At 56.8% G+C, this 111,572-nt stretch carries 115 protein-coding genes (2 of these 115 running past the window's edge); 53 read left to right on the top strand and 62 right to left on the bottom strand.

What is annotated here, in order from left to right; all coding sequences use genetic code 11:
• The 4 genes from soxR to ACR0BU_RS15050 all read left to right on the top strand — a co-directional run.
• Positions 1-295 carry the 3' portion of a redox-sensitive transcriptional activator SoxR gene (gene soxR / locus ACR0BU_RS15065; protein ID WP_480736487.1) on the top strand. 161 nt of this gene lie to the left of the window's left edge, so the window shows 295 of its 456 coding nt (coding positions 162-456); its start codon lies beyond the left edge, outside the window; the stop codon is at positions 293-295.
• Positions 296-431: 136 nt separating this feature from the next.
• Entirely contained in the window at positions 432-2,078 is a 1,647-nt protein-coding gene (locus ACR0BU_RS15060) for an electron transfer flavoprotein-ubiquinone oxidoreductase (RefSeq protein WP_480736485.1), read from the top strand.
• Positions 2,079-2,182: 104 nt separating this feature from the next.
• Positions 2,183-3,895 carry a tetratricopeptide repeat protein gene (locus tag ACR0BU_RS15055; RefSeq protein WP_480736483.1) on the top strand — a complete coding sequence of 571 codons (1,713 nt, stop codon included), beginning with the start codon at positions 2,183-2,185 and terminating at the stop codon, positions 3,893-3,895.
• Complete coding sequence (locus ACR0BU_RS15050; RefSeq protein WP_480736481.1) at positions 3,885-4,706, top strand: 4-(cytidine 5'-diphospho)-2-C-methyl-D-erythritol kinase; 822 nt, start codon at positions 3,885-3,887, stop codon at positions 4,704-4,706. Before ACR0BU_RS15055 ends, ACR0BU_RS15050 begins: the two co-directional genes overlap by 11 nt.
• On the opposite strand, the gene ACR0BU_RS15045 is transcribed toward ACR0BU_RS15050, so the two are convergent.
• Positions 4,699-5,697, bottom strand: a complete 999-nt coding sequence (locus ACR0BU_RS15045; protein ID WP_300068657.1) for a polyprenyl synthetase family protein — start codon at positions 5,695-5,697, stop codon at positions 4,699-4,701. The genes ACR0BU_RS15050 and ACR0BU_RS15045 overlap by 8 nt on opposite strands.
• 56 nt (positions 5,698-5,753) lie before the next feature.
• Here ACR0BU_RS15045 and ACR0BU_RS15040 point away from each other — a divergent pair, with 56 nt between their 5' ends.
• The 3 genes from ACR0BU_RS15040 (at position 5,754) to ACR0BU_RS15030 (ending at position 7,026) form a co-directional block, all read left to right on the top strand.
• Entirely contained in the window at positions 5,754-5,969 is a 216-nt protein-coding gene (locus ACR0BU_RS15040; protein WP_298935357.1) for a putative signal transducing protein, read from the top strand.
• Positions 5,966-6,739, top strand: coding sequence for a tRNA1(Val) (adenine(37)-N6)-methyltransferase (locus ACR0BU_RS15035; RefSeq protein ID WP_480736479.1), 774 nt, complete (start codon positions 5,966-5,968; stop codon positions 6,737-6,739). Before ACR0BU_RS15040 ends, ACR0BU_RS15035 begins: the two co-directional genes overlap by 4 nt.
• A gap of 122 nt (positions 6,740-6,861) precedes the next feature.
• Positions 6,862-7,026, top strand: a complete 165-nt coding sequence (locus ACR0BU_RS15030; RefSeq protein ID WP_298935355.1) for a YdcH family protein — start codon at positions 6,862-6,864, stop codon at positions 7,024-7,026.
• On the opposite strand, the gene yddG is transcribed toward ACR0BU_RS15030, so the two are convergent.
• The 10 genes from yddG to ACR0BU_RS14980 form a co-directional block, all read right to left on the bottom strand.
• Positions 7,023-7,889 (bottom strand): aromatic amino acid exporter YddG, encoded by an 867-nt coding sequence (yddG, locus tag ACR0BU_RS15025; RefSeq protein WP_480736478.1) that lies wholly within the window; start codon positions 7,887-7,889, stop codon positions 7,023-7,025. The genes ACR0BU_RS15030 and yddG overlap by 4 nt on opposite strands.
• Positions 7,886-8,833 (bottom strand): transcriptional regulator GcvA, encoded by a 948-nt coding sequence (locus tag ACR0BU_RS15020; RefSeq protein ID WP_480736477.1) that lies wholly within the window; start codon positions 8,831-8,833, stop codon positions 7,886-7,888. The genes yddG and ACR0BU_RS15020 overlap by 4 nt, the downstream gene beginning before the upstream one ends.
• A gap of 302 nt (positions 8,834-9,135) precedes the next feature.
• A complete protein-coding gene (gene phbB / locus ACR0BU_RS15015; protein WP_299080663.1) occupies positions 9,136-9,858 on the bottom strand; it encodes an acetoacetyl-CoA reductase in 723 nt (240 codons plus the stop codon).
• A gap of 187 nt (positions 9,859-10,045) precedes the next feature.
• The gene (locus ACR0BU_RS15010) at positions 10,046-11,221 is read right to left on the bottom strand and encodes an acetyl-CoA C-acetyltransferase (RefSeq protein WP_299080665.1); all 1,176 of its coding nucleotides are present in this window, start codon (positions 11,219-11,221) and stop codon (positions 10,046-10,048) included.
• A 194-nt stretch (positions 11,222-11,415) separates the two neighbouring features.
• A complete protein-coding gene (locus ACR0BU_RS15005; protein WP_480736476.1) occupies positions 11,416-12,249 on the bottom strand; it encodes an EAL domain-containing protein in 834 nt (277 codons plus the stop codon).
• Positions 12,250-12,348: 99 nt separating this feature from the next.
• Positions 12,349-12,537 (bottom strand): hypothetical protein, encoded by a 189-nt coding sequence (locus ACR0BU_RS15000; RefSeq protein WP_299080670.1) that lies wholly within the window; start codon positions 12,535-12,537, stop codon positions 12,349-12,351.
• 93 nt (positions 12,538-12,630) lie between these two features.
• Positions 12,631-13,602 (bottom strand): sterol desaturase family protein, encoded by a 972-nt coding sequence (locus ACR0BU_RS14995; RefSeq protein WP_480736474.1) that lies wholly within the window; start codon positions 13,600-13,602, stop codon positions 12,631-12,633.
• Complete coding sequence (locus ACR0BU_RS14990; RefSeq protein WP_298935347.1) at positions 13,599-13,985, bottom strand: hypothetical protein; 387 nt, start codon at positions 13,983-13,985, stop codon at positions 13,599-13,601. Before ACR0BU_RS14990 ends, ACR0BU_RS14995 begins: the two co-directional genes overlap by 4 nt.
• A gap of 60 nt (positions 13,986-14,045) precedes the next feature.
• The gene (locus ACR0BU_RS14985) at positions 14,046-14,375 is read right to left on the bottom strand and encodes a hypothetical protein (RefSeq protein ID WP_298935346.1); all 330 of its coding nucleotides are present in this window, start codon (positions 14,373-14,375) and stop codon (positions 14,046-14,048) included.
• A 178-nt stretch (positions 14,376-14,553) separates the two neighbouring features.
• Complete coding sequence (locus ACR0BU_RS14980) at positions 14,554-15,120, bottom strand: TlpA disulfide reductase family protein (protein WP_298935345.1); 567 nt, start codon at positions 15,118-15,120, stop codon at positions 14,554-14,556.
• Between the two features lie 21 nt (positions 15,121-15,141).
• Here ACR0BU_RS14980 and argH point away from each other — a divergent pair, with 21 nt between their 5' ends.
• The 5 genes from argH to ACR0BU_RS14955 all read left to right on the top strand — a co-directional run bounded on the left by argH (position 15,142) and on the right by ACR0BU_RS14955 (position 20,824).
• Complete coding sequence (argH, locus tag ACR0BU_RS14975) at positions 15,142-16,530, top strand: argininosuccinate lyase (protein ID WP_480736472.1); 1,389 nt, start codon at positions 15,142-15,144, stop codon at positions 16,528-16,530.
• A complete protein-coding gene (locus ACR0BU_RS14970) occupies positions 16,527-16,712 on the top strand; it encodes an argininosuccinate lyase (RefSeq protein WP_480736470.1) in 186 nt (61 codons plus the stop codon). The genes argH and ACR0BU_RS14970 overlap by 4 nt, the downstream gene beginning before the upstream one ends.
• A gap of 45 nt (positions 16,713-16,757) precedes the next feature.
• A complete protein-coding gene (locus ACR0BU_RS14965) occupies positions 16,758-16,907 on the top strand; it encodes a hypothetical protein (protein ID WP_298935342.1) in 150 nt (49 codons plus the stop codon).
• Between the two features lie 71 nt (positions 16,908-16,978).
• The gene (gene lysA, locus ACR0BU_RS14960) at positions 16,979-18,244 is read left to right on the top strand and encodes a diaminopimelate decarboxylase (RefSeq protein ID WP_480736468.1); all 1,266 of its coding nucleotides are present in this window, start codon (positions 16,979-16,981) and stop codon (positions 18,242-18,244) included.
• A 69-nt stretch (positions 18,245-18,313) separates the two neighbouring features.
• Positions 18,314-20,824 carry a TIGR02302 family protein gene (locus ACR0BU_RS14955; RefSeq protein WP_480736672.1) on the top strand — a complete coding sequence of 837 codons (2,511 nt, stop codon included), beginning with the start codon at positions 18,314-18,316 and terminating at the stop codon, positions 20,822-20,824.
• A gap of 16 nt (positions 20,825-20,840) precedes the next feature.
• Here ACR0BU_RS14955 and ACR0BU_RS14950 read toward each other — a convergent pair whose 3' ends face one another.
• Complete coding sequence (locus tag ACR0BU_RS14950; protein ID WP_480736467.1) at positions 20,841-21,596, bottom strand: zinc-ribbon domain-containing protein; 756 nt, start codon at positions 21,594-21,596, stop codon at positions 20,841-20,843.
• 184 nt (positions 21,597-21,780) lie between these two features.
• Between ACR0BU_RS14950 and ACR0BU_RS14945 the strand changes: the two genes are divergently transcribed.
• The 4 genes from ACR0BU_RS14945 to ACR0BU_RS14930 are packed head-to-tail and all read left to right on the top strand — an operon-like array spanning position 21,781 to position 24,686.
• The gene (locus tag ACR0BU_RS14945) at positions 21,781-22,458 is read left to right on the top strand and encodes a cell division ATP-binding protein FtsE (protein WP_120632513.1); all 678 of its coding nucleotides are present in this window, start codon (positions 21,781-21,783) and stop codon (positions 22,456-22,458) included.
• Positions 22,455-23,354 (top strand): cell division protein FtsX, encoded by a 900-nt coding sequence (locus ACR0BU_RS14940; protein WP_480736465.1) that lies wholly within the window; start codon positions 22,455-22,457, stop codon positions 23,352-23,354. The genes ACR0BU_RS14945 and ACR0BU_RS14940 overlap by 4 nt, the downstream gene beginning before the upstream one ends.
• Positions 23,354-24,094, top strand: a complete 741-nt coding sequence (locus tag ACR0BU_RS14935; RefSeq protein ID WP_298935336.1) for a lysophospholipid acyltransferase family protein — start codon at positions 23,354-23,356, stop codon at positions 24,092-24,094. The genes ACR0BU_RS14940 and ACR0BU_RS14935 overlap by 1 nt, the downstream gene beginning before the upstream one ends.
• Entirely contained in the window at positions 24,081-24,686 is a 606-nt protein-coding gene (locus ACR0BU_RS14930; protein ID WP_480736463.1) for a pyridoxamine 5'-phosphate oxidase family protein, read from the top strand. The genes ACR0BU_RS14935 and ACR0BU_RS14930 overlap by 14 nt, the downstream gene beginning before the upstream one ends.
• Before the next feature lie 17 nt (positions 24,687-24,703).
• Here the strand turns inward: ACR0BU_RS14930 and ACR0BU_RS14925 are convergent, their stop codons facing one another.
• The gene (locus tag ACR0BU_RS14925; RefSeq protein ID WP_480736461.1) at positions 24,704-25,297 is read right to left on the bottom strand and encodes an NAD(P)H-dependent oxidoreductase; all 594 of its coding nucleotides are present in this window, start codon (positions 25,295-25,297) and stop codon (positions 24,704-24,706) included.
• A gap of 101 nt (positions 25,298-25,398) precedes the next feature.
• Between ACR0BU_RS14925 and ACR0BU_RS14920 the strand changes: the two genes are divergently transcribed.
• Entirely contained in the window at positions 25,399-25,977 is a 579-nt protein-coding gene (locus tag ACR0BU_RS14920; protein WP_299888873.1) for a TetR/AcrR family transcriptional regulator, read from the top strand.
• 16 nt (positions 25,978-25,993) lie between these two features.
• Here the strand turns inward: ACR0BU_RS14920 and lpdA are convergent, their stop codons facing one another.
• From lpdA to mdh, 12 genes are all read right to left on the bottom strand, one after another.
• Positions 25,994-27,382: a dihydrolipoyl dehydrogenase gene (gene lpdA / locus ACR0BU_RS14915; protein WP_480736460.1), complete on the bottom strand. Its 1,389-nt coding sequence runs from the start codon at positions 27,380-27,382 to the stop codon at positions 25,994-25,996.
• Positions 27,383-27,469: 87 nt separating this feature from the next.
• Positions 27,470-27,859 (bottom strand): MAPEG family protein, encoded by a 390-nt coding sequence (locus ACR0BU_RS14910; RefSeq protein WP_480736459.1) that lies wholly within the window; start codon positions 27,857-27,859, stop codon positions 27,470-27,472.
• 91 nt (positions 27,860-27,950) lie between these two features.
• Positions 27,951-28,220 (bottom strand): hypothetical protein, encoded by a 270-nt coding sequence (locus ACR0BU_RS14905; protein WP_298935329.1) that lies wholly within the window; start codon positions 28,218-28,220, stop codon positions 27,951-27,953.
• A 2-nt stretch (positions 28,221-28,222) separates the two neighbouring features.
• Positions 28,223-29,746, bottom strand: a complete 1,524-nt coding sequence (gene odhB, locus ACR0BU_RS14900) for a 2-oxoglutarate dehydrogenase complex dihydrolipoyllysine-residue succinyltransferase (protein WP_480736458.1) — start codon at positions 29,744-29,746, stop codon at positions 28,223-28,225.
• 3 nt (positions 29,747-29,749) lie between these two features.
• Entirely contained in the window at positions 29,750-32,707 is a 2,958-nt protein-coding gene (locus ACR0BU_RS14895; protein ID WP_480736457.1) for a 2-oxoglutarate dehydrogenase E1 component, read from the bottom strand.
• Positions 32,704-33,246 carry a DUF805 domain-containing protein gene (locus tag ACR0BU_RS14890; RefSeq protein WP_480736456.1) on the bottom strand — a complete coding sequence of 181 codons (543 nt, stop codon included), beginning with the start codon at positions 33,244-33,246 and terminating at the stop codon, positions 32,704-32,706. The genes ACR0BU_RS14895 and ACR0BU_RS14890 overlap by 4 nt, the downstream gene beginning before the upstream one ends.
• On the bottom strand, positions 33,246-34,085 hold the full coding sequence (locus ACR0BU_RS14885) for a hypothetical protein (protein WP_480736455.1): 840 nt from the start codon (positions 34,083-34,085) through the stop codon (positions 33,246-33,248). The genes ACR0BU_RS14890 and ACR0BU_RS14885 overlap by 1 nt, the downstream gene beginning before the upstream one ends.
• 5 nt (positions 34,086-34,090) lie before the next feature.
• The gene (gene sucD, locus ACR0BU_RS14880; RefSeq protein ID WP_480736453.1) at positions 34,091-34,972 is read right to left on the bottom strand and encodes a succinate--CoA ligase subunit alpha; all 882 of its coding nucleotides are present in this window, start codon (positions 34,970-34,972) and stop codon (positions 34,091-34,093) included.
• A 13-nt stretch (positions 34,973-34,985) separates the two neighbouring features.
• The gene (locus ACR0BU_RS14875) at positions 34,986-35,813 is read right to left on the bottom strand and encodes a glycosyltransferase family 25 protein (protein ID WP_480736452.1); all 828 of its coding nucleotides are present in this window, start codon (positions 35,811-35,813) and stop codon (positions 34,986-34,988) included.
• Between the two features lie 168 nt (positions 35,814-35,981).
• Complete coding sequence (locus tag ACR0BU_RS14870) at positions 35,982-36,623, bottom strand: hypothetical protein (protein ID WP_480736450.1); 642 nt, start codon at positions 36,621-36,623, stop codon at positions 35,982-35,984.
• A 6-nt stretch (positions 36,624-36,629) separates the two neighbouring features.
• Positions 36,630-37,823, bottom strand: a complete 1,194-nt coding sequence (gene sucC, locus ACR0BU_RS14865) for an ADP-forming succinate--CoA ligase subunit beta (RefSeq protein WP_480736449.1) — start codon at positions 37,821-37,823, stop codon at positions 36,630-36,632.
• Positions 37,824-38,147: 324 nt separating this feature from the next.
• Entirely contained in the window at positions 38,148-39,110 is a 963-nt protein-coding gene (mdh, locus tag ACR0BU_RS14860; RefSeq protein WP_300068726.1) for a malate dehydrogenase, read from the bottom strand.
• 160 nt (positions 39,111-39,270) lie between these two features.
• On the opposite strand from mdh, the gene ACR0BU_RS14855 reads away from it, so the two are divergent.
• Positions 39,271-40,026 (top strand): sulfite exporter TauE/SafE family protein, encoded by a 756-nt coding sequence (locus ACR0BU_RS14855; protein ID WP_480736447.1) that lies wholly within the window; start codon positions 39,271-39,273, stop codon positions 40,024-40,026.
• Positions 40,027-40,028: 2 nt separating this feature from the next.
• On the opposite strand, the gene ACR0BU_RS14850 is transcribed toward ACR0BU_RS14855, so the two are convergent.
• Complete coding sequence (locus ACR0BU_RS14850; RefSeq protein ID WP_298935316.1) at positions 40,029-40,343, bottom strand: hypothetical protein; 315 nt, start codon at positions 40,341-40,343, stop codon at positions 40,029-40,031.
• 178 nt (positions 40,344-40,521) lie between these two features.
• Here ACR0BU_RS14850 and ACR0BU_RS14845 point away from each other — a divergent pair, with 178 nt between their 5' ends.
• From ACR0BU_RS14845 to ACR0BU_RS14795, 11 genes are all read left to right on the top strand, one after another.
• Complete coding sequence (locus ACR0BU_RS14845; RefSeq protein WP_480736445.1) at positions 40,522-41,379, top strand: HpcH/HpaI aldolase/citrate lyase family protein; 858 nt, start codon at positions 40,522-40,524, stop codon at positions 41,377-41,379.
• A gap of 7 nt (positions 41,380-41,386) precedes the next feature.
• A complete protein-coding gene (locus tag ACR0BU_RS14840) occupies positions 41,387-41,941 on the top strand; it encodes an NnrU family protein (protein ID WP_298935314.1) in 555 nt (184 codons plus the stop codon).
• 12 nt (positions 41,942-41,953) lie between these two features.
• Positions 41,954-42,160, top strand: coding sequence for a DUF1737 domain-containing protein (locus ACR0BU_RS14835; protein ID WP_480736443.1), 207 nt, complete (start codon positions 41,954-41,956; stop codon positions 42,158-42,160).
• Positions 42,160-43,188 (top strand): MaoC family dehydratase, encoded by a 1,029-nt coding sequence (locus tag ACR0BU_RS14830; RefSeq protein ID WP_480736442.1) that lies wholly within the window; start codon positions 42,160-42,162, stop codon positions 43,186-43,188. The genes ACR0BU_RS14835 and ACR0BU_RS14830 overlap by 1 nt, the downstream gene beginning before the upstream one ends.
• A gap of 77 nt (positions 43,189-43,265) precedes the next feature.
• A complete protein-coding gene (locus tag ACR0BU_RS14825; protein ID WP_299888825.1) occupies positions 43,266-43,928 on the top strand; it encodes a DUF1194 domain-containing protein in 663 nt (220 codons plus the stop codon).
• Between the two features lie 214 nt (positions 43,929-44,142).
• Positions 44,143-44,526: a succinate dehydrogenase, cytochrome b556 subunit gene (sdhC, locus tag ACR0BU_RS14820; protein ID WP_299888822.1), complete on the top strand. Its 384-nt coding sequence runs from the start codon at positions 44,143-44,145 to the stop codon at positions 44,524-44,526.
• Positions 44,527-44,537: 11 nt separating this feature from the next.
• Positions 44,538-44,909 carry a succinate dehydrogenase, hydrophobic membrane anchor protein gene (locus ACR0BU_RS14815; RefSeq protein WP_480736439.1) on the top strand — a complete coding sequence of 124 codons (372 nt, stop codon included), beginning with the start codon at positions 44,538-44,540 and terminating at the stop codon, positions 44,907-44,909.
• A 24-nt stretch (positions 44,910-44,933) separates the two neighbouring features.
• Positions 44,934-46,742 (top strand): succinate dehydrogenase flavoprotein subunit, encoded by a 1,809-nt coding sequence (sdhA, locus tag ACR0BU_RS14810; protein ID WP_480736438.1) that lies wholly within the window; start codon positions 44,934-44,936, stop codon positions 46,740-46,742.
• Between the two features lie 99 nt (positions 46,743-46,841).
• Positions 46,842-47,468, top strand: a complete 627-nt coding sequence (locus ACR0BU_RS14805; protein ID WP_299080734.1) for a sulfotransferase — start codon at positions 46,842-46,844, stop codon at positions 47,466-47,468.
• A gap of 31 nt (positions 47,469-47,499) precedes the next feature.
• Positions 47,500-48,279, top strand: a complete 780-nt coding sequence (locus ACR0BU_RS14800; RefSeq protein WP_298935306.1) for a succinate dehydrogenase iron-sulfur subunit — start codon at positions 47,500-47,502, stop codon at positions 48,277-48,279.
• Positions 48,280-48,409: 130 nt separating this feature from the next.
• Entirely contained in the window at positions 48,410-48,556 is a 147-nt protein-coding gene (locus tag ACR0BU_RS14795; RefSeq protein WP_299080737.1) for a hypothetical protein, read from the top strand.
• A gap of 283 nt (positions 48,557-48,839) precedes the next feature.
• Here the strand turns inward: ACR0BU_RS14795 and deoD are convergent, their stop codons facing one another.
• From deoD to ACR0BU_RS14780, 3 genes are all read right to left on the bottom strand, one after another.
• Positions 48,840-49,553, bottom strand: coding sequence for a purine-nucleoside phosphorylase (deoD, locus tag ACR0BU_RS14790; RefSeq protein WP_299080739.1), 714 nt, complete (start codon positions 49,551-49,553; stop codon positions 48,840-48,842).
• Between the two features lie 17 nt (positions 49,554-49,570).
• Positions 49,571-49,888 carry an H-NS histone family protein gene (locus ACR0BU_RS14785; protein ID WP_480736436.1) on the bottom strand — a complete coding sequence of 106 codons (318 nt, stop codon included), beginning with the start codon at positions 49,886-49,888 and terminating at the stop codon, positions 49,571-49,573.
• Positions 49,889-50,012: 124 nt separating this feature from the next.
• Positions 50,013-52,007 (bottom strand): protein meaA, encoded by a 1,995-nt coding sequence (locus ACR0BU_RS14780; RefSeq protein WP_480736670.1) that lies wholly within the window; start codon positions 52,005-52,007, stop codon positions 50,013-50,015.
• Positions 52,008-52,123: 116 nt separating this feature from the next.
• Between ACR0BU_RS14780 and ACR0BU_RS14775 the strand changes: the two genes are divergently transcribed.
• From ACR0BU_RS14775 to ACR0BU_RS14750, 6 genes are all read left to right on the top strand, one after another.
• Positions 52,124-53,512, top strand: a complete 1,389-nt coding sequence (locus tag ACR0BU_RS14775; protein WP_480736435.1) for a 1-acyl-sn-glycerol-3-phosphate acyltransferase — start codon at positions 52,124-52,126, stop codon at positions 53,510-53,512.
• 113 nt (positions 53,513-53,625) lie between these two features.
• Positions 53,626-54,912, top strand: a complete 1,287-nt coding sequence (ccrA, locus tag ACR0BU_RS14770; protein WP_120632423.1) for a crotonyl-CoA carboxylase/reductase — start codon at positions 53,626-53,628, stop codon at positions 54,910-54,912.
• 363 nt (positions 54,913-55,275) lie between these two features.
• A complete protein-coding gene (locus ACR0BU_RS14765; protein WP_480736434.1) occupies positions 55,276-55,995 on the top strand; it encodes a helix-turn-helix transcriptional regulator in 720 nt (239 codons plus the stop codon).
• Between the two features lie 83 nt (positions 55,996-56,078).
• Entirely contained in the window at positions 56,079-56,717 is a 639-nt protein-coding gene (locus ACR0BU_RS14760; RefSeq protein WP_480736433.1) for an acyl-homoserine-lactone synthase, read from the top strand.
• 60 nt (positions 56,718-56,777) lie between these two features.
• A complete protein-coding gene (locus ACR0BU_RS14755; protein WP_480736432.1) occupies positions 56,778-58,310 on the top strand; it encodes an ATP-dependent DNA helicase in 1,533 nt (510 codons plus the stop codon).
• Positions 58,307-59,035, top strand: a complete 729-nt coding sequence (locus tag ACR0BU_RS14750) for an SDR family oxidoreductase (protein WP_480736430.1) — start codon at positions 58,307-58,309, stop codon at positions 59,033-59,035. The genes ACR0BU_RS14755 and ACR0BU_RS14750 overlap by 4 nt, the downstream gene beginning before the upstream one ends.
• 3 nt (positions 59,036-59,038) lie before the next feature.
• On the opposite strand, the gene ACR0BU_RS14745 is transcribed toward ACR0BU_RS14750, so the two are convergent.
• The 14 genes from ACR0BU_RS14745 to trpS form a co-directional block, all read right to left on the bottom strand.
• Positions 59,039-59,806 (bottom strand): TIGR02186 family protein, encoded by a 768-nt coding sequence (locus tag ACR0BU_RS14745; protein WP_480736669.1) that lies wholly within the window; start codon positions 59,804-59,806, stop codon positions 59,039-59,041.
• Positions 59,807-59,808: 2 nt separating this feature from the next.
• Complete coding sequence (locus ACR0BU_RS14740) at positions 59,809-60,729, bottom strand: sulfite exporter TauE/SafE family protein (protein ID WP_298935418.1); 921 nt, start codon at positions 60,727-60,729, stop codon at positions 59,809-59,811.
• Positions 60,730-60,986: 257 nt separating this feature from the next.
• On the bottom strand, positions 60,987-61,955 hold the full coding sequence (locus ACR0BU_RS14735) for an ABC transporter permease (RefSeq protein WP_298935296.1): 969 nt from the start codon (positions 61,953-61,955) through the stop codon (positions 60,987-60,989).
• Positions 61,955-63,049, bottom strand: coding sequence for an ABC transporter permease (locus ACR0BU_RS14730; RefSeq protein ID WP_480736428.1), 1,095 nt, complete (start codon positions 63,047-63,049; stop codon positions 61,955-61,957). Before ACR0BU_RS14730 ends, ACR0BU_RS14735 begins: the two co-directional genes overlap by 1 nt.
• 1 nt (position 63,050) lies before the next feature.
• On the bottom strand, positions 63,051-64,580 hold the full coding sequence (locus tag ACR0BU_RS14725; protein ID WP_298935294.1) for an ABC transporter ATP-binding protein: 1,530 nt from the start codon (positions 64,578-64,580) through the stop codon (positions 63,051-63,053).
• Between the two features lie 105 nt (positions 64,581-64,685).
• A complete protein-coding gene (locus tag ACR0BU_RS14720) occupies positions 64,686-65,684 on the bottom strand; it encodes a BMP family lipoprotein (RefSeq protein ID WP_480736427.1) in 999 nt (332 codons plus the stop codon).
• Between the two features lie 150 nt (positions 65,685-65,834).
• Positions 65,835-66,254 (bottom strand): GNAT family N-acetyltransferase, encoded by a 420-nt coding sequence (locus ACR0BU_RS14715; protein WP_299080774.1) that lies wholly within the window; start codon positions 66,252-66,254, stop codon positions 65,835-65,837.
• Positions 66,251-66,853 (bottom strand): tRNA (adenosine(37)-N6)-threonylcarbamoyltransferase complex dimerization subunit type 1 TsaB, encoded by a 603-nt coding sequence (tsaB, locus tag ACR0BU_RS14710; protein WP_480736425.1) that lies wholly within the window; start codon positions 66,851-66,853, stop codon positions 66,251-66,253. The genes ACR0BU_RS14715 and tsaB overlap by 4 nt, the downstream gene beginning before the upstream one ends.
• Positions 66,854-66,864: 11 nt before the next feature.
• Positions 66,865-67,293 carry a GFA family protein gene (locus ACR0BU_RS14705; protein ID WP_480736424.1) on the bottom strand — a complete coding sequence of 143 codons (429 nt, stop codon included), beginning with the start codon at positions 67,291-67,293 and terminating at the stop codon, positions 66,865-66,867.
• Positions 67,283-67,846 (bottom strand): NifU family protein, encoded by a 564-nt coding sequence (locus tag ACR0BU_RS14700; RefSeq protein ID WP_298935288.1) that lies wholly within the window; start codon positions 67,844-67,846, stop codon positions 67,283-67,285. Before ACR0BU_RS14700 ends, ACR0BU_RS14705 begins: the two co-directional genes overlap by 11 nt.
• Before the next feature lie 69 nt (positions 67,847-67,915).
• Positions 67,916-68,509, bottom strand: a complete 594-nt coding sequence (locus ACR0BU_RS14695; RefSeq protein WP_480736422.1) for a DsbA family protein — start codon at positions 68,507-68,509, stop codon at positions 67,916-67,918.
• Between the two features lie 9 nt (positions 68,510-68,518).
• A complete protein-coding gene (locus ACR0BU_RS14690) occupies positions 68,519-68,974 on the bottom strand; it encodes a universal stress protein (protein ID WP_120632438.1) in 456 nt (151 codons plus the stop codon).
• Between the two features lie 76 nt (positions 68,975-69,050).
• The gene (locus tag ACR0BU_RS14685; protein ID WP_480736421.1) at positions 69,051-69,914 is read right to left on the bottom strand and encodes a branched-chain amino acid aminotransferase; all 864 of its coding nucleotides are present in this window, start codon (positions 69,912-69,914) and stop codon (positions 69,051-69,053) included.
• Between the two features lie 70 nt (positions 69,915-69,984).
• Entirely contained in the window at positions 69,985-71,013 is a 1,029-nt protein-coding gene (trpS, locus tag ACR0BU_RS14680; RefSeq protein WP_299080785.1) for a tryptophan--tRNA ligase, read from the bottom strand.
• Positions 71,014-71,099: 86 nt separating this feature from the next.
• Between trpS and ACR0BU_RS14675 the strand changes: the two genes are divergently transcribed.
• A complete protein-coding gene (locus ACR0BU_RS14675; RefSeq protein ID WP_300068799.1) occupies positions 71,100-71,786 on the top strand; it encodes a rhomboid family intramembrane serine protease in 687 nt (228 codons plus the stop codon).
• A gap of 4 nt (positions 71,787-71,790) precedes the next feature.
• Here ACR0BU_RS14675 and murJ read toward each other — a convergent pair whose 3' ends face one another.
• Genes murJ through ACR0BU_RS14660 form a run of 3 tightly spaced genes read right to left on the bottom strand, consistent with a single transcriptional unit; the run spans position 71,791 to position 77,268 of the window.
• Positions 71,791-73,332 (bottom strand): murein biosynthesis integral membrane protein MurJ, encoded by a 1,542-nt coding sequence (gene murJ, locus ACR0BU_RS14670; RefSeq protein WP_480736419.1) that lies wholly within the window; start codon positions 73,330-73,332, stop codon positions 71,791-71,793.
• Positions 73,329-76,148, bottom strand: a complete 2,820-nt coding sequence (locus ACR0BU_RS14665; protein ID WP_480736418.1) for a [protein-PII] uridylyltransferase — start codon at positions 76,146-76,148, stop codon at positions 73,329-73,331. Before ACR0BU_RS14665 ends, murJ begins: the two co-directional genes overlap by 4 nt.
• Positions 76,108-77,268: a penicillin-binding protein activator gene (locus ACR0BU_RS14660; RefSeq protein ID WP_480736417.1), complete on the bottom strand. Its 1,161-nt coding sequence runs from the start codon at positions 77,266-77,268 to the stop codon at positions 76,108-76,110. The genes ACR0BU_RS14665 and ACR0BU_RS14660 overlap by 41 nt, the downstream gene beginning before the upstream one ends.
• Before the next feature lie 88 nt (positions 77,269-77,356).
• Here ACR0BU_RS14660 and rsmI point away from each other — a divergent pair, with 88 nt between their 5' ends.
• The 3 genes from rsmI to gshB all read left to right on the top strand — a co-directional run bounded on the left by rsmI (position 77,357) and on the right by gshB (position 79,581).
• Positions 77,357-78,214, top strand: coding sequence for a 16S rRNA (cytidine(1402)-2'-O)-methyltransferase (rsmI, locus tag ACR0BU_RS14655; RefSeq protein WP_480736415.1), 858 nt, complete (start codon positions 77,357-77,359; stop codon positions 78,212-78,214).
• 1 nt (position 78,215) lies between these two features.
• Positions 78,216-78,587: a YraN family protein gene (locus tag ACR0BU_RS14650; protein WP_480736413.1), complete on the top strand. Its 372-nt coding sequence runs from the start codon at positions 78,216-78,218 to the stop codon at positions 78,585-78,587.
• A 61-nt stretch (positions 78,588-78,648) separates the two neighbouring features.
• Entirely contained in the window at positions 78,649-79,581 is a 933-nt protein-coding gene (gshB, locus tag ACR0BU_RS14645) for a glutathione synthase (RefSeq protein ID WP_480736411.1), read from the top strand.
• On the opposite strand, the gene ACR0BU_RS14640 is transcribed toward gshB, so the two are convergent.
• Genes ACR0BU_RS14640 through cobU form a run of 4 tightly spaced genes read right to left on the bottom strand, consistent with a single transcriptional unit; the run spans position 79,578 to position 83,179 of the window.
• On the bottom strand, positions 79,578-81,092 hold the full coding sequence (locus ACR0BU_RS14640) for a YifB family Mg chelatase-like AAA ATPase (RefSeq protein ID WP_480736410.1): 1,515 nt from the start codon (positions 81,090-81,092) through the stop codon (positions 79,578-79,580). The genes gshB and ACR0BU_RS14640 overlap by 4 nt on opposite strands.
• Before the next feature lie 47 nt (positions 81,093-81,139).
• Positions 81,140-82,024, bottom strand: a complete 885-nt coding sequence (locus ACR0BU_RS14635) for a glutathione S-transferase N-terminal domain-containing protein (RefSeq protein WP_480736408.1) — start codon at positions 82,022-82,024, stop codon at positions 81,140-81,142.
• Positions 82,025-82,082: 58 nt separating this feature from the next.
• Positions 82,083-82,661 (bottom strand): histidine phosphatase family protein, encoded by a 579-nt coding sequence (locus ACR0BU_RS14630; RefSeq protein ID WP_480736407.1) that lies wholly within the window; start codon positions 82,659-82,661, stop codon positions 82,083-82,085.
• Positions 82,658-83,179, bottom strand: coding sequence for a bifunctional adenosylcobinamide kinase/adenosylcobinamide-phosphate guanylyltransferase (gene cobU, locus ACR0BU_RS14625; RefSeq protein ID WP_298935417.1), 522 nt, complete (start codon positions 83,177-83,179; stop codon positions 82,658-82,660). Before cobU ends, ACR0BU_RS14630 begins: the two co-directional genes overlap by 4 nt.
• A gap of 100 nt (positions 83,180-83,279) precedes the next feature.
• On the opposite strand from cobU, the gene ACR0BU_RS14620 reads away from it, so the two are divergent.
• The 6 genes from ACR0BU_RS14620 to ACR0BU_RS14595 all read left to right on the top strand — a co-directional run bounded on the left by ACR0BU_RS14620 (position 83,280) and on the right by ACR0BU_RS14595 (position 89,853).
• Positions 83,280-84,158: an RNA polymerase factor sigma-32 gene (locus tag ACR0BU_RS14620; protein WP_298935273.1), complete on the top strand. Its 879-nt coding sequence runs from the start codon at positions 83,280-83,282 to the stop codon at positions 84,156-84,158.
• Entirely contained in the window at positions 84,155-84,979 is an 825-nt protein-coding gene (locus ACR0BU_RS14615; protein ID WP_480736405.1) for a ChaN family lipoprotein, read from the top strand. The genes ACR0BU_RS14620 and ACR0BU_RS14615 overlap by 4 nt, the downstream gene beginning before the upstream one ends.
• A 63-nt stretch (positions 84,980-85,042) precedes the next feature.
• The gene (gene coaBC / locus ACR0BU_RS14610) at positions 85,043-86,239 is read left to right on the top strand and encodes a bifunctional phosphopantothenoylcysteine decarboxylase/phosphopantothenate--cysteine ligase CoaBC (RefSeq protein ID WP_480736403.1); all 1,197 of its coding nucleotides are present in this window, start codon (positions 85,043-85,045) and stop codon (positions 86,237-86,239) included.
• A gap of 31 nt (positions 86,240-86,270) precedes the next feature.
• A complete protein-coding gene (dut, locus tag ACR0BU_RS14605) occupies positions 86,271-86,726 on the top strand; it encodes a dUTP diphosphatase (RefSeq protein WP_298935270.1) in 456 nt (151 codons plus the stop codon).
• Entirely contained in the window at positions 86,726-87,775 is a 1,050-nt protein-coding gene (locus tag ACR0BU_RS14600; RefSeq protein WP_298935269.1) for a HesA/MoeB/ThiF family protein, read from the top strand. The genes dut and ACR0BU_RS14600 overlap by 1 nt, the downstream gene beginning before the upstream one ends.
• A gap of 62 nt (positions 87,776-87,837) precedes the next feature.
• The gene (locus ACR0BU_RS14595; RefSeq protein ID WP_480736402.1) at positions 87,838-89,853 is read left to right on the top strand and encodes a M3 family metallopeptidase; all 2,016 of its coding nucleotides are present in this window, start codon (positions 87,838-87,840) and stop codon (positions 89,851-89,853) included.
• 13 nt (positions 89,854-89,866) lie between these two features.
• Here ACR0BU_RS14595 and ACR0BU_RS14590 read toward each other — a convergent pair whose 3' ends face one another.
• The 6 genes from ACR0BU_RS14590 to ACR0BU_RS14565 all read right to left on the bottom strand — a co-directional run bounded on the left by ACR0BU_RS14590 (position 89,867) and on the right by ACR0BU_RS14565 (position 96,436).
• Entirely contained in the window at positions 89,867-90,799 is a 933-nt protein-coding gene (locus tag ACR0BU_RS14590; RefSeq protein WP_480736400.1) for a 2-hydroxyacid dehydrogenase, read from the bottom strand.
• 15 nt (positions 90,800-90,814) lie between these two features.
• Positions 90,815-91,954, bottom strand: a complete 1,140-nt coding sequence (rodA, locus tag ACR0BU_RS14585; protein ID WP_298935265.1) for a rod shape-determining protein RodA — start codon at positions 91,952-91,954, stop codon at positions 90,815-90,817.
• A complete protein-coding gene (mrdA, locus tag ACR0BU_RS14580; RefSeq protein ID WP_298935264.1) occupies positions 91,951-93,900 on the bottom strand; it encodes a penicillin-binding protein 2 in 1,950 nt (649 codons plus the stop codon). Before mrdA ends, rodA begins: the two co-directional genes overlap by 4 nt.
• The gene (locus tag ACR0BU_RS14575; protein WP_480736397.1) at positions 93,897-94,433 is read right to left on the bottom strand and encodes a rod shape-determining protein MreD; all 537 of its coding nucleotides are present in this window, start codon (positions 94,431-94,433) and stop codon (positions 93,897-93,899) included. Before ACR0BU_RS14575 ends, mrdA begins: the two co-directional genes overlap by 4 nt.
• Positions 94,426-95,328, bottom strand: coding sequence for a rod shape-determining protein MreC (gene mreC / locus ACR0BU_RS14570; RefSeq protein ID WP_299080836.1), 903 nt, complete (start codon positions 95,326-95,328; stop codon positions 94,426-94,428). The genes ACR0BU_RS14575 and mreC overlap by 8 nt, the downstream gene beginning before the upstream one ends.
• A gap of 61 nt (positions 95,329-95,389) precedes the next feature.
• The gene (locus tag ACR0BU_RS14565) at positions 95,390-96,436 is read right to left on the bottom strand and encodes a rod shape-determining protein (protein ID WP_005978801.1); all 1,047 of its coding nucleotides are present in this window, start codon (positions 96,434-96,436) and stop codon (positions 95,390-95,392) included.
• Positions 96,437-96,593: 157 nt separating this feature from the next.
• Here ACR0BU_RS14565 and ACR0BU_RS14560 point away from each other — a divergent pair, with 157 nt between their 5' ends.
• A complete protein-coding gene (locus tag ACR0BU_RS14560; RefSeq protein WP_480736395.1) occupies positions 96,594-97,379 on the top strand; it encodes a 23S rRNA (adenine(2030)-N(6))-methyltransferase RlmJ in 786 nt (261 codons plus the stop codon).
• Between the two features lie 168 nt (positions 97,380-97,547).
• Here the strand turns inward: ACR0BU_RS14560 and ACR0BU_RS14555 are convergent, their stop codons facing one another.
• The gene (locus ACR0BU_RS14555) at positions 97,548-99,116 is read right to left on the bottom strand and encodes a 2-isopropylmalate synthase (protein WP_299888706.1); all 1,569 of its coding nucleotides are present in this window, start codon (positions 99,114-99,116) and stop codon (positions 97,548-97,550) included.
• 287 nt (positions 99,117-99,403) lie between these two features.
• Between ACR0BU_RS14555 and ACR0BU_RS14550 the strand changes: the two genes are divergently transcribed.
• The gene (locus ACR0BU_RS14550) at positions 99,404-100,069 is read left to right on the top strand and encodes an SDR family NAD(P)-dependent oxidoreductase (RefSeq protein WP_480736394.1); all 666 of its coding nucleotides are present in this window, start codon (positions 99,404-99,406) and stop codon (positions 100,067-100,069) included.
• A gap of 4 nt (positions 100,070-100,073) precedes the next feature.
• On the opposite strand, the gene ACR0BU_RS14545 is transcribed toward ACR0BU_RS14550, so the two are convergent.
• Complete coding sequence (locus tag ACR0BU_RS14545) at positions 100,074-101,552, bottom strand: MORN repeat-containing protein (RefSeq protein WP_299080847.1); 1,479 nt, start codon at positions 101,550-101,552, stop codon at positions 100,074-100,076.
• Between the two features lie 155 nt (positions 101,553-101,707).
• On the opposite strand from ACR0BU_RS14545, the gene ACR0BU_RS14540 reads away from it, so the two are divergent.
• Both ACR0BU_RS14540 and ACR0BU_RS14535 read left to right on the top strand, forming a co-directional pair.
• Positions 101,708-103,366, top strand: a complete 1,659-nt coding sequence (locus ACR0BU_RS14540) for an NAD+ synthase (protein ID WP_480736392.1) — start codon at positions 101,708-101,710, stop codon at positions 103,364-103,366.
• Positions 103,367-103,689: 323 nt separating this feature from the next.
• A complete protein-coding gene (locus ACR0BU_RS14535; RefSeq protein ID WP_480755750.1) occupies positions 103,690-103,914 on the top strand; it encodes a hypothetical protein in 225 nt (74 codons plus the stop codon).
• A 195-nt stretch (positions 103,915-104,109) separates the two neighbouring features.
• Here the strand turns inward: ACR0BU_RS14535 and ACR0BU_RS14530 are convergent, their stop codons facing one another.
• Positions 104,110-105,042 carry an MBL fold metallo-hydrolase gene (locus ACR0BU_RS14530; protein ID WP_480736389.1) on the bottom strand — a complete coding sequence of 311 codons (933 nt, stop codon included), beginning with the start codon at positions 105,040-105,042 and terminating at the stop codon, positions 104,110-104,112.
• 141 nt (positions 105,043-105,183) lie between these two features.
• Here ACR0BU_RS14530 and ACR0BU_RS14525 point away from each other — a divergent pair, with 141 nt between their 5' ends.
• The gene (locus ACR0BU_RS14525; RefSeq protein ID WP_480736387.1) at positions 105,184-105,594 is read left to right on the top strand and encodes a DUF1801 domain-containing protein; all 411 of its coding nucleotides are present in this window, start codon (positions 105,184-105,186) and stop codon (positions 105,592-105,594) included.
• Positions 105,595-105,654: 60 nt separating this feature from the next.
• Positions 105,655-106,980, top strand: a complete 1,326-nt coding sequence (gene gltX / locus ACR0BU_RS14520; protein WP_480736386.1) for a glutamate--tRNA ligase — start codon at positions 105,655-105,657, stop codon at positions 106,978-106,980.
• Between the two features lie 61 nt (positions 106,981-107,041).
• Here gltX and ACR0BU_RS14515 read toward each other — a convergent pair whose 3' ends face one another.
• Complete coding sequence (locus ACR0BU_RS14515) at positions 107,042-107,611, bottom strand: gamma-glutamylcyclotransferase family protein (RefSeq protein ID WP_480736384.1); 570 nt, start codon at positions 107,609-107,611, stop codon at positions 107,042-107,044.
• Positions 107,612-107,704: 93 nt separating this feature from the next.
• Between ACR0BU_RS14515 and ACR0BU_RS14510 the strand changes: the two genes are divergently transcribed.
• A complete protein-coding gene (locus ACR0BU_RS14510; protein WP_298935250.1) occupies positions 107,705-108,151 on the top strand; it encodes an RrF2 family transcriptional regulator in 447 nt (148 codons plus the stop codon).
• Positions 108,152-108,153: 2 nt separating this feature from the next.
• Here the strand turns inward: ACR0BU_RS14510 and ACR0BU_RS14505 are convergent, their stop codons facing one another.
• Positions 108,154-110,682, bottom strand: coding sequence for an ABC transporter permease (locus ACR0BU_RS14505; protein ID WP_480736382.1), 2,529 nt, complete (start codon positions 110,680-110,682; stop codon positions 108,154-108,156).
• On the bottom strand, positions 110,679-111,374 hold the full coding sequence (locus tag ACR0BU_RS14500) for an ABC transporter ATP-binding protein (RefSeq protein ID WP_298935248.1): 696 nt from the start codon (positions 111,372-111,374) through the stop codon (positions 110,679-110,681). Before ACR0BU_RS14500 ends, ACR0BU_RS14505 begins: the two co-directional genes overlap by 4 nt.
• A gap of 65 nt (positions 111,375-111,439) precedes the next feature.
• Here ACR0BU_RS14500 and ACR0BU_RS14495 point away from each other — a divergent pair, with 65 nt between their 5' ends.
• A protein-coding gene (locus ACR0BU_RS14495; protein ID WP_480736668.1) for an arylesterase crosses the window boundary here: on the top strand, positions 111,440-111,572 show its start. It continues 494 nt past the right edge of the window; only the first 133 of its 627 coding nucleotides appear in the window; the start codon lies at positions 111,440-111,442; its stop codon lies beyond the right edge, outside the window.

Below are 111,572 nucleotides of genomic sequence, written 5' to 3'. Positions count from 1 at the left end.
TGTCATGATCGCCCAGCAATTCGGGTTAACGCTGCCCGAGATCCGGGAGGTTCTTTCTGGCCTGCCGGGAAATAGAACCCCAACGCCAAAAGACTGGAAGGATATCAGTGTCAGCTTGCGTTCCCATCTGGATCAGCGAATCGACACCTTGATGCGATTGCGCGACAATTTGGATGGCTGCATTGGCTGTGGATGTCTGAGCCTGCCAAAATGCGCCCTCTACAATCCGGATGATCGGGCTAAGTTCCATGGAAGTGGTCCCAGATACCTGTTGGGGGACGCACCAGAGGCATAAACTGCCGCAATGCGACTTTGTTACGCCGTGTTTCGATTGACCAAGGTCTTTTCAAACAGGTAATCAGCCGTGAAACAAAATTGCGCAGACCATGCGGTGAGAGCGCCAATTCGGAAAGTTAGCTAAGGAGCCCGCGATGGCCGAGATTGAACGCGAAGCGATGGAATACGATGTGGTGATCGTGGGCGCAGGTCCTGCGGGCCTGTCGGCGGCCATCCGTCTGAAACAGTTGGATGCCGACCTGAACGTTGTTGTTCTTGAAAAAGGCTCAGAAGTGGGCGCGCATATCCTGTCGGGTGCGGTTCTCGATCCCTGCGGTCTGGATGCATTGACTCCCGACTGGAAGGAAAAAGGTGCGCCGTTGAACACGCCGGTGACCGAAGACAATTTCTATATGCTGGGTGAAGCGGGTAAGATCCGCATCCCCAACTTCCCGATGCCGCCGCTGATGAACAACCACGGCAACTACATCGTCTCGATGGGCAATGTCTGCCGCTGGATGGCCGAACAGGCCGAAGAGCTGGGTGTTGAGATTTTCCCGGGCATGGCCTGCTCGGAACTGGTTTACGGTGACAACGGCGAAGTAAAAGGCGTGGTTGCTGGTGTCTTTGGTCTGGAAGCCGACGGCTCCTACGGTCCCAACACCGAGCCGGGCATGGAACTGCACGGCAAGTACGTCTTCTTGTCCGAGGGTGTGCGCGGATCGCTGTCTAAGGAAGTGATTGCCAAATATGACCTGTCTGCCGGCAAAGAAGTGCAGAAATACGGCGTCGGCATGAAAGAGATCTGGGAGATTGACCCGGCCAAACACAAGGAAGGCTCGGTCACGCATACCATGGGCTGGCCTCTGGGCGGCAACGCAGGTGGTGGATCGTTCATTTACCATCTTGAAAACAATCAGGTCTATGTCGGGTTTGTGGTCCACCTGAACTACAAGAACCCGCACCTTTATCCCTACATGGAATTCCAGCGCTTTAAGCACCACCCGATGGTGGCTGAGCTGCTGAAAGGCGGCAAGCGTGTGGCTTACGGCGCGCGAGCGATCACCGAAGGTGGCTGGCAGTCGATGCCGAAACTGGTGGCACCTGGCGTGGCATTGCTGGGCTGTTCGGCGGGCATGGTCAATGTGCCGCGCATCAAGGGTAACCATAATGCGATGCTGTCAGGCAAGGCTGCGGCCGAGGCGGCATTCGATGCCATCAGGGCCGAGCGTTCGGGCGATGAGCTGACCGCCTATGAAACCGATGTGCGCGGTGGCGCCATCGGCAAAGACCTGAAGAAGGTGCGCAACGTCAAGCCGATGTGGTCGAAATGGGGCTTGTTCCCGTCTCTGGCACTGGGCGGTCTGGACATGTGGACAAACACGCTGGGCTTCTCGCTATTTGGCACCATGGGGCACGGTAAAAACGATGCTGAGGTCACGGAAGAAGCCAGCAAGCATCAGCCGATTGATTACCCGAAACCGGATGGCACACTGTCTTTTGATCGCCTGACCAACGTGTCCTTTGCGATGACGAACCATGAGGAAAGCCAGCCCTGCCATCTGCACCTGTCGGACCCGGAAATTCCGGTCAAGGTCAACATGCCCAAATTCGACGAACCGGCACAGCGGTATTGCCCGGCGGGGGTCTATGAAATGGTCCAGGACGAAGACGGGCCGCGATTCGTGATCAACTTCCAGAATTGCGTGCATTGCAAAACCTGTGACATCAAGGATCCCAGCCAGAATATCACATGGACCACGCCGCAAGGTGGGGATGGGCCAAACTACCCGAATATGTAAGCGAAAAAACGGGCACTTGCAGGGTCGTGAAGGCTCTGCCATTGCCTCTTCCTGACCAAAGCCCTAGCTTGACTGTAGTCTAATGACAACAAGGCAGGATTTTGGTGGTTTCCCTGGTTCGTCGCGCGGTGTTGGCCGTGCTGTTCTCTTCAACAGTCGCAATGCCGGTCTATGCAGATACGGGTTCCGGATCTTATCTGGCGGGTCGTCAGGCGATTTACGAGAATGATTATTCGGCTGCCGAACAATACTATGCTCAGGCGCTGAAATTCGATCCGCAGAATGAACTTTTGTTGGAAAGCGTTGTCGTTGCCCGTCTTGCGCTGGGCGAGATCGAGCGTGCCTTGCCGATTGCCGAGACTATCGAAGGTGCGAAGCTGCCAAGCCAAGCCGCACGTATGGTGATTGCGGCCAATCTGGTTGCAGATGGACAATTGGATGACCTGCTAGCCCGAGACCCCGAGACACAAGGGGTTGGCCCTTTGGTTGATGGGTTGATGACGGCTTGGGCCTATTTGGGTCAGGGTGAGATGACCAAGGCGATGGAACAGTTTGATGCTGTCTCGACGCAAGAAGGCCTGAAGGAGTTCGCCCTTTACCACAAGGCGATGGCACTGGCCTCAATTGGTGATTTTGAAGGATCCGAGGCGGTGTTCGGAGCCAATGATGGCGTCGTCGCACAATTTTCGCGCCGCGCTGCGTTGGCTCGTGCCGAAGTGTTGTCTCAGCTGGATCGCGATGAGGATGCGATCGAGTTCCTGAACAACGTATTTGCCGCAGGCAGTGACCCGTCGATCGAGAATTATCTGGCGCGGTTGGGCGCTGGAGAGACATTGCCGTTCACTCATGTCCGATCCGCGCAGGATGGCGTGGCCGAGATCTTCTTCTCGGTTGGCGCCGCGCTTAATTCTGAAGCGTCACCTGACTATGTATTGTTGTATGCACGGACAGCAAACTTCTTGCGTCCGAACCATGTCGACGCAATCTTGCTGAGTGCCGAGCTGTTGGATGAGCTGAGCCAATATGACCTGGCGGTTGAAGCCTATCGAACTGTGCCAACGGAGAGTAACGACTACCACGCCGCAGAGCTGGGTCGGGCCGAGGTTCTGGGTCGTTCTGGAAAGATGGATGCAGCGGTTGAAGTCCTTCAGAATCTGGCCGCGCAACAACCAGACCTACCGAGTGTTCACGTTGCACTGGCGGACTTGGAACGGCGGCAGGAAGACTATGCGGCTGCAGTTACCTCCTACGACCGCGCTATTGAGCTGACTGACAGCGCATCAGCAGGCAACTGGTTTTTGCACTATGCCCGGGGCATATCGCATGAGCGCCTTAAGAACTGGGATCAGGCCGAGACCGATTTCCGTCGCGCGTTGGAGCTGAACCCGGATCAGCCGCAAGTACTGAATTATCTGGGCTATTCCCTGGTAGAACGGCAAGAAAAGTTGGATGAGGCGTTAGACATGATTGAGCGCGCGGTCGCCGCACGTCCTGACAGCGGGTACATTGTTGACAGCCTCGGATGGGTTCTGTTCCGCCTTGGTCGCTATGACGAAGCCGTTGAACACATGGAGCGTGCAGTTGAGTTGATGCCGGTTGATCCAGTGGTCAACGATCATCTGGGCGATGTGTACTGGGCTGTCGGTCGGGGTCGCGAGGCCGAGTTTCAGTGGAAGCGCGCGCTCTCCTTCGTCGATCCCGAGGACACGGATGCTGAGGCTGACCCGGACCGTATCCGCCGTAAACTGGAAGTTGGGCTGGATGTGGTGCTGGCTGAAGAAGGCGCAGAACCTCTGAAGGTTGCAAATGGCAACTAAGGCCTTCGCGCCTGCAAAAGTTAACCTGACCCTGCATGTGACCGGCCAGCGAGACGATGGCTATCACCTTTTGGATTCTTTGGTTGTTTTTGCGGACGTTGGCGACGAACTAGAATTTATTCCGGGTCCAAACCTGTCATTGGACGTGACTGGCGAACATGCCAAAGGCGTTCCCACCGACAGTCGCAATCTGGTTTGGAAGGCGGCTGAGACGGTTGGTTGGACCGGGCGTGTTCATCTGAACAAGGTGCTGCCTCATGGCGGCGGCATCGGCGGTGGGTCTTCAGATGCGGCTGCAGTTTTGCGGATGGTTGCAGACCAGGGGAGCGAGGTGCCGCAACACCTACCCTTGTCTATTGGGGCGGATGTTCCTGTCTGCGTGAAGGCAGTGGCCGCTCGGATGGAAGGGATTGGCGACCGAGTCACTCCGTTAACCCTGCCTCGGTTCTATTCAGTGCTGGTCAATCCTGGCGTCGAAGTACCCACGGGCGCGGTATTCAGCGCGATGAAAACGCGCCGGAACTCGGCCATGCCTGACGAAATACCGGATTTCGAAGCATCTGATGCTTGTGCCGAGTGGCTGGGCGCGCAGCGGAACGATCTGCAAAGTTCTGCGGTGGAACTGGCCCCCAAGATAGGGCGAGTTTTGGAAGAATTGGGCGCAACCAGAGATGTGTTGCTGGTGCGTATGTCGGGATCAGGGTCGACGTGTTTCGCCCTTTATCCATCGATGAAGGCTGCCCATTTCGCAGCTTACGAGGTTGGCGCGGCGCATCCCGAGTGGTGGTGCCGCGCGACGCAGCTCAATTGAGGCGCGAGACGACGTAGTCGGCCAGCTCGCGCAGGAGGGTCCGAATCTCGTGATCAGGCAAGGCGTCCAACGCAGATTTGGCCTTGGCCGCCCAACCCAGGGCATCTGATCGGGTTGCTTCCAAGGTGCGGTATTGGTTCATCAACGCCATTGCATGGTCCAAATCACCATCCTGCTGGCGACCTTTCGCGATTGTGCGATCCCAGAAGGCGCGTTCGTCGGGCGTGGCCTGAGCCACGGCTTTGATCACCGGCAGGGTCAGTTTACGTTCGCGAAAATCGTCGCCGACGTTTTTCCCAGTCGCCTTGCTGTCGCCCTGATAGTCCAGCAGATCATCAGCAATCTGAAAGGCAATACCCAACGCATCGCCATAGTTGAACAGCGCTTGAACCTGCTGCTCCGATGCACCCGCGATCACGCCGCCCACTTCGGTTGCGGCTGAAAACAACGCTGCTGTCTTGCCGCGCACAACTTGCAGATACACACTCTCATCCGTGCTCAGGTCGGTGGCTGCGGTCATTTGCAGCACCTCGCCTTCGGCAATGGTGGCAGACGCATTGGCGAGGATGTCCAGAACGCGCAGGGAACCGGTTTCAACCATCAACTGGAAGCTGCGGGAAAACAGATAATCGCCCACCAACACGCTGGACTTGTTGTCCCACAGCAAGTTTGCCGTGGGTCGCCCGCGCCGTTGAGCGCTTTCGTCCACCACATCGTCATGCAGTAGGGTCGCGGTGTGAATGAACTCAACAGTTGCGGCAAGGCGCACGTGATGCTCGCCCGAATACCCAAACAGCCGGGCCGCAGCGAGGGTCAGCATCGGGCGCAGGCGCTTACCTCCGGCTTCGACCAGATGCGCTGTTACTTCGGGAATCCTTGGTGCATGCTCTGACGCCATGCGGGTACGGATCAGCGTGTTTACCGCCTCCATATCACCGCTCAGAATTTCGGCGAGCCGCTCATGCGGTTTCGAGATCGTGCTGACGTTCATCACACTCCTGATACAAGGCTCGACTTCTGCCTCGCCTTGCCCTTACATCCATCCCCATGAAAGAACTATTGCGCAGCACCGATCCGACAATCCTGGCTTTTGCATCCGCTCTTCTTGAAGGCGAGGATATAGACTGCTTTCAGATGGACGTAAATATGAGCATCCTCGAAGGAGGCATCGGAATCTTCCCGCGCCGCCTGATGGTGCGGACGGATGATTTAGCGCGGGCTGAACGTGTCATGCGCGACAATGAGATCCCGTTGGGGCGATGACCCGGTTCAAAGACAGTGATCTGACGTGCAACGCCTTTCTGGGCGGGCAGGTACAGCTGTTGCAGCCTTTGTCAGGGTACCGCGCCGGTGTTGATCCTGTTCTGTTGGCAGCATCAGTGCCTGCTCAACCCGGACAATCTGTACTAGAGCTTGGATGCGGGGCCGGAGCTGCCATTCTGTGTCTTGCTGCGCGTATCCCGGAATTGCAGTTGGCAGGCGTTGAAGTGCAGTCACCCTATGCCGATCTGGCCCGTCGAAATGCCGATCAGAACCGGGTTCAGCTGGACGTTGTCGAGGCTGATTTGAACCTATTGCCGGTGAGCTTGCGTAGCCGGATGTTTGACCACGTGATTGCAAACCCCCCTTACTATCGCCCGGACGCACATAGCCCAGCGTCAGACACAGGCAGGAGTATTGCACTGGGTGAAAAGACACCGCTGGAAGATTGGGTTGCCGTCGCCGCCAAACGACTCACTCCAAAGGGCTATTTGCATATGGTTCAAAAAGCGGAACGGCTGCCGGATATTCTGTCAGCCTGCGCAAACAGGTTGGGGTCTGTCGAGGTTTTACCGCTTTGCGCGCGCATCGGCCGCGACGCCGAGCTGGTTATCGTGCGCGCCCGCAAAGGTGGTGGCGCAGCATTTCGGCTGCATGCTCCGCTGATTCTGCATGCGGGTGACCGTCATACAAAAGATGGCGACAGCTACACGCCCGAAGTTTCAGCGATACTGCGTGCGGGCGCGGCGCTGTCCGGGTTTTCGGTTCAATAAGCAATGACCAGCCGATTTTGTCGGATTTATTACAGATTCTGTGCGTCTGCGGCGTGACAGGCCGGATTTGATGTGGTCAACTTCTTACGTATCACTCAGACACGTGAAGAAGGAGGATCGCCATGAGCGTGAGCGCACATCTGACGGAACTGAAGAAGAAGCACGAAACTCTCGGTCTCGAAGTAGAACAAGCCCAACGCTCGCCAGGTATCGATGATCTCCATGTCGCCCAGCTCAAGAAACAAAAGCTAAAACTGAAAGAAGAGATCGAACGCCTGTCCGCTTAGGGTCGCAGGCTGGCGCGTGCCGCAATCACGGCACCACCAGTGATCAACAAAGCCGCGATCGCCAATCCCCAGGACGGGGCGGCGATCCCGGCCACCACCAATACCAGCGTAGACAAAAGTGGTGCCGCATATGAGGCGGTTCCAAGTATTTGGATGTCGCCTTGCTTGACCCCGATATCCCAGACATAAAACGCCAGTCCAACAGGGCCCAGACCCAGCGCAAGCACAGAAATCCAACTGATTGTGTTGGTGGGCCAAACGGTTTCCTCCACTGCCAGATGCAGCACTGCAGATGCTATTGCCGCTGCGATACAAAAAACGGCAACAGAACTTGTGGGTGTATCACCCAGACGACGGGACAGAACTGAATAGCCAGACCATGTCAGAGCGCACAGCAATGCCAAAGCATAGCCGGGAAGGTGTTGGGCTTGAAAGCCAGTGCTTCCACCCCCTGTAATGATGACTGCAGCTCCAACAAAGCCGAGGCCTGCACCGATTAGATGGCCAAGTCGAAGATGCTCGCCAGGCAACAGGCCGGAAAACAAAACAATCAGCAACGGCCAGAGATATGCGATCAGTCCGGCTTCGGCCGCCGGGGCCATGCGCAGCGCAGAAAAATACAGGGCGTGATAGCCAAACAGTCCTAAAGCCCCGAACAGGTAGGTTGTCCAGCGCACCTGCCTTAACTGGCTGAAACCACCCGAGAACCAGGCCCATATCAGGCCAAGCGTTCCGCCAATTGAAAAGCAGATTGTGTTCAGCAACAACGGCGGCGTAGGTGCCGACCCAACGGTGAACAAAGCTAACAATGCCCAAAGCAAAACAGCACCAAAGCCGATAAATGTTGCGCGCATTTTAGTCACGGCCCGGGCACCTTCTCTATCGGGATGATTTTGAACTCATCGGATATATGGGCGGTCTTTTCAATTTCGGATAAGAACCAGTCCCGAAATGCTGCAATCTGAGGCCGCTGTTCCGCGCCGGGCAGGCACAAAAAACGGAACCGACCTTTTGTTTCAATTGCGAGTTTAAATGGTGCGACTAACCGCCCTTCGGAAAGATCTTTCAATATCATAGCGCGTCGGCCCAAAGCGACGCCGACCCCTGCAACAGCCGCATCGATCGCATGATCCGCATTCGAGAAATGGGCGCCATGAATTGGAACAAATTCCACTTCGGCTGCCCGGAACCACGCGGGCCAATCGCAGGGAGGTTTCAGGAAGCTGATCGATTCATCATGAATCAAAGGTGCATTCTTTAGGCTTTCTGGTGTTGCGAATTGATCGGCCAGCTCGGGCGTCATAACGGGTGTTAGCCATTCCTTTCTAACTGGCACCGAATAAAGGCCGTCATCCTGCCCATAGCCAAATCGAATGGCGACATCCACATCGTCCCGTTCCAGATCCATATTGCGCAATGTTGCCGAAAACTTCAGATCGATTTCCGGATGCGCACGCGCAAATTCATATAGGCGTGGCGCAAGCCATTTGGCTGTCAATGCCGGGCCCGCTGTAACCGTCAGGCTGCTGTCATCCTCTTGCCGCCTTACCGTACGCCATGCCGCCTGCAGCGTCGCAAACCCTTCGGCGGCACCTGGGGCCAGCGCTTGACCTGCTTCGGTCAGTTCAACAGCGCGATTGAGGCGGCGGAACAGGGGGCGGCCTAAGTGTTCCTCAAGGGACTTTATCTGGAACGAAAGGGCGGCCGGCGTGACGTGCAGTTCAGCTGCTGCTTTTGCAAATGACATGTGACGCGCTGCGGCGTCAAAGGCGCGCAATGCGGTCAGAGGGGGAAGGTAGTCGCTCATTTATAGTCAAGTATTTCTTAACTGAATGTTCGAAAAAGCTCGTTTGTCGCGTCTGATTTAGAGGCGCATATTCAGAGTAAGTCAAATGAAACTGATCTGAAAGGAACTTTGCTATGATCGAGGTCACCACCAGCCCCGCAGCGGCCCGCGCCTTTCAGCGCGCTCATCTTGAACGGTCCAAAGCGATCGCCAGGGCTTTGAACTGGTTGTTTGGTTCCCGCTGAACGCAGCGCGCGCGTTCTTACGGGATACAAGAAGGGCCGGTCCAAAAGGACCGGCCCAATTCATTGCACGTCTAGGATTTATGCGAAGAACTGTGCGCCGTTGGCAGAAATGGTCGAGCCATTGATGAATTGTGAATCATCAGATGCCAGGAACGCGACGCAGCGCGCGATTTCTTCTGGCTCACCCAAACGTCCCGCTGGGATTTGGCCAATGATGGCTTCGCGTACTTTCTCGGGTACGGCCATGACCATTTCAGTAGCGATATAGCCTGGGCAGATCGCGTTGGCGGTGATACCGGCGCGCGCTCCTTCCTGCGCCAGCGACTTGACGATACCCAGATCGCCCGCTTTGGTCGCCGCATAGTTCGCCTGAGCAAACTGGCCCTTTTGCCCGTTGATCGAGCTGATGACGATCACACGACCGAATTTCCGCTCACGCATGCCGGGCCAGATCGGGTGCACTGTATTGAAGACGCCGGTCAGATTGGTGTCGATCACCTGATGCCACTGCTCGGGCGTCATTTTGTGGAACGGGGCATCGCGGGTGATGCCAGCGTTTGCGACAACGATATCAATCGGGCCAACTTCGGCCTCGACTTTTTCGATACCTGCCTTCGATTCATCATAGTCAGCGACATTCCATTTGTATGTGGCGATGCCGGTTTCTTCTGTAAACTTCGCCGCGGCTTCGTCATTCCCCGCATAGGTGGCTGCAACATTGCATCCCTCGGCCTTGAGCGCCTTAGAAATTGCTGCGCCGATGCCGCGAGAGCCGCCGGTGACGAGTGCTGTACGTGCCATTTAGGAATCCTCCAAATTTAGTCGCCTTGGTAATGCTGTTACTCTGAGAGAGAGTTGTGCGCAATATTGTTTCGTCAAGATTGTTTGCTTTCTGTTCGTCAATATTGTCGCACGCAAGTGATAGAATTGAATTGTAACAAAAAAGGGCGCCGACGGGGCGCCCTTTTCTGTGTTTTTGTCAGCGCAATCAGTCACGCTCCACGCATAGGGCGACGCCCATTCCGCCACCGATGCACAGGGTCGCCAGACCCTTTTTCGCATCGCGGCGTTTCATTTCGAACAGCAGTGTGTTCAGGACACGGCAACCGGATGCACCGATTGGGTGTCCGATGGCGATGGCGCCGCCGTTGACGTTCACGATTGATGGATCCCAACCCATGTCCTTGTTCACGGCGCAGGCCTGCGCTGCGAAGGCTTCATTGGCTTCGACGAGATCCAGATCTTCTACGGACCAGCCTGCTTTTTCCAACGCCTTGCGTGACGCGAAGATCGGGCCAACGCCCATGATCGACGGGTCCAACCCAACAGTGGCGTAGGATGCGATGCGGGCCAAAGGCTCAATCCCGCGCTTTTCGGCGTTCTCGGCCGACATAAGCAAGGTTGCCGCGGCGCCGTCATTCAGACCGGATGCGTTGGCGGCTGTTACCGAACCTTCCTTGGCGAAGGCTGGGCGCAGCTTTGCCATGGCCTCCATGGTTGCGCCGTGGCGGATGTATTCATCCTTGTCCATCACAATGTCGCCTTTGCGGGTCTTGATGATGAACGGCACGATTTCGTCGGCGAATTTGCCAGCCTTCTGCGCGGCTTCGGCTTTGTTCTGAGACGCAACAGCAAATTCGTCCTGTGTGTCGCGGTTGATCTGCCATTTCTCGGCGACATTCTCGGCGGTCTGACCCATGTGATAGCCATTGAAGGCATCCCAGAGACCGTCACGGATCATCGTATCAATGTATTTCATATCACCCATCTTGTGACCGGCGCGCAGCGCGGCGGCATGGGGTGACAGTGTCATGTTCTCTTGTCCACCGGCGGCCACGATATCGGCATCGCCCAATTGGATATGCTGTGCGCCCAACGCGACAGCGCGCAGGCCCGAGCCACAGACTTGGTTGATGCCCCATGCGGCGCTTTCCTGGGGAAGCCCGGCATTGATATGCGCCTGACGTGCGGGGTTTTGGCCCTGAGCGGCGGTCAGCACCTGACCCATAATGGTTTCGCTTACTTCGCCCTTGTCGATCCCGGCGCGTTCGACGACTGCCTCCAGGACGGTAGCGCCCAGATCATGTGCAGGGGTGTTCGCAAACGAACCGCTAAAGCTGCCGACACCTGTGCGTGCGGCGGATGCGATTACTACGTTGGTCATAAGTCAGTCCTTTACCGTCATGGTCTTTCGGGAAATCTGACGGCGCGGGTGGCAGAGAAGCTCTCTCCCGGTATCAGAGCGCCTCGTGATCCCCCGCTCCAGCACTCTCTGCCATAGCGCAATGCTGCACACGCAGCAACGGACAGCTTGTCTCAGCGGCCGAGGGGGCGAATTATTGCGATAGCGGCGTTCGGTTAAGTCCCTGTTTTCGAGTGTGGTTCCTGTTTCCAGGGCGGTGCGACCGATGGTGCGCCAAACAAGAAGCCCTGCAGGCAATCCACGCCGCTGGCGATAAGGAACGCTGCATCTTGCTGGGTTTCGACCGATTCGGCCGTTACCAGAATTTCGAATTCCCGCGCCACCGCTATCAAAGCACGCACCAGTGCCTGATTGTCGGGGTTCTCGCTGATCCCCCGAATGAATTGCCCGTCTACTTTGGCGGCATCAAACAGAAACTCGCGAAAATGGCGAAAACTGAAGTTGCTTGCACCAAAATCATCTAGCGCGAAGGCAATGCCGCGTTCCTGCAGGCGATCCATGAAATCTACGACAAGCTCGGGGACTTGCATTGCAGAGCTTTCCGAGATCTCAAGGATCAAACGCTCGCCCACGCTTGCGTCCCTTTTTAGAAACCTGCCCAACACGCCGGACCAGCGGGCGTAACCAATCGACCGGGCCGACATGTTTATGGACAATCGGATGGAAGGGTTTCGAACGAGTGTACGCAAACCCATTTCCAGCGCGACGCAATCCAGTTCCCGACCGATCGGTGTGTTTTCGACCTGAGGCATGAAATCCCGGGCCGGAATGACACGACCGGTTTCGTCGAGGACGCGAATGAAACCTTCATAAAAGGCAACGCCATGTGGGGCGTGCGCTTGCATGACAGGTTGAAACGCCAGTTTGCATTGCTTGTGTTTTACTGCGTCTGTTGCCATCTGAACGACCGAGCGGTCCCGGGTCGAGACTGCAGCGTTCAACGGGTTTTCCGACCCTTCGGGAAGATCTGCAAGCTTCTTGTCCCGCATGAGCAACGGTTCCCTGTGTGATGCCGAACATGGGTTCGGTCACAGTCTCACGGCAAACAGGTGAATCTGCAGTTAAGGGATCTCAGAAAATATGAGGGGTCAGCGTGCGGATTGTCCGGCTTGTACCAGTGTCGCTGCGGCGCCGAAGATAGCCCCCACCGCGCCCAGAACCATCATTGCAAAGCCCAATGCGATCAAAGCTGTCACAGCGGTGCCGATTGCTGCGAACATCGCCAGAACCAGACCCAACAGCCCGATAACAGTTGATACGGTTGTTACGCGGGTCATTCTGGCCTCCGGACACTCATACTCCACACATGACGACCGATATGGTGCATCAGGGCCGGATTACAAGGCTTACTGACCTTGCTCGCGAAGTCGTCAGGCGCGTTTTGCCCGGATATTGGGCGGATTTTTGTCAAATTGCTCGAATCCGGGCGTTCCGCGATCACTCGGGTGTCTGTCGAGATGCTTTTTCTTGATCTGCTCCGAGCTGTCCCGGCTGCCATCGTGGCTGTAACCTGGCGGGGCAAAGCAATAGGCAAGTCTTTGGCGCACAGTCAGACCCGGCTGAGTCGCGTCGCGCCAGATGCCCACCCATTCGTGAAAGGCGATGCGCAACGGGTTGAACGTGCCTATGTTGTGAACCAGCCCATAGTCGACGCGGTCATCTTCCTGCTCGGGCACGAAAGTGCCAAAAATCTTGTCCCAGATGATGAAGACGCCGGCATAGTTGCAATCGAGATAGCGCGCATTACGGCCGTGGTGCGCGCGATGATGACTGGGAGTGTTCATCACAGCTTCAAACCAGCGAGGCATTTTGCCGATGGCTTCGGTGTGAATCCAGAACTGGTAGATCAGGTTCAGACCGCCGCAGAACAAGACCAAAGCCGGGTGGAATCCCAGCAGGATCAGCGGTGCCCGTACAACCATCATGAACGTAAAGGTATAGGTCCAGGTCTGACGCAGCGCCGTGGTCAGGTTGTAGTGCTGCGAGCTGTGGTGGTTCACATGGCTGGCCCAGACCCAGCGGATACGGTGGCCGAACCGATGCACCCAGTAGTATCGCAGATCATCCAGCACAAAGCACAGGATGATGATCGGAATCGAGGTGCCAAGGTTCAGCGGCGTGATTTGCCACATCCACATAAAGAACGCATAGGCAATGAAACCAAGCACAAATCCTGAGGCAATGTTACCCGCGCCCATGATCAGAGAGGTCACCGCATCGCGGGTCTCGTACCTCCCACCACGGCCCTTTGTGGTGATCCACAGGAACTCGGCCAAGATCGCGGCGATAAAAAAAGGGACGGCCCATTGAACGGCGTCGGGAAAGCTTACGTGATCGGTCATGAAGGCTCCATCAGGTGCTGCCAGTGACGGCGCTCAATTTCGTCGAGGTGAACAACGACACCGGGCGAGCTAAAGTCGCGAAACTGAAATTCGAACCCGTTCGGATGCTCGATCCAGTCAAAATCCAACAGATGCCGGCCCACAGTATCTGCGCCGAGGGACCATAACAGGCCGGTGCCGGTCTCAGTTCGAACTAAGGCGGCATGGCCATCGTGCGAGACCGTGACATCAATCACCACATCGTCCGGAAAATGGCGCCGCCAATCCATCCGGGCGGTCTCTTGCGTCAAAACGCGCAGGCTCGATCGTCCGGTCAGGTGCAATAGGAGAGTGATACCGGCAATCCCACCGACCACTAAAATCAATAGAATTTCAAGCGGCATGCCGTCCTCCCCGGCGACAGAGTGCAAAGCGGGCAGGGGGCTGTCAAAGGTGGCGTGGCGTCAGCCTCGTTCCAGTCTTTCCAAAATTTCGTGCTGAACCACTCGGAGCACAAATGGAACAAGGCCCTCAGGGCCTGACGCACGATCCTTAAGGTGGATGCAGATATCCGGCCGGCGCGAGGCGATAATGCCAATCATCTCGCCGCGTACGACATCATCCAAGCCTGCACCCATGATGGCGCAAGTAATCCGGGGTTCGGTGTCCAGTTGATGCCGAACCTCGGCCTGATCGTGCGCGCCCAGCCATTGGATCGGCAGGTGATCCAGTTGCAGTGCCACGTCACCGATCACGTTTGGCAAACGCCCGATCAGCAGAACCACAGGTTTCATCACGGTCTCCTTTTTCGGGTTACATACAAACAAAAACCGGCCCGTTTTGGGCCGGGTCCAGTCTAGCATATTTTGACTAAGGTGTTTTCGACCGAGTTCGAAATGGTCGTAGACACGGCTTTAGCCTGTCATTCTCCCTCTGAAGGCGTCGCAGAGATTGGCGTGATTTCGCAAGAATTTAGCTATTTGCCTCGACCAGGGTGGAAATGATTGCCTTTGCGCTGTCAGAATTCCATTCGGCATCACCAATCAGACGAGCGATTTCATTGCCTTCAGGATCAATAATTACAGTGATCGGCAAACCAATAACGCCCATCTCGCGCGCAACCGCTTGTTTCGGGTCTTGGTGCCGAGGTAGATTATCAATGCCGTTTTCATCAAAGAATTTCTTGATGCCTGCCGGAGAGTTACGGCCAGTCGCCAAGGTCAGAACCTCGAATTTGTCGCCCCCAAATTCGTCCTGCAGTTCAGCGATCTGAGGCATCTCTTTGCGACAGGGGGCACACCAGGTGGCCCAGAAGTTCAACAGCACATACTTGCCTTTGTAGTCGGCCAGTGACGCTGTGCCGCCGTCGTCTTCCAGTTCAAACTCAACCGCTTCGACGGGCTTCGGCTCTTTGTGAAGGATCAGGCGCTTCAGGCTGCCATCGCGCAGCGGCGCCAGTGTCTCGGCATCGGTTGCCAAAGCCGCGTTTGCACCTAGCGCAAGGGCCATATAAAGGGGGATCAGACGAAATAGGCGCATATCAACTCCGGGTTTTCTTACATGACCGATCAATCTTCGAACCAGATGTGGGGCGGCCGCTTTGCCGCCGGTCCAGACGCGATCATGGAGGCAATCAATGCCTCGATCGGGTTCGATCGACGGATGGCAGCCCAGGACATCGCAGGCTCGCGCGCCCATGCCGCCATGTTGGCTGCGACAGGCGTCATAAGTGATAGTGACGCTGAAGCCATTCGGGAAGGGCTGCTCACCGTTTTGTCAGAAATCCAGAACGGAGACTTTCAGTTCTCGACCGCGCTGGAAGACATTCATATGAATGTCGAGGCGCGCTTGAAAGAGATCATTGGCGAGCCCGCAGGCCGTCTGCACACAGGTCGCAGCCGAAACGACCAGGTGGCGACCGATTTCAAACTCTGGGTGCGCGACCAACTGGACGCGGCGGAGACCGGCCTGCTGGCCCTGATCCGCGCGCTTTTGGCGCAGGCTGAGGCCGGCGCTGATTGGGTTATGCCGGGCTTTACACATCTGCAAACAGCACAGCCAGTGACATGGGGACACCATATGATGGCCTATGTCGAGATGTTCGGCCGCGACCTGTCTCGCGTCCGGGATGCCCGCGCCCGAATGAATGAGTCGCCTTTGGGGGCTGCGGCTTTGGCCGGAACGTCGTTCCCCATCGACCGCCAGATGACGGCCGAGGCCCTAAGCTTTGATCGCCCCGCTGCCAACTCGTTGGATGCCGTAAGCGACCGCGATTTCGCTCTGGAATTCCTGTCCACAGCTTCAATCTGCGCCGTTCACCTGTCTCGCTTTGCCGAAGAGCTTGTGATCTGGTCCTCGGCCCAGTTCCGTTTTGTCACGCTGTCCGACCGGTTTTCAACGGGTTCGTCAATCATGCCGCAGAAGAAAAACCCGGATGCGGCCGAGCTGATTCGCGCCAAGGTGGGCCGGATTTACGGTGCCAATACGGCGTTGATGATGGTGATGAAAGGTTTACCGCTGGCCTATTCCAAGGACATGCAGGAAGACAAGGAACAGGTCTTTGATGCAGCCGATAACTGGATGCTGGCGCTGGCGGCAATGGAAGGCATGGTCAAGGACATGACCGCCAACCGCGAAAGCCTTGCCGCAGCGGCAGGGTCGGGGTTCTCAACTGCGACCGATCTGGCCGACTGGTTGGTCCGTGTGCTGGGCCTGCCGTTCCGCGATGCGCATCATGTGACCGGATCGCTGGTTGCTATGGCCGAAACCAAGGGTTGCGACCTGCCCGACCTGACGCTTGAGGATATGAAATCGGTGCACGCTGATATCACCGATGACGTCTATTCTGTCCTCACCGTTGAAAACTCGGTAAACTCGCGTCAGTCTTATGGGGGGACTGCGCCTGATCAGGTGCGGGCTCAGACCAAACGATGGAAGGCGTTGGTATGATGCGTATGTTTCGGGTCATTCTGTTGATCTTGACCGGTTTTGCCTTGGCGGCCTGTGGTGCCGATGGCGAACCTGTTCAGCCGACGGCCAGCCTGGGCGTTGGCGTTGGGTCCAGCGGGACACATGTTGGCGGAGGCGTAGGCCTTCGCAAGGGCGGCTTTGGCCTTTATCTGGGTGTCTGATCCGAAATCCAACACCGTCAGTACAGACTTTAAGGAGAACGGCATATGCGAACCATCGGCCTAATCTTGACGCTTGCCGTTTTGGCGGCGTGCGAACCGACATCTGCATCGCGCCCTGATCCTAAGCCAGAGCCAAAACCGTCCGGCATTTCCGTATCCGGCTATGCACGTGCCGGGGTCTCGACCGAATTCTAAATGGCCGTGTCGGGCCCATAAGCGCCCGAATCCATTGAACCGGCCCCCCGTTTTGGTCTAAGCGCGCAGATATGGATCACTTTCTCTACCGCGACGGCGCGCTTTTCGCCGAGGATGTCCCGATCTCCGAAATCGCTGCCGCGGTCGGAACCCCGTTCTATGTCTACTCGACAGCAACGTTGCTGCGGCATTTCAAACTGTTCGATGACGCGCTGGACGGCACCGATCACCTTGTCTGCTATGCGATGAAAGCGGCCAGCAATCAGGCGATCTTGAAAACGCTGGCGCAAGCGGGCGCGGGAATGGATGTGGTTTCGGGTGGGGAATACCTGCGCGCTAAGGCGGCAGGCGTGCCGGGCGACAAGATCGTGTTCTCGGGTGTTGGCAAAACTGAGGATGAGATTCGCAACGCGCTCACTGGCGGCATCCGCCAGTTCAACGTGGAATCCGAGCCCGAGATGGAAGTGATCAACGCCGTTGCGCAAGAACTGGGCATGATCGCGCCGATAACCGTGCGGGTGAACCCGGACGTAGACGCCAAGACCCACGCCAAGATTGCCACTGGCAAGTCCGAGAACAAGTTCGGTATTCCGATCTCCCGTGCCCTGGAGGTCTATGCGCTGGCAGCCAGCTTGCCGGGTTTGGAGGTCATAGGGATCGATGTTCATATCGGCTCGCAACTGACCGAGCTGGAGCCGTTCGAACTGGCCTACAACAAAGTCGCGGAATTGACCGAACAATTGCGCTCTGAAGGGCACAATATCCGCCGGCTCGATCTAGGGGGCGGCTTGGGTATTCCCTACACACGTTCAAACGACGCGCCGCCTTTACCGGTCGAATATGGCGCTATGATCAAGAAAACGCTTGGCCATTTGGGTTGCGAGATCGAAATCGAGCCCGGTCGCCTGATCGCAGGAAATGCAGGTCTGATGGTGTCGAAGGTCATTTACGTGAAATCCGGTGAAGACCGCGATTTCCTGATCCTCGATGGGGCGATGAACGACCTCATCCGCCCCGCAATGTACGAAGCCTATCACGACATTGTTGCGGTGACCGAACTCGCGCCCGGTGTCGAACAGCGGCCCTATGATATCGTCGGGCCGGTTTGCGAATCCGGTGATACTTTTGCCAAAAAACGCAACATGCCGCCGCTGTCTGCAGGTGATCTTATCGCTTTCCGCAGCGCAGGAGCGTATGGTGCGGTGATGTCTAGCGAGTACAATACGCGCCCGCTGATTCCAGAAGTGCTGGTGCATGGGGATCAATTTGCAGTTATTCGTGAACGCCCAAGCTTTGACGAAATGATAAACCGCGATACCATACCTACGTGGCTCTGACGCGATAACCGCGCGGGCCCGACTAGGAGGCCCGCCTTGAGCGATAGATCAAACCTGCCACTACCACGCATGTCCCTTTGGCTGACCCATGTCGGTATGTTGGCTGAGCAGGTTTTGCGTGCCTTCTGGCCAGTGTTTTCGATTTTGATGCTTCTGCTTGCAGCGCTGATGCTGGGCTTACAGGATTTCGTCAGGGTCGAATTCGTTTGGGGCGCTGGTGCGGTATCTTTGCTTGCACTGGTTCTTGCTGTCGCTTGGGGGGCAAGGCGTTTCCATATCCCGTCGCGTGCCGAGGCGCTGTCGCGACTTGACGAAACTTTGCCAGGCCGACCAATTCAGGCTCTGATGGATGATCAGGCCATTGGTGCACAGGACGCGGATTCTGTGACTCTTTGGCGGGCCCATAAACACCGAATGGCGCAGCGTGTTGCCCAGGCGGAGGCGGTGAAACCGGATCTGCGGCTGGCGTCACGCGACCCATACGCCCTGCGATATGCAGCATTGCTGGCATTGGTTGTGGCGGTTCTATTCGGATCGTTCTGGCGCATCGGATCGGTCGCTGAAATGGCACCTGGGGCTGCCGTAGCTGGTCAAGGCGCAACGTGGGAAGGCTGGGTGGAGCCGCCACGTTATACCGGGTTGCCGACGCTCTATCTGGCGGATCAGTCTGGAACAGAACTCTCCATACCGCAGGGCAGTCGCGTCACATTGCGATTTTACGGAGAGGTCGGTGCGCACAGCCTGACTGAGACTGCATCTGTGGCCGGAACACAGGCGGCAACTGAACCGGAACAGGAATTCGTGGTCGAATACTCAGGTCAGATTCGAATTGAAGGACCGGCGGGCCGGGAGTGGACACTGGGCATAATAGGTGATGCGCCGCCACAGATTGCGGTGGCGTCTGCCGCTGAATCTGAGGCTGGCGGTCAGATGAAACTTCCGTACGCGGCCCTTGATGACTACGGCATCGTATCTGGTCTGGCCCGGATCGAGCTGGATCTGGCTGCGGTCGATCGCCGTTATGGTCTGATCGCGGACCCTGAACCGCGTGAGGCGATTGAAGTTGAGTTGCCCATGCCGATTACCGGGGATCGAACCGATTTCACCGAAGACTTGATTGAAGATTTTTCGCAACATCCGTGGGCACATCTGCCGGTGACAATCACATTGATGGCGCAGGATGCCGCGGACCAACAATCCAAATCGGAACCCTATGCGACGGCGTTGCCCGCGCGTCGGTTCTTTGACCCGCTCGCGGCAGCGGTGATCGAACAACGGCGAGACCTGCTGTGGGCTCGCGCCAATGCCACACGGGTCGCGCAAGTGTTGCGCGCGGTGTCCAATCATCCTGAGGATTTGTTCCGCTCGGACACTGCCTATTTGCGCCTGCGGGTAGTTTTGCGGCGGTTGGAGACCTTTGATGAATACGGGTTGAAGCCAGAGCAGCAGGAGGAAATTGCGCAGGCCTTGTGGGACCTTGCGGCCTTGATCGAAGACGGCACGCTGGCCGATGCGCTCGAACGGATGCGTCAGGCGCAGGAACGGTTGTCCGAGGCGATGAAGAATGGGGCCTCCGATGAAGAAATCGCCGAGCTGATGCAGGAATTGCGAGAGGCGACGCAAGACTACTTGCAGCAATTGCAGCGTCTGGCGCAGCAAGACGGCGAGAATGGCGAACAGCAACAGGGCCAGAACGGCGAATCCATGCAAATGTCACAGGATGACCTACAGCGCATGATGGACCGCATTCAGGAACTGATGGAACAGGGCCGCATGGCCGAGGCGCAGCAAGCGCTGGATGAATTCCAGCAGATGATGGAAAACATGCGCGTTACTCAGGGGCAGGGTCAAGGCGGCCAGTCCGAGGGCCAGCAAGCCATGGAAGGGCTTGCCGAGACGTTGCGCGAACAACAGGGCCTAAGCGACCAGGCCTTCCGCGATCTGCAGGAACAGTTCAATCCGGGCGCACAGGCCGGTGAAAGCCAGGGCAACGAAGGCAGCTCGGGTGGGCAGGGCCGGGGTCAAAGCCACGAGGGTCAAGGCGGTCAGGGACAAGGGTCTGATCAGTCGGGTGAAGGCCAGCAGGGTCAAGGAACGCTGGCAGACCGGCAACAGGCCCTCCGGGACGAGCTGGGTCGACAGGAACAAGGACTACCGGGTGCAGGCACACCCGAGGGGGAGGCCGCACGCGAAGCGCTAGGTCGTGCGGGCCGTGCTATGGATGACGCGGAAGAAGCGCTGCGCGGCGATGATCTGGCCGAAGCTATTGATCGTCAGTCCGAGGCGATGGAAGCCTTGCGGGAAGGCATGCGGTCATTGGGTGACGCGATGGCCCAGAACCAGCAGAACCAACCGGGGCAGGGCACCGAAGAAGGCGATATGCAGGCCACCAACCGCGATCCGCTGGGGCGCAACCCTGGTGCTGCCGGGTCCATTTCGACCGAAGAAGACATGCTGCAGGGAGAGGATGTCTATCGCCGTGCCAGAGAGTTGCTGGACGAAATTCGCCGACGTACTGGCGATACTGATCGCCCCAAAATCGAGTTGGAATACCTAAAACGTCTGCTTGAGCGGTTTTAGGGAACGGCTTGGCGCATCAGTTTTGCGACGCGCCTGAGCCGGCTTGTGTTTCAAGCCAGATTCGGGCCTGATCCACCAGCGAGACATAAGAGTTCAGGACCGGATCGGCTTGCGGTACGGCTTCGCTGATTTGCTGGGCGTTGCCGTAGATCAAGTACAGAACAACACCAATGATCAACATCAGGGCGAAACCACGGACAAACCCGCCAGATTTACGGACGGGTACCTCGGCCTCGGTCATTTCAGCGCGCATTGTGGAGTTAATTGCATCAACATCCGGCAGCGCTTCTTTCTGACCTGAATCCTCGGCAGTGACTGAGGCAGAAGGTCGTTTTGGCTCGACTTTTGGCTCAGGTGGGGTATCCAACGCCAGATCGGGTTGGGTTTCCAGACCACCGCCCTCCTGGGCACGCAATTCCGCCTCGCGGGCGGCCTCCTCCTGCAAAATACTGGCAACCGAGGGGTCCACATTCCCGCTAGGTTTTTCAGATACTTTCTCAGGCTCAGGCTCAGGCTCAGGCTCAGGCTCAGGCTCAACGTGTGGCTTTGCCGTCGTTTCTTCGACTACTGCTTCCGGCATCTCGTCTTCCGAGCCCTTCGCCTCGACAGCGTCATCTTCTACCTGAACAGGTTCAGATATCTCCTCGGTCGGATGTTTGGCCTGAAACCAGGTTTGGTCGCAATTTGAGCATTGCACATCGCGGCCTTCCTCGGGGATGACCTCGTCCGGGACCTCGTATTGGGCACTGCAATTCGGACATGTAAGACGCATACTGCCTCCCCGGCCGTACAAACGGGCCGTTAATAGTTTTTTCAGGAATGATATTCCGTTAAGAGCTAACAGCAAAGGGCGTTTTCGGTTTCACGGACCAAGTGTCACCAATTGGACCCGGTGAAGGCATTGAAACCAAAACCGCGCTCGGGCAAGAAGAGCGGCAAAACAAATGGGGGCACGTGTGATCGAGCTGGAGAATGTCAGCTACACCTACGGTGGCGGCGAATTGCTGAGCGACGTATCGGTGCAGCTGCAGCCGGGGTCCTTCCATTTTCTGACCGGCCCTTCGGGTGCGGGGAAAACGACGCTGCTCAAACTTTGTTATGGGGCGCTGCTACCAACATCGGGACGGTTAAGCGCTTTTGATCAGGATATCTCGCTGCTAGATCGGGATCAGATGGCCCTGCTGCGCCGCCGGATTGGCGTCGTGCATCAGGATTGCCAGTTTCTGGATCACATGACCCTGGGCGAGAATGTCGCTTTGCCGCTGATGGTCTCGGGGCGTGCTGAATCCGCGGAGCAGGACAACCTAACGGAGCTTCTGAGTTGGGTGGGCCTTGGCCCTCGGCTGGAAGCCAGGCCGCCGGAATTGTCCGGAGGTGAACGCCAGCGCGCAGCTTTGGCGCGCGCCCTCATCCTGTCGCCCGACGTGGTGCTTGCGGATGAACCAACGGGAAACGTGGACTGGGAGATGTCGCAACGTTTGCTACGCCTGCTGATCGAGCTGAACCGGATGGGAAAAACCGTATTGATCGCGACACATGATCTGAGCCTGATCCGCGCTGCCAAAAGTCAAGTACAGGCCCGCGTTTTGCGGATTTCTCAGCGGCGGTTGCAGCTGGCAGGAGCGGATCTATGAGCAGTGGTGATCTCCGCAACCTGCTGCGCCGCGACGCACGCGCCGATCGGGTTGTGCCGCCGACGGGCTACACCGCGCATCTGACCTTGTTTGTGTCTGGAGCAATGGCTTTTCTGGCCGTGTTCGCTTTGGCTTTGTCGCTCGCCTCGGGCAGGATCGCTGACCGCTGGGCGTCTGAACTGGCGGGCGCAGCAACCCTGCGCATAAACGCCCCGGTGGAACAGCTTGCTGCCCAGACCGAAGCCGCACTGATCGTTCTGAACCAAACCCCTGGTGTTGCGTCTGCCCGCGCGCTGACCCCCGAAGAACAGTCGGCTCTGCTGTCTCCGTGGTTTGGGCCCGACTTGCCGCTGGACACTCTGCCTATCCCGCAGCTGATTGAGATCGTCGAAGGTGATCCAGGGCTGGATGCCGCCGGGTTGCGCTTGCGATTGGGGGCCGAGGTTCCCGGCGCCGTACTGGACGATCACACAAGGTGGCGTGAACCTTTGGTGGATGCGGCGATGTCTCTGCGGCGGCTTGGCTGGGTGTCGATCTTGCTGATCGGCGGTGCCACCGCAGCCATGATCACATTGGCCGCCAATGCGTCGCTCGCCGCTAATGCGCAAATCATCGAGGTGCTGCGCCAAGTGGGCGCGCGCGATCGGTTCATTGCTGGGGCTTTTGTCCGCCGTTTTACCTACCGCGCTTTTTTTGGTTCAGCTGTCGGAACCCTGCTTGGAATGACTGGGGTCCTTTTGCTGCCGCAGGCGTCAAATACGGGTGGATTTCTGACCGGTGTGGGCTTTCAAGGTGGCGGCTGGGCCTTGCCCATTCTCATCCCTGTCCTTGGCGCCACGGTCGCCTTTTTTGCCACGTGGACCGCAGCCCGTCGTAAGTTGAAGGAGCTTTCCTGATGTCCAAGGCCATTCAATGGGTCCGTTCGCTGATCTTTATGATCATCATTTACGCCTGGATGCTGGTCTTGGGCCTTGTGTTTGCGCCTTATGCTTTGTTTTCCAAGAAAGGGGCGTCGCGGGCCTGCAGGACTTATGCCCGCAGCACGATGTGGTTAGCCCGTTGGATGGTCGGGATCCGTTGCGAGGTGCGCGGATCTCCTCCGTCCGGAGAGGTTGTCATCGGCGCCAAACATCAGTCTTTTCTGGATATCATCATGATCTTCGCCGCGATCCCGCATGGCAAGTTCATCATGAAGCGAGAGCTATTATGGACGCCAATTATCGGAATGTACGCACGCCGTTTGGGCTGCATCCCGGTCAATCGCGGAAAAAAGGGTGTAGCGGTTGCTAAAATGGTCAAGGACGTCGCCAAGGAGTTTGCCGAACCGGGGCAGTTGGTGATTTACCCTCAGGGCACGCGGGTCGCACCGGGCTCGTATAAACCGTATAAAGTCGGAACTGCCGTTTTGTACGAAGGTCTTGGATTCCCCTGCGTTCCAGTCGCGACAAATGCCGGCGTTTTCTGGCCGCGAACCGGGATCATGCGCAAACCGGGTCTGGCGATTGTCGATTTTCTGGAGCCAATTGAATCCGGTGTGCAACGGGATGAGTTTCTGGTGCGGTTGGAAGACGTGATTGAAACACGCTCTAACGAACTGATGCGGGAGGTGGGGTTTGATCCGGATGAGGTTCATTGACGACATTGAAACACTGGGGGCGTTGTACGGAACGCCCGGCGCACCAGCAATGCGCAAAGTCGCGCGTCGACTGACGCCACTTTATCGTAAATGGATCATGTCATCGCGCCTGTGCATCCTCAGTACAGTGGGGCCGGAAGGTGTCGATGGCAGCCCGCGCGGCGATGACAATCCGGTTGTTCTGGAACTGGACCCGGGCACGCTGGCAATGCCGGATTGGCGGGGCAATAATCGGTTGGATTCGCTGCGCAACATCGTGCGTGATCCGCGTGTTTCGCTGTTGTTTTTGGTTCCGGGGTCAAACAACGTGGTTCGGCTGAACGGAACGGCGGGGCTGACTGCGGATGACAACTTGCGCGCCCGTTTCGAGAAAAATGGTAAACGACCTGCGACGGTGATTGTTGTCGAAATCGCTGAAATCTACACGCAATGCGCGCGCGCATTGATGCGGGCTGGAACCTGGACCGCTGGTCACGAAGCGACTGCCCTTCCGACCGTGGGCGAAATCTTGGCCGAGATGACAGCCGGTGAAGAAGGCGGCGCGCAGTATGATCAGGAATGGGGAGCGCGCGCCGCCAAAACCATGTGGTAGGCCGCTGTATCAAGGGGTCAAACCGCGGCGGCCCCGATCCTGGATACCTTTGCTACCCAGCGCTCAACGCTGCCCGGTTTGGGATAACTGGCCCCCGCAAAGTAGGTGAAGCGCGTTGGCTTGAAGCCGACAAAGCCCAGAATCTGATCACGCACCTGACGGATCAAGGCTTGCCGATAGATCAGGCGCATGAACCAGCCTGGTGTGTCTGAAGTTAGAATGACACGTGCCGTGCGACCAGTTAGCATTGGGGCAGGGAAGCCGATTTTGGTAGTATTTCTTGTGTCGAATGTCCGACCCGGGATGAACATCCGATCAATCAGTCCTTTGAGCTTTGCTGGCAGGCCACCCCACCACATTGGCGTGGTCAGCACCAGATGGTCGCTCCATTCGATGTCCTGCAGGATCTGATCCAATACCGGCTCAAGCGGTTTGAAATCCTCATAGTTGCCTTGTCCAAAGTCAAAATCGAACTGTAGATCGCTGAGATGGACCAAGCGAACCTCGTGCCCTTTCTCACGGGCTGCGGCTTCGTAAGTCTGGGCAAAGGTGCGGGACAGGCTGCTTTCAGCGGGATGTCCATCGAGGACGAAGATCTTCTTGGGGTGCATGGGAGTTCTCCTAAAAATGACCACGGTCAGTTTCTTAATTTAAAAAATGACCACGGTCAATAAAAATTTGACCATGGTCAAAAATCGTGCGAAAACGCCCTATGCAAAAGGCAGTTCAAAAACGCACACTCAGAACACGCGCCCGATTGCTTGCGGCGTCAGAAGAGGTGATTCACCGCGAGGGCTATGAGGCCTTGCGAGTAGAAGAGGTTGTAAAAGCAGCAGGTGTCGCCAAGGGTACGTTCTTTGCGCATTTCCGCGACAAAGATGCCCTGATGGAAATTCTGATAGGTGAGAGATTGAGTTCAATCTTTGATCAGGTAGAAGCTAATCTGCCGCCAAAAACGGTGCCCGAGCTTATCCGCGTCCTGAAACCCATTCACAGTTTTATGACGTCTGAACGCTATGTGTTTGATCTGCTGATACGCTATTCGGGCGCTGCGGCGGTCGCCGAAATCGGACCAATTGCACATTGTTTTGAGCGTTACTTTCGCGTGGTTGAAAATTGGCTGACATATGCGGACGTACGTAAAGACGTCTCAGCCGATTTGCTTGCAGAAGGCGTTCAGGCCTTTGCGATTCAAGCCATGTCCCTGAAGTTCTGTGCACTACACGAGGCGCAGAGTTTCGAAGACAAGTTGGAAATCTATCTTGAAGCGTGGTTAACCCCGGCGACGTAGTCGCCGGGGATTTCTATCAGCTGTGGATTGGCCCGTCGCCGCAGGCGAGCGCCGCTTCGCGCACGGCCTCGGAATAGGTCGGGTGCGCGTGACACGTCAAAGCGAGATCTTCGGCAGAGGCGCCGAACTCCATGGCCACACAGACCTCATGGATCAGGTCGCCAGCGGCCGGGCCGATGATATGCGCGCCCAGAATGCGATCTGTTTCCTTGTCAGCCAGGATCTTTACAAACCCATCTGCCGCAAAGTTCGCCTTGGCGCGCCCGTTGCCCATAAACATGAACTTGCCAACCTTATAGGCGCGGCCTTGTTCCTTAAGCGTCTCTTCGGTCTCACCGACGTTGGCAACCTCGGGCCAGGTGTAGATCACACCCGGAATGACGCCATAATTCACATGCCCGTGCTTGCCCGCAACTTGCTCGGCTGCGGCCATGCCCTCGTCCTCGGCCTTGTGGGCCAGCATCGGGCCTTCGATCACGTCACCAATCGCGTAGATGCCCGGCACATTGGTCTGCCAATCTGCGCCAACCTTGATCTGCCCGTGTGGTGTCATCTCAACACCCAGAGCGTCCAGACCCAGACCGTCCGAAAACGGCTTACGGCCAGTGGCAACCAAAACAGTGTCGGCGTCGATCACATGTTCGCTCTCATCTTTGCGCTTCTTGTAAGTGACCTTGGCTTTGGTCTTGGTGGCCTCTGTCTTTTGCACCGCGGCGCCCATGACAAATTTCAGGCCCTGCTTCTTTAGAATGCGCGCGAAGGTCTTCTGCACCTCGGGATCCATGCCCGGCGTGATCACGTCAAGGAATTCGATAACGGTAACTTCGGCCCCAAGCCGCTGATAGACCGAGCCCAGTTCCAATCCGATTACGCCGGCACCGATAACGACCATTTTCTTCGGGATCTTGTTCAGCGCCAACGCACCGGTTGAAGTGACAACAACTTTCTCGTCGACGGTTACGCCCGGCAAGGATGATGGCTCGGACCCCGACGCGATGATGATGTTCTTGGCCTCGTGAATATCATCACCAACCTTGACCTGACCAGCGGCGGGGATTGATCCCCAGCCTTTGAGCCAGTCAATCTTGTTCTTCTTGAACAGAAACTCGATGCCCTTGGTGTTCCCGTCGATGACCTCGTCCTTGTAGGCCTGCATCTGCTTCCAATCGACCGAGGGGCTTTTGCCCTTCAGACCCATCTTGGCAAAGTTATGTTCGGCCTCGTGCAACTGATGGCTGGCATGCAGCAACGCCTTGGACGGGATGCAGCCGACGTTCAGGCAGGTGCCGCCCAGTGTTTCGCGCCCCTCGACCACGGCTGTTTTCAGCCCCAGCTGGGCACAGCGGATGGCGCAGACATAGCCGCCGGGCCCTGCTCCGATTACGATGACGTCATAGTTTGCCATTTGTCAGGTCCTTGTATTAGGCGGGGTTGGTTGCGCATGTGTCGCGCGGTCCGCTCCCTTTTTGAATAATCTATACTGGCCGAGGAATCAAAACAGAGCGGCCAACAGCAATGCGGTCGTTGCGACCAGTCCTATCATCCAGCTGACAGTGCGCCACGGGGTCCAGCCAAAGGCGTAGGCGGGGACATAAAGGACACGCGCGATTAGGTAGATCCAGCTACACATCCCGGTGAACCCATTGGATTGCCCCGAGGTTGTGACGACCAACGCCGCGATAGCAAAAACAACTAGCCCTTCGGTGTGATTGCTCAGCGCCCTGTGCAAACGCCCCATAACTGCTGGTTTTTCAAAGGGTGTGTCACGTGGTCCAATCGCATGCAACACATCGACCCTGCCGTGACCCGCAATCAGGTAGGCGACGAATTGAGCGATCCAAAGCAGGGCGGCCAGGGACAGGACGGTCAGTTCGGTGGTCATCCAGTAGAGTTCCTTGGTTGTTAGGCGCGGGTGGGATGTTCCAACAACGAACTTGCGCCTACCGCAAACCGGGGGCGCAAGAAATGGGGTGTTAGGCCGGCGTTAGCACCTTGATCTGGATATGTGCCACACCGCCTCGTTCGTGATGCATTGCCAGTTCCTCAGATTCGAAGAAGTCTCGGGCCTTTTCCAGATCTGCGATCTCGAACAGCGCAACCGCATGGTCGCGCTGTTCGGGATCCTGCCAGATGTGAAGATCATGAATACCTGCAGCTTCGCGCATCGGCTTGTCCTCGCGGAACACTTTTAGCCAAACGCTGAAATCTGCGACGTCGGCCTGCCAGAGAACATGGGTCGCCATGTTTACAGGTCCATAAGCAGACGACGTGGATCTTCCAGCGCCTCTTTCACACGAACCAGGAAGGTCACAGCGCCTTTGCCGTCCACGATCCGGTGGTCATAAGACAAGGCCAGATACATCATCGGACGGATCTTGATCTCGCCATTGATGGCCATCGGGCGGTCCTGAATCTTGTGCATGCCCAGAATGCCCGACTGTGGCGGGTTCAGGATCGGCGAGGACATCAGCGAGCCATAGACACCACCGTTCGAGATGGTGAAGGTACCGCCCTGCATCTCGGCCATGGACAGCTTGCCATCCCGGGCGCGCTTGCCCTTTTCGGCGATGGCTTTCTCGATGGCCGCAAAAGACATCGCATCCGCATCGCGAATAACCGGCACAACCAAACCTTGCGGGGTCCCGGCGGCAACGCCCATATGCACGAAGTTCTTGTAGACAATATCGGTGCCATCAATTTCGGCATTGACTTCGGGCACTTCTTTCAGCGCGTGACAGCAGGCCTTGGTGAAGAAGGACATGAAGCCCAGTTTCACGCCATGTTTCTTCAGAAACAGCTCTTTGTATTCGTTGCGCAGGGCCATCACCTCGGTCATGTCCACCTCATTAAAGGTGGTCAGGATCGCTGCGGTGTTCTGCGCATCCTTCAGGCGTTTCGCGATGGTCTGGCGAAGCCGGGTCATACGCACACGTTCCTCGCGTGAGGCGTCCTCGGCGGCGACGGGTGCGCGCGGAGCTTGTGCAGCGGGTGCGGGCGCAGCCGCCGCCGGTGCTGGGGCCGAAGCCGTTGCTACAGCTTTCGCGACATCCTCTTTCATGACACGACCGTCGCGACCGGTGCCGGTGACTTGATCGGCGGATAAACCAGCCTCGGCCATGGCTTTTTCAGCCGATGGTGCATTGGCCACGTCCTTACCACCACCCGAGGCGCCTCCGGCGGCGGGTGCCGCAACCGCGGCCGGGGCGGCAGACACTCCGGCCGCATCGCCCGAGATCACCGCCAGTCTGGCTGTAGCATCGACTGTTGCACCTTCTGGCGCGACGATTTCTGCCAGTACGCCCGCGGCCGGGGCCGGAACTTCGACCGAGACTTTATCGGTTTCCAGTTCGCACAGCATTTCATCTTGCGCAACGGCATCGCCCACTTGTTTGAACCAGGTCGACACTGTGGCTTCGGTGACAGATTCACCCAAAGTTGGGACCATGACGTCGACGCTGGCTGCTGCCTGGGCGGCAGGTGCAGCCGCTGCTGGGGCAGAAGCTGTAGCGGCTGGTGCGGCTGCGGCACCGTCACCCGCTGCAATCGTTGCCAGCAACGCATCAACGCCAACTGTTTCACCTTCGGCAGCCACAATTTCACCCATCACACCCGCACTGGGGGACGGCACTTCGACCGTGACCTTGTCAGTCTCCAACTCACATAGCATTTCGTCCACGGCAACAGCGTCACCGGGTTTCTTGAACCATGTCGCAACCGTGGCTTCGGTTACCGACTCGCCAAGCGTGGGAACACGAACTTCAATCGACATCGCTTATTTTCCTTCAATGCTCAGCGCTTCGTTCACCAGCGCTTCTTGTTGGGCTTTGTGTTGGCTGGCCAGACCCGTTGCGGGCGAGGCCGATGTTGCACGACCGACATAACGCGGTCGCTTGTTCTCGGCGCCGATACGGGTCAGCACCCATTCGATATTGGGTTCAATAAAGGTCCAGGCCCCCTGGTTCTTGGGTTCTTCCTGACACCAGATGATTTCGGCACCCTTAAACCGTTCAAGCTCATTGATCAGGGAATGCGCCGGGAATGGATAGTATTGTTCGATCCGCATCAGGTAGACATCGTCGATGCCACGGGCATCGCGTTCTTCCAACAGGTCATAGTAAACCTTGCCGGAACACATCACGACTCGCTTGATCTTGTTGTCTTTCACCAGTTTGGTATCGGAATTTCCGTGCTGCGCATCGTCCCACAGCACTCGGTGAAAACTCGACCCGGTGGTGAACTCTTCGGCCGTGCTGACGGCTAGTTTGTGGCGCAGCAACGATTTTGGTGTCACAAGGATCAGTGGCTTGCGGAAGGTCCGGTGCAACTGCCGGCGCAGGATGTGGAAGTAGTTCGCAGGCGTTGTACAATTCGCCACGATCCAGTTGTCCTGTCCACACATCTGCAGGAACCGTTCAAGGCGGGCCGAGCTGTGTTCCGGGCCCTGACCTTCGAACCCGTGAGGCAGCAGGCACACCAATCCGGACATGCGCAACCATTTGCTTTCGCCAGAGCTGATGAACTGATCGAACATAATCTGCGCACCGTTGGCAAAGTCACCAAACTGCGCCTCCCAAAGGACCAACGAGTTCGGTTCGGCCAGTGAAAAGCCGTACTCAAATCCCAGCACCGCGTATTCGCTGAGCATCGAGTCGATCACGTCGTATTGCGATTGCCCGGCGCGGATGTTGTTCAGCGGATAGTACCGTTCCTCGGTTTCCTGATGGATGAACCCGGAGTGGCGCTGGCTGAACGTGCCGCGTGTCGCGTCTTGCCCGGACAGTCGAACAGGATACCCCTCGGTCAAAAGCGAACCAAAGGCCAGCGCTTCACCGGTCGCCCAGTCAAATCCTTTGCCGGATTCGAACATCTGTTTCTTGTGATCCAGCAAGCGACCGACCGTTTTGTGCAGCGCGACATCTTGCGGCGCGTGGGTCAGTGCGTTTCCGATTTCGGCCAGAGTGTCGGGTGAAATCGCCGTGTCACCACGCACATATTCATCTTTGTTTTTGTCTAGATGAGACCAGCGCCCGTCCAGCCAGTCGGCTTTGTTGGGCTTGTAGTCTTTGCCGGCCTCAAACTCATCGTTCAGATGTGCTTGGAACGCGGCTTTCATATCCTCGATCTCACCCTCTGGGATCAGCCCGTCCTTGACCAGCCGTTCCGTATAAATCGACAACGTGGTCTTATGGGTTTTGATCTTCTTGTACATGATCGGGTTGGTGAACATGGGCTCATCACCCTCGTTATGCCCGAACCGGCGATAGCAGAAGATGTCGAGGACAACGTCCTTGTGGAACTTTTGCCGGAATTCGGTTGCCACCTTGGCCGCATGGACCACCGCCTCGGGGTCGTCGCCATTGACGTGGAAGATCGGCGCTTCGACCATCAGGGCAATATCCGTCGGGTAGGGGCTTGAGCGGCTGAAATGCGGCGCGGTGGTAAAGCCGATCTGGTTGTTCACTACGATATGCATCGTTCCACCGGTCTTATGGCCCTTCAGACCAGACAAACCGAACCCTTCGGCCACAACACCCTGTCCGGCAAAGGCCGCGTCGCCATGCAGCAAAATGCCCATCACAGCAGTTCGGTCAGTGTCGTTCAATTGATCCTGCTTGGCCCGCACCTTGCCCAGCACAACGGGATTTACAGCTTCCAGGTGGCTGGGGTTTGCCGTCAGTGACAGGTGAACCGAGTTGCCATCGAATTCGCGATCCGATGATGCGCCCAGATGGTATTTTACATCGCCAGAGCCATCAACGTCTTCGGGCTTGAAGCTACCGCCCTGGAACTCGTTGAAGATCGCGCGATAGGGTTTGCGCATCACATTGGCCAGAATGTTCAGACGGCCGCGGTGGGGCATGCCGATCACGATGTCCCGAACCCCAAGCGCACCGCCGCGCTTGATGATCTGTTCCATCGCCGGGATCAGCGCCTCGCCGCCGTCCAGACCGAACCGTTTGGTGCCCATGTATTTCACATGCAGGAACTTCTCGAACCCTTCCGCCTCGACCATCTTGTTTAGGATCGCCTTACGGCCTTCCTTGGTGAACGCGATTTCCTTGCCATAGCCCTCGATCCGTTCTTTCAGCCAGGCGGCCTCTTCCGGGTTCGAGATATGCATGTATTGCAGCGCAAAGGTGCCACAATAGGTCCGCTTCACGATCTCAACAATCTGCCGCATCGAGGCCATCTGCAGACCCAGAACGTTGTCGATAAAGATCGGCCGGTCCATATCGGCTTCGGCAAACCCATAGGTCTTTGGGTCAAGCTCGGGATGTGTGCTGGCGGCCCGCATGCCCAGCGGATCCAGATCAGCGGCCAGATGGCCCCGGATGCGGTAGGCCCGGATCAGCATCAGCGCGCGCAGGCTGTCCAGAACCGCGCGTTTGATCTGGTCTTCACTAACCTCAACACCCTTTGACACCGCCTTATCTTTGATCTTGTCCCCGGCGGCCTTCGCGTCGATCTCGACCCACTCGCCAGTCAGAGCGCTGGTGAGGTCATCAGTAGGCATTGGCGGCCAGTCGGTCCGCGCCCAGGATGGTCCTTCGGCTTCTCTTTCAACATCCGGTTTGGCATCACCCATCTGGCGAAAGAAATCGGCCCACGCGGCATCCACCGCGCCCGGGTCTTTCGCATATTGGGCATAAAGTTGCTCCAGATATTCGGCATTGTGCCCTTGCATAAAGCTTGAGGCATGAAAGGCAGAGTTGGGCAGTTGTTCGGTCATTGGGCTACCTCATATGGGTTGGGACCGTATTGGTTGGTGCCTGGCTGGCTGGGGCGGGACAACCACCACAGGACCAGGAGGGGTGACACAAACAGTATGACAAGTGTCGGAATGACGATCAGCAGAGTGGCACGGGTGAACAGGATATCCAGATTGCCGCCATGCTGGAAATGAGAGGCCAGGCCGATGCCGAAGATCAGAACCGCAAAGGCCCCTAAGATCAAAAGGATCGGCAGCAAGGCGTAGAGGCCACTGCGCCCGGTATCATGCATCCGTCGCCACGCGACAGCCAGATGTGGGAAGAACACGATCAAGCCAACGATACTCTGCACCGGCTGCGCGGACGTTGCAGAGATGGATTTGGAAGTCGCAGTTTCAGTCACTGCGACTTGTGAAAAAAACTGCGTGTCGATGATCCCTGCAATGATGTTCCAGATCACGATGAACAAGAAAAAGAACCAGTATTCTGGCCGAGAGGCCCGGCCCGAGAAGATGAAGAATTTGGAAAAACAGGTGCGGATGGCGTCGGAGAATGTCATTAATTTTCCCTCATCATTCGGCGTTTGATTTCCAGAGTAAATGCCGCGTGAGGTTTTCTGTCGAAAGCACTCTCGAACTCGGCCTCATCAAACCGCAGGAATACTATCTTCGCTGGACCGGCTCCCAATTGGGGTTCTGGAACCGGGCGATTGAACGAAGGGTTGCGTTCTGCCGTTGATCCTAGTGCTACCTTGGAGGTTTGGTGTGGTGCGTAACCCCAAGTTGTTACTGATAAGTACCGAGATGGGCCATACGCGTATTCGAGGGTAGTGCCGGGGGTATCTGTTTCGAATGCCCAGATCGCATCCCTTATTCTGGTTGTGTCGTCATAGGAGGTGCTAAAATAATTGCAGCCCAACCTGTCCCCGGTTGGGGTGACGGCGGAATGATCATACAGCACCAAGAACGCCAGCGAGCCATGATCCCACCAAAACGCGTCGTAAATGCCACGTTCGGAATCATCGGATATGGCTTCCAAATGGTCGCCCATGCTTGGGATGACGCCAGTTTCCGTATCCAAGGCGAGCGGATTGAAACTTTTATTAGCCAACGCGCGGGAAAGAAACCCATCCGCAACAAGCAATGGCATTAATTCAGGGAAAGGTGCGCGGAACTTCGTCCACCCTCTCTCAGAGAACTCTTTTGCAATCGATGTGCGATCAGCAGATGTCCATGTGCAAAGATCGATAACATCTTGCGTTGGTTGCGAGAATTCGGGCGAAGCGCTAACGGCGCCAGAATTTACTGAAAACAATGCGCTCAAAACCAATACTAAGACATGCTTAGAGCGAAGGGATTTCTCCCTTCGCTTCGTATATCTTATGTGTTGGCGCGCCATTGCGCTTACCCAATCGCTTCCAGCACGGCCTCACCCAGCTGCGCCGGGCTTTCTGCCACAACGATACCGGCCGAGCGCATGGCTTCGATCTTGTCCTCGGCACCGCCTTTGCCGCCGGCGACAATCGCGCCCGCGTGGCCCATGCGGCGGCCCGGAGGGGCTGTGCGGCCCGCGATGAAACCGGCGGTCGGCTTTTTGCGGCCCTTTTTGGCCTCATCCGCCAGGAACTGTGCGGCTTCTTCTTCGGCTGAGCCACCGATCTCACCGATCATGATGATCGACTCAGTCTCGTCATCGGCCAGGAACCATTCCAGCACGTCGATATGCTCGGTGCCTTTGATCGGGTCGCCGCCGATGCCTACACAAGTGGACTGGCCCAGACCCACATCGGTGGTCTGCTTGACGGCTTCATAGGTCAGGGTGCCCGAACGCGACACAACGCCGACCGAACCGCGCTTGTGGATGTGGCCGGGCATGATGCCGATTTTGCAGGCGTCGGGCGTGATGACACCGGGGCAGTTCGGGCCGATCAGACGCGAGCTTGAACCTTCCAGCGCGCGCTTCACCTTCATCATGTCAAGAACCGGGATACCTTCGGTGATGCAGACGATCACCCCCATCTCGGCATCAATCGCCTCGAGGATCGAATCCGCCGCAAACGGCGGCGGCACATAGATCACCGAGGCATTGGCCTCGGTCACATGCTTGGCCTCGTGGACCGAATTGAACACGGGCAGGCCCAGATGCTCCATCCCGCCTTTGCCGGGGGTCACACCGCCAACCATCTTGGTGCCATACGCAATGGCCTGTTCAGAGTGGAATGTGCCCTGCGAGCCGGTAAAGCCCTGACAGATCACTTTGGTATTTTCGTCGATGAGGACTGCCATGATGTCCCTTTCCTTAGGCGGTGCTGGTTTGATTGGGTTGCGCGTCCGGCAGAACCTGCGGCGCGTAGTCTATTTTTTCGAGAGTGGCGCGGCCCAGTGCCAGATTGGCGATGGTTCGGACCCCTCCGTCGATTTCGGCGATCCCGCGCCGGATCTTCTGTCGGAACAGCGGCCATCCGGTGGGGCGTTGGCGCGGCGCGCCCATCTGAACCTCTCCGGGGGCTTCATTGCCCTGTTCGACCATGGCCGGGATGACCTGATAGATATTGACCTGACGTGCCGCTGCTGATGCGGACGGGTTGAACAACAGGCCATCAAGCGTGATGTCAAAAGGCTTTTGCGCAAGAAAGTGCTGCGCGGCCTTACGGGTTAAGGCATAGGCGGCCCCACCGGGATAGCGCGACCGTATCTGACGCAAGTCCCGCCCCAAATGCGACGACCCTTTACGCCCAAGCGCAACGTAGAGCTTTGTGCTGCGCCAGCGTTCGAACCGGACGATATCCGCATCTGCGGGCCACCACGCGGTGTCCTTCAGCCAATCGGCCAGTTCTGGCGTCAGAAAGACATCATCCTCAAGGATCAGCGCCTGTTCCGCGCCCGAAGCAATCAGGGCTTCCCACGCTTTGGCATGGCTCAGCGTGCAGGCCATATCTTTGGTGTGGAAGTAGCCCCATGGTCCTTCTTCCCGACAATCGCGCAGAAAATCCTGGCGTGTTGCCGCATCACAATCAACAGCGTTGACCCGCGTCGCCGACAGACCTGCTTTCTGCAGCTCCTGCTCCATCAAGCGCGCCCGCCCGGTGGCGCGTTCTAGGCCTATGAGGAAAATGGGGATGGTCATGGGGTTAGTTTTCCAAACAGATCAGACAGTCCGCATCCAATGCGATCTGTTTTGCGAGCCGGTAAAGCCCTGACAGATCACTTTGGTATTTTCGTCGATGAGGACTGCCATTTGGCGTTCTCCTGTCATTAAGCCGAGGGTCTCGACCTTGGCATTAGATTTTGAGCTTCACAGGCCGTTGATTTCAATTCGCGTGCCAGAAATGTAGTTGGTTTCCGTAGCATTAGCTGTAGATCTTTTGGTGACACCACCAACATCAGAGACGTTTATTTTGAAGTTTACGCCATCGCGGCGATACACGCCAAAATATTCAATGGTATCTGTTCCCACGCGGGTCTTTCCTGTTGTCCGCTTCAACGGTTGAACTGCTTGAAACCCGTTTGCAGTGAGTTCCTTAGCTAGTTCGGTTGCAATCTCGTCGGCCCAAGTCCCTCTAAAGTCGCCTCTGCAGTAATACCGTTTGAATACAGTGCCTTTAGGAACTGCGTTGGCACCTTGTTCGAAACGCGTTGGTTGGTTCGTTTTGATCCGAAAATAGTTAGTTCCGTAGGTGCTAAAATCGTCCCAACCACGAATATCCACCCTAAGGCCTAGGTCGAGGTCTCCAGTTAACTGCTTTGCGTCTTCGAAAGTTATGGGCTTGCGAATGCAGAGATCACGCATGGATAGAAACATTTGTTCTGCGTCGTTACCGCGTGCAGCTGGGTTGTCCAAAAGGGATTTGGAAACTCCAGTACTGTCGCTCCCCTCGCAGGCAGACAAGCCTACGAGGCAAGCGCACACCGTCATAAATCGAGTCAACGGGTTCATACAAGATTACCCCTTCACCGCCTTCACGATCTTCTCGGCACCATCTTTCAGGTTGTCCGCCGCGATCACGTCCAGGCCGGATGTGTTGATGATCTCCTTGCCCTTCTCGACATTGGTGCCTTCCAGACGCACGACCAGCGGCACCTGCAAACCGACCTCTTTCACCGCGGCCACAACGCCTTCGGCGATGACGTCACAGCGCATGATGCCGCCGAAGATGTTGACCAGAATGCCCTTCACCTGCGGGTCGCTGGTGATGATCTTAAACGCCTCGGTCACCTTCTCCTTGGTCGCACCGCCGCCCACGTCGAGGAAGTTGGCAGGTTCGGCACCATACAGCTTGATGATGTCCATCGTCGCCATCGCCAAACCGGCGCCGTTGACCATGCACCCGATCTCACCATCCAGCGCGATGTAGTTCAGGTCGTATTTGCTGGCTTCCAGTTCCTTGGAATCTTCTTCGGTGGTGTCGCGCAGTTCTGAAATATCCGGGTGGCGGTACATCGCGTTGCCATCAAAACTGACTTTGGCGTCGAGCACTTTGAGATCACCGCTGTCCGAGACGATCAGAGGGTTGATTTCCAGCATCTCCATGTCCTTCTCGACGAAGGCGGCATAGAGCTGGCTCATCAGTTTGACGCATTGCTTGACCTGCGCGCCCTTCAGACCCAGCGAAAAGGCGATGCGGCGTCCGTGGTAGGGCTGATAGCCGGTTGCAGGGTCAACCGAGAAGGACAGGATTTTCTCGGGCGTTGCAGCGGCCACTTCTTCGATATCCATGCCGCCTTCGGTCGAGCAGACGAATGAGATGCGGCTGGTTTGGCGATCCACCAGCAGGGCCAGATACATCTCGGTCTCGATGCCGGACCCGGCCTCGATATAGATGCGGTTGACCTGCTTGCCCGCCGGGCCGGTCTGATGGGTCACAAGGGTGCGGCCCAGCATCTTCTTGGCTTCCTCGGCGGCTTCCTCGACCGATTTGGTCAGACGCACACCGCCCTTGTCACCGGCATCGCTTTCTTTGAACGACCCCTTGCCGCGCCCGCCCGCGTGGATCTGCGCCTTGACCACCCAAAGTGGTCCGTCCAGCTCTCCAGCTGCGGTTTTGGCTTCTTCGGCGCGCAATACGGCGCGGCCGTCCGACACCGGTGCGCCATAGCTGCGGAGGAGGGCTTTGGCCTGATATTCGTGAATGTTCATCGAAACTGTCCCGTCTGACTGCGATTTATTCCGTTATAGGGGTGCCTAAGGGATAAGTTTAAAGGGTTTTTTGACAGTGAAGGGGTTTTTCACGAAGATTTTCGGTATTTGTGATCACGGGATTTTCGGGTGTGATCACAAAGCACACCGGGTGGCGTGTGTGATTCGAACAATTGGCTGTTGGCAGAAAAATCATATTCAAAAAAGGTATTTGCGACGTTTGCGCCAACATTCCCGACTTAGCTTTGTGGTCACATCGGAACGAATGAAAACAAAAAACCGGCCCAAAGTCGGGCCGGTTCAAATGGTCTGATGCTTGGTGGATTAACCCAATGAGCTGTCGATGCCCTTGCACGCCTCGATCAGGCCTTTTACGGCGTTGACCGAATTGTCGAAACCGGCCTGCTCTTCTTCGTTCAGGGTGATGTTGACGATGCGTTCGATCCCACCCGCGCCGATCACGGTGGGTACGCCCACATACATGCCTTCGACGCCCAGTTCCCCGTCGCAATAGGCCGCGCAAGGCAGAACGCGTTTCTGGTCTTTCAGATAGGCTTCGGCCATTTCGATGGCTGACGTCGCCGGAGCATAAAACGCCGAGCCAGTTTTCAGCAGACCAACGATTTCAGCACCACCGTCACGGGTGCGCTGAACGATGGCGTCCAGTTTTTCTTGTGTCGTCCAGCCCATCTCGACCAGATCGGGCAATGGAATGCCGGCAACGGTCGAATAGCGCACTGACGGCACCATGGTATCGCCGTGACCACCCAGAACAAAGGCAGTGACGTCGCGCATGGAGACGTTGAATTCCTCCGACAGGAAATGCGCGAAGCGGCCCGAATCCAGAACGCCAGCCATGCCACAGACCTTGCTATGGGGCATGCCGGAAAACTCGCGCAGGGCCCAGACCATCGCATCCAGCGGGTTGGTGATGCAGATGACAAACGCGTCAGGGGCGTGGGCCGCGATGCCTTCGCCAACCGATTTCATGACCTTCAGGTTGATGCCCAGCAGGTCGTCGCGGCTCATGCCCGGCTTGCGGGGGACACCGGCAGTCACGATGCAAACATCCGCGCCTGCGATATCTTCGTAAGACTGGGTGCCTTTCAGAGAGGCGTCGAACCCTTCGGACGGGCCGGATTCGGCGATGTCCAGCGCTTTACCTTCCGGAGTACCCTCGGCGATGTCAAACAGGACAACGTCACCAAGTTCCTTCATTGCTGCGAGGTGGGCGAGCGTGCCGCCGATCTGACCTGCGCCGATCAGCGCGATCTTGGGTCTGGCCATTTGGAATATCTCCGGTCGGTTTTGAAATCGCGGTTGTGCTAGTCGCTAAATCAACATTGCGCAAGGGTTCTGCAACGTGGCATGCCACCGCATACCGTTTGCACCCGCCCCACCGATTGCGCTAAACGGCTTACGAAATATACCGTTTTGGGGCTGCCACATGTTCGAGATGAACTTGATGTTTTTTGCCGTGGCGATCCCAGCTGTGATCTTTGCGGGCATTTCGAAGGGTGGGTTCGGCTCGGGTGTGGCGTTTGCGTCATCGTCGATTCTGGCCCTTATTCTGGAGCCGGGGCAGGCGCTCGCCTTGATGCTTCCGATCCTGATGATCATCGATGTTGCAACACTGGGGCCGTATTGGAAGCGCTGGAATTGGCCGGATTCCCGTTTGCTGATATTGGGCGCAGTACCAGGCGTGGCGCTGGGCGCGGGGCTGTTCCGCGCAACTGACGAAGATGTTCTGCGCCTGCTGATAGGAGCGATTTCGGTTGGATTCGTGATCTGGCACATCAGTCAATCCCGAGGCTGGGCCCGTGTTTCCGCAAAACGCTTGCCATCTTCGGCCGGGCTGTTTGCCGGTTTGGTTGCCGGGTTCACAAGCTTTGTCAGCCATGCGGGTGGACCACCCGCCGCAGTCTATTTGCTGTCAAAGCGCCTGTCGAAAACTGAATACCAAGCGTCGACCGTTTTGGTGTTCTGGGTCATCAATGTCGCCAAGTTTGTGCCTTATGCGTATCTGGGTCTGTTCACGCTGCAAACGGCCTGGGCAAATCTTCTGCTCGCGCCATTCGCAGTACTCGGCGCATGGCTGGGCGTTCGGGCGCATTTCATGATGTCCGAACGCGTGTTCTTTGGCATCGCTTATGTTTTGCTGACGATGACAGGCACCAAGCTGATCTGGGATGCCGTGACCTGAATTCAGGCGTCCTTGCCTTGCGCCGGTAACGCATCAGCGAGGGTTTCGTAGGACTGGCCCGATGCTACAAGGCAAGTGGCACCGCCCGGCAGAGTAACTGTGATTGTCCAGCTACCGGTCTCATCCGAGGCGAACACCTCCATCACCGCGCCGCGTCTGGCAATGCCGATCCCTTTGCGGGTTTCTCCGTAAATTTCTTCAAGCCGCTTGATCACGTCTTCCCGGGGTGCGCAGTTGCGCGGCTGAGCCTGCAACTGCTGCGCTGCCAGCGCCATGATCCCTAACCCCATGGTCATTTTGATCAGTTTCGTTTTCATCTCAGGCCCCTTCTGCCACCTATGCCAGTAAGCCTGCCGCGAGGGTTCGGAGATTGGGTAAAGGCAACGCACGTTGCGTCGCTTTGGCGGGTAATGCTGCAATGCGGCAATTTTGGTCTTGAACTTTCCTGAAAAAAATGCCCCATTCCGCGCAACATTATTTCTTGGGGAGGGGTCGATGGATCCGCGTCAACGCCCGTACCGTTCGGTGCTTTACATACCTGGCTCGAAAGAGCGCGCCCTGGATAAGGCGCGCAACCTGCCGGTTGATGCGATCATTTTTGATCTGGAAGATGCTGTAGCGGCCGATGAAAAGTCCAACGCGCGCGCAACGCTTAAGGCCGCATTGGCCGCTGATGGATATGGTGCGCGGGTCAAGATCGTTCGCATCAACGGGCTGGACACCGAATGGGGTCGTGCAGATGCCGAAGCAGTGCGTGACATGGATGCAGATGTGGTCCTGCTGCCCAAAGTAAACTCTGCCGCAGACGTTGACGCGTTGGCTGCGATAACCGGCGATCTGCCGATCTGGGCGATGATGGAAACGCCGCGCGGTATGCTGAACGCGGCAGAGATCGCTGCCCACCCCTGTATCACCGGGTTCGTCATGGGCACCAACGATCTGAGCAAAGAGCTTCAGGCGCGTTTTCGCCCCGATCGTTTGCCACTGATGACCTCACTGGGCCTGTGTGTTCTGGCCGCCAAGGCAGAAGGTCTGATCATTGTCGATGGTGTGTACAACGCGTTCAAGGATACCGACGGGCTTGCCGCCGAATGTGCGCAAGGCCGCGATATGGGCTTTGACGGCAAGACACTGATTCACCCGGCACAGGTTGATGTGACGAATGCTGCTTTCGCTCCGTCCAATGATGAGATCGACCTGGCGCGTCGGCAGATCGCGGCGTTTGAAGAGGTCGAAGGCCAAGGACAGGGTGTCGCCGTGGTCGACGGTAAAATCGTTGAGAACCTGCACGTTGCAACTGCACGTGAAACTCTGGCAAAAGCAGAGGCGATTTCATCATTGCAAGCGGGGTAAGCCAGCAATGGGCTTTGTTCTACTGATTCTGGGCGTGGCGCTTTGGTGGGCCGCGCATTTCTTCAAACGATTGATGCCCCAACAACGGGCCGCGATGGGCGATGCCGGGAAGGGTGTGGTTGCTCTGGCTCTGGTCGTGTCGATCTTGCTGATGGTCTTCGGCTATCGCATGACGGACTTTATCTATGTCTGGGCACCGCCGGTGTTTATGATTCATATCAACAATCTATTGGTGTTGATTGCGATCTATATGATGAGCCCGGCTGGCGCCAAAGGCCGTCTGCTGAACAATATGCGCCACCCCATGTTGGGCGGTTTCAAGCTCTGGGCCTTTGCTCACCTGCTGGTGAACGGTGATTTGGCTTCGATCGTTCTGTTTGGCGGTCTGTTGTCTTGGGCGGTTGCCGAAGTGATTGTGATCAACCGCTCTGAACCTGATTGGACACCCGGTGAGCCCGGTACTTATGGCAAGGACGCGATGTTCTTTGTGGCCTCGATCGTGCTGCTCGGACTTATCGGCTATATCCACGGGCTGGTCGGCCCTTCCCCTTTCCCATCTTAAGGATTTGACATCTTGGCCAAGCTCTATCGCCTCCTGACCGAGGAAGACACATCAGCCTTCTGCCACAAGGTCTCGGAGGCGCTGTGCAAGGGGTGGGAGCTTTATGGCTCTCCCTCTTACGCGTTTGACAGCGCCAACAATGTGATGCGTTGCGCGCAGGCCGTGACCAAGGATGTTCAGGCTGACTATTCCTCTGACATGAAACTGGGGCAGCAATAATGGCAAAGACCAATCCGGGCCGTTTCTTTGAAGATTACTCCGTAGGGCAAGTTTTGCGCCATGCTGTACCGCGCACCGTGACGGCCGGAGAGCGGGCGCTGTACCACGCGCTCTATCCTGCGCGGCACGCGCTTTATTCGTCGGATGAATTTGCCCGGAACTGCGGCTTGCCTGAAAGCCCGATTGATGACCTGGCCGCATTTCACGTGGTGTTTGGCAAGACGGTGCCTGATGTTTCACTGAATGCGGTGGCAAATCTGGGATATGCCGAAGGCCGCTGGCTGCAACCTGTTTATCCCGGTGATACGCTGCGATCAGAATCCGAAGTGATCGGCGTCAAGCAGAACTCGAATGGTAGAACCGGCGTTGTTTGGGTGCGCACGCGCGGATTAAACCAGCGCGACGACGTTGTTATCGAATACGTCCGCTGGGTTATGGTGCGCAAATCGAACCTGAATGCACCTGCACCTGAGACGGTTGTTCCAGCGCTGAAGAAAGCGCTCGCCGCTGAAGATCTGATGATCCCGCAGGGTTTGGACTTTTCTAACTACAGTTTTGTTCAGTCCGGTGAGGCGCACAGGTGGGGCGACTACGAGATCGGCGAAACCATTGATCACGTGGATGGGGTGACAATAGAAGAGGCCGAGCACATGCTGGCCACCCGCCTTTGGCAAAATACGGCCAAGGTACACTTCGATCTGACCTTCCGCCCCGACGGGCGTCTGATCTACGGTGGCCATGTGATCTCGATGGCGCGCACGTTGTCTTTCAACGGGCTGGCAAATGCCCAGATGATCGTGGGTCTGAATGGCGGTGCCCACGCCAACCCATGTTTTGCAGGTGATACGATCAAGGCCTGGTCTGAAGTGCTGGACAAGGCCGAGACAGGCGTTCCGGGCGTTGGCGCAGTTCGCCTGCGATTGGTGGCGACCAAGGGTGGGCCGCCTTTCGCGTTGCGCAACGAGGACGGAAAGTACCTTCCTGACGTTTTGTTGGATCTGGATTATTGGGCATTGATGCCGATCTAACGTCTGGCCACCAGATGCCTGCGGCTTGATTACATTCATGTGACTGCAGATTTCACGATACGTGCTAACGTGCGGTTATGGTCTCACTACGAACACTTGCTGTCTGCCTGTCTCTCGCCCCGCCTGCATGGGCCTGTGATCTGGCATTGGCGCTGGCGGTTGATGTGTCGGGCTCGGTCGACAGCAAAGAATTTCGCATTCAGATGGACGGTCTTGCCGCTGGGTTGCGTGACCCCATTGTCTCCGAAGCGCTGGTCAGGGGGCAGGCGCAATTGATGCTCGTACAGTGGACGGGCGCGTCGCGCCAAAAGATCACGGTTCCCTGGACACAGATCGACAGTTTTCACGCACTCGATGGCTTTGCCGCACAAGTTGCCTCGGATCCAAGGGTTTGGCGCAACTTTTCTACTGCCATTGGCGAAGCGCTCGAAAAGACAATGGACAGCTTTGAATCGGTCTCGGAGTGTAAGCGCCACTTGATCGACCTTTCGGGGGATGGGGTTTCGAATGAGGGTGTCGAACCCACGAAGGTGCACAGCGTGTTGCGCAATCGGGGCGTTACAGTCAATGCAATCGCCATCGAAGAAAGCGAGCCTGACCTGACGGCGTATTTCTTTGAGAATGTGATCGTCGGAGAAGGGGCTTTTGTGGTTTCTGCATCTGGGTTTGAAGACTACCCGGAACGAATACGAAAAAAGCTGTTGCGCGAAGTCGTAGAGCAAACGGCCGGGTTGAAGTGAAGCATCGAAGATTCGTGATCACAATGCTTGGCCCTTGAAAACGCTAACATTGAAGATGTGGAATGGGTTTTGTGATCACGAGTTTATTTGGTGTGATCACATAACTTGCTAAACTGCGTTTTTGAGCCGAATTTAAGCACTTTTGCACCTGCAGCACGTGACACAGTGGGAAAAAACGGTAAAACCGTCTGTAGCCAACCGAAAAGGAGCCATCATGGCCGATGTAAATCGGGGCAACCGCCCACTTTCACCGCACATAATGATTTATCGTCCTCAGTTGACCTCCATGTCTTCGATCATGGTTCGACTGTCCGGAATTGCGGTTTTGGTTTTGTCACCATTGGTTGTCTGGTGGCTTTTGGCTGCGGCAACGTCTGAAACCGCCTTTGTGCCGATAGACAATTTTCTGCGCAGTTGGTTTGGCGATCTGCTTCTGTTGGGCGCAACCTGGGCGCTTTGGTATCACACACTGGGTCGTCTGCGTCACGTCATCTGGGACTTTGGCTACTGTCTGGATGTAGAGACTTCGGAAAAGATGGGTATTGGTATGTTCGTCTTTGCCACTGTTCTGACCATTCTCACAGTGTTTTTGGTGTAAGGAACGGACTGATGCGATATCTGACAGACCGTAAGCGCGCGCAGGGGTTGGGGGCCGGAGGCTCGGGAACCCAAGGGCATTGGCGCATGATGGTACGCTCAATGATTATGGTTGTGCTGGTTCCGTTGTTCCTGATCGCGCTGGGCAAAGGCATTGGCGGATCTTATCAAGAAGTACTGGCCTATTTCAGCCGGCCTATACCGGTAATTATCGTGGCTTTGGCACTGGTCGTTGGTTTGATCCAACTGATGCATGAAGCGCAGGAAGCGATTGAGGACTACGTGCACGGTGTCGCGGAAAAGCTGACGATCGTTGCCACGCAGGCATTTTGCTACACGTTGATCGCTGCGAGTCTTCTTGCGCTGATCAAGCTCGCCCTTTGACCTGCGTCTTAAGGATCCAGAACGATGACACAAGCATATGAATATGAAACCCACGACTATGATGTTGTGGTTGTTGGCGCAGGCGGCGCCGGTTTGCGGGCAACGCTGGGCATGGCGGAACAGGGGCTGCGCACTGCGTGTGTGACCAAAGTTTTCCCGACACGTTCGCATACAGTTGCTGCTCAAGGTGGCATTGCCGCGTCGCTGTCCAACATGGGTCCGGATCATTGGCAGTGGCACATGTACGATACCGTCAAGGGCTCGGACTGGCTGGGTGACACTGACGCGATGGAGTATCTGGCGCGTGAGGCCCCCAAGGCGGTCTACGAATTGGAGCATTACGGCGTGCCCTTCAGCCGAACCGAAGAAGGGAAGATCTACCAGCGTCCATTTGGTGGCCACACGACCGAATTTGGTGAAGGCCCTGCGGTGCAACGCACCTGTGCCGCCGCGGACAGAACCGGCCATGCGATCCTGCATACGTTGTATGGTCAAAGCCTCAAGAACAACGCTGAGTTCTACATTGAATACTTCGCCATCGATCTGATCATGTCCGAGGATGGGCAATGTCAGGGTGTTGTCTGCTGGAAGTTGGATGACGGCACCATGCATGTGTTCAACGCCAAGATGGTGGTGCTGGCAACGGGCGGTTACGGCCGGGCCTATTTCAGTGCGACCTCGGCCCATACCTGCACGGGTGATGGCGGCGGTATGGTTGCGCGCGCCGGGTTGGCCCTACAAGACATGGAGTTTGTGCAGTTCCATCCAACTGGCATCTACGGCTCGGGCTGCCTGATCACAGAAGGTGCACGCGGAGAAGGTGGATACCTGACAAACTCGGAAGGTGAGCGGTTCATGGAGCGCTATGCGCCCCAGTACAAGGACCTGGCGCCGCGCGACTATGTCTCGCGGTCCATGACGATGGAAATCCGCGAAGGGCGCGGTGTGGGTAAGGAAGGCGATCACATTCACCTGAACCTCAGCCACCTGCCAGCCGAAGCTTTGGCCGAACGCCTGCCGGGGATTTCAGAAAGCGCGAAGATCTTTGCTGGTGTCGACGTCACCAAAGAGCCGATCCCGGTTCTGCCGACGGTGCACTATAACATGGGCGGTATCCCGACCAACTATTGGGGTGAAGTTCTGAACCCGACTGCGGACGATCCAACCGCCGTGGTCCCGGGCCTGATGGCCGTGGGCGAGGCGGGGTGCGCATCTGTACACGGGGCAAACCGGCTCGGATCAAACTCGCTGATTGACCTTGTTGTGTTTGGCCGTGCGGCGGCGATCCGTGCGGGGAAAGTCGTGGATGCCGACTCGGCAAACCCGGTTTTGAACCAGAGTTCTGTGGACAAGGCATTTGATCGCTTTGACGAGGTGCGTAACGCCAGTGGTTCCGTTGCAACCGCCGATCTGCGCCTTGAGATGCAGAAGACAATGCAGGCAGATGCCGCTGTTTTCCGGACTGCCAAAACCATGGCTGAAGGCGTCGAGAAGATGACCGAGATTGCTGCCAAGATGGATGACCTTAAAGTCACTGACCGCTCCTTGGTCTGGAACAGCGACCTTATGGAGTCGTTGGAACTGACCAACCTGATGCCAAGCGCGCTGGCCACCATCGTTGGTGCCGAAGCCCGCAAGGAATCCCGCGGTGCACATGCGCATGAGGATTTCGCCGAGCGTGATGACAAAAACTGGCGCGTCCACACAGTATCCCGTGTTGATGGCAACAAGGTCGATCTCAGCTATCGTCCGGTGATCGTTGATCCTCTGACCGCTGAGGATGCAGGGGGCATTAGCCTTAACAAAATTGCGCCCAAAGCGCGCACGTTCTAAGGAGCGCGGAAATCAGGCAATGGTGTACACGCGCCAAATACCTAAGGACGTCACGAAGGCCACAAGCCATCGCAAGTCCTGTTGTGCCTGGTGTCGGCCATGACTGTTGAAGTGCTGCATTCCGCGCAAAGCGATCCAAAAATCATCCTGATCGGATTGAACCGTTGTGCCACGACGTCCTTCCACAAGCTGTTTCAAAACAGCGGGATCCAGTCTTTGCATTGGGTGGATGGCGATGGCAGCAACATCGCTCATCGGATGGTGACGAATATCGCCATGGGTCGTAAGCCGTTGGACGGGTTTGGCCAAGCCCGGGCGTTTACCGACATCGCTTTTGTGAACGTACGATTCATGCTGGATGGTGCGCGATTCTTTCGGGACCTGCATAGGGCCTACCCCGACGCGTACTTTATACTGAATACGCGCAACCGAGATGACTGGGTATCTTCGCGCGCGCTCCATTCCGGTGGCGCGTATCTTGAAAAATGCTGCAATGCCAATGGTCTTACAGCAGAAGAAGTAAAACAAGGCTGGGCGCATATGTATGACGTGCACCATGCCGAGGTTGAAGTGCATTTCGATGGCAACCCCCGATTTCTGCGCTTTGACATAGACACGGACGAGCCGCAGATCATTGCGGATCTGCTTGCTCCGGATTTTGACGTGAACACTGTCCATTGGGGACATTATAATCGAGGGGCGTCCGCGCACGCCCAGACAGGCTGAATGGCGGCCTTGTGCTGAATGGAGAATTGACATGGTTCAACTGACCCTGCCCAAGAATTCCCGGATCACCACCGGAAAGACCTGGCCCAAGCCAGAGGGCGCCAGCAATGTGCGTAAGTTTCAGATTTACCGCTGGAACCCGGATGATGGGCAGAACCCGCGCGTGGATACGTATTTCGTTGACATGGACACATGTGGTCCCATGGTTCTGGACGCGCTGATCAAGATCAAAAACGAGATTGATCCGACCCTGACCTTTCGCCGGTCTTGCCGCGAAGGCATCTGTGGGTCCTGTGCGATGAATATCGACGGAATCAACACTCTCGCCTGTATCTATGGCATGGATGAGATCAAGGGCGACGTGAAGATTTACCCCCTTCCGCATATGCCTGTGGTGAAAGACCTGATCCCCGATCTGACCCATTTCTACGCTCAGCATGCCAGCATCATGCCGTGGCTTGAGACCAAGACCAACCGCCCGGCGAAAGAGTGGAAGCAATCCATCGAAGATCGCAAGAAACTTGATGGCCTATATGAATGCGTAATGTGTGCCAGCTGCTCGACCTCGTGCCCCAGCTATTGGTGGAACGGTGATCGGTATCTTGGCCCGGCCGCGTTGCTACACGCCTATCGCTGGATCATCGACAGCCGGGATGAGGCAACGGGCGAGCGCCTGGATGAGTTGGAAGACCCGTTCAAACTGTATCGCTGCCATACCATTATGAACTGTGCCAAGACCTGCCCGAAGGGTCTGAACCCGGCCAAAGCGATTGCTGAGATAAAAAAGATGATGGTCGATCGCGCCGTTTGATACGCAGTTGCATTTGTTGACTTGCAGCAAGTGCATGCCCAGCTTGCGAAAATAGGGGGGTGCAGGGCCAGCGGCCCTGTCCTAACTTCAAAGAAGGGAGGAGTGATGAGATTGAGTCAGGATCACTCCGATGAATACAGAAAATCCTAAACCGAAAATCAACGCTGGCGAGGCCTTGAAACTGCTTGAACAGGCCTGGGCTTACTATACACCGGAGCCCATGCTGGCGGACAAACAACCCGAGTCGCGCTTGTTCGAGTACGCCAACGCCGCCTGATGCGATTCATGTTGGGCTTGCCAAAGACGAATAGGATGGGCAAGTCAGTGGTATGCCCATTCTCTTGCTTCTCCTAGCCGCTGGGGTGTTTGCTTACTTCCTATGGCGCGCGCGATCTTCCTCGCTGACCCGCGATTGTCGGTGGCGTCAGCACCGAAACGAGGGTGTCTGGATCTGCGCTTTTTGTGGCGCGAAAGAAGAGGGGTCTGATAGCCCAACAATTTGTCGGCGCAAGACAAGCGATGACTAGAAATCGGCCGGGTCTGCTACCTTCCCGATGCTGTTATCCAGCTTCCGGGAATGCCGCCTGCAATGCAATCTCGACCATATCGCCAAAGCTGCTTTCGCGGTCGGCCGACGGTAGGGCCTCTCCGGTCAACAAATGATCCGATACGGTCAGCACAGCCAAGGCCCGGCACTGGTGGCGCGCGGCCAGGATGTACAACTCGGCCGCCTCCATCTCGACACCAAGAATGCCGTGACGCACCATTTGTTCATTCAGGTCAGGACGTTCGTCATAAAAGACATCAGACGAATAGATCCCGCCGACATGGGTCGGGGTGCCTTTTGCCTTAGCTGCGGCAACAGCGGCCTGTAGTAGGCCCCAATCAGCGCACGGGGCAAAGTTCATCTCTTTCATGATGCCACGGGATGGCGTGCTGAGGGTGGTCGATGTCATCGCCAGAATGACATCCCGCACTTTCACTTTGTCCTGCATCCCGCCGCATGATCCAATACGGATCAGGGTTTTTGCATCAAAGTCCCGGATCAACTCGTTCACGTAGATCGAAAGGGATGGCATACCCATACCGCTGCCCTGAATTGTGACAGCGTTCCCTTTCCAGTTGCCGGTGAAACCCAGCATTCCGCGCACGTTATTGACCTGCTTGACGTCTTCCAGAAACGTCTCAGCCGCCCATTTTGCCCGATAAGGATCGCCGGGTAAAAGAACGGTTTCTGCAATTTCGCCTTTTTCAGCGCCAATATGAATTGTCATTCCTAGGCAAGTCCCAGCTAGATTTCCAAATCAGAAATATCGGCGCCTGCTTTCAATGCATCGTGAATCCACTGAGGCTTGCGGCCACGCCCGGTCCAGGTCTGTTCTGGCGCAGCGGGATTGCGATACTTGGGCTTGGCTTTGGTCCCTTTTGCGCCACGTGGTGCATCACTTGACAAATCCGACAGTGAGAAACCGAATGCTGCTGCAGCTTTTTCGGCCGCCATCAAAGCTTCCTGGCGTTCCCGTTTTTCTGCATTAACAAGTGCATTTTCGACACTGCCGCGCAATTCCAGAAGATCTTTTCGCGACATCTTTTCAAGATTCATGCCCATTGTTCTTCTCCGTGAGTGTGTTTTGGTGGTGGGTGCAGTCGCGCACCCTAAATCCAAAGGACGACATAATCTATCCCTAATAGTAAGGGGATATAGACGGAGAATTTATCTGGTAAAGTGACTGTTATTCGGCCGCGAGGTTTTGCGGATCAACAAGAGTAACAATGTCACCCATAATCGCATTCAATTCGAAGTTTTTAGGGGTGTAAACCTTTGACACGCCCATTGATTTCAACTTCTCTGCATCCTCGTCGGGAATAATTCCACCCACTACAACCGGAATGTGGGTCAATCCGGCTTCGCGCAATCGGGCCAGTACGTCTTCAACCAAGGGCAGATGGCTGCCAGATAGAATCGACAACCCGATGACATGCGCATCGTCTTCTGCAGCAGCGGTCACTATCTCTTCTGGTGTCAGGCGGATACCATCGTAGCTGATATCCATGCCGCAATCCCGCGCGCGGAAGGCGATCTGCTCGGCACCATTCGAATGGCCATCGAGACCTGGCTTGCCGACCAAAAATTTGAGGCGACGCCCCAGTTTGTCGCTGACTGCATCAACGGCGGCACGCAATTCTTCAAGCCCTTCGGTCTTGTTCGAGACCGAACCAGACACCCCGGTCGGGCCGCGATAAGTGCCATAGACTTTGCGCATTTCCTCGGCCCATTCGCCTGTTGTAACACCGGCCTTGGCGGCAGCGATGGATGGCTCCATCACATTTGCGCCTGTCTGCGCGGCCTCGCGCAGGGCGGCTAGTGCAGCAGCAACCACTGCGCTGTCGCGTTCGGCGCGCCATTCATTCAGACGATTGATCTGCTCTTGTTCGGCGGCGGGGTCGACGACCATAATACCACCATCTTCGGTCTGAAGCGGAGACGGTTCACCTTCGGTCCATTTGTTCACGCCGACAACCACTGTTTCGTTCCGCTCGATCCGGTTCAGACGTTCTGCGTTTGAATCCACCAAGCGCGATTTCATGTATTCGATCGAGGCAACGGCCCCGCCCATTGAATCCAGATTGGCCAGCTCAGCCCGTGCGCCGTCTTTCAATTCTTCGACTTTTGCATCCACCGCCGGGTTTCCGTCGAAGAGATCGCCATATTCAAGAAGGTCCGTCTCGTAGGCCAGTATCTGCTGCATCCGCATCGACCATTGCTGATCCCATGGGCGCGGCAGGCCCAAGGCTTCGTTCCAAGCTGGAAGCTGAACCGCCCGGGCGCGCGCCTTTTTGGATAGGGTTACTGCCAGCATCTCGATCAGAATGCGGTAGACATTGTTTTCTGGCTGCTGTTCGGTCAGGCCCAGTGAGTTCACCTGCACGCCATAGCGGAATCGGCGGAACTTAGGGTCTTCAACGGCATATCTTTGTTGCAGTATTTCATCCCAAAGATCGACAAATGCGCGCATTTTGCACATTTCGGTAACAAACCGGATGCCTGCATTCACAAAAAACGAAATACGGCCGCAAACCGCAGGAAAATCCTCGGTTGGCACGCGTGGGCGCAGCTCGTCCAGCACGGCGATGGCGGTGGCTAGCGCATAGGACAGCTCCTGTTCGGGTGTCGCACCGGCTTCTTGCAAGTGATAGGAACACACATTCATTGGGTTCCATTTCGGCACATTTGTGTAGCAGTATTCAGCCACATCCGCGATCATCTTCAGCGAGGGTTTCGGCGGGCAGACATAAGTGCCTCGGCTTAGATATTCCTTGATCAGATCGTTTTGCACTGTGCCTTGCAGTTTGGAAACATCAGCCCCCTGTTCCTCGGCCACCGCGATGTAAAGCGCCAGCAGCCAGGGCGCAGTCGCGTTGATTGTCATCGATGTGTTCATCTGTTCCAGAGGAATTTGCTCGAACAGAACCCGCATGTCGCCCAGATGACAAACCGGCACGCCCACTTTGCCCACCTCGCCACGTGCCAAAGTATGGTCGCTGTCATAGCCGGTTTGTGTAGGCAAATCGAAAGCCACCGACAGCCCTGTCTGACCTTTGGCCAGATTTCCCCGATACAGCGCGTTAGATGCTTTGGCGGTGGAATGACCAGCATAGGTCCGGATGAGCCAGGGTCGATCTTTCTGCATCTGCGTCATGAGGAGCCTCGTGTGTCGGTGGGCAATAAAATTTCGTCACTGGGTTCTAAAGCGCAATTTTCGGGATATGTCAATTCGCTGCGTTGCGGCATATCGCGATTGTTCAGATTGTGAGCCGGTCCGATTGGTGGCACTGTGTTCGGATGACGCAAACCGTCGTACTTCCGCTTTGGCTTTTTTTGCTGATCGTGATTTTTGCCATGGTCACACTGGCTTCGCATTTCTTGTTCCCATCCGTTCGATGGTTTTTTCGCCGCCGTTTAGAGCGTGCCGTTGCCCGTCTGAACAAGCGGCTGCAACGGCCCATCCAGCCGTTCAAACTCGCACGGCGGCACGACATGATTCAGCGGCTGATTTATGATCCGCAGGTCGGGCAGGCTGTGCAGCGACATGCTCGCGAGGAAGGAATCCCCGAAGCCGTAGCCTTTGAACAGGCGCGCCGCTATGCGCGCGAAATTGTTCCGTCGTTTTCGGCCTTTGCCTATTTCAGTTTTGCCATTCGTCTGGCTCGTCTTATTAGCAATACGTTTTATGACGTTCGCCTCAGCTATCAGGATGAAGCCGCCATCGACGGCATTGATCCCGAGGCCACCGTAGTTTTTGTGATGAACCACCGTAGCAATATGGACTATGTGCTGGTGACTTACCTTGCTGCACGGCATTCGGCCTTGTCCTATGCAGTAGGAGAATGGGCGCGGGTTTGGCCGCTAAGCCGACTTATCCAAGCTATGGGTGCGTATTTCATCCGGCGAAAGTCAGGCAGCGAGCTCTATCGTCAAGTGCTGTCATGTTACGTCCGTCACTCGACCGAGGCTGGGGTGACGCAAGCGATGTTCCCCGAAGGCGGGTTAAGCCTGACCGGGGCATTGGGTCGTCCCAAGCTTGGATTGCTAAAATACATTTTGGATGGAACTTCGCCAGACGGGCGGGACGTTGTCTTTGTTCCGGTCGCATTGAACTATGACCGTGTGCTTGAGGACACCATTCTGACCCGTGCCGCACTGGGATCGGAACGTCGGTTCCGGGCCCGGATCGGAGTTGTCACCCGTTGGATCATTAAGCAGGTCTGGCAGCGTTTGATCGGCCGGTACAAAAGATTCGGGGTCGCTTCGGTACGATATGGAGCGCCATTGTCGCTGAAAGAGTTTCGCGGCCAACACCGTGATGACGCGATGACGGATCTGGCGCGCGAACTGATGCAGCGCATCGGTCGCGCCATTCCGTCGGTACCCGCAGCTGCGGCCTGTTTGGTGTTGCGCGAAAACGGATCCATGCCTGAGGACAGCGTACAATCCCGTATCCAGGCAATGATGAACCAAAATGGCGATCAGACGACACAGGATTCAGAGGCCATAGAGAGTGCGTTGAACCAATTGGTCGAACGGAAAATCCTAAGAAGGCAAGGGGCAACGCTTTCGCTTTCAGGTCAGCGAGTCGATCTTTTGGACTACTACGCCGCATCTGCGCAGCAGAAAAAGCAATCAGAGAGTAATGCACCTGCAGAAAATATTTCTGCAGGTGCGGGGTCATAAAATTACAAAAATACAGCAAAAGCGGTTGCATTATTACGCATCGGTCAATATTTCATCTGGGGAAGCACGCGATTCTGCGTCGCGGCAAAGATATTGATAAAAAGGAGGCCAGCATGGCTTTGGACACCGAAAGCGGTATCGCGTCGTACGAGGCACCCGAAAAAGACCTGTACGAAATGGGTGAGATCCCTCCGATGGGATATGTGCCCAAGAAGATGTATGCATGGGCGATCCGTAAAGAGCGCCACGGCGAGCCGAACACAGCGATGGTGCAGGAGGTGGTCGATGTGCCGGAACTGGACAGCCACGAGGTGCTGGTTCTGGTGATGGCCGCGGGCGTGAACTACAACGGTGTCTGGGCGTCTCTGGGCCAGCCGATCAGCCCGTTTGACGGCCATAAGGCGCCTTATCACATCGCAGGTTCGGATGCGTCGGGCATCGTTTGGGCAGTGGGTTCAAAAGTGACCCGTTGGAAGGTCGGTGATGAGGTGGTTATCCACTGTAACCAGGACGACGGAGATGACGAAGAATGCAACGGCGGCGACCCGATGTATTCGCCAAGTCAGCGCATCTGGGGCTATGAGACCCCGGATGGATCTTTCGCCCAGTTCACCAACGTGCAGGCGCAGCAACTTATGCCACGGCCTAAGCACCTGACTTGGGAGGAAAGCGCTTGTTACACGCTGACTCTGGCGACGGCTTACCGGATGCTGTTCGGCCACGAGCCTCATGATCTGAAGCCGGGTCAGAATGTTCTGGTCTGGGGTGCCTCTGGCGGCCTTGGCTCTTATGCGATCCAGCTGATCAACACAGCCGGTGCAAATGCGATCGGCGTGATCTCGGACGAAAGCAAGCGTGACTTTGTAATGGGGCTGGGCGCCAAGGGCGTGCTGAACCGCAAGGACTTCAACTGCTGGGGTCAGCTGCCCACAGTGAACACCCCGGAATACGCCGAGTGGTTCAAGGAAGCCCGCAAGTTCGGCAAGGCGATCTGGGATATCACCGGCAAGGGTAACAACGTCGACATGGTCTTCGAACACCCGGGTGAAAGCACCTTCCCGGTCTCTACCTTTGTGGTGAAGAAGGGCGGCATGGTTGTGATCTGCGCCGGTACCACCGGATACAACCTGACCTTCGATGTGCGCTATATGTGGATGCACCAAAAGCGCCTGCAGGGGTCGCACTTTGCGCATCTCAAGCAAGCTGCATCCGCCAACAAATTGATGGTAGAGCGTCGTCTGGACCCTTGTATGTCCGAAGTGTTCACGTGGAATGACCTGCCCGAAGCACATATGAAAATGCTTCGGAACGAGCACAAGCCGGGCAATATGTCAGTTCTGGTTCAGGCCCCGCGCACCGGTTTGCGTACGCTTGAAGAGGTACTGGACGCACGGGGCTAGATCGCTCTGATTTTAGACACAAACGCCCGCGAATCACGTTTTGGATTCGCGGGCGTTTTGCGTTCTGACCCGTGCTTCCAACTTTCAACGGGTTACAAATTTACCCCTCGCTGTTTTTGGGGAGTAGAAACCGGTGACTATGCCGGAAAACATCTTACATGTTATGGTTGTGTTAACCCTTCGTTAACTGTTTCAGAGAGACCCTGATGGCGCAAAATGAGTGGATATTGGACGTATTGTCGGACCTCAACGCTTTCGCGGTCGCGAACGGGTTGACCATGCTTGCCGAGCAGCTTGACGACACCAAGCTAATCGCAGCGGCCGAGATCGCGTCCATGAAGAATGAGGCACGAGCGCCCGCGGATGGCAACAGAACTCGATCTGGGTCAGATCCTGCAGGATTTGGAGAGCACCAGCACGCTTGACGAGCTCAGCAGTATTGCATTCGGGCTGCGAGAAATACTCAAGGTCGAACATCTGACCTATCATTGGGTGGATGGCGCTGGAGACCAATACGGGTGCACCACATACTCGGATGCCTGGGAAGAGCGGTACCGGGACAAAAACTATCACAGAATCGATCCGGTTATCCTGGGGTGTTTCCAAAGGTTTCATCCCGTCGATTGGAAGTCGCTTGACTGGTCCGGAAAGGTTGCAAAGGCCTTCCTTCAGGACGCGAAAGGCCATGGTGTTGGCAATCAAGGGTACTCCATCCCGATCCGCGGTCCCAGCGGACAGTTTGCCCTTTTTACCGTTAATCACAACTGTGACGACGACACGTGGCAAGAGTTTATCTCGCTATATGGGCGCGAATTGATCCTCATTGCGCACTACATGAACCGTAAGGCGCTAGAGTTCGAAATGGACAGGCAACCGGATTCACCACGCGGACTATCCCCCAGAGAGATTGATGCGATTACCTTGCTGGCGCTGGGCTACAGCCGCGCACAAGTGGCGCATTCTCTTTCGATTTCCGAGCATACCTTGCGGGTTTATATTGAAAGTGCTCGTTCCAAGCTTGGCGCCCAGAACACCACCCACGCAATCGCAACTGCACTCAGCCGAGGATTAATAGTCGTTTAAAGGAAGCCCGACCCTGAAACCGTAAGTTAACCACGTGTCTGTACCCCCTTCGTTCCTGCACAGGACAACGAGGGGAAAAAGTCATGTTGCGTTATCTATATGCCGATGAGTTGCACAAGTTTCCGGCTCTGGCAGACGGGATGTTTCAGGATCGCACAGATCAGTTCAAAACTCGATTGGGCTGGGATGTTAACGTTAATGAAATAGGAGAAGAGCGGGATCAATACGATGATCTCAATCCGCTATATGTCATCTGGGAAGAACCGGATGGCAGTCATGGTGGCTCAATGCGGGTGTTGCCAACAACCGGGCCGGTTATGGTAAACGAAATCTTTGGTCATCTGACTGGCGGCAGCCCGATCCGCAGCCCACTGATCTGGGAAGTTACACGGTTTTGCCTGTCCCGCACCGCCAGCCCGCATACCGCCGGGGCCATCATGCTCAGTGGCGGCGAAATGATGGAAGGGTTCGGTCTGACGCATATAGCCGGGGTTTTTGATGCGCGTATGATTCGTATCTATCGCCTCATTGGATCCTCGCCGCAGGTCCTTGGTACCCAAGGGTCAGGGCGCGAACAAATCTCGGTTGGGCTGTGGCCCTATTCCGCTAAGGATTGCAGCCGTGTGGCCGCGCGGGCAGGTATACCGCGCGATCTATCACGCCTATGGTTTAAGACAGCGTTTGGCCCTGCCAAACAACACCGTTTTGCCTTGTCAGCCTGAGCACGGGAAAACACCAATCCATATCTGGTGATGGTCGGCGCGGCCCTGTAGGGTCGCGCCATGTCCTTGCCAAAACTAACACTCTCTGACGATCAGGCCGCCGCTTTTGACAGCGTCGCCGAGATGCTGCGCTCTGCGGGTGTAGACTTGGAAGACGATGCCCTGCTCAAGCCTCCGGGGGCCGGAAAATCCGGCGTGATGGCCGTGATCGGGAAGGCTGGATCCGGTAAAACCCTTTTACTTGCAGAGCTTTACAAGGCGCTGGCTGAAACCGGTGTTCAGATCGTTTCGGGTGACTATGAAAGTCGAAAATCAAAAGACAAACGAAGCCTTGCGATATTGGCACCGACCAACAAGGCGGCCAGTGTTCTGCGGTTGCGCGGCGTTCCGGCAACGACTATTCATCGCATTCTATATACTCCGGTCTACGACCCCGAATATGAGCGGATTGCGGATTGGCTTGCGGGCAATGGTGAGCGACCCGAGATCGAGGACCTAAGCGACGATGCACTGGATCGCGCGGCATCATTTTATGAAAACAACAAGTCCATCCCGGGTGCACTTGCTGCGGCAGGGTTGCGCGGTTCAGACTTCATCACAGGCTGGAAACGTCGTGACGAACCATTGGATATCGGCTTTGTCGACGAAGCCTCAATGCTGGACGACAGGCAATTCGAAGACCTGCAAGAGATATTTCCTACGCTATTGATGTTTGGTGATCCTGCGCAGCTGGCCCCCGTCAACCAGTCCGGCAGCATGGTATTCGACACATTGCCTGAACCTCGGAAACTGACCTTGCACCGGGTGCATCGGCAGGACGCGGATAATCCTATATTAGATCTTGCCCATGCACTTGCTGATCCCGAAATGGGGTTCGAGGATTTCGAACGGATGATCGAAGACACAGCCCGGCGCGACGATCGTGTTGTGTGGGGTCAAAGGGTCGAAGTTGATTTGATGGCCCGCAGCCCTGTTCTGGTGTGGCGCAATGCAACTCGCATTCGGCTGATCCAGGCGTTCCGGCAAGTTCACGGCGCGCCGGAAACGGAGCTATTGGCAGGTGAACCTCTGATCTGCGACGGGATCGAGCTGCCGCTTAAACACCGCAAGAAACGGCTGGATCTTGAGGCGCGGGGGCTGATCAAGGGCGCGCAGGTCATTTATCTTGGGCCCGGGCGAAAGCCGGGGTTTTCGCGGTTGCATGTGATGGGGGCCGAAGACCCTCAGGTCAGTGCGGCCTCAATCGTCAAAATTGAAAAACCGGATGAGGAAGAGCCGTTTATTCCCTTCGCCGCCCGCATGGGCGCGACGTTCCTGCATGGGGCTGCAGTGACCATTCACAAGGCGCAAGGATCGCAGTGGGACACGGTGCAGGTCTTTGCGCCTGATCTCTACGCCGCTGCGCGCATGGGACGGACCGAGGCCGGGCAACCCTTGTGGAAACGTCTGGCCTATGTGGCCATTACACGTGCGCAACAGCGGCTGGTTTGGGTGGTGCGCAATCGTCTCTCAAAACCGACCTATCAGTTGCGTGTGGATGACCTGCGCGCGGGACAAGCACCATCACTGACGTTGGAGGCGGAAGAGACATGAGATCCATTATCGTTACGGGTGCAAGTTCCGGCATTGGGCGGGCGACGGCCGAGTTGTTTCTGGCCGAAGGCTGGACCGTGGGCCTGTTGGCACGGAGCGAAGGCAAACTGGAAAAAATCGCCAGAGCCAACCAAAATGCGATCCCTCTGGTCGCGGATGTCACAAACCCTGATGCCGTATCAACTGCATTCCGCTTGTTCATGAACCGGGCAAACAGATTGGATGTCTTGTTCAACAACGCAGGTATCTTTGCGCCAGGTGGTACGATTGACGAGATCGCATTGGAGGATTGGTACCAAAGCGTCAACGTGAACCTGAACGGTATGTTTCTGTCCGCGCGCCAGGCATTTGGGATTATGCGTAGGCAGAGCCCGCAGGGCGGCAGGATCATCAATAACGGCTCGATCGCAGCGCATGCTCCGCGCCCGAATTCAGTGCACTACTCGGCAACAAAGCATGCAATCACCGGGCTGACCCGCAGTCTGTCTCTGGACGGGCGTGCGTTTGGGATCGCATGCGGTCAGATCGATATCGGAAATGCGCGGACACCCATGGTTCAAAACCTTGTTGAGACCGCCAAGGCCGAAGGCAATACGCCAGATCCGACGATGGCCGTTGACGACGCCGCGCGCTCGGTTCTGCATATGGCCACCCTGCCGCCCGAGGCGAACGTGCAGTTCATGACCGTAATGGCTACGACCATGCCTTATATCGGCAGGGGGTAAGCTTCACTTCTCGCGCAGCAAACGGAACGCGGTAGAGGCGCCCCAACCCGCTACAATCGCAATGACCAGTGACATGAGGCCATACCAGACAGGTTGCTGACGGGACATGTTGAACAGGAAACGCTCAAGCCCGACTTTGCGAACGTCGATAGCCGTTTCGTACTGAGAAATGACCTCTCCCCCTCGGGTCAGAAGGATGCGTGCAACATACTCGCCTTCTGTCAGGTCTGATGGCATATCGATTGATGTTCGGAAAAGGGTCTGTTCATCCACGGCCACCGTGTTTTCGCGGATGGAATAGAGGTCTTCATTCTCGCGAATGCGCACCACAGCATCGGCAAAATCCTGTGCGCCGCGGATGTTCATTGCTGCACCGACGGATCGAATGGCGCGCTCAATCGAGACCCGATACCGTAGGTCCTCCGTGTCAGACAGTATGGATTTCAGCGGGCCACTGGTGGCCACCGCGTAAAAGCTGGGCGCTAGATCGACGAGCACACTGTCCGTGTTCACCCAGATTCCCAGCTTGCGTTCCTTCCGCCGGACGGTCACGGGTTCAGAGGGGCCGGCGAGTGCCACGATGACCTCAAGCGGCGGACCATCTGGAATAGGTGCTTCGCGTTTGATCGCGCCAAAGATCAGGATCTCGGATCCGTCGAAATTGGCGGTAATTGCGACGCGGTCCTGGCTTAGGCCTAGAACAACTTTCTCCTCCGCTGCGGCAGCGGGTAAGCACAACAGGCAAAGGGCGGTGATAAGAGCGCGCAGCATCATCAGTGCCCTCCGCCTGTGCCAAGCGAATAGAGCTCACTCGGTTCGAGCAGAAGATCAAGGGCCAGCTTGCCACACACCACAAGGACTAGCGCGGCCAGCAAAACCCGCAACTGTTCCGCAGGCATGCGTGCGCCGATCACCGTGCCGATTTGAGCGCCGATGACGCCGCCAACAAGCAGCAAAACGGCCAGTACGACATCCACCGTATAGTTGGTCGTCGCGTGCAGCATTGTGGTGAACGCGGTCACAAAAATGATCTGAAACAGGGATGTACCAACAACGACCTTTGTGGGCATGCCCAGCAGATAAATCATCGCGGGCACCATGATAAACCCGCCGCCAACACCCATGATGGCCGACAGCACCCCAACACACAGCCCCACCAGAACTGGCGGGATCACCGAGATATACAGGCCCGATGTGCGAAAGCGCATCTTGAGCGGCATGGCGTGAATCCAACCGCGCTGCCGTCGTTTGGCAGGCGCGCCACCACCCTTTTTGACTTTGCGCAGGGCATTGAGGCTTTCAACGAACATCAGACTGCCGATGACGCCAAGAAAGACCACGTAACAAAGCGTCACCAACAGATCGACCTGGCCAAGGCTCTTGAGGTAGTTGAACACAACCACACCCAAGGCTGCGCCGATCAGACCGCCCACAAGCAGAACCGTGCCCATCCTGAAGTCCACGGTTTTTCGCCGGAAATGAGCCAGAACGCCTGAAAATGACGATGCAACGATCTGATTGGCTTCGGTTGCAACAGCCACAGCGGGTGGGATGCCAATGAAAAACAGCAGCGGGGTCATAAGAAACCCACCACCTACGCCAAACATTCCGGACAGGATACCAACCATCCCCCCCAAACCGAGAAGCAAAAAGGCATTCACGGAAACTTCGGCTATGGGAAGATAAATCTGCATGGCTTCTTCTGGATGTGCGGTGTTCTGCTGCACAACGTCACAATGCTGCATTCACCGAAGTGTCTGGAAAGTCGGGTCTTAAGGCGTTGGGTGTTGTGTTTCCCGAATGAGTTTTGGGTTAGCCCAGCGAATTTCGCAATCTCATCAATCGGAGAACACACACACATACCCTCTTAGAGCGGTTGCGGCATGCAAAATCAACTGTGCATGCCGCTCTGCAGCGAACAGGATTCAAGTTTGTTCCTGAACTGGACCTATCAACGCTCTTTCACGTAGGGTTCGCCGCCCGCGCGCGGTGGAATCGCCTTGCCAACGAAGCCAGCCAGAATCACCACAGTCAGGATATACGGCAGGGCATCCATGACCTGGACCGGTATGACAACACCACCTAGATCAATGTTCTGGAACCGCAAAGCAACGGCCTGCAAAAGCCCGAACAGTAGACAGGCACCCATGGCGTGCCACGGCCGCCATTTCGCAAAGATCAACGCGGCCAGCGCTATAAACCCACGACCTGCAGTCATTTCCTTGACGAACCCGGCTTGCAGCGCGGTGGCAAGATATGCACCGGCGATTCCACAGAGCACTCCGCAGATCGCTACAGCGGCAAAACGCAGACCAACCACTGAGACACCAGCGGTATCTACCGCAGCCGGATTTTCGCCCACTGCGCGCAGGCGAAGACCGAACCGCGTGCGGAATAGGATCCACCACGTTGCGGGCACCAGCAGGAACGCCACATAAACGAGAATGGAGTGACCAGACAGGAGTTCTGAATAAATGGGTCCGATGAAAGGTACACCGCTGATCGCGTCGGCAAACGGGAACTCAATTGGTTCGAAACGGCCACCGCCAAACAGGGAAGGTGTGCGGCCGCCCTGTTTGAACCAGCTCTGGGCTATAAGCACCGTCAGACCAGACGCGAGGAAGTTGATAGCCACACCTGAGATCAGTTGGTTGCCCCGAAACGTGATTGACGCCAACCCATGCAGCGCCGACAAAACCAGCGACGACGCGATCCCAGCCAGCAGGCCCAACCAGACCGACCCTGTCACAGCGGCGACGGCGGCAGAGAAGAAAGCGGCCATCAACATCTTGCCTTCAAGCCCGATGTCGAAAATACCTGCGCGTTCGGAGTACAGCCCTGCCAGACAGGCCAGCAACAACGGAGTGGCCAGACGGACAGTCGAATCGAGGACTTGGATGAGGGTAACGAAAAACTCCATCACTCTGTCCCCTTCCGCAAACTCAGGAAGATTTTCTCAAGCGGCATGCGCACCATGTTGTCCAAGGCCCCGGTAAACAGGATGACCAACGCCTGGATCACAACAATCAGTTCGCGCGGTATCGAGGTCCACAGTGCCAGTTCCGCACCGCCCTGATACAAGAACCCGAACAGGATTGCGGCCAGGAAGACACCAAACGGATGTGATCGGCCCATCAGAGCGACTGCGATACCGATGAATCCGGCGCCTTCGGTCGAATTCAGGACCAGCCGCTCAGCCTCGCCCATCACGTTGTTGATCGCCATCATTCCGGCCAGGCCGCCCGAAATCAGCATTGCGATGATGGTAATACGGACCGGAGAGATGCCAGCATAAACCGCGCCGGTTTCGGTTTTACCGTAAGATCGGATTTCATAGCCAAGCCGAGTGCGCCAGATCAAAGCCCACACGATGACGCATGCGACAATCGCCACAAAAAACGAAATGTTTGCAGGGGCACCGCGGAACACCACGTTCTCGGCTGTCGAGAACATCGACTGGAACGTTGGCAACTGTACCGCTTCCGGGAAGCGCGCAGTCGCCGGATCCATCGAGCCCTGCGGGCGCATGACGTTGACCAGCATGTAGTTGAGGAACGCCGCTGCAATAAAGTTGAACATGATCGTGGTGATCACGATATGGCTGCCTCGCTTGGCCTGCAGATAAGCAGGAATTGCCGCCCAGGCAGCGCCGAAGATCATTGAGGCGGCACAGGCTGCAAGCAAAGCGATGCTCCAATGCGGCCACGGCACATAGAGGCAAACAATCGCCACGCCAAGGCCACCAAGCATGGCTTGGCCTTCCCCACCGATGTTGAACATCCTGGCGTGAAACGCGACAGCCACGGCAAGGCCAGTGAACATGAAATTGGTGGCGTAGTAGAGGGTATAGCCCCAGCCATAAGTCGATCCCAGCGCGCCGGTAACCATCAGATTTACGGCCTCGACCGGGTTTTCTCCGATGGCGAGGATAACCAGCGCCGAAAGAAGTGCTGCCAATATCAGACTGATCACAGGGATCAGCACCACATCGGCCCATTTGGGCATTTTTTCCATGTTACGCGGCCTCCCCCGCAACACCGGCCATCAACAGGCCAAGTTCTTTTTCGTCAGTGTCCTGGGGCAATCGTTCGCCCATGATATGTCCGTCAAACATCACCGCAATCCGATCCGACAGCGAGAAGATCTCTTCCAGCTCGACCGAGACCAGTAGGATTGCCTTGCCCTGATCGCGCAGGGCGACGATTTGTTTGTGAATGAATTCGATCGCACCGATGTCAACGCCGCGCGTAGGCTGCCCAACCAAAAGAAGGTCGGGGTTCCGCTCGATCTCGCGTGCGACGACGATTTTCTGTTGGTTTCCGCCCGAGAAGTTCTTGGCTGCCAGCCAGCCATCCGGCGGGCGGACATCAAATTTTTCGATCTTGCGTTCGGTATCAGCGCGCAGGGCAGCATTATCCATGAAGATGCCGCGCTGGTAAGCGGGGTCGCGGTGATAGCCGAAAGCCACGTTTTCCCAGGCATGGAAATCCATGACCAACCCTTCGCGCTGACGGTCTTCAGGCACATGCGCAATATGCTGCGCGCGCCGCGCCTGACCGTCCGATCCGGGACCGCTGAGCGCCAGAGGCGTTCCATTCAGTTTGATCGACCCCCGACCGGGACGCATGCCACCCAGAACTTCAAGCAATTCGGATTGTCCGTTGCCGGCCACGCCCGCAATGCCAACGATTTCGCCGGCGCGAACCGTCAGATCGATACCTTTAACCCGCTCAACGCCTGCTTCGTCCGTGACGCTCAAGTTCTCGATTTCGAGGATCGGTTTGCCAGGCTGTGCAGGTACTTTGTCGACTTGCAGCAGAACTTTGCGGCCAACCATAAGCTCGGCCAGTTCCTGTGGGTTGGTCTCGGCGGTTTTGACCGTTGCCGTCATCTGCCCGCGCCGCATGACGGAAACGGTATCGGTCGCCTCCATGATCTCACGCAGTTTGTGAGTGATCAGGATGATGGTCTTACCTTCGGCCCGCAAACGGTCGAGGATGCGAAACAGTTGATCCGCTTCGGCGGGTGTCAGTACGCCCGTCGGTTCGTCCAGAATCAGAATCTCAGCCCTGCGATACAGTGCTTTCAGGATCTCGACGCGTTGTTGTGCGCCAACACCGATCTCATCAATACGCTTGTCCGGGTCGACGAACAGCTCGTACTCTTCTTCAAGCTCTTTCAGTTCCTTCCGTGCCTTGGCGAGTGATGGTGCTAGGAGGCCGCCATCTTCAGCGCCAAGAACGATGTTTTCCAGAACGGTGAAATTCTCGACCAGCTTGAAGTGTTGGAAGACCATCCCGATTCCCGCTGCAATCGCGGCCTGGCTGTCCGGGATCTCGGTTCTTTGACCATTAATCCAGATCTCGCCCTTATCAGCTTTGTAAAAGCCGTAGAGAATGCTCATCAACGTGGATTTGCCCGCACCGTTTTCGCCAATGATCCCGTGGATCGTGCCGGGGGCGACGCTGATGGAAATGTCTTTGTTTGCCTGAACCGGCCCAAAGGCTTTGGAAATCCCTTTGAGCTCAATGGCGGGGACTGTCATGTCTTGTCCTCAATTGCCGAAGGGGCCCGCTTTGGCAAAGTCATTTCATTGCCCAATAAGCGGTAGAACGGATGTGGGACGGAGAATTCCCCGTCCCAAGCGATATCAGAACTGCAGTGCAGGGCAGCTGTCATTCTCATAATAGCTGACAACCGCGATGTTGCCGTCGATAATGTCCTGACGGGCTTTGTCTACGGCAGCTTTCATGTCATCCGACACGAGGGCAGCGTTGTTGTCATCCATGGCAACGCCAACGCCTTCTTCGGCCAAGCCCATGGTGAACACGCCTGTTTCGACGCTGTCGCCAGCGCTCATGGCATCATATACGGCCACGTCCACACGTTTCAGCATCGAAGTCAGAACCTTTCCGGGGTGTAGGTGGTTCTGGTTGCTGTCCACGCCGATCGAAAGGATGCCTTCGTCGGCCGCAGTTTGCAGAACGCCAACACCGGTGCCACCGGCGGCGGCATAGACCACATCAGCACCCTGGCTGATTTGCGCCTTGGTTAGTTCCGATCCTTTCACCGGGTCGTTCCACGCCGCCGGAGTTGTACCAGTCATGTTGGCGACCACGTTGATGTCCGGGTTCACAGCCTTTGCGCCTTGCGCATAACCACAGCCAAAGTGACGGATCAGCGGAACATCCATGCCACCTACGAAGCCGACGGTGCCGGTCTCCGACGCCATCGCTGCCATCATGCCAACAAGATAAGAGCCTTCATGCTCGGCAAAGCCGACCTGACGCACGTTCGGTGCATCCAGCCAAGTCACGTCGATAACAACAAAGGTTGTGTCCGGATAATCGGAAGCAACGGCGCTGAGTGGATCAGCCATTGCGAAGCCCATGGTGATGATCGGGTTCGAGCCCGCTTCGGCGAAACGGCGCAGAGCTTGTTCGCGCTGCGCTTCGGATTGCATCTCAATCTCGCGATAGCTGCCGCCGGTTTCTTCCGCCCAGCGTGAGGCACCGTTATGTGCCGCTTCGTTGAATGATTTGTCGAATTTACCGCCCAGGTCAAAGATCAGGGCCGGTTCGGCCAAGGTAGCGCCAGCTGTCAGTGCTACCGCAGCGGCCGCGCCCAGCAAGGATTTCATCAGGGTCATTTTTTACTCCCGTTGGTTTTATCGGTCCGAAGCTAAGATAGCCCCGTTTACCCACTCAGAGCGAGCATAACCGTTGTGATGGCGGGAATTAAGGACGTTTGCAACAGCTAGGGTCAACAGGTTTTTGACCAAATGGTCGAAAAAGACGACTTATTGTCGGGGTAAACTGCATTCCATGACGATTGCGTCGCGTTTGACGCCGTTTTTGGCTGTGTAATAGCCTTGGCGCTTGCCACAGGGGCGATATCCGCAGCGAGTATACAACGTGATCGCCGCCAAATTATCCGAAGCCACGTCCAGAAACGCCCGAGTCGCACCCAATTCGACTGCCTCGGCATGCCAGTTTTCCATGCAACTCAGCCCCAGGCCTTGTCTTTGATAAACAGGGTGAGTCGCGATGGTCAGCAGCTCTGCTTCATCCGCGATGACCTGAAAAACAGCAAACGATTCAGGGGTACCTATAAAGTGTGTGAAAGGGTTTTCCAGCAGGTCTGAAAACTCGTTTGCACGCCACGGCCGCGATTGGGTGAACGCAGCTGCATGGATCGATGCCATGTCTTTCGGTGTCATCCGTCTAACAGAACCGGCGGCAGGTCGCGGGAAGGCGCCGCGTCTGCGGGTCGGACGTAAAGTGGGGCCGGATGGGGTTGGTCCACATACCAGCGTTCTGCAGCAACCCGCGCAATCGCTTCTACGTGTGAGGCTGCTTTCGTGCAGAAGAACAATGTGCCCAGTGATTCTGCTTCGGCGCGCGGTACCAAGCGCGGCGTACATGCGGTGGCCTGCACATAGACCTGATCGCGAGTCGCCGGAATCGCAGGCATCTGACCTGCCGGTGCAATGCGTGCCAGGGCGTCAAACCCCGATACACCGACTGCTGGAATAGCAAGGCCCAATGCAAGCCCGCGGGCTGCAGAAACCGAGATGCGGATTCCGGTAAAATTGCCGGGTCCGATGCCAACGCCGATTGCATCCAGATCTGCCCAGCCGAGGTTTGCCTGCTTCAAAACCTCCTCTAGCAGCGGCATCAACCTTTCCGCCTGTCCGCGCGACATGGCTTCGTCACAAGACGCCACGATCTGCCCACCACACAGCAGGGACGCAGCGCAATGCGCCGCCGAAGTGTCGAATGCGAGGATTTTTGGTTCTGTGTGTTTTTGGGTAGACATGTTTATTCGTTCTAAGGCGTGGACCTGAGAGCCTCGCGTCCCGATCCGGATGCACACGGCAATTCGTCAGTGATCTTCAGCCATGGCAGACGGGCATCTTCATGGCAGTGAATTTGCGGTTTCAAATCTGCGGCCTGATCCAGTACGCCCAACGGCACATAGATTTGCCCCGTTAGATAATCAAAAGTCGCCGCCAAAGGCGAGCTACAGGTCTGACAGGACCACCGGTGCACGCCGGTGACGCAAGAAAACGACGGGCCCAACTCAGGGGTGGCCACCAGATCGCCTGCGGCAAATCCAGCAAATGCGCCCACCGGGCCGCCCGTCCAGCGGCGGCAGTCCGTGCAATGGCAATAGGCCACAACTTGCGGGGCCGAACTCATACGCAATCTGACGGTGCCGCAATAGCAACGGCCGGTGTAGATTGCGTCAGACGGCAACTGGCCGAACCTCGGTCACTTCGGGAATGTAGTGACGCAGCAGGTTTTCGATACCCATCTTCAAAGTCAACGTTGATGATGGACATCCAGCACAGGCACCTTGCATGTGCAGGTAGACCACGCCGCGATCAAATCCGTGGAAGGTTATGTCCCCACCATCCTGGGCCACCGCCGGGCGCACGCGGCTGTCCAGCAGATCCTTGATCTGGTTAACGACTTCTGCGTCCTCGCCGGTATGTTCTGCATGGCCAGAGGCGGCAGCGGCGTCTGCGCCCATCACAGGCTGACCCGACTGATAGTGCTCCATCACGGCGCCAAGGATCGCAGGCTTGATGTGGTCCCACTGCACGTCTTCGGCCTTGGTAACTGTGACAAAATCATTGCCGAAAAACACGCCGGTTACGCCACTCACCGAGAAAATGCGTTTTGCTAGTGGCGACTTTTCACCTGCTTCAGCTGTTGGAAAATCAGCCGTTCCAGCCTCAAGCACCGTTTGACCGGGCAGGAATTTCAAAGTGGCCGGGTTTGGGGTGGATTCGGTCTGGATGAACATGGGACAGCTCCGTTTGAGATGTTCCTGATATGCGGGTAGGGGGCTTGGAAGTCAAGATTTGGAACGGTTCTAAAGTGATGTGGCGTGATTTAATGCGTCCTCAAGGCGGTCATCGCCCCAAAACAACTCTTCTCCCGCCAGAAAACTTGGGGCGCCAAACAGGCCGTATTCCTTGGCGCGAGCGGATTGTTCGAACAACGCGTTTTTGATGTCCGGATCTTGGGTCCGATCCAAGGTATCCGCGGGCAATTTCGCCGTTTTGAGACACTCATGCAGAACGTCCGCATCCGAAATGTCCCGACCATCGCCAAATTCAGAGCGATACACCGCACGAACGAACTCGGCCCTTTGATCCATAGATTCAATGGCCAACGCCACGCGCGCCGCTTTAATAGAGTTCTGGGGAAATGGGTCGGGTCGGGACAGCGGCAAATTCCGCGTTGCGCATAACCTTTGCATATCACGCCACATGTAACGTCCTTTGGCAGGGTATAGGTTGAAAGGCGATGTGTTCCAACCTTGGTCCGCAAAGATAGGACCCAGCAGAAAAGGCTGCCATTCGACAGTAACGCCTTTCGCAGATGCCAGCCGGTCGATGCGCATCGCGCTCAGATAGGAGTAGGTCGACGCAAATTCGAACCAGAACTGAACCACGGGACCCATATTGACACCCTAGGTGATTTCTTCCAGCTTTTCCTTACTCAGATCGCCGGGGACGATCGTGATTGGAATTGGCAGACTTCCAGAATTCTTTGTCAGCTGCGTCACCAGAGGGCCAGGACCTTTCTTGTCCGTCCCGGCACCCAGAACCAGAACACCGATTTCCGGGTCATCCCTAACGTGTTCAATGATCTGAGGTACCGGCTCACCCTCGCGGATGGCAAGTTCAGGTTCCACGCCTTGTTTGTCGCGCATCCATTTGGCGAAGACTTCGAAATGGGCGTGGATACGTTCACGCGCTTCTTCGCGCATCACTTCGGCCACGCCAATCCAATGGTTGAATTCGTCCGGCGGGATAACCGACAGAACCGTAACGCCACCACCGGTGTGGGCGGCCCGCATGGCCGCGAAACGCATGGCATTCAGGCATTCGCGGCTGTCATCAAGAACGACTAGGAACTTGCGCATGAGTTTCCTCTTTGGTTTCCGGGATCATGCCCGACGTGATACGTGCTGGCAACTCGGGGCACCCCGAGGCGCATGGCTAGCGGTTGCTTGCAGCCCAATCCCAATACAACGAACGGGCGCGTCTGGCGATCGGACCGACCTGAAATTGCGTGTCCTCCAAGGCGGTGATGGGGGTGACCTTGCTCATGTTGCCGGTCATGAACACCTCATCGGCTTTGTGGAAGTCCTCAAAACTCAAAACAGCCTCGTGCACGGTAACACCGTCTGCCCGTAAGTTCTTGATGTGACGGGCGCGGGTGATCCCGGCCAGAAACGTTCCGTTTGGGATCGGCGTGAACACTTCGCCGTCCCGGACCATAAAGATGTTGGCCGTTGCAGTTTCGGCCACACTGCCTAAAGCGTCTGCAACAAGTGCGTTCGAAAACCCTTTGGCGCGAACCTCTTGCAGCATGCGCGCGTTGTTGGGGTACAGGCACCCGGCCTTGGCGTTGACGACGGCAGATTCCAGAACAGGGCGGCGGAATCGCGTTGTGCCCAACGTGGCCGATGCGGTCTCGGGCGCCATGGGGATTTCTTCCAGGCAGATTGCGAAACCGGTGCTGTTTTCTTGCGGCATAATCGCCGTTGGATCACCGTCGATCCCCCAATACATAGGGCGTATATAAACGGCGGTTTCGGTGCTGTAGGCCTGCAAACCTTCGCGGATAAGATCAACCATCTGTTCCGGGGTCGTTGTCGGCGTCAGCATCAATGCTTCGGCGGACCGGTTCACCCGGGCGCAATGCGCGAACAGATCCGGTGCCATCCCTTCAAAATACCGCGCACCATCAAAGACCGAAGACCCGAGCCACGCACCATGGTCTGCCGCCCGCATTATGGGCGCATCCCCATCATGCCACGTGCCGTCGAAATAGGTCCGGATATTCTTGCCGACTGCCATGACGCCCTCCTCTGCTTTAGGCAGACACTAGGAGGGAGGCGGTGCCGGGTCCAGCGGATTGTCGTCCGGCTTAAACCTGTTTCGCGCCGACCATTCCAACGATCTCGTAGGTCTGTTGCAGAACGGGCGCGGCGATAGCACGCGCCTTTTCTGCACCGCGGGCCAAAATTCGGTCAATCTCGGTCTCTTCACCCATCAAGCGGGTCATTTCCGACGAGATGGGCGCTAGTTTGGAAACCGCGAGATCAGCTAGCATTGGCTTGAATTCACCGAATTGTTTGCCTCCAACTTCGGCCAGAACCTGTTCAACGGTTTGATCGCTGAGAGCTGCGTAGACGTTGACCAAATTTCGCGCCTCTGGCCGATCTGCAAGGCCATCGGTTTCCGAAGGCAGCGCGTCCGGGTCCGTCTTGGCCTTACGGATCTTCTTAGCGATGATGTCGGCATCGTCAGTCATGTTGATGCGGCTCATATCCGATGGATCGGACTTGGACATCTTTTTCGATCCCTCACGCAGGCTCATGACACGAGTCGCAGCCCCTTCGATGACCGGTTCAGTCAACGGAAAGAAATCAACGCCAAAATCATGATTGAACTTGGTCGCGATATCCCGGGTCAATTCCAGATGCTGTTTCTGGTCATCACCAACAGGCACGTGGGTTGCGTGATATACAAGTATGTCTGCGGCCATTAAAGCCGGGTATGCGAACAGTCCCAGTGAGGCGTTTTGCGCGTTCTTTCCGGCCTTGTCCTTGAACTGAGTCATCCGCTGCATCCAGCCAAGACGCGCGACACAGTTGAATATCCACGCAAGTTGCGCGTGTTCAGGAACTTGGCTTTGGTTGAACAGGATCGACTTTTCCGGGTCTAGCCCGGACGCAATGTAGCCTGCGCACAACTCGCGCGTTGCGTGTTGCAATTCCTTTGGATCCTGCCAAACAGTGATCGCATGCAAGTCTACCATGCAGTAAATCGTTTCATAGTCCGATCCCTGCATCCGGACCCAATTCCGCAACGCACCCAGGTAATTACCAAGATGCAGATTGCCTGAAGGCTGTGCACCGGAAAAAACGCGCGGTGTGAATTGGGTCTCAGTCATCGAACGGAACTCCCGTCTGGAAAAATCAGCCCCCGTCGCTTACCCATGAGGTTAAGGGACGTCAACAGCCGCGAAAGGCCAGCCCAATGAGCAGTGAGCATTATACACCCGCAGTAAACCCCCTGCCGCCTGTTGTTGTGGCACTGGTTCTATTTATTATTGGGATCGAACTGGCGTTTACCTTGGGCGCGCGGGGACTGGTCGGTGGACCAGAAGCCGTAGGGTGGCGGCTGCACGCGATCAAAAGCTATTCCTTTTCTCCAGAGATATTCGACTGGATGGTTCAGAATGGTCGTTGGCCGTTCGAACAAGTGATCCGGTTTGTCACCTATCCGTTTGTCTCGGGCAGCTTCACGCAGTCTGTCTTTGTCTGTGTCTTCGTGCTGGCCATGGGCAAAATGGTTGGTGAAGTGTTCGGCGGCTTTCCGATGCTGCTGATTTTCGTGCTGTCAGGGGCAGGGGGCGCATTGGTTTATGCGTTGGTGCTGGATCCGCGCTATCCGCTGATCGGGGGATTCCCGCCAGTATACGGTCTGATCGGAGCCTTTACCTGGTTGCTGTGGCGCAAGCTTTCGTTGGTGGGCGAAAACCAGGCACGAGCATTCCAATTGATTGCTGTCCTGATGGGCATTCAATTGCTGTTTGGCCTGATCTTTGGCGGCACGTCGGATTGGGTTGCTGATCTGGGCGGTTTTGCCACTGGATTCCTTTTGTCATTTTTTCTGGCACCCGGCGGATGGGCCCGGATGGTTGGCCGCATCCGTCGCGAATAGCCTACTACGAACGGCGCAGGGCGCGTTTGAAATCCGAAATCTCAAACGCTCCGAAGACGTGACCCAGAAAGAAATACGCGGCGGCCGCAACTTTGATCAAAACCAGTAGGGCGACATACCGCCAGCCCGGCACTTCAAGTGTCCAGCCAAACAGATGGATTGCTGCATAAAGAACTGCCCCCATCCCTAACGAGGCTGCAACGATCCGCCATGCCCGATGTTTTAATCGGTCGTCAAAACGCGCCTCGTCCCCCATGCGCCGCGCACCGATCGCCAATAAGGCCACCATCGCCCATCCGGCGACCGACGCTGCGATGGCCGGAGCAATCCAACCCACAAGCGGGTACAGGCCAAAGGCAAGCCATGCATTGATGACCATGGCGGCCACGGCATAGCGAAACGGTGATCTTGTGTCTTCGCGCGCAAAATACAGCGGTTGGAGCAGTTTCTGTAGCATGAACGCCGGCAATCCGATGCCGTATATGGCAACCGCCAACGCGGTCGCTGCGGTATCTTCGGCGCTGAATTGCCCGCGTTCGAACAGGACCGAGACCAGCGGATTTGGAATGATCAAAAATGCAACGGTCGAGGGCAGTGTCATCAGCAAAGTAAACTCACCCGCGCGTGAAAACGCGTTTCTGGCGCCGGTTTTGTCACCCGCGCGCAACCTGCGCGACAAATCGGGTAGCAGCACAATTCCAACGGCTATGCCAACAACACCCAGTGGCAGTTGATACAACCTGTCCGCGGCAAACAGCCAACTGACCGCCTTTTCGGTTTTTGACGCCACCAACTGCCCGACAACCAGGTTGACTTGGGTTACCCCCATCGCCAGTGCTGCCGGAACAGCGACGCGAACCATGTGCCGCATTTCGGCGCTAATGCGCGGCATACTTGGCCGGATGCGGATGCCTGCGCGTTCAGTCGCCACCCAGACCAGCGCCAATTGTGCAAAGCCAGCAATCGGGATGACCGCGATCAACCACCTGATGATCTCTCCGCCAGAGACCGCTCCGGCGATCAGGGCTGTGCAGGCAAATATGTTCAGTAGTACAGGCGCAGCAGCAGCGGCAGCAAATCGGCCAGTCGCGTTTAAAACCCCTGAGAACAGTGCCGCAAGAGACATGAATAGAATATAGGGAAAGACGACATAGCCATAATCGACCGCCAAATCGAAGCGCTCATCACCGTAAAACCCTTCGGCCGTCAGCCAGACCAGACCCGGCATGAACACCATCGCCAAACCGACCAATGCAAGCACCGCAGCAGCCAGCAGGTTGAAAGCATCCTGAGCGAAACCTTGCGCGTTCTCGTCCGCTTCCAGCCGTTTCGAGAACATCGGAACAAAGGCCGCGTTAAAGGCCCCTTCGGCGAAGAAACGGCGGAACATGTTGGGCAGGCGGAATGCCGCAACAAACGCGTCCATCACCGGCCCCGGCCCTATATAGGCGGTCAGCAGGATTTCTCGCAAAAATCCAAGGATGCGGCTGGCCAAGGTCCAGAACCCGACCGTGAACAGGCCCGAAAACAGCCGGATCTGTTTCATGAGGCTGCGCGCTCCGCACCTTCGGTTATCGCCGTGCGCAACTTAGCTTCCAATCCACGTTGCTTGCTTTCGGAATGATATTTCAGACCAAACATGTCCTTGACGTAGAACGTATCGACCACCTGTTCACCATAGGTCGCGATGACCGCATTGGCGATGTACACATTGGCCGCTGCCAGCGTTCGGGTCAGATCATACAGCAGACCGGGCCGGTCGCGGGTATCAACCTCGATGATCGTGTAGATTTCGGACCCGTCATTATCGAAAGTAATATGGGTTGGCACATTGAAGGCACGTTCGCGTTTCTTGATCTTGTCGCGGGATTTCAAGGCATCACGCGCCACGACCTCGCCCTTAAGGGTCTTGTGGATCATCTGGGTCAGGCGCGGCAGGCGCGAGGCTTCGAACGGATGGCCTTCGGCATCCTGAATCCAGAACGCATCCGTCACATAGCCGTCCTTGGTGGTGTAGCTGCGCGCGTCAACCACGTTTGCCCCAACCAGGGCCAGTGCGCCAGCGATACGCGCGAAGATACCGGGATGATCCCCCATGGCAAAGCAGGCGCGTGTGGCATCGCGATCTTCATCAGGGTGCAACCGGATTTCCATGGCTCCGGGATCTCCGCTGTGTTCCAGCGCTTGCAACATTTCGGCAAATTCTACGTGTGTCGCCAGGTTCAGACCCTGCCAATAGGGCGCATAGTGACGCCCTGTTTCCAACTTAAGGTCAGCTTTGGCCCACGCCCCCAATGCTGCCCGTAGTGCTTTCTTGGCCTCGGTTCCGCGATTGGCGCGGTTCAGGTCTTCCATGCCGGTCTCAAGCGCGCGCTTGGTTTCCGCATGCAAGGCGCGCAGCAGCGTGGCTTTCCAGTTGTTCCACGTCGTTGGTCCGACGCCGCGAATGTCGCAGACTGTCAGAACTGTCAGCAGATCCAACTGCTTGACCGTCTTAACCGCCTTGGCAAAATCCCGCACTGTGCGCGGGTCAGAAATATCACGTTTTTGCGCCATATCGGACATGAGCAGGTGGTAGCGAACCAGCCATTCCACAGTCTCAGAGTCTGATTTGTTCAACCCCAATCGTGGGGCCACTTTTCGTGCAATTTGCGCCCCTAGAATCGAATGGTCTTCGGGGCGGCCTTTGGCGATGTCGTGCAACAGCAGCGCCACATACAGCACTTTGCGGTTCACGCCGCCTTTCAAGATCGACGAGGCCAGTGGCAACGCTTCGATCAACTCGCCACGTTCGATTTGCGCCAGGTTGACGATGCACTGGATCGTGTGTTCGTCCACCGTATAGCTGTGATACATGTTGAACTGCATCATCGCGACGATGTGCTCGAATTCGGGCAGGAAAGCCGACAGAACACCCAACTCGTTCATTCGTCGCAACGCGCGTTCGGGATTTCCGTGTTTCAGCATTAGATCAAGGAAGATACGCCGCGCCTCTTTGTCGTTGCGCATGTCATCATCGATCAGGTTCAGGTGTGCCGTCACCAGCCGCATTGCGTCGGGATGGATCAACATACCCGTGCGCAGGCCCTCTTCGAACAAACGCAATAGATTGAGTTTATCGGACAGAAACTTGTCTGGATCGGCGACATCAAGGCGGCCATGCACAACGCTGTAGCCTTGTTTGACGCGTGGGCGGCGTCGGAAAATGCGCTCCAGCAGAGGCGCGCCTTTCATGTGTTGCGCTTCCAGTTTTGTCAGGAAAATCCGTGTAAGCTCTCCCACTCGGGTGGCTTCGCGGAAATAGCGTTGCATGAACACTTCAACCGCGCGGCGCCCGGCGCGATCCTCGTATCCCATTCTGGCGGCGACTTCGACCTGCATGTCAAACGTCAGCTGTTCCGTCGCGCGACCGGTCACCAGATGCAGGTGAGAGCGGACGGCCCAAAGGAAATTCTCGGCTTCGACAAAAGTTTTGAATTCTTCGGACGTAAACAGTCCCAAAGGCACAAGCTCGGCCACATCCTGAACACCGTAGACGTATTTTGCGATCCAGTAGAGCGATTGCAAATCGCGCAGACCGCCCTTGCCTTCTTTGACGTTGGGCTCGACCACATAGCGTTCACCTTGTTTGTGGTGACGCTCTTCGCGTTCGCGCAGCTTGGCCTCGATGAACTCGCGCTCGCTGCCTTTAAACAAATCGGTCTTCAGGCGCTGATCCAGTTCGGCGGCTAATGCCTCGTCCCCGGCCAGATAGCGTTGTTCCAGCATGGCTGTTCGGATCGTGAAATCATCTGCGCCCAGACGCAGGCAATCTTTGATTGTTCGCGATGAATGACCGACCTTCAACCGCAAGTCCCAAAGGATGTAGAGCATGGATTCGATCACACTCTCGGCCCAGGCCGTAATCTTGTATGGGGTCAGGAAAAGCAGATCGACATCTGATGACGGTGCCATTTCCCCGCGCCCATATCCGCCAACAGCAAGCACGGCGATTTTCTCGCCCTGTGTCGGTGTGGCAAGGGGGTGCAACCGCTCGCTAGAGACCTGCATGGCAGTGCAGACAAGACAGTCTGTCAGGTAGGTGTATGATCGTGTAAGGCAGCGTGCCTCAAATGGTTGGGCCGCAAACGCATCAGCGATCACCTTGCGGCCGATCTTTTGTGCATCCCGAAGAATGCGCACAGTTTCTGCGCGCATTGCTGCATTGTCTGAAACGTTCTCAAAAGCCTCGGCCAACTGTGTGTCGACACTGATGCCGTCGAAAATGTCTTGGGCCGAACAGATCAGATCTCCGCTGGGCGGAATGATTGTGTTGGGCCGATCAGAAACCGGCGCCAGAGAAGCTTTGTGGGGCAGGGTCAATCACAACCACCTGTTTGTTCTGGATCGTGGCGACGGCCAGACCGCGTTCATTGGTGCCATTCGGGCGCAGGCGGAAGATGCCACCAACTCCTTGGAAACCGGCGTTTTGCGTCAACGCTGCTCCGGTCAGGGCATCGGATTTGCCTTGGCTGACCAACGCGCCGATGGCTGCGATTCCGTCATAGGCCAGGCCGCTGATAGGATGAGGGGCCTCGCCATATGTCGCGTTGTATCGCTGACGATAGCTTTGCGCTTTGGACGGGTCAGGCAGAGCGAACCAACCGCCCTGAACGCCGGGCAGTTCCAGCGTTTGTGGCGGGATATCCCATCGGGTCAGGCCGATGAATTGCGTGGTCGACGGCGAAACGCCCGCCTCTGGCAGCAACTGAGAATAAAGTGGAAGCGCACCGGCGGTTGTCGCGGTCAGGAAAATCGAATCCGCGCCGCTTGAATCGATGGTCGCCTTGATGTTCGGCACCGAGTTGATCACGCCCTGCTGTGAGCGGTCGTATCCGACTGTTCCGGCATTGTTGACCCGGCTGCCCCCCAGAGCTGTGGCGATTGCCGCGCGACCCTGCTGCCCGGCAGCATCATTGCTGTGTACGATGACGGTCCCGGTCTTGCCTTGGCTGCCAGCGTAGTTGACCAGGCGATTGGCCGTGTTCTGAAAGGTAGGTCCCAGAACAAAGACATTACCGCCAGCGATGCTGGTGTTATTAGAGAAGGACAACACGTTGACCTTGCTGCTCAGGACTGCCAGGCCAGCTGCATTTGCGGCCTGAGCGTAAACCGGACCGATGATGATCTTGGCTCCATCCGCAACCGCCTGTTGCGCCACCGTCGAGGCGGTGCCTGCGTTGCCCGCCGTGTCATAAACCCTCAGGTCGATCTGTACGTTTTGCAAATCCGACATCGCCAGCCGCGCTGCGTTTTCCAGGCTTTGCGCCAATGCGGCATCGCCGGATCGGGGAACCAGCAGTGCGACGGGAACAGGTTTGGAGGTGTTAATCGACGGTCCACCGCCAATGGCACCCGGTTCACATGCGGCCAGAAAAGCTGCGACGGCCAGGGCGGCGCCAGCTTTCGCCAGCTTGCGTACGGGCTTGCAAACGGTAAACATCTAAATGAAAACTCCCTGATCCGGCGGCTATAGGCGCTGCTGTTCTATCGAGCCGCGATAATAAACGTCACGCTGTGAGGGTCCAGCTTTGAATTTCCAAAAGGTAAGATTGGCTGCGGGCCTGTACTTTGTTGCCACTCCGATCGGGACTGCGCGCGATATTACGCTCAGGGCGCTGGACACGCTGGCATCTGCCGACGTGATCGCCGCCGAGGATACACGCAGCTTGCGCCGCCTGATGGAAATCCATGGTGTGCCGCTGGAAGGGCGGCGGATCCAAGCCTACCACGATCACAGCGGAACTGGCGCGCGCGGCAAGATCATGGAAGCGCTGGCGCAGGGCCACTCGGTGGCTTACGCGTCCGAGGCCGGAATGCCACTGATCGCTGATCCGGGATACGATCTTGGCAAGCAGGCGGCGGAAGCCGGTCACCTGGTAACATGTGCCCCCGGTCCGTCCGCCGTTTTGGCTGCCTTGACGCTGGCTGGCCTGCCGACAGATGCGTTCTTTTTTGCGGGCTTTCTGCCAAACGCGTCCGGTGCACGGCGTGCTCGGATTGAGGCACTGCGTGATATCCCCGGGACGCTTGTGTTTTACGAATCGCCAAAGCGCATCGCAGGCAGTTTGTCCGATCTGGCAGATGTTTTAGGCGCGGACCGTCAAGCCGCGCTGTGCCGCGAACTGACTAAGAAATTCGAAGAAGTTCGGCGGGCCACACTTGGCCAATTGGCGCAGGATTACAAAGGCAAGACCGTCAAAGGAGAAGTTGTGCTGCTGGTGGACCGCAGCCATTCGCAAAGCGTTAACGAGACCGATGTAGAAGAGGCTTTGAAAAAAGCGTTGGAAACGCATTCGGTCAGGGATGCAGCGGATTTGATTTCAGAAATGTACAACTTGCCGCGGCGTCCGATTTATCAAAAAGCGCTGAAACTGGGAAAGGGATGACATGGTCAAGCGATCAGTTCGCGGTTCGGTATCCTTCCATTCCGGGCAATCCGCTGAACTTCAGGTCGCAACTGATTATGAGCGGCGCGGCTATACAATCGCGCATCACCGTTGGCGTGGGGCAGGCGGTGAAATTGACCTGATCGCGCGTGGCGCGGACGTTTTGGTTTTCGTAGAGGTCAAGAAAAGCGCAAGCTTCGAGATGGCGGCCGCTCGGATCACCGCCCGTCAGACAAAACGTATTTGCACCTCGGCAGCGCAGTTTCTTGAGAATGAACCGGCTGGACAATTGACGAATGTCCGCTTCGATGCGGCGCTTGTGGATGCGTCTGGCGGAATTCAAATTCTCGAAAACGCCTTTGGCTATGCGTAAACACCATTGAACCACCCGACGTGCTGGGCCATGTATCGGGCGTGAAGCTGAAGGACACGTCATGAAAATCGCCTTTCAAATGGACCCGATCGGGGCCGTGGATATCAACGCCGACAGCTCTTTCCGATTGGCGGAAGAGGCGCAGCTGCGCGGCCACAGCTTGTTTTTTTATGGACCTGACCAACTGGCCTATCAACAAGGGCGCATTACGGCACGTGGTCATGACATGACAGTTCAGCGCGTAGTGGGTGATCCTGCAGTGCTGGGCCCCGAGCGTGAAGTGGATCTGGCCGATTTCGATGTTGTTTGGCTGCGACAGGATCCACCTTTCGACATGCACTACATCACTTCAACACATTTGCTGGACCGGCTTACGGGGCAGGCGTTGGTGGTGAATGACCCGTTTTGGGTGCGAAACTACCCCGAAAAACTGTTAGTTCTTGAGTTCCCGGATCTAACGCCGCCAACGACGATTGCCCGTGATCTGCAGACAATCAAAGCGTTCAAAGAAGAACACGGCGATGTCATCCTCAAGCCGCTGTATGGCAATGGCGGGGCAGGGGTGTTCAGATTGGATGCAAATGATCGCAATCTGACCTCGTTGCATGAACTGTTCACCGGGTTCTCGCGCGAGCCTTTGATCGTGCAAAAATTCCTGCCGGATGTTCGTAGTGGTGACAAACGCGTCATTCTTGTTGATGGAGAACCGGTTGGCGCGATTAACCGTGTCCCTGCGGAAGGTGAGACACGCTCGAACATGCATGTTGGCGGGCGCCCGGAAAAGATCGGTCTGACGGATCGCGATATGGAGATTTGCGCGGCCATTGGCCCGCTTCTGAAAGAAAAAGGGCAGGTGTTTGTCGGTATCGATGTTATCGGTGACTACCTGACCGAAATCAACGTGACCTCCCCCACGGGCATTCAGGAGCTTGAACGGTTTAATGGTGACAACATTGCCGAGAGAATCTGGCAAGCCATAGAGGCCAAGCTTTAAGCTATAACCTTGGCGCTGATGCGAAAGCTTAGCGCCTCGGCCACATGCGGTCTCAATACGTACGGGGCGCCCTCCAGATCGGCAATGGTGCGGGCGACGCGCAAAATCCGGTGAAAAGCGCGCGCCGACAGGCCAAACCGGTCAGCCGCTTTCAAAAGCAGTTCCTTTCCTTCGGTGTCTGGCGAGGCAATCTCTTCCAACAACGCACCCTCGATATCCGCGTTTTGGCGGATCGATGGTGTGTCACTGAATCGGATGGCCTGAATTGAACGGGCCTGCTCTACACGTGCGGCAACGGTGGCGGAACTGTCGCCCGACGGCGGCAGGTCGAGGTCGGTAAACCCGACGGGTGGCACTTCAATCCGAATATCGAACCGGTCCATAAGTGGGCCCGAAATGCGATTCAGATAATCCTCACCACATCCTGGTGCGCGCGAACACGCCCGTGATGGGTCGGTCAGATATCCGCATTTGCAGGGGTTGGCCGCAGCGACCAGCATGAAACGACAAGGATATTTTACATGCGCATTTGCCCGGGCCACCATGACTTCGCCAGTTTCGACAGGTTGTCTTAGGGTTTCCAGAACCGTTCGTGGAAACTCGGGGAATTCGTCCATGAAGAGAACGCCATTATGGGCAAGCGAAATCTCACCCGGTTTTGCCCCTTTCCCGCCCCCGACAATTGCGGCCATAGATGCGGTATGGTGGGGTTCCCGGAAGGGACGCGCGCGGTTGATGCCACCTTCGTCCAAAAGGCCACAAAGCGATTGAATCATCGAGGTTTCAAGGGCTTCTACCGCAGTTAGTGGCGGCAAAATCCCTGGCAGACGGGCCGCCAACATAGACTTACCTGACCCGGGTGTGCCGATCATGATCAGATGATGTCGCCCGGCCGCCGCGATTTCCAAAGCCCGTTTCGCACGTTCCTGACCTTTCACGTCGCGCAAATCGCGGGCGCTGGGTGTCAGGTTGACCTCGCCGGGTTGGGCTGCTGGCAGTGGCGATTGGCCCGAGAAATGGCGCACGACATCTCCCAACGAGTCTGCCCCGATCACTTGCGTCGCGTCGACCCAGGCCGCCTCGGCACTGGACGCGCGCGGGCACAGCAACGTCCGATCGTCTGAGGCCGCCGTCATGGCCGCAGGCAAAGCACCGACCACAGGCACAAGAGATCCGTCAAGCGACAACTCTCCCAATGCCACTGCACCTTCTGCGGCATCGGCCGGAATGATCTCGAGGGCTGACAACAGGGCCACAGCGATTGGCAAGTCGAAATGACTGCCCTCTTTGGGCAGGTCAGCTGGCGACAGGTTGATCGTGATCCGTTTAGACGGCAACGCAATCGCCATCGCGCTGAATGCGCTTCGGACACGGTCGCGCGCTTCGGACACTGCCTTGTCAGGCAGCCCTACGATGGAAAATGCAGGCAGGCCGGGTGACACGGCGCATTGCACCTCGACCGGTCGGGCATCGACCCCTTGGAAGGCAACAGTATGGGCGCGGGCAACCATGGCAATCCTGTTCTTGGTTAACAGGACGTTGCTGCCATGGCTGCAGTTTAGGAATCGTTAACGGAGTTGATCATGGCGGTGAATTTTGGCCAGGCTTCTGGATCCGCCACGGTTTTATCGCGGCAGAACGCGTTGCAGAAACCCCAGCGCTGACCGTCCATTTCAAGAAAGTCAGTCACCGGATCGCCTGAATATGGGCATGCCGCATTCATTGATGGGCCATTATCCATTGGGTTAGCAGTGGAAGTGCCTCCAACAGGCCAGACGTCAGAGGTCAGGTTTTGTGGATAGGGAAACGGATCGTATTGGATTGTCAGGCCCATCGCACGCCATTGCCTGACCGGGATGTCGGACAGCAGCTCCAAACAATACGCATGGTTGGGGGCGGAAACAGGCAGGCCATAACCGATAATGCGCGCGGCCACCGGCGTATAAAACACATCCGCCAATGAATAAGTTCCGAAAAGTGGACCCGAGGTCGCGCCAGATACCTGTCGTGCATGGGCCCATAGTGCCTCGATGCGGGACACATCAGCCAAATTCTCTGCAGAGGGAGTGAAGCCTTGCCACGCGTGAAGCAGTTGCATGGGGCACTCGCCGCGTAGGGCGTTGAACCCGGCGACCATCTCGGCACATAGCCATCGCGCAGTTGCACGGGCAATGGGGTCTTTCGGCCACAACCCCGCTTCGGGGTGGCGTTCGGCCAAGGTCTCGGCCATGGCAAGGCTTTCGCCCACGACCGCGCCTTCTGGTAAACGCAACGCCGGAACCAACCGGGCCGGTGCAAGCGGCTCCATTTCTTTTGCCATGGTCCCAGAATACAAGCCAACCATATGCGTGCGATGGGGCAGGTTGAACTTTTCCAGCATCAACCAGCCGCGCAAGGACCAACTGGAAAACAATCGGTCGCCAATAAATAAGTCGTAAGTCATGAGCCGACGATGGCGTATGCTCACATATCAGTAAATCAGTGATTTGTGCGCTTCATCATCACGGCAGATGATTGATTGTGCCCATGGTCCAGATGTTGCTGTTATACGCAATATCGGTGACCGAAAGGTTGTCGATCCGATGAGAGAATGCTTGCTGCGCCTCAAGATTCATGGCGCGCTGAACCTGAGTCAGGATCACTCCGAAATGGGCAACGACCACCAGATCGGCGCCGGCGTAGCGGGCCATCAATGCGTCTACCGCAGCATCAACCCGTGCGCGGACTTCGTTCCAGCTTTCGCCCTGCGGTGGGCGTACGTCACCGGGATTGTCCCAATAGGCAAAAGCGCGGTCGGGGTCTTCTTCCTCGATCTCGGCGAACCCGCGCAACTCCCAACTGCCAAAGTTGATTTCACGTAGATCCGGGTCATGAGGCAGTCGGTGGCGTGTCCCTTGTATCGCTGTTGCTGTATCAATCGCTCGCGACAGGTCCGAAGATACAACGATAGCGTCCTCCGGCAGGTGGCTTTGCAGCCTTGCAAGGGCGGCATGATCGCTCAGATCAGCCGGAAGGTCGGACCAACCCACCATGGTCTTGGCATGGGTTGGACCGTGTCGGACCAGATGCAAGCGCGTCATGGCAAGGCGCCCTTCAAAACCAGGGGCAAGCCAGCGGTCACCTGAACGACCAGATTGGCCTGCGCTGCCAGTGCAATGTTCAACCGGCCTTGCGCCTCGCGGAACTGCCGGGCGAGCGCGTTTTCCGGAACAATCCCATGGCCCACTTCATTTGAGACGATAACGGCTTGCGCCCGGCACGTTCGCAACGCCGCAAGCAGTGCGGATTGTTCCTGATTTAGATCGCGCTTGGCCAACAGGTGATTGCTAAGCCACATGGTGGCGCAGTCGATCAGGCAAATCTGGTCAGGGTCTAGGTCAGCCAGAACCGGTGCGAGATCAAAGGGCGCTTCGACCGTGTGCCAGCCAGCGCCGCGCTGCGACACATGGCGCTCGATCTTCGTTTGCATCTCGTCATCAAACACTTGTGAAGTGGCAAGATAAACGCGGTTTTTTCCAGATGAAACAACCAGTTGCTCGGCAAAAGCCGACTTACCGGATGCGGCCCCTCCAAGCACAAAGGTTAAATCGGGATTCATAATTCTTACCTTTCGGGTGATCCACCTGGTTTTGCTCTGCGTATCGACCATAGGTCGGCAAGGCAAGCCCGGCCCGCGCCTGCGAAAAGGGGAGAGATTCATGGCACTTGACTACGCGTCCGATTTTTCGATGTCGCGGCAAGCGATGAAGGCCGAGCTGCTGGATGCAGAGACCGAGCTACGGCTGGCTTATGCCTGGCGCGACGACCGGGATGAGCAGGCCTTGCATCGTCTGATAACGGCTTACATGCGGTTGGCTATTTCTATGGCGGCCAAATTCAAGCGATATGGCGCGCCAATGAACGACCTGATCCAGGAGGCTGGTCTCGGGTTGATGAAAGCGGCCGACAAGTTTGACCCGGATCGCGGTGTGCGGTTTTCGACATATGCGGTCTGGTGGATCAAAGCCAGTATTCAAGATTACGTCATGCGCAACTGGTCGATGGTGCGGACCGGATCGACATCGTCGCAAAAATCTTTGTTTTTCAATATGCGCCGCGTGCAGGCTCGTCTGGAGCGCGAGGCAGCAACCGAAGGTCAGGAACTGGATCGCCATCAGTTGCATCAGATGATCGCGACCGAGATTGGGGTGCCCTTGCGCGATGTCGAAATGATGGAAGGGCGTCTGTCTGGCTCAGACTTCTCACTAAATGCAGTGCAATCTTCGGATGAGGACGGGCGCGAGTGGATAGATGCGCTTGAAGACGAACGCACGCAGGCCGCCGAAGAGGTCGAGTTTAATCACGACACGGAACAACTGCGCGAATGGCTTCTGACGGCGATGAAATCGCTCAACGACCGCGAAAGATTTATCGTGCGCGAACGCAAGCTGCGCGAACCCGCACGAACCCTTGAGAGCCTGGGAAATGAGCTAGGGTTGTCCAAGGAACGTGTGCGTCAGTTAGAGGCCGCGGCCTTTGGAAAAATGCGCAAGAACCTTGAAGCGCAATCGCGTGAGGTGCAACACTTCATCGCATGAAACAACTTGCGATTCTGGTGTGTTCAGTTGCGGTTACGGTAGCGATGGCGCGCCCGGGCCTGACCCAAGACTTGATCCCCGAAGATACACTTGCGTCGATGCAATCCGCTGACGTGGTCATCTTGGGCGAGGTTCATGACAACCCCCAGCATCATCTGGTGCAAACCGAGGCGATCGACGCCATTGCGCCCTTGGCTGTTGTCTGGGAAATGGTGACGGAAGAAGGCGCTCAGCGCCTTGCACAAACGGCTGCGTCCAATCCGGAAGAACTGGGCCGTATTCTGCGGTGGGCTGAAACGGGTTGGCCACCGCTAAGCATGTATTATCCCGTGTTTCAGGCGTCGAACGCCCCAGTCTATGGCGCCATGGTGCCGCGCAGCGCGGCCCGGGCAGCGATGCAGCGTGGTGCAGCCACCGCGCTGGGCGCTGACGCAGCACGCTATGGGCTGACCGTTTCCTTATCACCGGAGGATCAGGCAGCACGCGAAGCCGATCAACTAGCTGCCCATTGCAACGCCATACCGGTCGAATCACTGCCGCAGATGGTCGCCATTCAGCGGTTGCGAGACGCCGTTTTGGCGCGTGCGATCTTACGGGCGATGGATGAAACCGGCGGTCCGGTTGCCGTGATCACAGGCAATGGGCACGCCCGCAAGGATCGCGGAATTCCGACATTCCTGTCGCGTCTGCAGCCTGGTCTGAAAGTCTTTGCCCTAGGTCAATCCGAGGATGGGGTCGTGGATGGCGCATTTGACGCAGTGATAGACAGCCCAGGCGTAGATCGCGAAGACCCCTGCAAAGCCTTCGAAGCACAGAATTAACCGCTGGAACTACGCGGTGGCGTTGCCTAATGTCGGGGCCGACCGGGACGGGAAGGGCTAAGCATGCTGGCATCCAAACGTATTCTGCTGATCATTGGTGGTGGGATCGCGGCCTACAAGTCGCTGGATCTGATCCGGCGGATCAAGGAGCGCGGGGCGGCAGTTACCCCGGTTCTGACTCGCGCCGCCGAAGAATTTGTGACACCGCTCTCAGCGTCGGCGCTAGCGGGCAAAAAGGTTTATCGCGCTCTTTTTGATCTGACCGACGAGGCCGAGATGGGGCATATCCAATTGTCTCGCTCCGCTGATTTGATCGTCGTTGCCCCGGCTACTGCAGACATGATGGGCAAAATGGCCGGTGGGCTGGCGAATGATCTGGCCTCAACCTTGCTGATGGCAACGGACACGCCTGTTTTATGTGCTCCGGCGATGAATGTGCGCATGTGGCACCATCCGGCGACTCAGCGCAATCTGGAACAGTTGCAGGAAGATGGCGTGCGGTTTGTCGGCCCCAATGAGGGTGATATGGCCTGTGGCGAGTATGGCCCGGGTCGAATGTCGGAACCATTGGAGATTGTTGCCGCGATCGAAGCGCAGCTTGTGGATGGTCCGCTAAAGGGAAAACGAATTCTCGTCACGTCCGGTCCGACACACGAACCGATCGATCCGGTGCGCTATATTGCCAATCGGTCATCAGGGGCACAGGGTACAGCATTGGCCCGTGCGCTGTCTGCATTGGGCGCCGAGGTGGTGTTCGTCACTGGCCCGGCCGATGTGCCGCCGCCCCAAGGCGTTCAGGTTGTACATGTCGAAACTGCGCAACAAATGTCGAATGCCGTCGATGCAGCGTTGCCGGTCGATGCGGGTGTTTTTGCAGCAGCCGTCGCGGATTGGCGTGTGGCCGGTGCGTCGGATCGCAAACTGAAGAAAAGTCGGGATGGGCTGCCATCGCTGGCGTTTTCCGAAAACCCCGACATCCTGAAACGCGTCTCGCATATGGAACAAGGGCGTCCGGCGCTTGTGGTCGGATTTGCCGCCGAGACAAACGACGTTCTTGAAAATGCAACTGCCAAACGGGATCGGAAAGGGTGCGATTGGATCGTAGCCAACGATGTCAGCCCTGCCACTGGTATCATGGGCGGGTCCGAGAATGCTGTTGTCCTGATTTCCAACTCTGGCGCTGAAGAATGGCCGCGCATGGACAAAGACGCCGTGGCTGACCGCCTGGCGCAGAAAATTGCCGAGGCTCTGGCTGAGTGAAGCTTTAAGCCCTGAAAGAAGAGGTGGAGATATGGTCGCAATTCGTGTGATCCGCGAAGAGGGCGCTGACGCAAGGGTGACTTTGCCGGCGTATGAAACGCCCGGGGCGGCGGGTGCAGATGTGCGTGCCAACTTGCCAAATGAAACACCGATTGTGTTGGAACCTGGTCAGCGCGCTTTGGTGCCCACCGGTCTGCGGATCGAGATCCCCTTGGGGTACGAAGTTCAGATCCGGCCACGCTCGGGCCTGGCGCTGAAACATGGCATCACACTGCCGAATACTCCGGGCACCATCGACAGCGATTATCGCGGGCCATTGGGGGTTATACTGATGAATGCGGGCGAGGAGCGATTTGAAGTGACCCATGGCGAACGCATCGCTCAGCTTGTGGTGGCCCCGGTCGTGCAGGCGGCGTTCGAGTTGGCTGACACCTTGGGTGAGACCGAGCGCGGAGCAGGTGGTTTCGGCTCCACCGGTCGCGGCTGATGCTTCTGGTTCTGATCCTTGCCGCCGGATTGTGGGGCATCGGGTATATCGCTGGTGTGTCTCGCGCTGCTCGCACGTTGTCGGTTGCCGTTCTGTTGGGCGGGGTCATTTTGGCCCAGTTGATCCTGCCGGACGGGCATCCCTTGCGTGAAGCAACAGGTGGGTCTGCCGCCTTGTGGCTGATATTGGCAGGGTTTGTAGTTTTGGTTGTGTTGTACAGTCGTGGATTGAAGGCGCTGCGGAAGCGTGCCGATCAGACTTCGACCCAGAAACCAGACCCACCGTCTGACCGCTTTACCGAAACCGAATTGAACCGCTATGCCCGTCACATCGTGCTTCGCGAATTGGGCGGGCCGGGTCAGAAAAGACTCAAAAAAGCGCGAGTGCTTGTGATCGGCGCGGGCGGGCTGGGGGCACCGGCGCTTCAGTACCTTGCTGCCGGTGGTGTCGGTACGATTGGGGTGATTGATGATGACGTGGTCGAAAATGCCAATCTGCAGCGGCAGGTGATCCATCGCGATGGCAATATCGGAATGCCCAAGGTGTTTTCCGCGCAGCAGGCGATGGAAGCACAAAACCCAAATGTCGTGGTCTTGCCGTATCATCGTCGTCTTGGCGAAGAGATCGCGGCGGATCTATTTGCTGACTTTGATCTGATCCTCGACGGCACCGACAATTTCGAAACGCGCTATCTGGCGAACAGAACTGCGGTGGCAGCGAGAAAGCCGCTGATCTCAGGGGCGTTGTCGCAATGGGAAGGGCAACTGAGTGTCTTTGATCCGGCTAACGGTGCCCCTTGTTATCAGTGCATCTTTCCAGAAGCCCCCGCCGAAGGTCTAGCACCCTCCTGCGCCGAGGCGGGCGTGATTGGACCGCTGCCCGGTGTGGTGGGGTCGATGATGGCGGTTGAGGCGATCAAGGTGATCACGGGCGCAGGTATGGCCTTGCGGGGTGAGATGCTTATTTATGATGCGCTATACGGTGAAAGCCGAAAGATTACGTTGTCGCGCCGCGCCGATTGCCCAATTTGTGGCACCGGGGCGGAATAACTGCGGATCACACTGGATCATCGGATCAAGCCTGCATAGCTATAGGGTCAAAGGAGATCCGAATGACGAACCCGATCCTGTCCGACTGGACCACGCCCTTCGAAATTGCCCCATTTGCCGACATTTCGGATGATGATTTCGCCCCTGCACTGGATCAGGCGATGCAGGCGCATAACGCGCAGATCGATACGATTGCTGAGAACCCGCAGCCGCCCACCTTCGCCAATACCGTCGAAGCGCTTGAGGCCGCCGGCGAGCAATTGGACAAGGTTCTGTCGGTCTTTTTCACCATCGCCGGTGCAGACAGCAACGCGAAGCGCGAAGAATTGCAGCGCGCGTTTTCACCGAAACTGTCGGCGCATTTTTCAGGCATTTCTTCGAACAAAGCGCTGTTTCAGCGGGTTGCGGATTTGTGGGACCAGCGGGATGAATTAGAGTTGAGCGATGAGCAGGCCCGTGTCCTGATGTTGACCCACCGGGGATTTGTCCGCGCGGGTGCCGCATTGCAAGGCGATGACGATGCCAGGATGCAGGATATCAAGTCGCGCCTTGCGTCGCTGGGTACGTCCTTCACGCAAAACCTGTTGGCGGATGAGCGTGATTGGTACATGGATTTGTCCGAAGATGATCTGCAGGGCTTACCGGATTTCGTCACCGACGCGGCACGGTCTGCGGGTCAGGAAAAAGGGGCGGACGGGGCAATCGTTACGCTTTCTCGGTCGTTGATTGTGCCTTTCCTGCAATTTTCACCACGTCGTGACCTGCGGGAAAAGGCCTATCGCGCCTGGGCTGCGCGCGGTGCAAATGGTGGAGAGACAGACAACCGCGCCATTGCTGCGGAAATCCTGGCATTGCGTCAGGAACGGGCGAAGCTGTTGGGGTACGAGAGTTTTGCCGAATACAAGCTTGAAACTGAAATGGCCCGCTCGCCTGATCGGGTCCATGATCTGTTGATGCAGGTGTGGGGGCCTGCCAAGTCCCGTGCAGATGCGGATGCAGCCCTTTTGACGCAGATGATGCAGGATGATGGCATCAATGGCCCGCTCGAAGCATGGGACTGGCGATACTATGCAGAGAAACGCCGGAAGGCAGAGCACGATTTGGATGAAGCGGTTTTGAAACCCTACCTGCAACTCGATCGGATGATCGAGGCCTCGTTTGCCTGCGCTAACCGCTTGTTTGGTTTGGAGTTCGCACCGCTGGATGTGCCACTCTACCACTCGGATTGTCGCGCGTGGGAGGTGACGCGGAACGGGCGTCATGTTGCGGTGTTCATTGGGGATTACTTTGCGCGTGGCTCAAAGCGGTCTGGTGCTTGGTGCAGTGCGATGCGGGCACAAGCGAAGTTTCCAAAGGAACAGGCCCCCGTCGTCATCAACGTCTGCAACTTCGCCAAGGGCGACCCTGCGCTGCTGTCTTATGATGATGCGCGCACGCTGTTTCACGAATTCGGCCACGCCTTACACCAGATGTTGTCCAACGTGACCTATGAAAGCATCTCGGGCACAAGTGTTGCGCGCGATTTTGTTGAACTGCCCAGCCAGCTTTACGAGCACTGGCTTGAAGTGCCTGAAGTTCTGGCCGAATTCGCAACCCATGCGGAAACCGGCGAGCCGATGCCGCAAGAGATGCTGGATAAGGTTCTGAAAGCCGCGAATTTCGATCAAGGATTCCAGACTGTGGAATACGTTGCTTCGGCCTTGGTTGATCTGGCGTTTCACGAGGGCGACGCGCCAGCGGACCCAATGGCGAAGCAAACTGAGGTTCTTGCTGAAATCGGGATGCCGCAGGCGATCGGTATGCGCCATGCGACGCCGCATTTCGCCCATGTCTTTGCAGGTGATGGCTATAGTTCAGCGTACTATAGCTATATGTGGTCCGAAGTTATGGATGCGGATGCTTTCGCGGCGTTTGAAGAGGCCGGAGGCGCCTTTGATCCGGAACGTGCCAAGGCGCTTGAGGAGAACATTCTCTCGACGGGCGGATCGCGTGAGGCAGAAGACTTGTATCTCGCATTCCGTGGCCGGTTGCCCGGCGTAGAGGCACTGCTCAAAGGGCGCGGGCTGATCGCGGCGTAAGCAAACCAGGCCGTTAGTATCCCAACTGGCGGTCCACCAGATGCAGAAACGGCTCGCCTGATTCACCCTTGCGAATGTTCTCGCAAATCACCTGTGCGGCGGTGAAAGGACGCGTTTCCGACGCGATATGCGGCGTGACGGTCACGTTGGGATGTGCCCAATACGGGTGCTCGGGCGGTAACGGTTCTACCCGGAACACATCCAGCGTCACATGGCCAATCTGACCCGAGTTCAAAGCCATGAGCAGGGCGTCATCATCGATGAGTGGGCCGCGCCCCGGGTTGATGATCTGTGCGCCCTCGGGAAGTAAAGCCAAGGTTTCAGCATTCATCGTGTTTTCCGTCGCTGGTGTGTCAGGCAGCAAAAGCACGACAATTTCGGCTTGAGACAGTGCGGATTTCAGCCCGTCTGCTCCATGCAGGCATGTCACGCCGGGAATGTTCTTGGAGGTTCGGCTCCACCCGATGACCTGAAAGTTCAAGGCGGACAGGGATTGGACGGCAGCCTGGCCCAATGCACCCAAACCCAGCACGCAAACGCAGCGCTCGGTGGCCAAAGGTGGCGCGTCCGGGGTCCAGGTACCATCCTGAACGGTGATGTGACTGTCCATCCCAAGGTGGTAGCGTAGAACATGGCCAACCACCCACTCGGTCATGCCCTGGGTCAACCCGTGATCCACCATGCGCGCCAAAGGAACGGTCAGCGTTTCATTACCAGCAATGGCCTCGACTCCCGCCCAAAGGCTGAGTACCGCCTTGAGGCGCGTCAGCGGCGTGAAATCCTGTAGACCGCCGTTCGGGGCATAGACAACATAATCCACCTGATCCGGCTCAAACTCGGTCGATAGTTCAAAGTCCAGTTCGGCATCATTCAGACCTTTGGTCAACAGCGGTTCGTACACGGGCCAAAGGGCTGGGCGCGCGGAAAACAGAACGTTCACGGGCATTGAGGGCCTTTCAGATCAACGAGGGCGGTGAATATGGGCGCTTTGCACAATGCCGAAGGCCGCCATCAGAACCAGCATCGCCGACCCGCCATAGCTGACCATGGGCAATGGGACGCCGACGACCGGGGCTAGCCCCATAACCATCGACATGTTGACGGCGAAGAACAGGAAGAAATTTAGCGAAATGCCCAATGTCACCAGAGACGAGAACCGGTCCCGGGTCGACAAGGCCGTCACCAGACAGAAAACCAGGATCAGCGTGTAGAGCACCAATAGAGTAATCCCGCCGACAAATCCAAACTCTTCGGCTAGCGTTGTGAAGATGAAGTCGGTGTGCTTTTCGGGCAAGAAGTTGAGGCGCGATTGCGTGCCTTGCATGAACCCACGCCCGTTCCAGCCACCTGATCCCAAAGCGATTTTAGATTGCGTAATGTGATAGCCCGCGCCCAATGGATCTGTGGACGGGTCCAGAAACGTGTCGATGCGCCGAAACTGGTAGTCTTTGAGCAATTGCCATTCGGTGCCCCGACTGTTGAACACGGTTGCAATCAAGCCGACGACGGCGGCAATGACAGCGGCGAAATAGGCCCAATGGACGCCGGCCAGGAACATCAGTCCTCCGCCTGCGGCCAACAACAGGATCGAAGTGCCAAGGTCTGGTTGACGCAAAACCATGAAGGTTGGGACCAGGATGAGGATAACTGGAATGATGACCCACAGCGGTCGCGATGTTTTGTAAGACGGCAGCCAGTCGTAATAGGCCGCCAGCAGCATGACCAGCGTGATTTTCATCACCTCGGACGGTTGTAGGCGCATGAATCCAAGGTCAATCCAGCGCTGAGCGCCCATTCCGACGGTTCCGAACAGCTCGACAAAAACCAGCAACGCGATCGCGCCGAGATAGGCCAACACAGACATGTTCCGCCAGAACCAGATCGGTACCAATGCGATGATGAACATCACCGCCAGTCCAAGACCAAACCGTTCCATTTGCGGTTCGGCCCATGGCAACCATGATCCGCCAGCTACTGAATACAGCATCAGGAACCCGGCGCAGGCCGCACTGATCAATAGCAGCGTCAGCGGCCAGTTCATGTACAGGAATTTGCGAAACCCGGATGGTGTGGACTTGACCGCATATTCAAGATAGCTCATGCGCGGTCCTTGTCGTCAGGTCGCGCTTTGGGGCGACGATCACCCTCCAACCGTTTTTGTTGCTCCTTGATGCGTTCTCGGTCACCTGCTGGATAGGCTTCGAGCGGAGGTGTTCCTTCGTAGAGCGCCTGCAACATGATATCCCGCGCAACAGGGGCGGCCGCTTTGGAGCCACCGCCGCCATGTTCAACAACCACAGCAACTGCGTATTTAGGGTTGTCATAGGGCGCGAAACTGACGAACAGTGCGTGGTCGCGACGTTCCCATGGCAAATCTTCGTTACGGATCACGCCTGCGGCGCGTTCGGCTTTCGTGATGTTGCGCACCTGGCTGGTGCCGGTTTTGCCCGCCATTCGGAATTCATCGGCGATGATGCGGCTGCGATAGGCCGTGCCCCGGCGGCTATTAGAAACCGAGAACATGGCCTTGCGCACCTGATCGAGGTTGAACCGGTTGATTTCCAGTGGCTCACCCGCGCCGGATGGTTGTTCAATCCCATCGACCGAACGCACCAAACGGGGCGATACTGCCCGTCCGGTTGCGATGCGAGCCGTCATGACCGCCAGTTGCAACGGTGAAGCCAGCATGAACCCCTGACCGATTGAGGCATTTGCGGTGTCGCCGACCAGCCAATCTTCACCGTGTACCCGCCGTTTCCATTCCTGATTTGGGGCTAAGCCCGCTGCGACTGCGGACATGGGGATGTCGTGTTTCACACCCAGACCAAGCTTGCGTGCCATTTCGGATATCTTGTCGATCCCAACGCGCAGAGCAACGTCATAGTAGTAGACATCGCAACTGCGTTTTAGCGAAAGCTCCAGATCGACTGTTCCGTGTCCACCGCGTTTCCAACAGTGGAACCTTCGACTACCAACTTTCAGATAACCGGGGCAATAGACCGTGTTGCTGGGACCAACCACACCTGCCTCAAGTGCGGCCAACGCGGTGACCATCTTGAAGGTCGATCCTGGCGGGTAGGTGCCCTGCACGGTTTTGTTGGCCAGCGGGCGGTACTTGTCTTGCGTCAGCGTCTGATAATCTGCGACCGAGATCCCCCGAACAAAAAGGTTCGGATCAAAACTGGGGGCCGAACTGATGGCCCGGATATCACCTGTTTCGCAATCCAGAACAACAGCCGCTGCGCTTTCGCCAGCCAGCCTGGCCTGTGCGTATTCCTGAAGGTCGGCATCAATCGACAATTGGAGGTCAGCACCCGGTTGACCTTCTTGTCGGTCCAGTTCGCGCATCACGCGGCCTGTGGCGTTTACCTCCACCCGTTTTGCACCGGCTTTACCACGCAATGCGGTTTCCTGTTTGGCTTCCAGTCCGACCTTGCCAATTTGGAAACGGGGAATATGAAGCACCGGCTCGGGGTCGTTGATCTGGCTCAGATCATAATCGCTGACTGGGCCGACATACCCTACGATGTGGGCGAAATCTTCGTAACTGGGGTATTGTCGCGTCAGGCCGACCTCGGGTGTGACACCCGGCAAGGCTGGTGTATTGACGGCGACCTTTGAGATATCTTCCCAGGTCACCTGATCAGCCAGAGTGACCGGCAGGAAGGGGGCTGATCGGCGCATCTCTGTCCGCGCACGGTCGATCTCATCGTCATTCAAAGGTATCAGCTCAGATAGTTTTGCAATCACTTTATCCAAGTCGCCGGCATCTTCGCGCACGATAACGATGCGATAGGATGGCGTGTTTTGACCTATGACCTGCCCGTTCCGGTCATAAATCCGTCCGCGCGTTGGAGGGATCAGACGAATGTTGATACGGTTTTCTTCTGCCAGAAGACGATACTGGTCGGCCTGATCCACCTGCATGAACCGCATGCGCGCGGCCAGCCCACCAATGAAAGCAGCTTGCAACCCGCCCAATATCAGCGCGCGACGCGGCAGACGCTTGTGGGCGAGGCCCTTGGGTTTGGTTTGACGGTTCTTCATGCCCGGGATCCTACCGTACTGGCATCGGCCGCGGAAACGCGCCGCACACCAAACATGCTTTGGCTGAGTAATACAATCGCTGGGTATGCAATAACCGTAAGCACCAATTGGATGGCGACAGGTCCCACAGCAGATTGTTCAACCGAGAAGAGAGACAGAGTAATCCGGTTCGCAAGGAATACCGCAGTGATTACCACACCAACCGATATCCATTCCCCGACGAAGCCCGCGTCCCGCATACCGGGTGCTGCTGAACGCATATAAGACAGGCCAAGCACAACCAGCGCGGCCAATAAACCTGGTGGGCGCTGTAACAACAAATCCGCCAAAAGCATGACTGCCGCTACCAGAAGGGTCGGAACATAATCGGGGCGCCGCACTACCCAGGCAAAGGTGATCGCAATCAGAATATCGGGGAACGGCCAACGATCCGGCTGCGTATCTAGAGGTAGTAGGTGCAAAAACAGGACGAAAACCGCAAGTAGTACGTAAAGTGCGCGCATGCTCCAAAGATGTGAGACGGCTTTATCCATCGCCTGCCTCCTCTGGGGCGAGGGCTGCTTCGGGGCGTTCCGGCCCGACTATGCCCCCGGGGTCACGGATTAACGGCGCCGCATTGTATCGTAGCACGCGTAAAAACTCTAACCGTTCAAAATCAGCCGAAAGGCGCACGCGCAACCGTCCGCCGGGGTCGACAGAAATCTGACCAATTAGCAAACCTGCCGGAAAAACACCGCCATCGCCCGACGTGATCACACGGTCGCCGGGGCGGACAAGTTCGCGGTTCTCCAGAAACTCAACGGCCGGAGCAGGCGTGTTGTCCCCTGCTATCAGTGCCGTTTGTCCCGAAGGTTGAATAGTGGCGGGAATGGCGCTGGACGCATCCGTCACTAAAATGACCCGAGAGGTATCCGAACCGACTCCTGAAATGCGACCTACCAGCCCGATGCCGTCCATCGTGGCCCATCCATCTACGATCCCGTCCCGCTCACCTACATTGAGCACTACAGATTGCCGGAAGGGCGACCCGCTGTCTGCCATCACAACACCGGTGATATAGGTCAGGCGCGGATCCAGGCGCACGTTGTTCAGATCCAGCAGTCTGGCATTCTCTTGCTCCAACTGCAGCGCGGCCTCTTTCCATGCGCGCATCAGGCGCAGCTCGCTGCGCAATTCCTGGTTCTGCTCGCTTAAACGCTGATAGCTTTGGAAATCGCGTACCAGATTGACGGTGGCCGTGACCGGCACCATTGCCCATTCCATCGAAGGGACAACGGTATCCACCACTTGCGCACGGAAGCGTTCGACACGCGGACTATCGATACGCCAAACGACAAAGATTCCCAGCAGGCACAGCACAACGATCCCCAGGAACAAGCGGCGCAAGGGGGTCGTGTAGTCATCGCGCTGTGATCGGTCTTTTGCCACAGGACTCCTTCCCGTGTTGCTCGCGCCCGATATTCTACCCTCGTCTCAGAGGGTGCGCGCCTTAGCTTTCGTAGTCAATCGCGTGGCGCAGTTGTTTTTCGTATTCTAGTGCCTTACCGGTGCCCAAAGCCACACAATTCAGGCTTTCATCGGCAATCGAAACCGCCAGACCGGTCTGCTCGCGCAGAGCCAGATCCAAATCGCCCAGCAAGGCACCGCCGCCTGTTAGCATGACGCCACGGTCCACGATGTCTGCGGCCAGATCGGGCGGCGTAGTCTCCAAGGCGGTCATCACGGCTTCGCAAATCTGCTGGACGGGTTCGGATAGCGCTTCTGCGACCTGAGCCTGGCTGATCTCGATTTCCTTCGGCACGCCGTTCAATAAGTCACGGCCACGAATGTGCATGGACTGACCGCGCCCATCGTCGGGCATGCGGGCGGTTCCGATGGTGGTTTTGATCCGTTCTGCGGTGGATTCACCGACCAGCAGGTTCTGTTGGCGACGCAGATACGAAATGATGGCCTCGTCCATCCGGTCGCCCCCAACGCGAACCGAGCGGGCGTACACGATATCGCCCAGCGACAAGACCGCAACTTCGGTAGTACCGCCACCGATATCGACGACCATGTTCCCGGTCGGATCGGTGATGGGCATACCGGCGCCAATCGCAGCAGCGATAGGCTCAGCGATCAATCCCGCGCGGCGGGCACCAGCGGACAGAACCGACTGACGGATCGCGCGTTTTTCAACAGGCGTTGCGCCATGGGGGACGCAAACAATGATCTTGGGTTTCGAGAATGTAGACCGCTTGTGCACTTTGCGGATGAAGTGCTTGATCATTTCCTCGGCGGTGTCAAAGTCGGCAATGACCCCTTCACGCATCGGGCGGATGGCCTCGATCGAGCCAGGTGTGCGGCCCAGCATCAACTTGGCGTCTTCGCCTACGGCCAGAACTTTCTTCACACCATCCTTGACATGATATGCAACTACAGAAGGTTCAGAAAGGATCACACCGCGCCCTTTGACATATACCAGAGTGTTGGCCGTGCCGAGGTCGATTGCCATGTCCGCTGTGAACAGGCCGCCCAGATTGTCAAAGATCCCCATGTTTCCCCTGATCCTGTCTGTCAGATGTTTTCTACTGCCCGCGACTCGACGGTTCCGGGACGGATGACTTATAGGGTGCCAACTCGCCCGGTAAAAGGGCTGATTCTGCGGTAATCAGCACCTTTTCGCCTCATTGGTAGGGACTTTAGAAGGCAACATGCTCTCATATCAACACATTTACCACGCAGGAAATCTGGCCGATGTCCAAAAGCACACATTACTGGCATGGGCACTGTCCTACCTGACACAAAAAGACAAACCGCTGAGCTATGTTGAAACACATGCCGGGCGCGGCCTGTATCGTCTGGATTCTGACGAGGCGCTGAAGACCGGCGAGGCTGCGGCGGGTATCGAAAGGGTTCAGCGCGAAGACTGGTTCGAAGCAAACCATCCGCTTGCCCGCGCCATCTCTGCCATTCAGGCCCGATTTGGCGAGGCCTATTATCCAGGCTCTCCTGTGATCGCGGCCAATCTGCTTAGGCCGCAAGACAGTTTGCACGTTGCAGAGTTGCATCCGCAGGAGCACGCGGCCTTGGCGCGGGTTCTGACATCAGGAAATGCGAAGGTTTACAAACAAGACGGGTATGAGCTGGCGCAGTCTCTGCTGCCACCTACACCCCGTCGAGGGATGGTTTTAATTGACCCCAGCTATGAGATGAAGTCGGAATACGCCCGATTGCCAGGCATCATCAATAAGCTTCACCGTAAATGGAATGTTGGCGTAATTGCTCTGTGGTATCCGATTTTGACCGACAACCGGCATTTGCAAATGAGTGCTGAACTGGAAAAAATGCACTTGCCCAGAATTTTGCAGCACGAAGTAATGTTCTCAGCAGCGCGGCAGGGGCACAGTATGATCGGGTCCGGGATGTTTGTGGTCAATGCTCCGTTCGGGTTGGACGAAGAAGCGACCCGTTTGTCACGACTGTTTGAGAACCTCTGAACCAAACGCGGGTTTCCAAGGACCTCCCGCCTCGATCGCCCGCATCACACATGCCGTTAACCGAGTTGGGCCCGGCACCGCGCTATTGCACGGTGCCGGGCCTAAAGCCGATAAGCGGTTCGGCGCAGCCGAATTGCTGCGGGTGCGGGAGCGTTGCCCGCCGTTTTGTCAGGTCAGGTCTTTGTAGCTGATTTCGCGCGCGTCAGTGCCTGGGCCCGACTTCTCACGCCGCATGATGAGGCGGTTCAACGCATGTATATACGCTTTGGCCGAGGCCACAACGGTATCCGTGTCAGCAGATTGGCCGGTGGCGATCATGCCATCTTCTTCCAAACGCACCGAAACAGTCGCCTGCGCATCCGTTCCTTCGGTCACCGCATGCACTTGATAGAGCTGCAGATGAGCCTCGTTCGGATAGATTGCCTGAATTGCTTTGAAGGTCGCATCCACCGGGCCGTCGCCATGCTCGGTCGCGATGACATCCTTGCCGACCATCTCTAACTCGACGGTGGATTCAGCCTGTCCACCGGTGCCACAAGTGACTTTCATCGACACCAGCTGAAGGTAGTCATCAGCCTCGTCAAGGGTCATCAACGCGATCAGATCGTCGTCGAACACTTCTTTCTTGCGGTCGGCCAGATCCTTAAACCGGACAAAGATATCCTTGAGCTGGTTATCCCCAAGATCAAAGCCCAGCGTATTCAGCTTGTCGCGTAATGCGGCCCGACCCGAGTGCTTGCCCAAAGGCAGAGATGTGCCTGACAGGCCGATATCTTCAGGGCGCATGATCTCAAAATTCTCACGGTTCTTAAGCATCCCGTCCTGATGAATGCCGCTTTCATGGGCAAAGGCGTTCTTGCCCACGATCGCTTTGTTGAACTGCACGTTGAAGCCCGACACGGTCGCCACCCGGCGCGAGATGTGCATGATCTTGGTGGTATCGATGCCGGTGTTCCATGGCATGATGTCGTTGCGGGTGCGCAGTGCCATTACCACCTCTTCCAACGCAGTGTTGCCGGCACGTTCGCCCAGACCGTTGATCGTGCATTCGATCTGGCGCGCGCCACCGGCCACTGCTGCCAGCGAGTTGGCAGTCGCCATGCCAAGGTCATTGTGGCAATGAGTGGCAAACACAACCTCATCAGCGCCAGGAACCGTTTCGATCAGGCGCTTGATCAAATCGGCCGACTCCATCGGGGCTGTATAGCCCACTGTGTCAGGAATATTGATCGTTGTGGCACCTGCTTTGATCGCGATCTCGATGACTCGGCACAGGTAATCCCACTCGGTTCGTGTCGCGTCCATTGGCGACCACTGCACGTTTTCGCACAGGTTGCGGGCGTGGCTGACCGTATCGTGGATCTTTTGGGCCATTTCGTCCTGTGTCAGATTCGGAATGGCGCGGTGCAGCGGAGAGGTTCCGATGAACGTATGAATACGGTTCTTCTCGGCGTGTTTTACCGCGTCCCAGCAACGTTCGATATCGGCGAAGTTGGCGCGGGCAAGGCCGCAGATGCGGCTGTTCTTCGACCGTTCGGCAATCTCTGAAACGGCCTTGAAGTCACCTTCGGAGGCGATGGGAAACCCAGCTTCGATAATGTCGACGCCCATTTCATCCAGCAGCTCGGCAATCTCAAGCTTTTCGTCATGGGTCATCGTTGCGCCCGGGCTTTGCTCGCCGTCGCGCAAAGTGGTGTCAAAGATCAAGACGCGGTCTTGGTCGGTCACGTTTGTCATGGGGGTCACTTTCTATTCTGTCCTAATGCCTATGGCGCGCGGGCGTCCTCCTCTGAGCGGGCGCGCCGGATGGCACGCTCAGAGGCGGATTAGGATCAGTAGGCCACGCAGGTCGGCACCGCAAAACGCGGCGTCGGCAAAAGGGATATCTGCGCGGTTGATCATGGGGCAGAATGTATACAGAGCCCGCCGAGAATGAAAAGAACCAAATTACAACTGAACACTTTGGAAGTGCTTTCTTTTGCAATGGCATTGATTGGCCGGTGTTGACTGCTAGTTGGGCTGGTATGAAATCTGCACTTATCATCGGCGCGTCCGGCGGCATTGGCACGGCCATTTGTCACCAGCTTGAGGCGCAAGGCACTGCGGTGACCCGCTTGTCGCGGTCTTGCGACGGGTTTGACCTGACAGATCCAGACACGGCGGTGAAGATGTTGGATCAGCTGACAGGACCTTTCGATTTGGTCCTGGTTGCGTCGGGAGCGCTGGAGATCAACGGCGCTGTGCCTGAGAAATCCATGCGGGCGGTTTCGGCGCAGGCAATGATGGACCAATTCGCACTGAACGCAGTTGGGCCTGCCTTGGTACTCAGCCGGGCGCAGCGTTTGCTGCCACGCGATGAGCGCTCGGTGCTTGCGGTGCTTTCAGCCCGGGTCGGATCGATTGGCGACAATCAAATCGGGGGATGGGTCAGCTATCGTGCAGCTAAGGCTGCCGTGAATCAAATCGTCCACACGGCTGCTATCGAGCTAGTGCGGACGCATCAGCACGCTATCTGTGTGGCGTTGCATCCCGGGACTGTGAAAACGGTCTTTACGCAGAAATATCTTGGACGACATCCGGCGGTCGAAGCGGAAGACGCTGCGCGGAACCTTTTGGGCGTGATCGACACACTGACGCCTGCGGATACTGGCGGCTTCTTCGATTGGGCCGGGAAACGCATTCCCTGGTGATGATCTAACCGTCAGAAGGGGTTGCCGCGTCACGATCGTCTTCTGACGCAGCTTCCGGCTCGGTTGCAGGGGTGTTGGGTTCTGCTGAAGATTGGGTCGGGAGGACCCCGTTTTCCCAAACGCCGGTTTCTTCTTGCCCATTGGCGTAACGCATCGTTCCGCTGCCCTGTCGCTTGTTGTCAACAAAGTTGCCTTCGTACACGTCGCCGTTCGAATAGGTGGCTGTTCCGGCACCGGTTATTTTACCTTCGGACCAGTCGCCGGTATATCTAAAACCGTCAGGAGTAGCAATTTCGCCCTGACCGTGTCTCTGACCGTTCAAGAAGTCCCCGGTATAGACTGTGCCGTCAGAATAGGTCGCCTTACCTTTGCCCTGACGCGTGCCTTCGATCCAATCCCCGTCATAGGTCGACCCATTCGCTCGGGTCATAATTCCCTTGCCGTGGCTTTGGGCGTTTTTGAACTGGCCTTTGTAGATCACACCATTGGAATAGGTCGCTGTGCCTTGGCCTTCAATAACCCCGGCGATCCAGTCGCCGTCATAGGTTGATCCATCGGGATAGGTTATACGACCGTTTCCTTCGGCCAGATCTGCCCTGAAATCACCGACATAGACAGACCCGTCAGGATAGCTGACCTCTCCCAGGCCTTCGATCTGGCCCTGGTTCCAGTCACCAGTGTAGATGAAGCCGTCCGTTCCGGTGAAGGTTCCTTTGCCGTGGCGCAGGTCGTCTTCGAAATCGCCTTCATACACATCCCCGTCGGAATAGGTTGTCTTGCCTTTGCCTTGCCTCCGGCCGTTGACCAATTCGCCTTCGTATACGTCACCATTTGGCTGGGTCAGGCGTCCGGTGCCGTTGATCCTGTCCTGCTGCCAGGCGCCGGTGTACGCCATGCCATCAGGCATCGTCAGCGTACCCTGACCGACACGTTGCCCTGCCGCGACCTCGCCTTCGTAAACGCCGCCTTCGGGGTACGTGATCTTGCCCTTGCCTTGTTTGATACCGTCCACCCAATCGCCGTCATAGGCGTGACCATCGGAACTGGTCAGCACCCCCTGGCCATGATGGCGCGCATTTTGAAAGCCGCCTTCATACCGCATCCCGTTCGCATATTGGGCAACGCCAGAGCCATTGATGGCACCGTTGGCCCATTCGCCGTCATAAGTGCTGCCATCGGCATAGATGATCTTGCCTTGCCCTTCGGGCTGTCCTTTAGCGAACGTCCCTTCGTAGACCGAGCCATCCGGATAGCGCGTGACACCTTGCCCCTGAATTTCGCCCTCGACCCACTGGCCCGTGTATTCAAATCCGCTGGGCAGGCGATAGGTTCCGGTTCCGTGGCGCAGGCCATTCTGGAATGTACCTTCATAGACGCCGCCGACCTCGTCATCCTTAACGATGACTGTCCCGTCTTGCGCGAAAGCAGTGGTCGCCGCCAAAGTCAAAATCCCAGCGGCAATCGAGTTGCGGATCAGTTTCATTTTTGTTCCTGCCTGCCCAGTCATCACTGTGTGCTTCCTTTTGCGCAAAACTAGGGTACCGCCGAGGGCAGAGCAACGGCTTTTGCCGCATTGGCCTTTCACTCGCGGTGCGATCTGCTAAATGGCAATAGGACTGACGAGGACAAGAGGGCAGGATGGCTGACCGTTTCCGCATCACTCTAGCGCAGCTCAACCCTGTTGTAGGGGATATCGAGGGCAACGCGGCCAAGGCATTCTTGGCATGGGAACAGGCGCGCGCGGCGGGTGCCGATCTTGTCGCGCTGCCCGAGATGTTCATCACCGGGTACAACACCCAGGATCTGGTTATGAAGCCGGTGTTTCACCGGGCGGCGATGGACGCGATCGAAGCGTTGGCCAAGCGCTGTGCCGATGGGCCAACGATGGCGATTGGTGGGCCGTGGGTTGAAGATGACAGCCTGTACAATGCCTATCTGATCCTCAAGGGCGGGCGGGTTGCCAGCAAGGTGTTGAAGCATCATCTGCCGAATGAAACTGTGTTCGACGAGGTGCGGCTCTATGATGCCGGTCCACTTGGTGGGCCATATTCTGTGGGGAATTCCCGAATTGGCAGCCCAATCTGCGAAGATGGCTGGCACCCAGATGTAGCAGAAACCTTGGAAGAGACCGGGGCCGAGTTCCTGTTGATCCCCAACGGATCACCCTATTTTCGGGACAAGTATGATGTGCGGCTAAATCATATGGTTGCGCGTGTGGTCGAGACCGGATTGCCGGTAATCTACCTGAATATGGTGGGTGGGCAGGACGATCAGGTCTTTGATGGGGCGACATTTGGGATAAACCCGGGTGGTGCGCTTGCCTTCCGGATGCCGGTCTTTGACGAAGCCATAACAGAAGTAGATCTTGAACGCAGTGAAGAGGGCTGGCGGATCGTGCCGTCCGATATTGTGCCGCAACCGGACGCGTTGGAGCAAGACTACCGCGCGATGGTGCAGTCGCTACGGGACTACATGGGTAAGACCGGGTTCAAAAAGGCATTGCTTGGCCTTTCGGGTGGTGTCGATTCCGCCTTGGTCGCTGCAATTGCAGTGGATGCTATCGGGGCTGAAAACGTTCGCTGTGTGATGTTGCCATCCGAGTACACAAGCCAGGCGTCGCTGGACGATGCCGAGGTCGTCGCCAAGGCGCTGGGCGTGCAGTATGACTTTGTGCCGATCTCGAACAGTCGCGCAGCTGTGACCGAAACTTTGGCGCCTTTGTTTGCCGGCCATGACGCAGATATTACCGAGGAAAACATCCAGTCGCGCTTGCGCGGTTTGATGTTGATGGCGATCTCGAACAAGTTTGGCGAAATGTTGCTGACCACCGGGAATAAATCCGAGGTTGCGGTTGGGTATGCCACTATCTATGGCGATATGAATGGTGGCTACAATCCGATCAAGGACCTGTACAAGACCCGTGTGTTCGAAACCTGCCGCTGGCGCAACGGCCATCACCGTAACTGGATGAGGGGACCCGAGGGTGAGGTCATTCGTCCGTCGGTTATCGACAAGCCGCCAAGTGCGGAGCTGCGTGAAGACCAAAAAGACAGCGACAGCCTGCCGGACTATCCGGTTCTTGATGGAATTCTGGAAATTCTTGTTGATCAGGATGGTTCGGTCGCCGATTGCGTTGCCGCAGGTTTTGACAAAACCGATGCCCGTCGCGTCGAACATCTGATCTATATCAGTGAGTACAAGCGGTTTCAGTCAGCGCCCGGCACGCGACTGACCAGTCGCGCGTTTTGGTTGGACCGACGCTATCCGATCGTGAATCGCTGGCGTGATCGCAATTGAGGCACTTTTGTTTGTTTCGAATTTGAAGACAGTTCACCGATCAATCATCCAACTGTATCGGCAAGTGCCTGAAATTATGCCGATAAACAGGGTCCGAGGACTCGTAAGGCTTGTTTTGCCGACATGTTTCTGCCACATTTGTGCTTGAAATTTGCCCAATGTGGGGCGGATGCGACGCATTCCTGTTGAGTTCTCAGGGTTCTGACAAACGGTTTTTGTTCGAGTGTGACGCATCCGGTGTTGGTTGTCTGAGTTAATGGTTTGGTGGTAAAATGCACGAGGAATATGATCAGTCTCTTCACTCGCCTTTGAGATGGCGGACGATGGAATCTCCGGCCCAAGAGCTGGATGAGGACAAGCTGGACGCGGACATCGCTGATCTTATTGGCGCTCAAATGTCCGAAGAAGAGAAGTCTGAAGCGTTGGTTCGTCCGGAATTTCCCTCTCTCATACCGCAGGAAGATGTAGCGGCGCACGACGCCGAGAAGGCAACCGGGTTGTCTGGGACGCTACGTCAGAAATGGGCTGAGCTGTCTGGCGCTGCGTAAAAAGCGCTGACTGAGACTGGTACCAGTCGCCGTATTGCGGCGATCAAAGAGGTCAAATCACTATAAACACTGTTGGGCTCTGGTCGTTTGGCCGAGAAGAAATGTCCCTGCGCTTATTTGCGCAGGGATTCATTTGACTGAAATCCGACCGATCACGACTTTAGAACCGGTTCTGGCCTGGCGTTTCAGCGGGCACTAGCCCATCATCTGATAACTGACGGGCACGAAGCGGAACCCGTCGCCGCGGCTTTCTACATAACCAGCAGCTGGGAATGGCATGTGATAGCCGATCATGGGCACCTTGTCGGCTGCGAGCAGGCCCAGAACACTGCGCCGTGACTCTGTGGCTGCCGCTTTGTCCATATCAAAACGGACCTCCCACTCCGGATGGGCAAAAGACCAGACGTAGTGGTTGGCCAAATCTGCGATCAGGATAAGGCGCTGACCGTTGCTTTCCAGATGATACACCATGTGACCTGGTGTGTGTCCAAACGCGGCCATTGCGGTGACACCAGAAACCACATCGCCGCCATCTTCGATGAACGTCATCTTTTCAGCCAGCGGAGTCACCTTTGCTGCAACCAGATCGCCTACACGGTTGCCTGCCTCCTGAGCGGCCCAGAAATCATATTCGGATGCTGCGGTGATGTAACGGGCGTTTGGGAAGGTCGGCGCGTCATCAGTGGTCATGCCGCCGATATGGTCGGGATGCATATGGGTCAGGACCACAATGTCGATCTGATCCGGGGTGACACCTGCATCCGCCAGCGCAGCTTGTATGCCACCCTGTCCAAGTCCGGTGTCGAACAAAACCATCTCGGCGCCGGTGTTGACCAGTGTCGGTGTAAAGAAGAACTGAGCCACGTCAGGCGAGATGAAATTGTCCGCTGACACTTTGGCAAAGTCTTCGTCCGACGCGCCACCACCGAAAATCTCCTGAGCGCCGTCGCGTGGGAGGCTACCATCCAAAAGTGTTGTGACGGTGAAATCGCCCATTTGGAAGGACTTTGCGATTGTTGAGTTTGCTTTGCTGTCGGATCCTGCGGCGAAAACAGGTGCCGCTGCGGATGCGAATGGTAAGGCTGCTGCGGCTCCCAACGCCGCTCGGCGTGTCAAATTTATAGTCATTTCTACTTCTCCCTGTCTGAGCACCATGGAAAGAATTAGGTCAGCGTAAGACCCTGACCACATTATACCCGCATTAGATGGGCTGTCTGGATGAACATTACGTGTTAAATTTTGTTCATGGTACAATCTCCGAACAAGACAATGCCAACGGATCAAAGCGTCGACAGCTTTCTGTCGGCCGTTCAACCACAAGCCAAAGCCGAGGATGCGCAAGTACTGGATGCGCTGTTCCGCAAAACGACCGGGTTTGAGCCGGTCTTGTGGGGCCCGTCAATCGTTGGGTATGGCCGATATCACTATAGATATAAATCCGGGCGCGAGGGGGTGCATCTCGCCACTGGGTTCTCTCCGCGCAAGGCTGCGCATTCCATCTATATCATGCCGGGCTATGCCGACTTCAATCATATTCTGTCGAGGTTGGGAAAGCACAAACACGGCAAGTCATGCATGTATGTAAACAAGCTGGCAGATATCGATCTTGACGTCCTGTCCGAGCTGATCCGGGCCGGGTTGGAGGATTTGGCGCAGAAGTGGTCGGTTGAGCCGACCTGACGGCTTCGGCTGGACAAAACCATGTCCATGTGACAAGAGCCGCGCCAACAGGAGACTCCCATGACCACCACCCGTTTTGCCCCGTCACCCACCGGTTACATCCATGTGGGCAACCTGCGCACCGCCCTGATGAATTACCTGATCGCCAGAAAGGCAGGTGGTACATTCATCCTGCGCATCGACGACACCGATCCAGAGCGGTCGAAAGAAGAATATGTCGATGCCATCAAGCAGGACATGGAATGGTTGGGCTTGCACTGGGATCGGGTCGAGCGTCAGTCGGAACGTCTGGACCGTTATGCAGAAGCCGCTGACAAGCTGCGCAAGATGGGTCGCTTCTACGAGGCGTTTGAGACGCCCACCGAACTGGACCTGAAGCGCAAGAAGCAGCTGAACATGGGTAAGCCGCCGGTTTACGATCGCGCCGCTCTGAACCTGTCGGACGCCGAAAAAGAGTCGCTGCGGGCCGAGCGTGGCAATGGCGTGTGGCGCTTCAAACTGGATCACGAACGGATCGAATGGAATGACGGCATTCTGGGCGACATCTCGATCGATGCCGCGTCGGTGTCCGATCCGGTTCTGATCCGCGGGGACGGTCAGGTTCTCTATACGATTGCTTCGGTGGTGGATGATACCGAAATGGGCGTGACGGATGTGGTGCGCGGCTCGGACCATGTGACCAACACGGCGACACAGATTCAGATCATCAAGGCACTTGGCGGACAATGCCCGCGCTTTGCCCACCACTCGCTGCTGACCGGTCCGCAGGGTGAGGCGTTGTCGAAACGGCTAGGCACGCTGGCTTTGCGTGACCTGCGCGAACGGGGTGTGCAGCCGATGGCTTTGTTGACTCTGATGGCGCGTCTGGGCTCGTCCGATCCAGTCGAGCTGCGGTCCGATATGGCTGAATTGATCGACGGGTTCGACGTCGCACGATTTGGATCGGCACCAACCAAATTCGACGTTCAAGACCTTTTCCCGCTGACCGCAAAGCACCTGCAGTCGCTACCGTTATCCGACGTTAAGGACGCCGTTGCCGGCGCTGGTGTTCCTGCAGATCTGGCTGAGCCGTTTTGGGCAATGGCACGCGAGAACATCACCACTCTGAGCGACCTCAAGGGCTGGTGGGAGTTATGCCGGGACGGTGCAGAACCTATGATCGCCGATGAGGACAGAGACTTTATCGCCGAAGCCATAGCGCTTTTGCCCGAAGGGCCTTTCGATGGTGACACCTGGGCTGTTTGGACCCAAGCGGTGAAAGAAGCGACTGGGCGCAAAGGCAAGAGCTTGTTCATGCCGTTACGCAAAGCGTTGACCGGCATGGAACGAGGCCCAGAGATGGCGACTTTATTACCGTTGCTGCAGGTGATCCGGGCGCGCGGGTAAGCTTAGATTAAACCGTAGAATTGAACATTAAGCCGGGCTGCAAAGCCCGGTCTTTTTTAGTTTATGCGGGTTGCACTATCTTTGCGGAAACGCGCTGTAGTCGGCTGTCTACAAAATCGGTTTCGACGCGTTTCAGCTGTTGATGGCGCGGGTAGCGTGGCTCGGCACGGTCGTTCAAGACCGGGGCTTCCCATCCGTCCGTCGTGGCAAAGAACCGGTCAGCGCCGTCCGAACCAAAAGCGCGCAGATATCCTTGTACGACGACGTCAATATAGCTCAGCAACAGCGGATGATGGTTTGGTGCATCGTTTTCACGATCTCTTGGTACCGCGTAGACAGCGATGTCAACATCGCGTGTCAGCGGGTGCGATATGGACTGCGTTGCCGGAACACGGTCATAGGCCCATTCGCGTTCATCCAAAGCCGCCCAGTCATCGCCCGGGACATGGGCAATCATGCCATCGATCTCGGAAGCCGCATCTGGGATCGCGGTCAGGAAAGCCACTGGACGCAGGTCAGTATGGCGCCATACACGCCGCCAACCCTTCAGTGTTGCAGGCCGGGGATCCGGAAAATCATGCGTGGCCAGGTTCACGAGGCTGCCGTAGCCAAAGAAATAGGGGTCAGCCATTTGGGTGGCGTCCTTTCAGAAGATTGATGTATGTCAAACCGCTTTTTTACCGAACATGCAATGTTGCTGCATCAAGAATGTAGGGAGGCCAATATGCGGATTACCAAACGGACGAATATAGCTGTACGTCTGCTGATGTATTGTGCAGCGCATCTGGACCGGCTGGTGACGAAAGCCGAGATTGCCGAAGCGTGCAACATCTCGGAAAATCATCTGGCACAGGTGATCAATCAATTGAGCCAATTGGACTATCTGAGCACGCAACGCGGTCGCAAAGGCGGAATGTCACTGGCGCGCCCAGCGGACGAGATCCGTATCGGTGCGGTTTTTCGGGACGTCGAAGGATCTTTGCCGATTGTCGAGTGCTTTGCCGATGCGGACAACACCTGCCCATTGACTGACGCGTGTCGTCTGCGCGTGGCGCTGCAGGATGCTGCTGAGGTGTTTTATGCTTCGTTAGATGATATCACGTTGGACGCGTTGGTGTGTAACAATGACCCCTTGCTGAGAATTCTGCAGCCAGTTGCTTGCGGACGCTGACATCAATCGCTGGCACGTAGGATGCGAGCGGGCCGCACGGACAGGGGACGCAGCGCAAACGCAAGACCTGCACCCAGAGTGACGATAATCCCCGCGAACACGATGCCCAAAGCCGATGACCAAATGATCGAGAAACTTGTGTCGAAAATGTAAGTGGCAACGGCCCAGCCACCTAGGATGCCAGTGAGTAAGGCGACGCAGCCGGCCGCTGCCCCTAGGAGGATGGCGCGCAGGGCAAAGCTAAACAGAATCCTGGGCCGGTCAGCACCAAGCGTTTTCAGAACAGCGGCTTCATATCTTCGCGCGGGCTCCCCTGCTGCTGCGGCTCCGATCAGAACCAGGAAACCTGTAAGCAATGAAACACCAGCTCCGTACGAGGTCGCAGCGGCCAGCCCGGCCAACAGACCGGACACGCGATCAATTGCATCCCTGACCCGAATGGCCGTGATGTTGGGATATTGGTCTGCCAGGTCTCGCAATATTGCGGCTTCAGCCTGTTCCTCGGCATACACTGTCGCAATGAAGCTGTGGGGTGCGCCTGCCAGTGCGGACGGGTTCGTCGACATAATGAACCCCATACCTGCGGTCGAAAAATCAACCTCGCGGAACGAGGTCAGTTCGGCTATGATATCGCGCCCCAGAATGTTGATTGTCAGTTTGTCCCCAAGCTTCAATCCCATTTCTTCGCCTTCTTCAGCGGCAAAGCTGACTTGCGGCGTGCCGGAATAGTCTTCGGACCACCATTCGCCGGCGGTGATCCGTGCGTTCTCGGGTGGTTGATTGGAATAGGTGAGACCACGATCGCCCTCTACCACCCAGTGATCTCCGGCCACTTCTCGTGCAGGGCGTCCGTTGATCTGTGAAAGGATGCCGCGCAGCATTGGCGCACTTTCGATACGGCTAACATCCGGGTCGTTTTCAAGGCGCTCGTTAAATCCTGGCATTTGATCCTTTTGGATGTCGACGAAGAAATACGAGGGCGCGACATCCGGGAGGTTTCCCGAAATGGCATTGCGTAAGGTGCCATCGATTTGCCCCACCGCTGCGAGAACTGATAGGCCGAGACCCAACGACAGAACAACGGAACCTGCGCCTTCTCGCGGGTCGGAAATCGCGGATAACGCCCAGCGAAGGGCCGGCCGACCACGCGCCAAGGGCGCCCCGGTGCGCGCTATCCAGCGGATCGCGAACGCGGACAGAGACAGTAACAGCAGAGCGCCTACCAGACCGCCGCTGGTCCAAAGTGTGAGCCATGTGGACCCGCTGAACCAGGACGCGGAGGCGATCAGCAGGGCGAGACCCAGCGCAGTTGCCAGCACGTAGATGGCCCGCGGAAGACGGTTGGCGGATGTCAAAGCATCGCGAAACAGCGTGGCGGCCCGCACTTCTTCGGTGCGCGCGAGGGGCCAGAGTGTGAACAAAAACGCCGTTAAGAACCCATACAAGGCAGCTTCGGCCAGGGGTTGCGGATAAAGTGAAAAGACGGCGGGAATGGGCAGGCGGCTTTCGATAACAGGCGCCATCAACAAGGGTGCCAACCCGCCCAGAGACACACCAATCGCGATGCCGATCCCAGACAACAAACCGATCTGGATCATGTAGGTTTGGAAAATAGTTGCCCGGTCGGCCCCCAATGTGCGCAAAGTGGCGATTGTTTCGGTCTTCTGGGACAGATAGGCCCGGACAGCTGCAGAAACGCCGATGCCGCCAACGGCCAGCCCCGACAGTCCGACCAACACCAGAAACGAACTGAGCCGCGCGACGAATTCGGAAATGCCCGGCGCACCGTTGCGCGCATCGGTCCATCGCATACCAGTGCCGTCAAATATCTGGTCAGCTTCAATTGAGAGATCCGCCAAGGCGATATCAGACGGCAGATCCAGTCGGTATTTTGTCGAAAACAAAGTGCCGGGCTCTAGCAGGCCCGAGGTACGTAGGTCTTCAGTGCGCACCAGTGTTCTTGGACCCAATCCAAAGCCATCTGCTGCACCGTCCGGTTCCGTCTCTAACGAAGCCATGAGCACAAAATCCTGCGTGCCCAACGCGAAAAGGTCCCCGACCGAAAGGCCGAGGCGATCTATCAGTGCCGGATCCATGACTGCGCCCGGTAGCTCAGCGGAGCCATCCAATGCTGTTACCAACGGGATGTCAGGTTTTAACAACACAGATCCCAGCAAAGGATAGGCATCATCTACGGATTTTACCTGTGTCAGCGCTCGCTCAGGTCCTGCATCGCGTGGTGCGACCGCCATGGAACGGAAATCGACAACCTCGGAAACCTCTTGTGCAGACTGGTCCATCCAGGCGCGTTCTTCGTCGTTGGCAAAACGGTAGGTGAATTCCAGCTGGGCATCGCCGCCGAGCAGTGCCGCCCCTTCTTGCGTCAGACCCGCCTGAATTGCGTGTCGAACCGAACCGACGGCCGCAATCGCAGCAACACCGAGGGCCAGACAGGCCAGAAAGATGCGAAAACCACGCAGGCCGCCTCGTAGCTCGCGTCGGGCTAGTCGCCCGGCCAGCCGCATGCTCATTCCGCTGCCTCTTGCTTGGCCTTCTCTTCGACTCTGCCGTCTCTCAATCGAACAACGCGGTCACATCTTTCGGCCAGCGTATGGCTATGTGTAACCAGCACCAAGGTGGCCCCATGTTTGTCGCGCAGCCCGAACAGGAGATCGACGATGGCAGCACCATTTGTTTCGTCAAGGTTTCCAGTGGGTTCATCGGCCAAAAGGATTTGTGGACGCGGGGCGGATGCCCGCGCCAATGCAACGCGCTGCTGCTCGCCACCCGAAAGTTGGGCGGGGTAGTGATCGCGCCGATGCGACAGTCCTACGGCTTCCAACTCGGCCTCGGCGCGGGCGAATGCATCGCTGTGGCCCGCCAGTTCCAGCGGGGTAGCCACATTTTCCAGTGCCGTCATGGTAGGGATCAGGTGGAAGTTTTGGAACACCACACCCATGGAGTCGCGCCGAAACCGGGCCAATGTATCTTCGTCCATGCCAGTCAGATCTTGACCCAAAGCAATCACGCTGCCGCCGGTGGCTTGTTCTAATCCGCCCATCAGCATCAGCAACGAGGATTTGCCGGAACCAGACGGTCCGACCAATCCAAGTGTTTCGCCCTGTACAACAGACAAGCTAACGTCATGCAGAATATTCACGCGACCGGCATTGCCTTCCAGCGACAATGCGGCATTTTGGAGTTCAAGAACTGATGTTGCCATGGGTCTTTCCAAAGGGGAGCAATTATTTGGGATATGGAGCAGTTATAGAATTGCGCAAGGCTTTGATGTCCGGGCTGTTTATGTGCTGCGGTTTTATGGCCACAGCCGAGCCTGTTGTGATCGCCGCTTTAGGAGATTCCCTGACGCAAGGCTATGGGCTGATTGAGGAGGATGGATTTGTCCCTCAACTCGAACGTT

The sequence above is a fragment of the Ruegeria sp. CK2 genome (assembly GCF_056536585.1).
The sequence above is the reverse complement of the archived record's forward strand: the minus strand, read 5'-3'. Positions and strand labels throughout refer to the sequence as shown.

Bases quoted from the DNA above. Each gene is read 5' to 3' on its own strand.
- ACR0BU_RS15040 (WP_298935357.1), top strand. From the start codon at position 5,754: ATGAAAGAACTATTGCGCAGCACCGATCCGACAATCCTGGCTTTTGCA.
- gshB (WP_480736411.1), top strand. From the start codon at position 78,649: ATGAAAATCGCCTTTCAAATGGACCCGATCGGGGCCGTGGATATCAAC.
- odhB (WP_480736458.1), bottom strand. From the start codon at position 29,746: ATGTCGATTGAAGTTCGTGTTCCCACGCTTGGCGAGTCGGTAACCGAA.
- ACR0BU_RS14970 (WP_480736470.1), top strand. From the start codon at position 16,527: ATGATGCGTATGTTTCGGGTCATTCTGTTGATCTTGACCGGTTTTGCC.
- ACR0BU_RS14765 (WP_480736434.1), top strand. From the start codon at position 55,276: ATGGCAACAGAACTCGATCTGGGTCAGATCCTGCAGGATTTGGAGAGC.
- ACR0BU_RS14535 (WP_480755750.1), top strand. From the start codon at position 103,690: ATGGAATCTCCGGCCCAAGAGCTGGATGAGGACAAGCTGGACGCGGAC.
- ACR0BU_RS14825 (WP_299888825.1), top strand. From the start codon at position 43,266: ATGGTCTCACTACGAACACTTGCTGTCTGCCTGTCTCTCGCCCCGCCT.
- ACR0BU_RS14840 (WP_298935314.1), top strand. From the start codon at position 41,387: ATGGGCTTTGTTCTACTGATTCTGGGCGTGGCGCTTTGGTGGGCCGCG.
- ACR0BU_RS14870 (WP_480736450.1), bottom strand. From the start codon at position 36,623: ATGAACCCGTTGACTCGATTTATGACGGTGTGCGCTTGCCTCGTAGGC.
- ACR0BU_RS14740 (WP_298935418.1), bottom strand. From the start codon at position 60,729: ATGCAGATTTATCTTCCCATAGCCGAAGTTTCCGTGAATGCCTTTTTG.
- ACR0BU_RS15045 (WP_300068657.1), bottom strand. From the start codon at position 5,697: ATGAACGTCAGCACGATCTCGAAACCGCATGAGCGGCTCGCCGAAATT.
- ACR0BU_RS14590 (WP_480736400.1), bottom strand. From the start codon at position 90,799: ATGCCCGTGAACGTTCTGTTTTCCGCGCGCCCAGCCCTTTGGCCCGTG.
- dut (WP_298935270.1), top strand. From the start codon at position 86,271: ATGGTCGCAATTCGTGTGATCCGCGAAGAGGGCGCTGACGCAAGGGTG.
- ACR0BU_RS14895 (WP_480736457.1), bottom strand. From the start codon at position 32,707: ATGACCGAACAACTGCCCAACTCTGCCTTTCATGCCTCAAGCTTTATG.
- ACR0BU_RS14875 (WP_480736452.1), bottom strand. From the start codon at position 35,813: ATGACCATCCCCATTTTCCTCATAGGCCTAGAACGCGCCACCGGGCGG.
- ACR0BU_RS14510 (WP_298935250.1), top strand. From the start codon at position 107,705: ATGCGGATTACCAAACGGACGAATATAGCTGTACGTCTGCTGATGTAT.
- ACR0BU_RS14845 (WP_480736445.1), top strand. From the start codon at position 40,522: ATGGATCCGCGTCAACGCCCGTACCGTTCGGTGCTTTACATACCTGGC.
- ACR0BU_RS14985 (WP_298935346.1), bottom strand. From the start codon at position 14,375: ATGAAACCTGTGGTTCTGCTGATCGGGCGTTTGCCAAACGTGATCGGT.
- ACR0BU_RS14935 (WP_298935336.1), top strand. From the start codon at position 23,354: ATGTCCAAGGCCATTCAATGGGTCCGTTCGCTGATCTTTATGATCATC.
- ACR0BU_RS14715 (WP_299080774.1), bottom strand. From the start codon at position 66,254: ATGACACCGAAAGACATGGCATCGATCCATGCAGCTGCGTTCACCCAA.
- mdh (WP_300068726.1), bottom strand. From the start codon at position 39,110: ATGGCCAGACCCAAGATCGCGCTGATCGGCGCAGGTCAGATCGGCGGC.
- ACR0BU_RS14745 (WP_480736669.1), bottom strand. From the start codon at position 59,806: ATGCTGCGCGCTCTTATCACCGCCCTTTGCCTGTTGTGCTTACCCGCT.
- sucC (WP_480736449.1), bottom strand. From the start codon at position 37,823: ATGAACATTCACGAATATCAGGCCAAAGCCCTCCTCCGCAGCTATGGC.
- ACR0BU_RS14530 (WP_480736389.1), bottom strand. From the start codon at position 105,042: ATGACTATAAATTTGACACGCCGAGCGGCGTTGGGAGCCGCAGCAGCC.
- ACR0BU_RS14505 (WP_480736382.1), bottom strand. From the start codon at position 110,682: ATGAGCATGCGGCTGGCCGGGCGACTAGCCCGACGCGAGCTACGAGGC.
- ACR0BU_RS14540 (WP_480736392.1), top strand. From the start codon at position 101,708: ATGGCTGACCGTTTCCGCATCACTCTAGCGCAGCTCAACCCTGTTGTA.
- ACR0BU_RS14965 (WP_298935342.1), top strand. From the start codon at position 16,758: ATGCGAACCATCGGCCTAATCTTGACGCTTGCCGTTTTGGCGGCGTGC.
- ACR0BU_RS14750 (WP_480736430.1), top strand. From the start codon at position 58,307: ATGAGATCCATTATCGTTACGGGTGCAAGTTCCGGCATTGGGCGGGCG.
- murJ (WP_480736419.1), bottom strand. From the start codon at position 73,332: ATGAAACAGATCCGGCTGTTTTCGGGCCTGTTCACGGTCGGGTTCTGG.
- ACR0BU_RS14995 (WP_480736474.1), bottom strand. From the start codon at position 13,602: ATGACCGATCACGTAAGCTTTCCCGACGCCGTTCAATGGGCCGTCCCT.
- ACR0BU_RS14755 (WP_480736432.1), top strand. From the start codon at position 56,778: ATGTCCTTGCCAAAACTAACACTCTCTGACGATCAGGCCGCCGCTTTT.
- ACR0BU_RS14905 (WP_298935329.1), bottom strand. From the start codon at position 28,220: ATGGCGACCCATGTTCTCTGGCAGGCCGACGTCGCAGATTTCAGCGTT.
- ACR0BU_RS14805 (WP_299080734.1), top strand. From the start codon at position 46,842: ATGACTGTTGAAGTGCTGCATTCCGCGCAAAGCGATCCAAAAATCATC.
- phbB (WP_299080663.1), bottom strand. From the start codon at position 9,858: ATGGCACGTACAGCACTCGTCACCGGCGGCTCTCGCGGCATCGGCGCA.
- ACR0BU_RS15010 (WP_299080665.1), bottom strand. From the start codon at position 11,221: ATGACCAACGTAGTAATCGCATCCGCCGCACGCACAGGTGTCGGCAGC.
- ACR0BU_RS14690 (WP_120632438.1), bottom strand. From the start codon at position 68,974: ATGCGCAAGTTCCTAGTCGTTCTTGATGACAGCCGCGAATGCCTGAAT.
- ACR0BU_RS14640 (WP_480736410.1), bottom strand. From the start codon at position 81,092: ATGGTTGCCCGCGCCCATACTGTTGCCTTCCAAGGGGTCGATGCCCGA.
- ACR0BU_RS14920 (WP_299888873.1), top strand. From the start codon at position 25,399: ATGCAAAAGGCAGTTCAAAAACGCACACTCAGAACACGCGCCCGATTG.
- ACR0BU_RS14565 (WP_005978801.1), bottom strand. From the start codon at position 96,436: ATGGGGATCTTTGACAATCTGGGCGGCCTGTTCACAGCGGACATGGCA.
- mrdA (WP_298935264.1), bottom strand. From the start codon at position 93,900: ATGAAGAACCGTCAAACCAAACCCAAGGGCCTCGCCCACAAGCGTCTG.
- ACR0BU_RS14785 (WP_480736436.1), bottom strand. From the start codon at position 49,888: ATGGGCATGAATCTTGAAAAGATGTCGCGAAAAGATCTTCTGGAATTG.
- ACR0BU_RS14560 (WP_480736395.1), top strand. From the start codon at position 96,594: ATGCTCTCATATCAACACATTTACCACGCAGGAAATCTGGCCGATGTC.
- ACR0BU_RS14980 (WP_298935345.1), bottom strand. From the start codon at position 15,120: ATGCGCCTATTTCGTCTGATCCCCCTTTATATGGCCCTTGCGCTAGGT.
- coaBC (WP_480736403.1), top strand. From the start codon at position 85,043: ATGCTGGCATCCAAACGTATTCTGCTGATCATTGGTGGTGGGATCGCG.
- ACR0BU_RS14635 (WP_480736408.1), bottom strand. From the start codon at position 82,024: ATGACTTACGACTTATTTATTGGCGACCGATTGTTTTCCAGTTGGTCC.
- ACR0BU_RS14850 (WP_298935316.1), bottom strand. From the start codon at position 40,343: ATGAAAACGAAACTGATCAAAATGACCATGGGGTTAGGGATCATGGCG.
- ACR0BU_RS15050 (WP_480736481.1), top strand. From the start codon at position 3,885: ATGGCAACTAAGGCCTTCGCGCCTGCAAAAGTTAACCTGACCCTGCAT.
- ACR0BU_RS14930 (WP_480736463.1), top strand. From the start codon at position 24,081: ATGAGGTTCATTGACGACATTGAAACACTGGGGGCGTTGTACGGAACG.
- rodA (WP_298935265.1), bottom strand. From the start codon at position 91,954: ATGAGCTATCTTGAATATGCGGTCAAGTCCACACCATCCGGGTTTCGC.
- ACR0BU_RS14955 (WP_480736672.1), top strand. From the start codon at position 18,314: ATGTCCCTTTGGCTGACCCATGTCGGTATGTTGGCTGAGCAGGTTTTG.
- ACR0BU_RS15005 (WP_480736476.1), bottom strand. From the start codon at position 12,249: ATGCGGGACAAGAAGCTTGCAGATCTTCCCGAAGGGTCGGAAAACCCG.
- ACR0BU_RS14730 (WP_480736428.1), bottom strand. From the start codon at position 63,049: ATGGAAAAAATGCCCAAATGGGCCGATGTGGTGCTGATCCCTGTGATC.
- ACR0BU_RS14890 (WP_480736456.1), bottom strand. From the start codon at position 33,246: ATGACATTCTCCGACGCCATCCGCACCTGTTTTTCCAAATTCTTCATC.
- ACR0BU_RS14650 (WP_480736413.1), top strand. From the start codon at position 78,216: ATGGTCAAGCGATCAGTTCGCGGTTCGGTATCCTTCCATTCCGGGCAA.
- ACR0BU_RS14830 (WP_480736442.1), top strand. From the start codon at position 42,160: ATGGCAAAGACCAATCCGGGCCGTTTCTTTGAAGATTACTCCGTAGGG.
- argH (WP_480736472.1), top strand. From the start codon at position 15,142: ATGACCGATCAATCTTCGAACCAGATGTGGGGCGGCCGCTTTGCCGCC.
- ACR0BU_RS14630 (WP_480736407.1), bottom strand. From the start codon at position 82,661: ATGACGCGCTTGCATCTGGTCCGACACGGTCCAACCCATGCCAAGACC.
- ACR0BU_RS14775 (WP_480736435.1), top strand. From the start codon at position 52,124: ATGACGCAAACCGTCGTACTTCCGCTTTGGCTTTTTTTGCTGATCGTG.
- ACR0BU_RS14910 (WP_480736459.1), bottom strand. From the start codon at position 27,859: ATGACCACCGAACTGACCGTCCTGTCCCTGGCCGCCCTGCTTTGGATC.
- ACR0BU_RS14735 (WP_298935296.1), bottom strand. From the start codon at position 61,955: ATGGAGTTTTTCGTTACCCTCATCCAAGTCCTCGATTCGACTGTCCGT.
- sdhA (WP_480736438.1), top strand. From the start codon at position 44,934: ATGACACAAGCATATGAATATGAAACCCACGACTATGATGTTGTGGTT.
- ACR0BU_RS14550 (WP_480736394.1), top strand. From the start codon at position 99,404: ATGAAATCTGCACTTATCATCGGCGCGTCCGGCGGCATTGGCACGGCC.
- sdhC (WP_299888822.1), top strand. From the start codon at position 44,143: ATGGCCGATGTAAATCGGGGCAACCGCCCACTTTCACCGCACATAATG.
- ccrA (WP_120632423.1), top strand. From the start codon at position 53,626: ATGGCTTTGGACACCGAAAGCGGTATCGCGTCGTACGAGGCACCCGAA.
- tsaB (WP_480736425.1), bottom strand. From the start codon at position 66,853: ATGTCTACCCAAAAACACACAGAACCAAAAATCCTCGCATTCGACACT.
- ACR0BU_RS14695 (WP_480736422.1), bottom strand. From the start codon at position 68,509: ATGGGTCCCGTGGTTCAGTTCTGGTTCGAATTTGCGTCGACCTACTCC.
- trpS (WP_299080785.1), bottom strand. From the start codon at position 71,013: ATGACTGAGACCCAATTCACACCGCGCGTTTTTTCCGGTGCACAGCCT.
- ACR0BU_RS14595 (WP_480736402.1), top strand. From the start codon at position 87,838: ATGACGAACCCGATCCTGTCCGACTGGACCACGCCCTTCGAAATTGCC.
- ACR0BU_RS14720 (WP_480736427.1), bottom strand. From the start codon at position 65,684: ATGACCCTGATGAAATCCTTGCTGGGCGCGGCCGCTGCGGTAGCACTG.
- ACR0BU_RS14725 (WP_298935294.1), bottom strand. From the start codon at position 64,580: ATGACAGTCCCCGCCATTGAGCTCAAAGGGATTTCCAAAGCCTTTGGG.
- ACR0BU_RS14545 (WP_299080847.1), bottom strand. From the start codon at position 101,552: ATGAAACTGATCCGCAACTCGATTGCCGCTGGGATTTTGACTTTGGCG.
- ACR0BU_RS14795 (WP_299080737.1), top strand. From the start codon at position 48,410: ATGAATACAGAAAATCCTAAACCGAAAATCAACGCTGGCGAGGCCTTG.
- ACR0BU_RS14575 (WP_480736397.1), bottom strand. From the start codon at position 94,433: ATGGATAAAGCCGTCTCACATCTTTGGAGCATGCGCGCACTTTACGTA.
- ACR0BU_RS14685 (WP_480736421.1), bottom strand. From the start codon at position 69,914: ATGGCAGTCGGCAAGAATATCCGGACCTATTTCGACGGCACGTGGCAT.
- ACR0BU_RS14990 (WP_298935347.1), bottom strand. From the start codon at position 13,985: ATGCCGCTTGAAATTCTATTGATTTTAGTGGTCGGTGGGATTGCCGGT.
- ACR0BU_RS14815 (WP_480736439.1), top strand. From the start codon at position 44,538: ATGCGATATCTGACAGACCGTAAGCGCGCGCAGGGGTTGGGGGCCGGA.
- ACR0BU_RS14660 (WP_480736417.1), bottom strand. From the start codon at position 77,268: ATGTTTACCGTTTGCAAGCCCGTACGCAAGCTGGCGAAAGCTGGCGCC.
- deoD (WP_299080739.1), bottom strand. From the start codon at position 49,553: ATGACAATTCATATTGGCGCTGAAAAAGGCGAAATTGCAGAAACCGTT.
- ACR0BU_RS14500 (WP_298935248.1), bottom strand. From the start codon at position 111,374: ATGGCAACATCAGTTCTTGAACTCCAAAATGCCGCATTGTCGCTGGAA.
- ACR0BU_RS14615 (WP_480736405.1), top strand. From the start codon at position 84,155: ATGAAACAACTTGCGATTCTGGTGTGTTCAGTTGCGGTTACGGTAGCG.
- ACR0BU_RS14515 (WP_480736384.1), bottom strand. From the start codon at position 107,611: ATGGCTGACCCCTATTTCTTTGGCTACGGCAGCCTCGTGAACCTGGCC.
- lpdA (WP_480736460.1), bottom strand. From the start codon at position 27,382: ATGGCAAACTATGACGTCATCGTAATCGGAGCAGGGCCCGGCGGCTAT.
- ACR0BU_RS14940 (WP_480736465.1), top strand. From the start codon at position 22,455: ATGAGCAGTGGTGATCTCCGCAACCTGCTGCGCCGCGACGCACGCGCC.
- ACR0BU_RS14800 (WP_298935306.1), top strand. From the start codon at position 47,500: ATGGTTCAACTGACCCTGCCCAAGAATTCCCGGATCACCACCGGAAAG.
- ACR0BU_RS14555 (WP_299888706.1), bottom strand. From the start codon at position 99,116: ATGACAAACGTGACCGACCAAGACCGCGTCTTGATCTTTGACACCACT.
- sucD (WP_480736453.1), bottom strand. From the start codon at position 34,972: ATGGCAGTCCTCATCGACGAAAATACCAAAGTGATCTGTCAGGGCTTT.
- ACR0BU_RS14600 (WP_298935269.1), top strand. From the start codon at position 86,726: ATGCTTCTGGTTCTGATCCTTGCCGCCGGATTGTGGGGCATCGGGTAT.
- lysA (WP_480736468.1), top strand. From the start codon at position 16,979: ATGGATCACTTTCTCTACCGCGACGGCGCGCTTTTCGCCGAGGATGTC.
- ACR0BU_RS14950 (WP_480736467.1), bottom strand. From the start codon at position 21,596: ATGCGTCTTACATGTCCGAATTGCAGTGCCCAATACGAGGTCCCGGAC.
- ACR0BU_RS14885 (WP_480736455.1), bottom strand. From the start codon at position 34,085: ATGGCGCGCCAACACATAAGATATACGAAGCGAAGGGAGAAATCCCTT.
- ACR0BU_RS15035 (WP_480736479.1), top strand. From the start codon at position 5,966: ATGACCCGGTTCAAAGACAGTGATCTGACGTGCAACGCCTTTCTGGGC.
- ACR0BU_RS15020 (WP_480736477.1), bottom strand. From the start codon at position 8,833: ATGAGCGACTACCTTCCCCCTCTGACCGCATTGCGCGCCTTTGACGCC.
- ACR0BU_RS14525 (WP_480736387.1), top strand. From the start codon at position 105,184: ATGCCAACGGATCAAAGCGTCGACAGCTTTCTGTCGGCCGTTCAACCA.
- ACR0BU_RS14675 (WP_300068799.1), top strand. From the start codon at position 71,100: ATGAGCAGTGAGCATTATACACCCGCAGTAAACCCCCTGCCGCCTGTT.
- ACR0BU_RS14760 (WP_480736433.1), top strand. From the start codon at position 56,079: ATGTTGCGTTATCTATATGCCGATGAGTTGCACAAGTTTCCGGCTCTG.
- ACR0BU_RS14925 (WP_480736461.1), bottom strand. From the start codon at position 25,297: ATGCACCCCAAGAAGATCTTCGTCCTCGATGGACATCCCGCTGAAAGC.
- ACR0BU_RS15060 (WP_480736485.1), top strand. From the start codon at position 432: ATGGCCGAGATTGAACGCGAAGCGATGGAATACGATGTGGTGATCGTG.
- ACR0BU_RS15000 (WP_299080670.1), bottom strand. From the start codon at position 12,537: ATGACCCGCGTAACAACCGTATCAACTGTTATCGGGCTGTTGGGTCTG.
- ACR0BU_RS14855 (WP_480736447.1), top strand. From the start codon at position 39,271: ATGTTCGAGATGAACTTGATGTTTTTTGCCGTGGCGATCCCAGCTGTG.
- cobU (WP_298935417.1), bottom strand. From the start codon at position 83,179: ATGAATCCCGATTTAACCTTTGTGCTTGGAGGGGCCGCATCCGGTAAG.
- ACR0BU_RS14700 (WP_298935288.1), bottom strand. From the start codon at position 67,846: ATGTTCATCCAGACCGAATCCACCCCAAACCCGGCCACTTTGAAATTC.
- ACR0BU_RS15030 (WP_298935355.1), top strand. From the start codon at position 6,862: ATGAGCGTGAGCGCACATCTGACGGAACTGAAGAAGAAGCACGAAACT.
- gltX (WP_480736386.1), top strand. From the start codon at position 105,655: ATGACCACCACCCGTTTTGCCCCGTCACCCACCGGTTACATCCATGTG.
- ACR0BU_RS14620 (WP_298935273.1), top strand. From the start codon at position 83,280: ATGGCACTTGACTACGCGTCCGATTTTTCGATGTCGCGGCAAGCGATG.